Raw genomic sequence first — 114250 nt, 5'->3', positions numbered from 1 at the left:
TGATCCTCGCGATCTCCGACGAGCGCAACTCGGCGCCGCTCGCCAACCTCGCGCCGGTCATCGTCGGCCTGCTCGTGGTCGCGATCGGCATGGCGTGGGGGACCGACGCCGGCTACGCCATCAACCCCGCCCGCGACTTCGGCCCGCGCCTTGCCTCGTTCTTCACGGGGTACGGCTCGGCGTTCCGCGACCAGTACGGTGGGCTCTACTTCTGGGTGCCGATCATCGGCCCGCTGGTCGGCGGCGTCATCGGCGCCGGGCTCTACCAGCTCCTGGTCGCCCGCTTCCTGCCGCGTACCGACGCGCCCGAGCCCGGCCGCACGCCGGAGCCCGCCGCGCAGGCCGGCTGATCACCCCCGGGCCGAGACCAGCAACGCCCGGCTCACACGAGCTCACACGAGACGAGAGGCGCAACGAGAATGGCAGACTACGTCGGCGCGGTCGACCAGGGGACGACCAGCACCCGCTTCATGATCTTCGATCATGGAGGCAACGAGGTCGCCCGCCACCAGCTGGAACACCAGCAGATCCTGCCGCAGGCGGGCTGGGTCGAGCACAACCCGACCGAGATCTGGGAGCGCACCCGGGCGGTCGTCGAGACCGCGATGCGAACCGCGGGCCTGCAGGCCTCCGATCTCGCGGCGCTCGGCATCACCAACCAGCGTGAGACCGCCGTCGTCTGGGACCGGCGCACCGGCCGCCCCTACTACAACGCCATCGTCTGGCAGGACACCCGCACCGACCGCATCGCCTCGGCACTGGAGCGGGAGGGCAAGGGCGAGGTGATCCGGCGCAAGGCCGGCCTGCCGCCCGCCACCTACTTCTCCGGCGGCAAGATCCAGTGGATCCTGGAGAACGTCCCCGGCGTCCGCGAGGCCGCCGAGCGCGGTGACGCGATCTTCGGCAACACCGACACCTGGCTGCTGTGGAACCTGACGGGCGGCGTCGACGGCGGCGTCCACGTCACCGACCCCACCAACGCCAGCCGCACCATGCTGATGAACCTGGAGACGCTCGACTGGGACGACGAGCTGCTGTCGTTCTTCGGCGTCCCCCGCCAGATGCTTCCCGAGATCCGGCCCTCCTCCAATCCCGACCTGTACGGCGTGACCCGCGCCGGCGGCCCGCTCGGCGGCGAGGTCCCCCTCGCGGGCGACCTCGGCGACCAGCAGGCCGCGACCGTCGGCCAGGTCTGCTTCGAGCCCGGCGCGGCCAAGAACACCTACGGCACCGGCAACTTCCTGCTGCTCAACACCGGCACCGAGCTCGTGCGCTCCCAGCACGGCCTGCTCACCACGGTCTGCTACCAGTTCGGCTCGGCCAAGCCCGTGTACGCCCTGGAGGGGTCGATCGCGGTCACCGGCTCGGCCGTGCAGTGGCTGCGCGACCAGCTCGGCATCATCTCCGGGGCGTCGCAGAGCGAGGCGCTCGCCCGGCAGGTCGAGGACAACGGCGGCGTCTACTTCGTGCCGGCGTTCTCCGGCCTGTTCGCGCCCTACTGGCGGTCCGACGCCCGCGGCGCCATCGTCGGCCTGTCCCGCTACAACACCAACGCCCACCTGGCCCGCGCCACGCTCGAGTCGATCTGCTACCAGACCAAGGACGTGGTCGGCGCGATGGAGCAGGACTCCGGCGTCGTCCTCGACGTGCTGCGGGTGGACGGCGGCGTGACGGCCAACGAGCTGTGCATGCAGATGCAGGCCGACATCCTCGGCGTCCCGGTGTCGCGTCCGGTGGTGGCCGAGACCACCGCGCTCGGCGCCGCGTACGCCGCCGGGCTCGCCGTCGGATTCTGGAAGTCCACCGACGACCTCAAGCGGAACTGGCACGAGGACCGCCGCTGGGAGCCCACCTGGAGCGACGAGCAGCGCGAGCGCGGCTACGCCGGATGGCGCAAGGCCGTCCAGCGGACGCTCGACTGGGTCGACGTCGACTGAGCCGGCTGACAAAAAGAGGGAGTCAACACCGATATGTCTGTACCCATGGGTCCCCGCGCCCGGGAGGCGGCGCTGCGGAGGCTGGCCGAGGACGAGTTCGACGTCCTGGTCGTCGGCGGCGGGGTGGTCGGCGCCGGGGTCGCGCTCGACGCGGTCTCGCGCGGTCTGTCCGTCGCGCTGGTGGAGGCCCGTGACCTCGCGGCCGGCACCTCGAGCCGGTCGAGCAAGCTGATCCACGGCGGGCTGCGCTACCTGGAGCAGCTCGACTTCCGGCTGGTGCGGGAGGCGCTCAGGGAACGGGGCCTGCTGGTGACCCGGCTGGCCCCGCACCTGGTGCGTCCGGTGCCGTTCCTGTTCCCGCTGCGTCACCGCGTGTGGGAGCGCGGCTACGTCGGCGCGGGCGTGCTGCTCTACGACACGCTCGGCGGCGCCCGCGCGCTGCCGCGGCATCGCCAGCTCAGCCACAGCCGGGCCCTGCGCGAGGCGCCCGGCCTGCGCAGCGACGCGCTCGTGGGGGCGATCCAGTACTACGACGCCCAGGTCGACGACGCCCGCTTCACGATGACGGTGGCCCGCACGGCCATGCAGTACGGCGCGTGCGTCACCACCCGCACGAAGGTCACCGGGTTCCTGCGCGACGAGTTGCCGGACAGAGGGGCGCGGGTCACCGGCGCGGTGGTGCGCGACCTGGAGGGCGGCGCCGAGCTGCGCGTGAGGGCCCGCCAGGTGATCAACGCCACGGGCGTGTGGACCGACGAGATCCAGCGGCTCGCGGGGGCGTCGCCGGGCTCGCGGGGGTCGGTGACCGTCCAGGCGTCCAAGGGCGTGCACCTCGTCGTGCCCAGGGAGAAGATCCGCCTCGACACCGGGCTGATCCTGCGCACCGAGAAGAGCGTGCTGTTCGTCATCCCCTGGGGTCCGCACTGGATCGTCGGCACCACCGACACCCCCTGGGACCTGGACAAGGTCGAGCCGGCCCCCACCCGGGCCGACATCGACTACATCCTGGAGCACGTCAACGCCGTGCTGCGGACGCCGCTCACCCGCGACGACATCGAGGGCGTCTACGCGGGCCTGCGCCCGCTGCTGGGCGGGTCGGCATCGGGGTCGGAGACCGTCAAGCTGTCCAGGGAGCACGCGGTCATCCGGCCCGAGCCCGGCCTGGTCATCGTCGCGGGCGGCAAGTACACCACCTACCGCGTGATGGCCAAGGACGCCGTCGACGTCGCGGTGGCCGGTCTCGGCCAGAACGTGCCCGCGTCGGTCACCGACCGCGTCCCCGTCCTCGGGGCCGCGGGGTTCGAGGCGCTGCGCAACAACAGGCGTCGCCTCGCCGGGCGCGCGGGGCTGCCCGTCGCGCGCGTCGAGCACCTGCTCGGCCGATACGGCTCCTGCGTCGAGGAGGTGCTCGCGCTGATCGAGGCCGATCCCGTCCTGGGCGAGCCGATCCCCGGTGCGGAGGGCTATCTCAAGGCCGAGGCCGTGTACGCGGTCACGCACGAGGGAGCGCTGCACCTGGAGGACGTCCTGGTCCGCCGCACCCGGGTCTTCATCGAGGAGCGGGACCACGGGCTCGCGGCGGCCCCCGAGGTCGCCGCGCTGATCGCGCCCGCCCTCGGCTGGGACGACGACCGGGTGCGCGCGGAGATCGACGCCTACCGCTCCGGCGTGGAGGCCGACCTCGCCGCGCAGCGTGAGATCGACGACGCCGCCGCCAACGCCGTACGGCTCACGGCAGCCGCCCCGGCGCGGCACGTGGCGTAGCGAGAGGACGTGGGGTGCGCCGGCACGGCGGACCGGCGCACCCCACGGATGAGCGTCCGGCTCAGCGCGCTGGTTCCGGCGCGGCCGGCTGGGGAACGTGATCGTGATCGGGGCCTGCCGGCGTGGATGCTCCCGGGAGCCACCGCAACGAGCGCGGCAGTCCCCACGTGCGGGCTCCCAGCAGCGTCATGGCGGCGGGGAGGAGAATCCCGCGCACGATCGTGGCGTCGATGACGACGGCGACGGCCATGCCGACACCGAGCATCTTGTACTCGATGGCGCTGAGGGTGATGAAGACGGTGAAGACGACGGTCATGATGACCGCGGCGCTGGTGACGACGCCCGCGCTGCCGGCGATACCGTCGGTGATCGCGTCACGAGGGTCGGCTGTCGCGGCCCAGCGTTCGCGGATCCGGCTGAGGATGAAGATGTGGTAGTCCATGCTCAGGCCGAACAGCATGACGAACATGAACAACGGCAGCCAGCCGACCACTCCGCCGTACGAGGTGAAACCGAGCAGGGAGGAGAGGTGTCCGTCCTGGAACACCCAGGTCAGCACGCCGTAGGCGGCGCCGATCGACAACAGGTTCAGCGCGATCGATACGGCCGGAACGGCCAGGGACCGGAAGGCGATCACGAGCAGGACGAACGCCAGGATGAGCACGAAGGCGAACACGAACGGGGTCCGGCTGTCCACAAGGGTGGTGAAGTCGTAGGCGACGGCCGTTCGTCCGCTGACCGCGTAGCCGATTCCGCCGACCTTGCCGAGAGTGGCGGGCAGGACGTCGTCTCGTAGCGTCCGCAGGGCCCGGTTGGAGGTGGCGTCGGTGCCCGACCCCGGCAGCGGCACCCGGACCACGAGCACTCGGTCGACCTTGACCACCGCGAGGAGCCCGGCCGGCACGCCGCCGCCGGTGATGTGCCGGCGCAGGTCGTCGAGAGCGCTTCGCACCGCGGGGCTGTCGACGTCATCGCCTCTGGTGTTCCAGACCACGACCCGCGCCGGGCCGGCCGCGCCGGGGAACGCCTGCTGCATCCGGATCGCCGCGTCGACCGTGGGGACACTGCGCGGCAGGCTGTCGGTGACGGCGGCGTCCTGCAACCGCATGCCGAACGCGGGTAAGGCCACGACGACGAGGACCAGCGCTGCCGTCCCACCCCACAGCCGGGGACGCCGCACGACGGCGTGCGCGACCGCGGACCACAGACGGGACTCGACCGCCGCGGTGCGGCGCCGGCTCAGCCACGGGATGCGGCCGCTGTCGACCCGGCGGCCGAGCAGGGCCAGCAGCGCCGGCAGTACGGTCACCGACCCGATCATCGCCAGACCGACCACGAGTACGGCACCGACCGTCAGTCCCCGGAAGTTGTCCAGCCCGGTGAACAGCAGACCGGCCAGGCACAGCATCACGGTCAGGCCGGAGACGACCACCGCGTGCCCGGAGGTCCGGGCCGTGATCTCCAGCGCCCGGACGATGTCGCGTCCCGCCGCGCGTTCCTCCCGGGCCCGGCGCAGATAGAACAGGGAGTAGTCGATGCCCACCGCCACGCCGATGAGCAGCACCATGGACGAGGTGGCGCTGTTGATCGGCACCCAGTGGGCGACGATCTGAAGCAGCCCGAACGTGCCCGCTACGGTGCTGAGCGCGAGCAGCAGCGGGATCCCGGCGGCGACCAGCGAGCCGAACACCACCAGGAGAATCACCACGGTCAGCGGCAGCGAGATGAACTCGGAGCGTTTGAAGTCGTTCTGGATGCCCTGGTCCACCGCGACCGCCAGGCTCCGGTCGCCCGCCTGCGCCACCCTGACCTGCGGATGGCGGTGTGCCACCGCCTCGACCGCCTGGACGGCGGCGTCGTAGCTGGGTTTCACCTCGTCGAGGACCCCGGCGATCTGGAAGGTGACGAGGCCGGACCGGCCGTCCTTCGAGATCAGCGGCTGCCCGCCGGGCTCCAGGGGCGAGCGGACGCCGGTGACCGCGCCTGTGCGCCGCAGCGAGACGACGAGGTCCTCTGCCGCCGCACGCAGCCGCGGATCGTCGTTGATCCGCCGGCCCTGCGGCTCACGGGACTGGATCAGCACGCTTTCCACGACCGGCACATAGCCGTCCTGTTGCCGCAGCACCTGCTGCGCGCGACCCGACTCGCCCGGATCGGTGGAGTGTGCCTGCTCTCCCGGCAGCAGCGCGCTGGACAGCACGGCCACCGCTACCAGCGCGAACCAGCCGGCGATGGCCGATATCCGGTGCCGTACCGACCAGCCGGCGGCCCGCTCGATCACCGGCCGCCTGGCCCGGCTGTCCAGATCGTCCAAGGACCGTGACCCCGGCGGGCGGGTGGCACTATCCCGGTGACCACCGGGTGATTTGCCTGTGCGCAGCATGAAATGCTGTCCTTTCCGGAGGAGCATTGCGAGTCAGAACTCGCCCCGCGGGCGAGGTGGTGCTTCTTCTTCACCTGGGCCGTCGAGTTGCCGCTCGGCGGCCCAGGACCTATCCGGCTATTCGACCTGCTCGAGGATCCGTTCGATCGAGGCCAGCCGGGTCTGCATCTGCCCGAAGCGCTCGCCGAGCTCGGCTAACCGGCGCTCGGTGGCCTCCTGTGCCTGTGCCGCGCCTTCGGCGAGCCTGCGGTACTCGGCCTCGCGGGCCAAGGTCACCTTCGCCCGCCAGGTCGCGGCCAGTTGCACGACCGTCACCGAGATCACCGTGGTGATCAGGGCGAACAGGCCGACGGCGCCGACGACTTCCGTCCAATCATGTCCGCTCATGAACGCGAACCCTCCTCACCGTCTCGTTCCACCGCATGCGGGATGGTCAGCGTCTGCGCGGCGGCGGCGATCGCCTCCGGCGTGAGCGTGAACACGAACCGATTGACCTCGTAGAACTTCATCGCCTTGCCGTCCTCGGACAGCTCCAGGTGTGCCGACACCAGACCGGCCGCCTCCAACTTCCGTAGATGGACCTGCAGCAGCGCCCGGCTGATGCCCAGCTCGCGCGCCAGCCGGCTCACGTAGTTGCGCTCACGCACCAGCACCGCGACGACCCGCAGCCGGTGCGGGTTGGCCAACGTGGCCAGCACCCGCACCAGTTCGTCCCCGGTCGGAGCAGCCTCGCTCATAACCGAACCCTGCACATGCAAAGAGAAGTTAGCACGTGCCGATTGTGGAGTGAAAGATCAAGATCGGCCGCGGATGCCTTCCCTTCGGCCATCGCCTGCCTGAGCCGGCCGGTCGCGACGGCGAGGTGGAGCGCTTCCTTCGCCGGGATGCCGGTGGACGGCGCACCGACCCGCGCCGGCCAGTGGCTCCCAGGCGCCTTCGTGAGCCGTGGCCCGGTTCGCCGGAGTCGGCCGAGGCGCCGGACCGCTGTTTCACGTTCTTGCCGACATGGACGACATGGCCGACATGCGACCCCTATGCTCGGGATACAACGACACAGCGGACAAGGAGCGGGTGGCGTGCCCGAAGTCGTCCTATGGATCGCGACCGCGGTGAGCATCGGAATCTTCATTCTCAGATTCTCGCTGCTGATGCCGACGAAGAAATTCCGGTGGCGAATCCCGTTGGCGGCGCTGATGGGTGTTCTGTTCGTTCTCGTGACCGCGATGGTCGGGGCTTGGCCGATGCGGGAGGCTCTCGGTTACCTGTCTGCCGGATTCATCGCTGTTTCCCTCGCTTCCGTGGGACAGGGTGCCGGCATAAGACGATGGGCGTGGACGGCGCACGAAAAAGGTGAGCCGGAGACGCTTCAGCCCGGCCAGTTGATGTTCGCAGTGAAAATACTGATGATCCTCGGCGTCATGCTGTACCTGAAAACCGTACTCGTATCAGGCTGAAGTCCGGCCGAGAACCGACGCGATTTTCCGCAATGCCGGGACGTTGTCTCGCGGAACGTGTGCTACGACGTCTCGCTCGCCGGAGGGGCGCCCGCCGTCGTCTGTGTGAGCACCTCGAGGAGGCGCTCGGGCGTGTCCACCACGGCGATGAGGCCGGGATCGGCGAACTCGGCCGCCTCGCCGAACCCCCACGTCACGGCGATGCTCCGCACACGGCAGGCGGCCGCGCCGGCGACGTCCTCACTGCGGTCGCCGACCATGACGGCCGCCTCGGGCGGGGCGCCGAGCACGTCGAGCGCGTGCCGGACGACGTCCGCCTTGTGCCGCCGTGACCCGTCGAGCGTCGCCCCGGCCACGTACGCGAAGAAGCCGTCGAGCCCGAAGTGCACCAGGATCTTCTCCGCGTAGACGGCCGGTTTCGACGTCGCCACCGCCAGGGTCCAGCCGTCGGCGACGAGAGCCGCCAGCACGGCGGGGATTCCCGCGATGACCTCGTTCTCGTACATCCCGTCGGTGTAGCGGTCGCGGTACGCCTGGACCGCCTCATCGAGACGCTCCCGCGGCACGCCGAGGAGGAGGAAGGCGTCCTGAAGGGGAGGACCGATCAGGGCGCGGAGCCGTCCGTGCTCCACCTCCGGCATCCCGACCGCGGAAAGGGCGTGCCGCAGCGAGGCGACGATGCCGGTCTCGGGGTCGGTCAGCGTGCCATCGAGGTCGAAGAGGCAGTATCGGGTCACGTACGGGCTGTCCGTTCAGGGTCGGTGTTCAGGCGAGCACGGCGTCGAGCAGCAGGGAACCGGCGCCGAGCAGGGCGGCGTCGGGTCCCGACCGGGTGGTGGAGATCTCCAGGTCGCGGGTGGCCAGCGGCAGGCACCGCTCGTACACCGCCGCGCGGATCGACGCGATCAACGGCTCGGCCGGCGACAGGCTGCCCCCGACCACGATCGCGTCGGGATTGATGAAGTTCACCAGCACGGTCAGCACCTCGCCGATGAGCCGGCCGGCGTTGCGGACGAGGGCGGTGGCCTCGGGCACCCCGTCCTCGACCAGCGCGACGACGTCGGCCGGCCGCCGCACCTCGATGCCCTGCTCGTTGAGGACGCTCATCAGGGCCGCGCCGCTGGCGTAGGCCTCCAGGCAGTCGTCGTGCCCGCAGGAGCAGGTGACCGAGGAGTCGCTCCTGACCCGCACGTGGCTGATGTCCCCGGCCGCGCCCCGTCCCCGGTGGAGCGCGCCGTTCACCATCACGCCGCAGCCGATGCCGCTGCCGGCCTTGAGCACCATCAGCGTCTCGCACTTCGGCCACGACCTGGCCTCACCGGCCGCCATGAGGTTGGCGTCGTTCTCCACCAGCACCGGCAGGTCGAAGTGCGCGCCGAGGCGCTCCGCGACGGGGAAGTTGTTCCAGCCGGGCATGCGCGAGGGCGCGACGACCCGGCCGGTCGCCGGGTCCACAGGACCGGGGATGCCCGTGCCGACCCCGCGCAGCGGGACCCCGGGCGGGCCGTGCGCGGCCATCAGGTCCTCGAACGCGGCGGACATCCAGTCGATGGTCGCCTCGGGGCCGTCCGCGATCTCGCAGGGGCGCTCCTCGACCACCAGCGGGGTGCCGCTGAGGTCGAGGAGGCCGAGGCGCGCGTGGTGGGCGCCCAGGTCGGCGACCGCGAGCAGTCCCGCGCTGGGGCTGAGCCGCAGCCGGCGGGGTCGCCGGCCGCCGCGGGAGGTGCCCGCGCCCTCCTCCACCAGCAGCCCGCTGCCGATCAGCTCTTCGACGCGCAGCGAGACGCTGGAGGCCGCCAGGCCGGACAGGCGGGCGAGTTCCGCCCGCGACTCGGCGTGGCCGGCGGCGACGAGGCGCAGGAGGTCGCCCTGCGCCCCCCGCACCGGCAACCTCTCTTTGCCTGGCATGGAGGAAGGAATACCACGACTTGACTTTATGCGCCAACGCGTTGACTTCGCCCAGAATCATCCATTACGGTCCGCCATATCTTCGATTTCGAAGGAAGATGGCGATGATTCGGGTACGAGGCCTCAACAAGTGGTTCGGTGAGCACCACGTGCTGCACGACGTCGACCTCGACGTGGCGCGCGGCGAGGTCGTGGTGGTGATCGGCCCCTCCGGGTCCGGCAAGTCGACGCTGTGCCGGTGCCTCAACCGGCTGGAGGCGGCGGACTCGGGCGAGATCCTCGTCGACGGGGTGCCCGTGCCCGCGGAGGGCCGCGCGCTGGCCCGGCTGCGGGCCGACGTGGGGATGGTCTTCCAGAACTTCAACCTCTTCCAGCACAAGACCGTGCTGGAGAACGTGATGCTCGCGCCGACGAAGGTGCGCGGCGTGAGCCGCGCCGAGGCCGAGCGGACCGCCCACGAGCTGCTGGCCCGGGTCGGCATCGCCGAGCAGGCCGGCAAGCAGCCCGCGCGGCTGTCGGGCGGCCAGCAGCAGCGCGCCGCCATCGCCCGCGCGCTCGCCATGCGGCCCAAGGTCATGCTCTTCGACGAGCCCACCTCGGCGCTCGACCCGGAGATGGTCGGCGAGGTCCTCGACGTGATGACGGGCCTGGCCGCCGACGGCATGACCATGGTCGTCGTCACCCACGAGATGGGGTTCGCGCGCCGCGCGGCCGACCGCGTGGTGTTCATGGACGGCGGCCGGATCGTCGAGACGGGGGAGCCGAACGCCTTCTTCGACTCCCCCCGGACCGATCGGGCCAGGGACTTCCTGGCCAAGGTACTCACGCACTGATCGCAAAGGATGGTGGACCCCGATGGTGTCCATTAAGCGGGTGGCCGCTGTCGCCGCGGTGGCGATGGCCGGCCTGACGGCCTGTGCCGGGACGGACTCGGCCGGCTCGGCCGTGCCGGGCGCGAGCGAGGGCGGCGGCGGTGGCGTGCTCGCCAAGGCCCCGGTGGCCGCCGCCGCGGACATCCTGCCCGGCTCGACGATGGAGAAGATCAAGCAGCGCGGCGAGCTGATCGTCGGCGGCTCCCTCGACGCGCCGCTGCTGTCCCAGCAGAACCCTGCCACCGGCGAGGTGGAGGGCTTCGACGCCGACCTCGGCAAGGCGCTGGCCAAGTACATCATCGGGCAGCCGAAGGTGAAGATCGTCAACTCGGCGTCCGAGACCCGGGAGGCGCTGCTGAGCAACGGCACCGTCGACGTGGTCTTCCAGACCTACACGATCACCCCCGAGCGGGCCGAGCAGGTCGCCTTCGCCGGGCCGTACTACTCCTCGGGCCTGTCCATCGCCGTCAAGAAGGGCACGACGGGGATCTCCTCGCCGCAGGACCTGAACGGCAAGACCGTCATCGCCGGGGCCAACACCCCCGCCATTCCCGCGATCAAGAAGCTCGCGCCGCAGGCGAAGATCATCACCTTCGGCGGCGACCCCGAGTGCGTCCAGGCGCTCAAGCAGGACCGCGGCGTCGCCTACGTGCAGGACGAGACGCTGCTGGTCGCCGACGCCAAGAAGGACCCCGAACTGCAGGTCGTGACCAAGCCGTTCACCCAGGACCCGTACGGCATCGGCCTCAAGCACGGCGACGACCAGTTCAAGTCGTTCGTCAACGACTGGCTGAAGAAGATCCAGGCGAACGGGGTCTGGCAGGACATCTGGAAGAACTCCCTCGGCACGGTCGTGCAGGGCGAGGCCCCCACGCCGCCCGAGATCGGGTCGGTGCCGGGTTCCTGATGTCGGCGCTGCTTGATCACCTGCCCGAGTTCTGGCAGGGGCTGGTCGTGACCCTCCAGATGACCGCGGCGTCGTTCGTCGGCGCCGCGGCCGTGGGGCTCGTGATCGTGGCGATGCGGGTCGGGCCGGTCCCGGTCCTGCGCGCGGTCGCGACCGTCTACGTCGAGACCCTGCAGAACCTCCCGCTGCTCGTGCTGCTCGTGCTCGCGGTCTTCGGCCTGCCCGAGATCGGGCTCAAGGCCGGCCTGACCACCACGGCCATCGTGGTGATCGCGCTGTACGAGGGCGCCTACATCGCCGAGGCCCTCCGCTCGGGCGTCAACGCGATCTCCGCCGGTCAGGGCGAGGCGGCCCGCGCCCTGGGGCTGACGTTCGGCCAGTCGCTGCGCCACGTCGTGCTGCCCCAGGCGCTGCGGACCGTCGTCCAGCCGATCGGCAACATCTTCATCGCGCTCACGATGAACACCTCGCTCGCGGCGGCCGTGGGCGTGGTCGAGCTGACCGCCGCCGCCAACCGGGTGAACCTGTTGGAGGCGCAGCCCATCCCGATCTTCGTGGGGGCGGGCCTGGCGTACGCGGCGGTCGCCGCCTGCGCCGGGTTCGTGACGGGGCGGCTCGAACGGCGGCTGGCGGTGGCGCGGTGAGCAACCTGCTGTTCGACGAGCCGGGCCCGCGCGCCCGCCGCCGCATCCGCCTCGCCACCGTCGCGGGCGTGCTGGTGCTGCTCGCCCTGCTGGCCCTGGCCGTGCGCCAGTTCGCCGCCAACGGGCAGCTCGCCGCCGAGCGCTGGCAGCCGTACGCGACCTGGCCGATGTGGCGCTACCTGCTCGGCGGGCTGTGGTCCACGGCGCTGGCCGCCGTCGTGTCCGCCACGCTCGCGATGGCGGCAGGGCTCGCCCTCGCGCTCGGACGGCTGTCGCGGCGCCGCGCGGTCCGCCTGCCGTCCGCCGCGTACGTCGAGGCCGTGCGCACGATCCCGGCGCTGCTGCTGGTCTACCTCGTGCTGTTCGCGCTGCCGAGGTACGGTCTGGACCTGCCGCTGTTCTGGAAGCTCGTGGTGCCGCTGGCCGTGTCCAACGCGGCGGCGTTCGCCGAGATCTTCCGCGCCGGGATCATGTCCGTGGAGCGGGGGCAGGGGGAGGCCGCCCTGGCCCTCGGGCTCACCCAGGGGCAGTCGATGCGGCTGGTCGTGCTGCCGCAGGCGGCCCGCCGGGTGCTGCCCTCGATCGTCAGCCAGTCGGTCGGCCTGCTGAAGGACACCTCGCTCGGTTTCGTCGTCAGCTACGCCGAGCTGCTCTACAGCGGCAAGGTCCTGGCCAACTACAACGGCCTGCTCATCCAGACGTACATCGTCGTCGCGCTGGTCTACCTCGTGGTCAACGCGTCGCTGTCCGCGCTCGCCCGTTCCCTCGACCGCTCCGTGGCGGGCAGGGGCGGGCCGCGCAGGAGGATCATCCGTGTCCCTCGCTGAATACGCCCCGCTCGCGGAGGTCGTGCGGTCCGGCTTCGTGGAGAGCGTCCACTTCGGCAGCGCGGTCGCGCTCTCGTCGGGCGGTGAGGTCGCCGTCGCGCGCGGCCCGGTGGACGCGCCGGTGCTGCCGCGCTCGTCGGCCAAGCCGTTCCAGGCCCTCGCCTGCCTGCTCGCCGGGGCCCACCTGCAGGGCCCCGCGCTCGCGATCGCCGCGGGCAGCCACACGGGGGAGGACTTCCACGTGCGGCTCGTGGCCGGGATGCTCGGCGAGGCCGGGCTCGGCTTCGGCGACCTGCGCTGCCCGCCCGACTGGCCGGAGGACGAGGCCGCCCGGCAGGCCCTGGTGCGGGCGGGCCTCGGGCCGTCGCGGGAGCGGATGAACTGCTCGGGCAAGCACGCCGCGATGCTCGCCGCCGCCGTGGCCGCCGGCGCGCCCACCGCCACCTACCTCGATCCCGGCCACTTCGTGCAGGAGCGGGTCAGGTCGGTGGTGGAGGAGCTGTCGGGGGAGAAGGCCGCCCACGTCGCCGTCGACGGCTGCGGCGCCCCGCTGTTCGGGATCTCGCTGACGGGCCTGGCCCGCGCCGTACGCGCCATGGTCGTGTCCGCGCCGGGGACGCCGCCGCGCGCGGTCGCCGACGCCATGCGGGCGCATCCGGAGTACGTCGGCGGGACCGGCCACGTGAACACCCGCCTGATGCGGGCGCTGCCCGGCGCCGTGGTGAAGGGCGGCGCCGAGGGAGTGCTGGTCGTGGCGCTCGCCTCCGGGCACGCGGCGGCCGTCAAGGCGATCGACGGCGGCCCCCGGGCCACGACGGCGATCGCGCTCGCGGCGCTGCGGGCCGCGGGCGCGGACGTCTCGGCGGCGGCCGAGTTCGCGACCGTTCCGGTGCTGGGCGGGGGAGTCCCGGTCGGCGAGATTCACGCGGCGTTCTGATGGGGGAGAGCATGAGCCTGACGTACGAGATCTGCATCGACAGCACGGCCGGGGCGCTGGCCGCCGAGCGGGCGGGCGCGCACCGCGTCGAGCTGTGCGCCGCGCTGTTCGAGGGCGGCCTGACGCCCACCCTGGGCACGGTCGAGGCCACGCTCGCGGTGGTCTCGTCGATCCGGGTCCACGTGATCATCCGGCCGCGCGGCGGCGACTTCGTCTACGACGAGCACGAGGTCGCGGCAATGGTCCGCGACGTGGCGGCCGTGCGCGACGCCGGGGCGCAGGGCGTCGTGATCGGCGCGCTCACCCCGGCCGGGGAGGTGGACACCGAGGTGGCCAAGCGGCTGATCGACGCGGCCGACGGGCTCTCGGTCACCTTCCACCGTGCCTTCGACATGACGGCCGATCCCTTCGCCGCGCTGGAGACGCTGGCCGGCCTGGGGATCGACCGGGTGCTCACCTCCGGCCAGGACAGCTCGGCCCTGGAGGGCGCGCCGCTGATCGCCGAACTGGTGGAGCGGGCCGGCGACCGGCTGGTCGTCATGCCCGGAGGCGGCATCACCCCGCGCAACGTGAGCCGGGTGGTCGAGGCGACCGGGGCCGGGGAGATCCACTTCGCCGCCCTGGTGGACGAGCCCAGCCCGGCCGTCCACCGCAACCCGTACCCCTTCATGGGCGGTGAGCTGCGCCAGCCCGAGTACGTCCGCCGGGTCACCTCGCCCGCCCTGGTCACAGAGGTGATCGCCGCCACCCGCGGCTGAAGGCCGCCGCCTCCCGACCACCGGGTCTCGCGGCCGCCGGGAATGAGGTGACCGGCGGCCAGGACGGGTAGACCCGTGGGCGGGAGGTGAGGCCGATGGCCACGCCGGAGCGGAGCCGGCCCCATCCGGGGCCCGAGGAGGGCGTGCGACACGGCCGCCTGTCCGCCCGTCCCGTCGCGGTGCCACCCCAGCACGCCGCGCCTCTCGCACCGGGCCTCCACCGCCTGGGCGGGCGTGCCCTGTTCTACGTGCCGCCCGCTCCGGAACCCGGGCCGTCCATGCTCGCCGTCGTGCTGCACGGCGCGGGCGGCGCGGCGGAGCAGGCGCTCGAGTGGCTGCTGCCCCAGGCCGAGGAGTTCGGCGTGCTGCTGCTCGCGCCGCAGGCCGTCTCCACCACCTGGGACGTGATCGTCGGCGGGTACGGCGCGGACGTGTCCAGGATCGACGCCGCGCTGGAGGAGGCGTTCTCCCGTGCGGCCGTCGGACTCGACGGCGTGGCCCTGGCGGGTTTCTCCGACGGCGCCTCCTACGCCCTGTCGCTGGGCCTGGCCAACGGCGACCTGTTCCACGCCGTGCTCGCGTTCTCCCCGGGCTTCATGGCCCCGATGATCCGGCACGGCCGTCCCCGGATCTTCGTCTCGCACGGCGTCTCCGACCGGGTGCTGCCGATCGACCGATGCAGCAGGCGCCTCGTCCCCGACCTTCGGGAGAGCGGTTACGAGGTGACGTACGAGGAGTTCCGCGGCGGGCACCAGGTGCCACCGCAGACGGCCGCCGCGGCCGTCCGCTGGTGGATCGGAAGCCCGCCGCCCTGACCGTGCCCGCGCGCGTCCGGGCCCGGGCCTGGGACGAAGGCGCGGATCTCAGACGCGGGTCCACCGCTGGTTGGCGCCGCCGTTGCAGGTCCACATCTGCACCTTGGTGCCGTTGGCCGTCTGGTTGCCGTTCACGTCCAGGCACAGGCCCGACTGGACGCCGACGACGGTGCCGGCGGAGTTGACCGTCCACTTCTGGTTGGCGCCGCCGTTGCAGTCCCAGATGCCCACCGGGGCGCCCGCCGTGGTCCGCTGGTCGAACACGTCGAGGCACTTCGTCCCGCCGAACGTGCGCAGCTCCCCGGAGGAGGTGAGGGACCACTTCTGGCCCGCGCCGCCGTTGCAGTCGTAGATCTGCATGGTCGAGCCGTTGGTCGCGGCGCCGCCGGCGACGTCGAGGCAGCGCCCCGACTGGGCGCCGACGAGCGCGAAGTTCTGCGGAGCCGGCGCGGCCGCCCAGGTGCCGGTGGCCGTGTCGATGGTCCAGGAGTCGTAGAACGCGCTCATCGAGGCGGTGGAGCCGCTGATCGTGAGCGGTAGCCACACGGGTGTCGAGCTGTTGAGGTCGTTGGGGTTCCACCGGTCGCCGACGTAGACGTACGTGGTGCCCGACGAACCCGACACCGGCACGACGGAGGAGGTCTGGGAGTCGAACGTGCGGCTGCCGGCGGGGGCGAACGTGGTGAATCCGCTCCACGGCCCGGACAGGGAGCTCGCGGTGGCGTAGACGTTGTCGTTGGTGGACCAGCCCGTCAGGTGCGAGGCGAACAGGAAGTACCGCCCGTTCACCTTGACCATCGCCGGGGACTCCAGGTCGGCGAGCACCGCCGTCGTGCTCACCGCCTGGGTGTAGTCGGCGGAGAGCCGGTCGACGCGCAGGCCATGGGCGCGGTCCTCGGTCAGCAGGTAGGCCGTGCCGTCGTCGTCCTTGAACAGGCCCAGATCCCGGCTTTCGAATCCCAGCGGACGCGAGGAGCCGCGGTAGGTGTACGGCCCGCACGGCGTCGGGCTGGTGGCCACGCCCGCCCGCGCGTCGCTGTAGGAGGAGTTGTCGATGTGCACCCACATCACGTACTGGCCGGTCGCCGAGTTGTAGATCACCTTCGGCCGTTCCACGATGCGCCCGGCGGCGAGATCGCCGCTGCCCTGCCGGCTCAGCGCGTCGCCCATCCGGGTCCAGGTGGCCAGGTCGGTGGAGGAGTAGCAGGCGACCGCCGTGAACGTGGCGCCGGCGCTCTTGTCCTCGCCGACCATGTAGTAGGTCGAACCGACCTTGAACACCCCGGCGCCGTGCGCCTGCAGCCGGTTGCCCGCCGTGTCGTACCACAGGACGCCGGGGTGAAGCGTCGCGGCGGCGGCGAACGCCGGGGCGGGCGCGAACGGCCCGGCGATCATCAGGATGGCTGTGCCGAGCGCCGTGAACCACGCGCGTATGCGTCTCATGGGTGCCTCACCTGGGTGGACGGACGGGCGGGGCCGCGATCGGCGCCGCCAGGCCGGCCAGGCCCTGGTGGGGGCCGTGGGGAGAACCAGGCGAAGCGTTGGGCGTCACGTGGCCACGGGGGACAGAGTGTCGATCTTCGGCTTCGGGCGTCCCCGGACCATAGACACGGTCCGGGGACGGGGGCAATGCCCGGCCCGCCCCGCCTGCCGGCCCGCCCACGATGACCTCGGCCCCGGCCGTCCGCTGCGGCCGGACGACCCCGAAACTTTCACGAGGCGGTGCCGCCGGCCCGGCCTGCCCGAGGGCGCCTGGGGCCCATCACTCGGCCGGTTCCAGTTCGAGACCGGCGAGTGAGGCGTAGTGCATGAACTTGAACGGGTTGAGCAGCTGGTTCCGCGCGACCATCGACTCCAGCAGGCTCTGCCGGAGGCTGACGAGTTCGGGAGCGTCCGCATGGCTGAGCAGTCCCAGGTCGACGACGTGCAGGGCCAGCGGATGCTCGCCGCGCCGCGCGAGTTCGAGGCCCGCCGTGACGAAGGCAGCCGCGCTCCGGCCGCCCAGCAGATCCAGCGCGGCCGACAGTTCGGCGGAGGTGAAGCGCTCCACGCCCTCACCGCCCCGGTGCCAGTAGCCGGTCCGCTGGCGGTGCACGCGCTGGATGAAGTTGTCACGGGTGACCAGGTAGGGCATCACCGCGGCGGGATGGTCCCGGAGAACGTCCGGCAGGTGGTTGAGCCGCAGGATCTCGGCGAGCGTCAGACCGTCCGAGATCCCGGCCGTGATGACCCGCTCCAGGTCGCGCAGTGCCGCCAGCAGTCCGGGGAAGGCCTCGATGGGGTAGTTCTCGGTCAGCGCGGGGTGCCCGTGGATCAGCGTGCGCGGCCGCAGGTCCATGACCGCCCGCATGGCGTCGAACAGGCCCTGCGGGGAGCCTTCCGCGAGGGTCGGCGAGCCGAGATAGGGCATGCACATGTCGCCGATGAAGGCCACCTCCTGACTCGGGAGGTGGATGACCAGCCCGTCCTCGGTCTCTCCTCCCGCGATCGGGATGAGTGTGAAGTCCACGCCGCCGATGGTCAGCTTCTCCACGGTGTCCACCAGCCGGCCGGGGGAGACGTGGGCGTGCCGGCCGTGGCCGCGCGGAAGGTAGTAGCCCAGCGGCGGCGGGCCGGAGTTCTGGAGCGCGAGCTCGCGGGGGAAGTTCGCCTGGGCGATCACCGTGGCGCCGTCGGCCGTGAGGGCGTCGAGGCCGCCGACATGATCAAGATGGGCATGCGTGAGGATCACGTGGGTGACGGGCAGTTCGGTGATCGCGCGGAGTTCGCGGAGCGCGGCGGCCGCGTGCTCGGGCGTGCTGGCGGCGTCGATGGCGACCACCCCGGCGCCGGTGACGACGAAGCCGACGTCGGCGAAGTCGTAGCCCTGCGCCACGTGGACGCCCGGTGCGTGTTCGACCAGGCGCGGGGGGACGAAGCGGAACCCGTCCTCGGGATTGGCCCAGTAGTCGGTGATCAGGTGACCGGCTCGCCCGCGTGCCCGCGTGGCATCCTCGGCGCGTCCCAGCAGGTCGTACGCGCGTGACAGCGCCGCGTGGACGGGCCGCATGAAGCCCGGCGGGAACTGGTCCTTGACCATGAGGACGAACTCCAGATCCGCGACCACGGTCTCCGCACGGCCCGCGCACTCGGGCAGGCCGGCCAGGGAGATGCCGCGGTAGTAGTGGGGCAGCCCGAGGTCCAGGGAGGCGGCGGCGTCGAGCTTGGCGATCGCCGCCTCGACCTGACCGTCCAGACGGGACTGGAAGGCGCCGGCGAGCGCCAGCAGGAGCCCGTCGCCCGGCATCCGGGACGACAGTTCCGCGAAGAACCCGAACCCTTCCGCATCGAGCCCGGCGGCCGTGAACTGGCTTGCCAGCACGACTCTGGTGCGCCGGTCGGCGTTCGGCCACGTGGCGACCTGGGAGAGCGCCGCGATCTCTTCGTTCATGTCTCTTCTCCGTTCCGAGATCTGATCGCGCGGTCAGCGCGCCGGGTGCTGACCGGTTCTGCCGGGCCGCCGGTGGCGGATGAGCACGAGGGCGAGGGCGGCGCCGGCCGCCGAAGCGATCATGAACCAGCGGACGTCGTCGTGAGCGCTGATCACAGTGGCCGCGGTCGGGGTGCCGAAGACGGCGACGAAGGCGGCGACGCCGAGGGCCGAACCGATCTGGCGGAACATGGTCTGCGCGCCGATTCCGGTGGCCAGCGTCTGCGGCGCCAGGGTGGCGGTGGCCGCGATCGTGAACGCGGGCAGGGCGAGGCCCACTCCGCCGCCGCCGATGAGCATGGCGGGGAAGAACAGCGACCAGTAGGCCGGCTCCACGCCGATGAACGCGACCCACATCACCGATCCCATCCCGAACAGCAGGGCGCCCGCACCGCCGACGAGCCCGGGGCCGACGCGCTGCGCGAGTCTGCCGGCGAACGGCGCGCACACCGCGGCCGCGACGGGACCGGGGGTCAGGGCCAGCCCGGCCCGCAGGATCGAGTAGTGCCAGGTTCCGGTGAGGAAGAGCACGTTGGCGAGCAGCATCGCCGAGAACGCGGCCGAGAAAAGGGCCGCTGACAGGGCGGACAGCGCGAACGCCGGGACGCGCACGATGCTCAGCTCCAGGACCGGGGCGCGGTGACGGCGGGAGCGCGCGGCGAACACGGCCGCGAGCACGACGGCGGCGGCGAAGCAGCCGATCACCCGTGCGTCCCAGTTCCACGCGTGCCCTTGGACGAGGCCGAGAGTGGCGAGGGAGACGGCGCCGATCAGGACGAGGGTGCCGAGACCGTCGGGCAGCGGCGGGCGGGCGGGGTCGCGGATCTCGGGCAGCACGCGGTAGGCGCCGGCGAGCACGATCGCGGTCAGGGGAACGTTGACGATGAAGATCCAGTGCCAGCTGACCTGGGTGAGGAGCCCGCCAAGCGAGGGGCCCGAGGCGGCGCCGACCGCGCCCAGGCCGGACCAGGCGCCGATCGCGGCCGCCCGGCCCCGCGGTGGGATGGAGGGCAGCAGAAGGCCGAGCGAGGTCGGGGTGATCGCGGCGGCTCCGGCACCCTGCAGGATGCGGGCGGCGATGAGGAACCCGAGGGACGGCGAGGCCGCGCACAGGGCCGATCCGAGGCCGAACGCGAACAACCCGGCGGTGAAGACCCGGCGCCGGCCGATGACGTCGCCGAGCTTGCCGGCGGGCACGAGTAGCGCGGCGAAGACGATCGCGTAGGCGTTCAGGACCCAGGAGACACCGGCCACGGTGGAGTCCGCGAAGTCGGCCTGGATCGCCGGAACGGCGATGTTGACGATGAACACGTCGAGTGTGGAGACGAACACGCCCAGCGCCAGCACGGCGAAGACGGCACGCGGGTGACCGGCGCCCGGAGGCGGAGTGAAGGGGGGCGGGCCGGAAGACGGAGGTGCGTCTGCGGCGGCCGCCTGCTTGTCGAGGTTGGCCATGACGTAGTTCTAAAGTGCCTAGACAAGAAAGTCAACTAAGTGCGTGATTGTTTAAAGTCAGCTGATAGGCTGTGGTCATGCGCTCGTATGGTCAGTACTGCTCCGTGGCCAAAGCACTCGACGTCGTCGGCGATCGGTGGACGCTGTTGATCGTGCGCGAACTCCTGTCGCGCGGTCCGTCCCGCTACACCGACCTGCGGTCCGGATTGCCGGGAATCGCCACCAACCTGCTCGCGGACCGGCTGCGCGAGTTGGAGGCCGCCGGCCTCGTGGAACGTGAGGACGCCCCGCCACCGATCGCCACCACCCTGTTCCGGCTCACCGACCGGGGTGCCGAACTGGCGCCGGTGATCGACGCGCTCGGCCGCTGGGGCGTACCCCTGATGCGCGACTACCGGACCGAGGACGCCTTCCGCGGCCAGTGGCTGCGCCTGCCTGTGCGGATGTTCCTCGCCGACCACGAGCCCGATCGGCCCGCGTCCTCGATCCAGGTCCACGCCGGGGACCAGACCGTGGTGATCGACGCCGACGCCGGCCGGGTCTCGCTTCGCCTGGGCGCCGACCCGAACGCCGACGCCACCATCACCGGCCCGCCACCGCTCATCCTCGCCCTCTTCAGCGGCGGCCTCGCCCTCGCCGACGCCGAGGAGCAAGGTCTGCGGGCCGACGGGTCCCGTGAGGTCATCCGGCGTGTCCTGCCCCGCGCCGGGAATGCCGCCGGTGAGCGACTCTCCGCGCCTGTCGAGGAGAACGCCCCGTAGGTGCCCGGCGGGGTCCGGACCCCGGCCGCACTCGTCCCCGTCGTGGGGGTTGGAGAGCGCTTTCTTGACCGATGGGCCTTACGGGGTGACGATCTGCGCAACACGCCCGTAACACCCGATCTGGTCCTGGTGGCCCCTCGAGAACGGACGTTCATGCGCAGAGTCATCACCCGATCGCCCCGGCGCGTCCTCGCGGCCCTGGCCGGCCTCGCCCTGCTGCCGGGCGCCGTGGCGGCGGCGACCCCCGGCGAGCCGTCGGGGAAGCCCCCGGGCAAGCCCCCGGTCCGGCCGGTGGTCGGCAAGCCGGACATGGACCACGGCTGTGCCCGCATCGAGAAGCGCCTGCCCGTGCTGCCCGACTGGCCGACCGTCAAGAGCGAGATCAAGCGGAACCCGGCCGAAGAGAAGCGCATCGCGAAGATCGTCGCGGGGATGACCCTGGCCGAGAAAGTGGGCCAGATGACCCAGCCGGAGATCTCCGCGATCACTCCGGAGGAGGTCGCACAGTACGGCATCGGCTCGGTGCTCAACGGCGGCGGGTCGTGGCCGGGCCGCGACAAGCACGCTTCCCCGCAGGACTGGCTCGCCCTCGCCGACGCGTACTGGCAGGCGTCGGTGAACACCCGGACCAAGATCCCGGTCATCTGGGGCATCGACGCCGTGCACGGCAACAACAACGTGTTCGGCGCGACGCTCTTCCCGCACAACATCGGCCTCGGCGCCGCGCACGACCCCTGCCTGCTGCGCGACATCGGCGCCGCCACCGCCGCGCAGGTCCGTGCGACCGGCCAGGACTGGGCCTTCGCGCCCACCCTCGCCGTCGTCAGGGACGACCGCTGGGGCCGCACGTACGAGGGCTACTCGGAGGACCCGCGCATCACCCGCGCGTACGGCTACGAGGTCGTGCGCGGCCTGCAGGGCGGCGGCTCCCGCGGGCTGGCCGACCGGGGTGTGATCGCCACGGCCAAGCACTTCATCGGCGACGGCGGCACGCTCAAGGGGCAGGACCAGGGGGTCGACCCCTCGTCCGAGGCCGACATGATCAACATTCACGGCCAGGGCTACTACGGTGCGCTCGCCGCCGGGGCGCAGACCGTCATGGCGTCCTTCAACAGCTGGACCAACGAGGACCTCGGCATCACCGAGGGCAAGGTGCACGGCAGCAGGAAGCTGCTCACCGAGGTGCTCAAGCAGAAGATGGGCTTCGACGGCGTCGTCGTCTCGGACTGGAACGGCATCGGCCAGGTCGCCGGCTGCACGAACTCGAACTGCGCCCGGGCGATCAACGCGGGCATCGACGTGGTGATGGTGCCGAACGACTGGAAGGCGTTCATCTCCACCACGATCGCCCAGGTCGAGGCGGGGGAGATCCCGATGTCCCGGATCGACGACGCCGTGACGCGCATCCTGCGGGTGAAGCTGCGGGCGGGCCTGTTCGACGCGCCGAAGCCCTCCGCGCGCCCCGGTGCGGGCTCGGCGAAGGCCCTCCAGGCGCGGGCGCTGGCCAGGAAGGCGGTGCGGGAGTCGCAGGTCCTGCTGAAGAACAACAGGAAGGTCCTCCCGCTCTCCCCCCGATCCACGGTGCTGGTGGTCGGCAAGAGCGCCGACAGCATGCAGAACCAGACCGGCGGCTGGACCCTCACCTGGCAGGGCACCGGCAACACCGCCGCCGACTTCCCGAACGGCACGACCATCCTGGGCGGGTTGCGCGAGGCCCTCGGCGCGGACAACGTGACCTTCAGCGAGACGGCCGACGGCGTGGACCCGAGCCGGTACGACGCGGTGATCGCCGTGATCGGCGAGACGCCGTACGCCGAGGGCGTGGGCGACCTCGGGCGGCGCTCGCTGGAGGCCGCCACGCTCTACCCCGGCGACCTCGCGGTGCTCGACAAGGTCGCCGGCAAGGGCACGCCGGTCGTCACCGTCTACGTCACCGGCCGCCCGCTGCATGTGAACAAGGAGCTCAACCGGTCGGACGCGTTCGTGGTCGCCTGGCTTCCCGGCACCGAGGGCGGCGGCGTGGCCGACCTGCTGGTCAGGAGCCGCGACAGCGGCCCCGGATACACCGGCACGCTGTCGTACTCGTGGCCGAGGAGCGCCTGCCAGTCCCCGCTCAATCCGGGTGAGGAGGGCTACGACCCGCTCTTCCCCCTGGGCTACGGCCTGCGCTACGGGCAGACCGGGTCGGTCGGGACGCTCGACGAGACCTCGCCCGAGTTCGGCTGCTCCGGCACGGGCGGCGGCGGCACCGCGACCGAGGACCTGGAGATCTACAACCGCCAGGACGTGGCGCCGTACAAGAGCTACATCGGCTCGGCCGAGAACTGGGGCGGCACGGAGATCGGCGTGGACGGCGAGGCGGCGCACTCGGAGATCGCCGTCGTCCCCTCGGACGTCGGCGTGCAGGGCGACGGGCTGAAGGCGACCTGGAACGGCGCCGGGGCGGCGCAGATCTACATGCAGGACCCCGCGGGCGGCAGCGACCTGCGCGGCTACCTGAACGCCGGCGCGGCGCTGGTCTTCGACACGATCGTCCACCAGCCTCCGGCGGCCCGCACGGTGATCAGCGCCCACTGCGTCTACCCGTGCTTCGCGGAGGTCGTGGCGACGTCGCTGTTCCAGAAGCTGCCCGTGGGCACGAAGGCGACCGTCAAGATCCCGGTGTCCTGCTTCTCGCCGAACCTGGACTTCGAGAACGTCAACACGCCGTTCCTCGTCTACACGGACGGCGCGTTCTCGGCCTCGTTCGCGAACGTCCGGTGGGTGCCGGGCGCGGCCGAGGACACCGACGCGCGAAGCTGCGCGGACCTGACATAGAGGAGGCATGTGAGCGCCCCCTGAGGCCGCCGGCGTTCAAGGGGCGCTCACGATTCTCCCAGGCTGACCTCCTACCCTGACCGGATGTTCGTCGATGTTGTGGAAAAGAGCCGGAGCGGTGTCAGGGAGGAGGCGTTACCGGCGCGGCCGCAGCCGCCGTCGCCGGCCCCGCGGCAGGGATGGCTGGACGCGTTGCGCGGCATGGCCGCGCTCGTCGTGGTCTTCGAGCACTCCCTTGACGCGCTGTTTCCCGAGGTGCGCGCGGGCGCCGGCCAGTGGTTCAACTTCGGCCACTACGGCGTGCTCGTGTTCTTCCTCGTCAGCGGCTACGTGGTGCCGGTCTCGCTGGAGCGGCGGGGCAGCGTCGGCGGGTTCTGGATCAACCGGGTCTTCCGCCTGTATCCCCTGTGGTTCGTCGCCGCCGCGGCCGGGACGGTGTTCGGCGTCCAGGGCGTGTACACGGCGCTGCCGGATCAGCTGGCCGACAATCCGGGCATCTCGGCCCTGGCGCACCTGACGATGCTGCAGGACCTTCTTCAGGTGGTCAGCGTCGTCAACGTGTTCTGGACGTTGTCGTACGAAATGGTCTTCTATCTGCTCGTGACGGCGATGTTCGCGGCGGGCGCGCGACGCGCCGGCACCACGGGCATGCTCGCCTTCGCCGCGGCGGCTCTCACCGTGGGCGGACTGCTTCCGGCGGGCGCGCTGTCGCGTGGCGCGGGCACCGCCCAGGTCGTGGTGGTCACTGCGGTCGTGTTGCTCGCGGCGGCCGCGTCGCTGGCATGTCGCGGGCGGCTGCGCGCGTGCGGCACCGCTGCCGCGGCCGTGCTGGCTCTTGTGCTGCTCGGCGTCAACAGCCGGATCGGGGCGTGGCAGAGTCTCGCCATCCTCGCGACGATGTTCGCCGGCACCGTGCTCCACCGGCTCGACCGGGGACAACTGCGCTGGAAGAAGAGCGGATGGGCGCTGGTGTGCGTGCCGGTCGCGTCCATCGGCGCCGCGTGGGCCTTCGGTCCCGGCTGGGGCATGCCCGACGACCAGGCGCTGGCGTTCACCAGAGGCTGGTCCACGGCCGTCGCCGCGGCATGGGCCACCTTCCTGGCCGCCCGTCTTCTGCGGCACCGGCCGATGCCCCGCGCCCTCGTGTGGCTCGGCCTGATCAGCTACTCCGTCTACCTGCTGCATCCCCTCGCCGTGCAGGTGCTCCGGCGGCTGACGACGGACCCGGGCCGGTTCTCCCTCCCCGAACGCCTGGGCATGGCCGTCCTGCTGCTCGCGGTGGTGCTCGCCTGCTCCGCGCTGACCTACCGCGCCGTCGAGCGCCCGGCCCAGTCCCTCGGCCGTCGCCTGTCGCGCAGAGCAGGCTCCCGGACCCTCACGACGGAGACCCTCACGACGGGCCCGGCCGGTGTCAGGCCGCCGGGACGGCCTCCCCTGCGACGTCGGCCTCGGCCCTGGCCGTCACCCGCCGCCGTACGGCCAGGCCGAAGCACGCGACCGCCAGGCTGAAGACGCCGGCCACGACGAACGGCCCCGCGGGGCGCCACGCGTCGAACAGCGCCCCGCCGAGCGCCGAGATGATCATCACCCCGGCCGCGCCGCAGAGCGTGTGGACGCCGAACGCCGAGCCCCGCACCGCAGCCGGCGCCTGCTGCGCGAGCAGCGGGCCCGCCGTGGTGATGGCGGCGATCTCTCCCACCCCGATCAACACGGCGACCGGCATCATGCCCGGGCCGAGAGGATCGGAGACGAGCAGCGTCGACAGGTAGGCGAGAGCGGCGACCACCTGTGCCACGACGACCAGATCCTGGCGTCGCATCCGGTCGCCCAGCCAGCCGAACACCGGCGCGCACAGCAACGCGACCATCTGCGAGATGCCCACCACGGCGCCCGCCTTGGCGAGCGCCTCCGCACCCGACAGCCCGCCGTGCTCGGTCCCGTGGTTTTTGATCCACAACGACATGAAGGCGACCACGATGGCGAGGTCGGCCCGTGCCACGAACGACGCCGCGTACGAGAGTGCCACTCCCGGGTCGCGGACGAGGGCCACGCCCTCGCGCACCAGCCGGACCAGCGGCACGCGCTCGGCGGCGACCGGCCGCACCGGCGACAGCGTCAGCCACAGCAGGCCCGCCGTGACCAGGATGCCCGCGGCGATCAGCAGGAACGCCGTGCGGGCCGCCTGCACCGGCGCCATCCCGCCCGCCTCCAGCGTCTGCGGCAGCCGCACCAGGACCAGCACGGCGACCAGCGCGCCGAGGCCGCCGAAGAAGCCGATGAGCCCGTACGACGCCCCGCGCGACCTGCTGCGCACGTAGTCGATCGCGATCGTCGACAGCATCGCGTTGATCGCCGCGACGCCCAGGCCGAACACCACCCGCAGCACGGCCAGCACGGCCGTGTCGGCCGCGAACGGGAACAGCGCGGTGCCGGCGGCGCACAGCACCAGGCCGGAGACCACGATCACCCTGCGCCCGAACCGGTCGGCCAGCGCGCCATACCACGCGAGGCTCGCGACCATGGCGAGTTCGGCGGCCGTGTTGAGCAGCCCGACGACCGTGCCCTGCCGTGACTCGGGCAGCCCCAGGATCGCGGTGAGGATGTGCGGCTGGGCCGACGGCAGGAAGGAGATCACCGCCGTGCCGGCCGTGGCCAGCGCCAGCAGGGCCCACATGTTGGCACGGGTGACGCCGTCGGCGAGGTATGCGCCCAGCACACGGCGCAGGGGTGTCATGGAACGATCATGACATCGGCACGCGTCGATCTTTGGGAAATGTCGCATTCCTCTATGGATGAGGTGCATCGCGGGCAACGGGTTAGGATCGCCCGCGTCGACGATGATCAGGGGGAGGCGTCATGGAACCGGTGACGATGGGGCCCGGCTTCGATCCGAATGTGCCCAACGCGGCCCGGATGTACGACTACTTCCTCGGGGGCAAGGACAACTTCCCCGCCGACCGGGCGGCGGCCGAGCAGGTGCTGCGACACGTGCCGGAGATCCCCCTGGGGATCAGGGAGAACCGGGAGTTCCTCGTCCGCGCCGTGCGGTTCCTCGCCGGCCAGGGCATCCGGCAGTTCCTCGACATCGGCGCGGGCCTGCCCACCCAGCGCAACGTCCACCAGGTGGCGGCCGAGCACGCGCCCGGCTCCACGACGGTGTACGTCGACAACGACCGGCAGGTGCTCGCGCACGCCCGCGCGCTGCTCGCCGGCAGCCCGCAGGTGCGGGTCGTGGAGGGCGACCTGCGGCGGCCGGAGGAGATCCTGTCCCATCCCGAGGTGCGGGGCCACCTGGACCTCGACCGGCCGGTCGCCGTGCTGCTGCTCGCGATCGTCCACTTCCTGCCCGACTCCGACCAGCCCCGCCGCCTGATCGAAGAGATCCGCCAGGCGCTCGCACCCGGCAGCTACCTGGCCATCTCGCACGTCGCGGTGGACGAGCGCCCGGAGCGGGCGCCCGCCGTCGAGCAGGTCTACCAGGGCGCGTCCGCGCAGTTCGTGGCCAGGCAGTCGGACGAGATCACGCCGTTCTTCGAGGGGCTCGACCTGGTCGATCCCGGTGTGGTCAACCTGCACCAGTGGCGGCCCGAGCACGAGGCGTTCGACCCACGCCTGCTGGCGGTCAAGAACTACTTCCTGTGCGGGGTCGGCCGCGTCTCCTGACGCGCGATCCCGGCCGAGGGCGCGAGCCTGCCCGCGCCCAGCAGCACCGCCAGCAGCAACACGGTGACCAGCGCGAACGAGGCGGGCAGCCCGGCCAGCGTGGCGATACCGCCGATGGCGCTCGGCGCGACGAACCCCGACGCGTAGCTGACCGTGGCCGCGCCCGCGACGCCCTCGCTCGGTGAGGGCGCGGCGTTGCCCGCCGCCGCGAACACCAGCGGGATGACCACCGCGATCCCCACGCCGATCAGCATGAACCCGGCGATCGCCGGCACCGGGGCCCGGGAGACCACGACGAGCAGCCCGCCGAGCGCCGCCAGCGCCCCGCCGCCGCGCACGGTCACCACCGGCCCCAGCCGCCGCACCACCGCGTCGCCGCACAACCGGCCCGCGGCCATCATGCAGGCGAAGGCCGTGTACGCCGCCGCGCCCACCGCCTGGGACGCGCCCGCGACCTGCCGGAGGTAGACCGCGCACCAGTCCTGGGCGGCGGCCTCGCCGAACACCGAGCAGAAGCCCACCAGCCCGATGAGCAGCACTTCGCGCGGCGGGAGCACGAAATGGGGCGGAGCGGGCTCGTCCTCGCCCGCCCGCACGTCGAGCAGCAGCGGGCCCACGGCCAGGGCCACGAGAAACAGCACGACCGTCGTCCCGCCCAGATGGAGCCGGGCGTCGAGGCCCGCGCTCGCCGCCAGCGTGCCCACCGCGCCGCCCGCGAGCGTCCCCACGCTCCACATGCCGTGCAGCCCGGACATGATCGAACGGCCGAGCCGCTGCTCGACCACCACCCCCTGGGCGTTCATCGCGACGTCGCCGATGCCGGCCACCGCGCCGTACAGCATGAGCGCCGCGCACAGCAGAGGCAGGTTCGGCGCCAGCGGGGGCAGGACGAGGACCAGGCACCACAGGCCGATCGAGACGCGGGTGACGGCCCGCCCGCCGAACCGGTGCGTGAGGCGCCCGGCGGTCGGCATCGCGAGGATGGAGCCGACCGCGGGCGCGAGCAGGGCGAGCCCGAGCTGGCCGGGCCCAGCCCCGACGTGATCCTGGATCCAGGGGATGCGGGAGGCGAAGCCGCCGGTCACCGCCCCGTGCAGGGCGAAGGTGACCGACACCGCGAACCTGGCCCGTCTCAGCTCCCGAAGATCCACGATCACACGTTATGTCCCGGATCGCGCCTGAGGCGACCACACGAGCAGGCCCAGGCACATCTCGTCGCTGGTTCCCTCACCCCAGACCACGTAGCGGGGCGGCGACCCGTGCAGCGCGGGCAGCATCGCGCGCAGCCCCGCGTCGTGCGTGCAGGTCACCCGGAGGGTGTCGCCCGCCTTGATCTCCAGCGGCTGGGCCAGCGGGCGGATCGCCTGGTCGTCGAAGTTGTACGCGGGGATGTCGAGCAGAGTCCTCGCGTCCGGCTTGCCGGGGTTGAGGTCGATCCGGATGGAGCGGCCGAGCAGGTGCATGTGCCCGGCGACGGCGTACAGCGTCGCGTCCTCCCGGATGGGCATGTCGCAGTGCTGTGTGGAGCGCGGCCGCGGAGGCTCGCCCCGCCCGCACATCCGGGTCAGGCCGTCGACCATCTGGCGCGCCTGCTCGCCGAACCGGTGGGCCACGTCCTCGACGGCCGCCTTACGCTCGCACAGCGGCCCCGACTCCTCGGCCGTGCAGGGCAGTTCGATCGGCCCCGCGATCAAGCCCGTCTCCAGAGGGGCCCGGCCGCTCGCATCGTCGGCGAGCCGCAGCCGGATGCCGGACCTGTCCGTGCCGCCCGCGCCGCCCAGCAGGTTGTAGTGGATCTGCAGCACCATCTGGCTGCCTGCCGGGAGGGGATACCCGACCTTCTGCCGCAGCAGGGTCTCGTCGACCCCGGGGGCCCAGGAGCCGACCCACGCGCCGTTCTCGATACCGGCGTCGCCGAAGCAGGTCCAGCCCTCGCCCGGGGTCGCGGCGTCGGCCCTGCGCGCCGCCTCCGCCTCCTTGGGGCCGACCCGGAAGATGATCGCGTGGTGCACGATGTCGGTGTTCTGCGGCAGGAACCGGCTGCCGGTCAGGAACGCGGGCCCCGTGAGCCCGGGATCGACCAGGAAGCAGCGGTACTCGTCGGTGCCGCCCGAGGGCGCCGAGGGCCGGTAGGGCTCCGGGACCGTCAGCGTCATGAACCGTTCGCCAGGCCGCAGCGGCGCCGTCGGCGGCGGCTGGGCCGCGGCGTGGCCCGCGTGACCGGCGTGGCCGGTCTGCGCGGCGGGTGCGCCCGCGGCGCCGGAAGTGCGCCCGGGTGCCGCGTCGCCGCACGACGCGACGAGAAGGACGGCGGCGAGGGCGACCGCGGCCCCGCCCGCCCACCGTGTCAACCGTGCCTTTCCTTCCATGGAGCCTCCTGCTCCTCGGGGACCCTTTCCAGGCTTCCTTGCCGGGGCGGTCACGTCGACCTACTTCGGATGTAAACCTCTGCTCCGACCTCGGCAGGAGACGCGTACGCCACAGGGGCCAGGGGGAGGAGCGCGTCGCGTGCCGGGGGCGGCGTTCGGGGTAAGGGCGGAAAGACCATAGGGTCGTCCCGTGCACATTCGCCCCGCCACAGCCGGGACCAGGAGCAGGACCAGGAGCAGGACATGGTCGTGAACGAGATCGATGAAGGACCCGGATTCGCCGATCTGGCGCTGGGCCCCGAGCTCCTCAAGGCCCTGACCGGTCTCGGCTACGAGGAGCCCACGCCGATCCAGCGGGAGGCCATCCCGCCGCTGCTGGAGGGCCGCGACCTCCTCGGGCAGGCCGCGACCGGCACGGGTAAGACGGCCGCGTTCGCCCTGCCCATGCTCCAGCGGCTGCACGGCGCCCATCCGCTGGGCGCGGAGGACGGCGGCGGGGAGCCCGCCGGGCTCGTGCTCGTGCCGACCCGTGAGCTGGCCGTCCAGGTCTCGGAGGCCATGCACCGCTACGGCCGCGACCTCGGCGCTCGAGTGCTGCCCATCTACGGCGGCCAGCCGATCGGGCGGCAGCTGCGGGCGCTGGAGCGTGGCGTGGACGTCGTCGTCGCCACGCCGGGACGGGCGCTCGACCACATCGGCAGGGGCACCCTGCCGCTGAAGGGCCTGCGGATGATTGTCCTCGACGAGGCCGACGAGATGCTCGACATGGGCTTCGCCGACGACATCGAGGCGATCCTCCAGGACACCCCGGAGGACCGGCAGACCGTGCTGTTCTCCGCGACCATGCCGCCGCGCATCGACGGGATCGCCCGGCGCCACCTGCGCCAGCCGGTGCGGATCAGGATCGAGCGGGAGGCGCCCGCCGCCGGCGAGGCGCCGCTCATCCGGCAGAGCGCCTACATCGTGTCGCGGGCCTACAAGCCGGCGGCGCTGGGCCGGGTGCTCGACGTGGAGGCCCCCACCGCGGCGATCGTCTTCTGCCGCACCCGTGAGGAGGTCGACCAGCTCACCGAGACCATGAACGGCCGGGGTTACCGCGCCGAGGCCCTGCACGGCGGCATGGGCCAGGAGCAGCGCGACCGGGTCATGAGCCGGCTGCGGAGCGGGACCGCCGACCTGCTCGTCGCGACCGACGTGGCCGCCCGCGGCCTCGACATCGAGCAGCTCACCCACGTCATCAACTACGACGTGCCGTCCGCCCCCGAGTCGTACGTGCACCGCATCGGCCGGGTGGGCCGGGCCGGTCGCGAGGGCGTCGCGATCACGCTCGCCGAGCCGCGCGAGCACCGCATGCTCAAGACCATCGAGCGCGTCACCCGCAGCAGGATCACGGTCGAGAAGGTGCCGACGGTCGCCGACCTGCGCGCCCGGCGCCTGGAGCTGACCCGGGCCGCGCTGCAGGAGAGCCTGATGGAGGACGGCGACCTCGACCGCTTCCGTGTGGTGGTCGAGACGCTCGCCGACGAGTTCGACCTGGTCGCCATCGCGCTCGCGGCGGTCAAGCTCGCCCACGAGTCCACCGGCGCCGCCGCCGACGAGGAGGAGATCCCCGAGGTCGCGCCGCGCGCCCAGCGGCCCGAGCGCGGGCCGCGCGACGACAGGCACGGCCGCGACGACCGGCGCGGGCGGCGCGGCGGCGGCGCGATGAGCCGTGTCTTCGTCGGCGCGGGCCGCAGCGCGGGCGTGCGCCCCCAGGACATCGTCGGCGCGATCACCGGGGAGACCCGGGTCAGCGGGCGTGAGATCGGGGCGATCGAGATCGCCGACCGGTTCACCCTGGTCGAGATCCCGGACGGCGCCGTGGACGAGGTGGTGTCGGCGCTGCGCCGCACCACGATCAAGGGCAAGAAGCCGATCGTGCGCAGGGACCGCGACGACGCCCCGCGCGGCCGCCGCTGACCACCGGATTTCCGGCCGCCGACTGAACGGATCGCATGGGCGGCCCGGTCAGCGGGCGCCCACGGACCTCGCTGAGCGGGCGGCCGCGACGGTCCTGCGCCGCGCCGCGCGCCAGCGGGCGAGCAGCAGCGCGAGCAGGCCCGCGAGGACGGCGACGGTCACGCCGGTGCCGAGCAGCGCCCCCAGCCGCTGGTCGGCCGCCCGGTCCGGCGCCGACGGCAGCCCGAGCGCCGCGTACCACTCCTGTGCCTGCGGCGGCCCCGCCAGCACCACCAGGCCCGTCCACGCGCGTACGGCGATCGCCCCGGCGAGCATCCAGGCGCGGACCTGGGGCCGGATCGCGCGCGGGAGCGGGTCCACGCCGGCGGCCACCGCGAGGAACAGCACGGCGGTGACCGTCACCACCGTCTGCGCCGCCAGCCGCAGGGCGAGGCTCGGCTGGGCGTATCCGAACAGTCCGGTCAGGTACAGCTCCGGATACGGCAGCGCGTACAGGGCCAGCGCCGTCACCGGATGGGACAGCGCGCGGCCGGCGGGACCGCCGACGGGATCCGCGTCCGGACGGGCCCGCCGCCACAACGTCACTGGAGCGCCGAACACGAGCAGGACGGGACCCACGGCGCCGAGCAGCGCGTACTGCGCCGCGTGCGCCGAGAACAGCGCGGGCGCGTACGCCGCCACACCTCCCGAGGTGGCGTAGCCGAGCACGGCCAGCCCGGCCAGCCAGGAGGCGGTCCGCCAGGCCGGCCACCCCTCGCCGTCCCCCGGAGCGCGCGACAGCCGCCGTACGCCGGACAGGTACGCGGCGAGGGCGGCGGCCAGCAGGAGCAGCGCGATCGGGTCGGGCCGCACCTCGGTGACGAGCGCGCCCGGGGTGAGGGGAGGCAGGGTGTACCCCAGCGCGTCGTGCTGGTGCGCGGCCGTCTCCGTGGGCGGCGGGGGCGTGCGTCCCAGCGCCACGGCCAGGCCCAGCGCGCCGGCCATCACCGCGATCTCGCCGCAGGCGAGGCGGAGGAACGGCGCGCGGGCTCCGCCGGTGTCCATCGCCTCGATGGTCCTGCGCCGGTGCCGCCACCCGAACCAGCCGAGCACCGCCAGCGCGGCGATCTTGGCCAGCACGAGCAGGCCGTACCTCGACTGCCAGAGCAGGGGCAGCGAGCCGAGCCTCACCCAGGCGTTGAGTGCGCCGGACGCCCCGACGGCGGCGAAGCAGCCGAGCGCGAGCGTGCTGAAGCGGCGCACGGCGACGGTGAGCCCGGGCGCGGCGCGCAGGTGCGCCACGAGGGCGTACAGGCCGCCGGTCCACAGCGCGACGGCCGCCACGTGCGCCATCAGGCTGAGGACGGCGAGGTTGTGGTCGGCGGCCGAGGCGGAGTGGCCCACGTACGCCGGGGGCAGCACCGCGAGGAGCGCCACCGCGAGCAGCGTGAGCCGGAGCAGGGGGCCGTTCGGCAGGAGCGGCGACCCGGCGGCGACCGCCAGGGCCGCGAGCGTCACCGTGAGGAACGCCTGACCCTGCGGGATGTGGAAGAGGAAGGCGGGCAGCGCGCCGGAGCGCAGCGCGTCGCCCGGCGGCAGCCCGAGGAAGTCCGACAGCGTCAGGACCTCGGTGACCGCCGCGCTCGCCGCCCAGCCGAGCGCCCAGGCCCCGGCCGCCCGCACGACGATCCGGCCGCTCGCGGGGGCCAGCACGACGGCCGCAAGCAGGACCCCGACGGTGGCGGCGGCGCAGACGTCGTGGACGAGGCGTGCGACCGGCAGGCCCCAGGTGGTCAGGGCGCCGGGGGAGGGCAGGCCCTGGATCGCCGGTTGCGGTCTGCCGCCCCCGAACCACAGGGCGAGCGCCAGTACGGCGAACGCCGCCGCGGCGACGGCGGGGACGACCACGCCGCGGTGGCGCTGGGGAGATGTCATCGTCGGCGTCCTCGGCTCGGCACCGTTGATCGCTTGCGAGTATGACGGAAGGGGCGTCCTCAGCGGGAGCCCCCTCGACAGGATCGCCATCGCCTCGGCGTCCGGCTGAAACGTGCATCGGCCCCTTCCGGGGCCGATGCCGACATGGCGTGGCCACTCGCGTCGTGGGGAAGATCGGCGCAAGGGCCGGCCGAGCGTGTCAGCGTCGACGTGCCGACATGTTCTTTCTCCTCCTGTCAGGTGTGAGCCGCGTGGGGAAGCCAAATGTGATCGCGCTCTCTCACGGGGTCGGACGCGAGCTGCGCGGTCGCGGAACGGTCAGGTCTTCCTTCAGATGGTTCTGCGCGAGATTGTTAGCGCTAACAATCGAATGGCGGAGAGGTTCTCCTTCCGGGAGTGACTCAAGGGCGGTGGTGCAGCGGAGCAAATACGACGCGGCGAGCGCTGTCAAGAGCCCGGGTCAGGGCTGCCTCCGCGATTCCCGGGCACCGGGGCGCTCATCTCCTCTCCTGGGTGGCGGACCACGCTGAAAGTTTCACACGTCGGGGGCGCACGCGGTGAGGTGCGGGTTCGTCGGACACCTGGGCCGCACGATGGAAATGCCGCGCGAAACGATTCGCTCAACGGTCTTGACACATCTCACGGTGGTTTCGACACTGATTTCGCGTTCGGCTTCTTCCTGTCGGGGTCGGTGATGAGCGGCAGGGGCCGGCGGTGACGTCGGTCGCGCCGCGTCCGGCGATCCGCCACGCAGTGAATCTCGCGGGTATCTCCGGCTTCCTCCTTGTCCTACCGCCATGCCCGCTCGACCTGGACGCGGGATCCGCCGGCCTCCTTCTCCGGAGATCGGCCGTGCCCGCACCTATCGAGGGCCCCCTATCAGAAGGAGAAACGAATGCGACTATGCGGGCCTGGCCGGCGACGGCCCCCCGGGCACACCGTGGGTGGTCGTTCCCCCCGCCTTCGGCGGCTATGGCGCCTGGTCGCCGCCGTGCACCTCGCGATCGTGACAGTGGTGCCGGCGGGGTGGGCGGCCGCGGACGGCGCCGCGGCCGCCACGACGAGAACGGTCGCCGCCGCGGCCGTGGCGGCGGTGACGACTCCGCCGATGGGCTGGGCGTCGTGGAACACCTTCGCGGCCCAGATCAACTACAACGTGATCAAGGCTCAGACGGACGCGATGGTGTCCTCCGGGATGAAGGACGCCGGTTACCAGTACGTCAACATCGACGAGGGCTGGTGGCAGGGAACGCGTGACGCGTCCGGCAACATCACGGTCGACACGGCGGAGTGGCCGGGCGGGATGAAGGCGATCGCCGACTATATCCACAGCAAGGGTCTGAAGGCGGGCATCTACACAGACGCCGGTCGGAACGGATGCGGCTACTACTACCCGACCGGCCGTCCGGCCGCGCCGAACAGCGGCAGCGAGGGCCACTACGACCAGGACTTCCTGCAGTTCTCGCGGTGGGGCTTCGACTTCGTGAAGGTCGACTGGTGCGGGGGGAGCGCCGAGGGTCTCAACCCTCGCACCGCCTACCAGGCGATCAGCGACGCGATAGACCGGGCCACGGCGCAGACCGGGCGGCCGATGGTGCTGTCGGTGTGCAACTGGGGTGTCCAGAGCCCCTGGGACTGGGCGCCGAGCATGTCCACCATGTGGCGGACCAGCGGCGACATCATCTACTGGGGACAGAGCGCGTCGATGGACCGGGTGCTGGCCAACTTCGACTCCGCCCAGCATCCCGCCGCCCAGAGCCCGGGACACTACAACGACCCTGACATGCTCGTCGTCGGAATGAACGGCTTCTCGGCCGCGCAGAACCGTACGCACATGGGCCTGTGGGCGATCTCGGGGGCGCCGCTGCTGGCCGGCAACAACCTCGCCACGATGAGCGCCGAGACCAGGGCGATCCTCACCAATCGGGAGGTGCTGGCGGTCGACCAGGACCCTCTCGGGCGGCAGGGGGTGAAGGTGGCCGAGGATCTGAGCGGCCGCCAGGTGTATTCCAAGGTGTTGTCGGGGACCGGCCGGCGCGCGGTGCTCCTGCTCAACCGGACCACCTCGTCCGCCGCCATCACCGCCCGCTGGTCCGACCTCGGCCTCGCCGGGCCGGCGACCGTACGGAACCTGTGGACGGGGACCGACGCCGGGACGTTCGACGGTGGCTACACCGTGACCGTGCCCGCCCGCGAAGCGGTCCTTCTCACCGTCACAGGGAGCGGCGCCACTCCGTCCGCCAGTCCGTCCGCCAGTCCGTCCGCCAGTCCGTCCGCCAGTCCGTCACCCACTTCCGGCACCACGAGCGCGATCAAGGGTGTGGGGTCGGGCCGATGCCTGGATGTCACCGGCGTCTCCCAGACCAACGGCGCCCAGGTGCAGCTGTGGGACTGCAACGGGCAGGCCAACCAGCAGTGGACGCCGACGGCCTCGGGTGAGCTGCGGGTCTACGGCACCAAGTGCCTGGACGTCAACGGCGGCGCCACGGCCGACGGCGCCAGCGTGATCATCTGGGACTGCAACGGCCAGAACAACCAGAAGTGGCGCCTCAACTCCGACGGCACCATCACCGCCGTCGGCGCGAACAAGTGCCTGGACGCCTACAACAACGGCACCGCCAACGGCACCAAGGTCATCATCTGGACCTGCAACGGCCAGGTCAACCAGCGCTGGACCCGCGTCTGACCTCTCTGCGCATGCCCTTTGCCGGGACGGCACGATCCGTCCCGGCGAAGGCCGTGCGCGGCAGCGGCGGGCCGCCGCAGAGCGGCCCCTCGGCCGACGCCGTCACGGCGCGCCGCCAGGGTGGGTGTGAAGATCGGCGGCGGACCGGCCGAGATCGCCGGGGTGTGAGACAATCCCGGCGTCATGCGCGCCACGCTCTCCTTCAGGCTCGCGCGGTCGGCCGCCTTCTCCGCCGTCTGCGTGCTCCTCGCCGTCGGCGCGCACCGGTTCGCCGGCGGAGGCGGGCCGACGCCCGCCGCGCTCCTCACGGGAGTGCTCACGGTGACGGCAGGCGCGGCCGTCGCGGCGGGCCGGGAACGGTCGCCCCAGGCGATCGTCGGTCTGCTGGCCGGCGCGCAGGTGTTCCTGCACTTTCTCCTCGACGCCGCGGGGTCCGCCGCGATGTCACACCCCACCTGGCACGGCGGCCTGAGCACGCAGACCGGCATGTTCACCGCCCACCTCACCGCGGCGACCCTCACCGGATTGTGGCTGGCGCGCGGCGAGGAGGCCCTGTGGTCCGTGCTGCGCGCGATCGGCGCCGGGGCGGTCCGCTGCCTGCGGGCGGTGGCCGTGCTGGTGCGTGCGCTGCTCGCGCTGCGGGGGGCCGATCTCACGGGCACCGGACATCCACGCCGGCGCGCGGTGCGGAACTCCGAGCGCGCTCCGCGCACCGCGGGCGTGCTGCGGCACGCGGTCGTCCGCCGCGGGCCGCCGGTTCTCCTGGTCTTCTGAGCTTCACGCGCGAGCGGCGCATCTCTCCCCATGGGACCTGCTTGTCCCTATAGGGCCATGCTCGCGCGCCTCCGTAATCTCGCAGACCACTGGAGAACCCCCATGACCTCGTATGTCCGTCGTGCGGCCACCGTCACCGCCGGTGTCCTCGCGCTCACCATCGGTCTCGCCGTGCCCGCCCTCGCCCACGTCACCGTCAACCCCGGGACCGCCGTGCAGGGCTCCTGGACAAAGATCGCCTTCCGGGTCCCCAACGAGCGCGACAGCGCCTCGACCACCAAGGTGGAGGTCGAGTTCCCCACCGACCATCCGCTGCCGTTCGTCTCGGTCCGGCCGGTTCCCGGCTGGGACGTCAAGCTCACCCGGGGCAAGCTGCCCAAGCCCGTCGTCTCCGACGACGGCGACAAGATCACCGAGTCGGTGCTGAAGATCACCTGGTCCGGCGGGAAGATCGAGTCCGGCCAGTTCCAGGAGTTCGAGGCGTCGGTCGGCCCGCTGCCGAAGAACGTGGACGCCCTCGCGTTCCCCACGGCGCAGACCTACTCCAACGGTGAGGTCGTCAAGTGGGCGGACGCGCCGAAGGCCGACGGGTCCGAGCCCGAACACCCCGCGCCGACGCTCAAACTCGTCGCCGCCGAGGAGGGGGAGGACGACCAGCACGGCGCCGCCCCGGCATCGCCTGCCGCCGCCCCCACGGTGGCGGCCGCGGCGAGCGACGACGATCACGAGGGCGGGAACACCACCCCGGCCCTGGTGCTCGGCGGCCTCGGCCTCGTCGCCGGCCTGGTCGGGGCCGGGGCGGGCATCACCGCCCTGCGCCGCTCGCGCGGCTGAGCCGCCCCGCCTCTATCGGGAGCCCCTTCCGGGTCACGCGGCCCGGAAGGGGCTCCCTCTTCTTGGTGCTCCCTCTCCTCTGTGCACCGTTCGAGCGCACCGCCGGGCCCGCCGGGAGGCACGGCGGTCAGGACAGGAGGCCCTCGCCGATCCAGCCGTACGGGGAACACCCGGGCGGTACGGCGAAGACGGCCGACCCGATGGGGGTGATCCACTGGTTGAGCAGGTCCACCTCCGCGAGGCGCTGCTGGATCGGGACGAACTGCCGCGCCACGTCGGCCTGGTAGGACGCGAACAACAGGCCGGCGTCCGGCCGTCCATCCGGGCTGAGGCCGTCCTCGTAGTTGTAGGCCCGGCGCAGGATGCGCATGCCCGGGTCGGCCACCCGGGCGCGGCGGATGTGCGCGTACTCGGAGATCACCGGCAGGCCCGACGGGCCGAGCGCGGCGAAGTCGGGCTCGTCGGTCTCGGCCCGGCCGGTCAGCGGCGCACCGGTGTCCAGCCGCCGCCCGACGCTGAACTCCTTGGCCGCCCGGTCCGCGGCGTCCCACTTCTCCAGGTCCATCCGGATGCGGCGGAGCACCAGTGTGGTGCCCCCGCGCAGCCACCCGTCGCGCACCCACACGGCCCGCTCGAAGTCCGCCGACCCCGGCCGGGGGTTGACGGTGCCGTCGAGCTGGCCCATCAGGTTGCGCTGGGTCGTCCCCGGCGCGCGCACCTGCGGGCTCTGCCGGAATCCGTGCTGGGTCCAGCGCACGGTGGCGAAGGAACGGGCGTCCCTGACGAGCACGCGCAGCGCGTGCGCCAGCGTGACGCGGTCGTCCGCGCACACCTGGACCAGCAGGTCGCCGCCGCTCCAGCCGTGCTGGAGGGCGTCGACCTTGAACGCCGGCAGCGGCCGCGGGGCGAGATGCCCGGCCCCCGCCGCCTCGAACAGCCCGGCGCCGAACCCGAAGGTGACGGTGAGCCGCGCGGGCAGGAGTGCGAGCTCGGCGTCGGTGTCGGCGAGCGCGGGCTCGCCCCGGGTGAGCCGCCGCGCGTCGTCGGTCAGCAGCCGCATCAGGCGCGCGAGCGCCGCACGGCCGGTCCCCGGCCGCAGGTCGAACCCGGCGAACACCGCGAACGTCTGCGGAGACGTCGCGACGCCCGCCTGATGGACGCCGTGGAAGGGTTCGACGGCGTCACCGCCGGGGAGGGGCGCGGGCCCGGCCGATGCGCGCCCCGCCGTATCCGGTGCGGCGGAGGCCGGGGCGCACGCCGCCGCCGCGGCGGCGACCGCCCCTCCCGCGAGCAGGCCGCGCCGGGTCAGCCGCCGTCCCGCCGGGTGTCCGCTCTCACTCATGAGGGGCGTAGGACTCGTTGGCGCCGGCGAAGTCTTTGGCCACCGCGGTGAAGGACACCGTCCTGCCGTCCTTCAGGGTGAGCGTGAAGGGCACCTCCGCGCCGGGCTCGACGGCCGTGCGCACGTTCATGAGCATGATGTGGTCGCCGCCGGGCTGGAGCACGTGCCGGCCACCGGCGGGGATCACGAACCCGCCCTGCTTGCGGCGCATGGTCGTGGTGCCGCCGTCTCCGACGACCTCGTGCAGCTCCACGGACGGGGAGACAGGAGTGCTCGCCGCGACGACGGTCACCGCCTCGCCGGTGGTGTTGACGAGCGTGGCGAAGGCGGCGCTCATGCCGGAGCGGGCCGTCTTCACCCACGGGTCGCTGATCGACAGCGGGGCGGCCGCCGCGGAGGCGGGGGCCTGCGCCGCGGCCGGGGAGGCGGCGCCGGTGGTGGTGCCGGACGGCGCGGCACAGGCCCCGGCGGCCAGGAGTGCGGCCAGTGCCGCCGGGAGCACGCGGTTAACGATGGTGATGGTCATGCGAAAGCCTTCTCTCGGTCGTCCGGCGGGCACGCGGGCGGCGTTCCCGGGCATGCGAGGCGGCCCCCGCGGGCCGTCCCCGGCGAGGCGGGGGCAGCGAGGCGGGACCGGCCGCCACGGCCGCAGATCGGGGCATGCGCGCGGGCATGCTCCGCCGGAAAAGAGCATCGACAACGCTCGCAGGGCCGTACACGGCCGGGAGCGGAGTGAGAGGCGCCGTCTCAGGCGGACGGCTGGAGAAGGCGGGGTGGGCCGCGTCGGGTGACACAGTGCAGCGGCGCGACGGAGCGCGGCAGCCGCGCCCCGTCAGGATGCGGCGACGCGGGCAGCGCGAACACCGGCGGAGCCGGATCGGCCGCGATCCGCGTGAGCCGTACGGCGAGCCGCCGCAGCAGCGCCCAGAGGGCGGCCTCGCCCCTCGCGAGCCACAGAGCCGTCAGCACCACCGCCCAGCCGTGGCCGAGCAGCATTCCGAAGCCCGGCCCGGCATGCGCGTGCCCGGCCATGGCATGCCCGGCCAGGACATGCGAGGCGGACGACGACGGGGCCGACAGGGCGAACAATACGTGCAGCGCGACCTGCAGGGCCGCGAGCAGGGGCAGGATCGCGCGCAGCGTCCGTTCCCTGCCGGACAGGGGCAGCGCGGCGGCGAAGACCGCCGGCAGGCCCAGCGCCAGCGCGCCGGGGGCGACCACGCCACCGCTGAACAGGTGCGCCACCACGCCCAGACCGAGGCACACCGCGGTGAAGGCGGCGGCTCGGGCGAGGCGGAGAGGCGATGTCACCGGCATGGCACAGCCAATATGGCATGCCGGGTGCCCGGTCCCCGTTCCGGGACGCCGTGTCGCTCGCGGACGTCCGGCTCCTCGGCCGCCGCGCCCGCGGCGACGCCGGTTCAACCGCCGGCCTGCGACGCCGGGCTCGGGGACGCCGCGACGGCCGCAGAGACAAGGGCCGTGCCCGCACGCCGCCGGCGATACTCGCGCGGCGAGAGGCCGGTGATCCGCTTGAACGCGGTGCTCAGGGCGCTTTCCGAGCCGTAGCCCACGGCGAGGGCGATCGTGGCGAGCGTGTCGTCGCCCATGCGCAGGCGCCGGGAAGCGAGCTCGATCCGCCATCGGGTGAGGTAGTCCAGGGGACCGAGACCGACCGTGTCCTTGAACCGCGCGGCGAGGGTGGATCGGGACACCGCACCGGCCCGTGCCAGCTCCGCGACGGTCCACGGGTGGGCGGGCCGGGAGTGCATGGACCGCAGTGCCGCCGCGACCACGGGGTCGGCGAGACCGGCGAGCCAGCCCGACACCGCGCGGGGCTCGCGGGCGAGATGCAGACGCAGCACGTGGATGAGCATGACCACGGCGAGATGCTCGGCCACGAGCGTCGAGCCGATCGGACGCCCCCGCAGCTCGGCGTCGATCTGACCGAGGGCCCACCGCACCGCGCTCGCCTCGCCGGTTTCCGCGGGCACGTGGATGACCGGCGGCAGCCCGTCGAGCAGCAGCTCGCGCGCGCGGTCGCCGAACGAGAAGCGGCCGCCCGTGATCAACGTGTCCACACCGTCGCCGACGTGGGGGAGGCGGCCCCGGGCGGCGCTCCACAAGGGCTCGGCGTCGACCGGGACGGTGTGGGGGTCGCTGGAGAGAGTGAAGGCGAGGGGGTGCGTGAGCAGGAAGCAGTCGCCCTCCGCCAGAGGGATCGGCGCGGTGAGGCCCTCGACACCCAGGAGGCACCGGCCGCGCCGGATGCTGTTGAACTTCACGCCGTCCGGCGGCTCGAAGCGCACCGCCCAGCTGCCGCCCGCCGTCATCCCCGTGGACAGGTGTGCCCGGGTGCCCAGCAGCGCGAGCACGTCTTCGAGCGGATCCATTGGCTTCCCTCGCGGCGATCGGGTCGACTGGACGATCGATGAAGTTTTACGGACTTTCTAGTATAGATAGTCCGCATAGGGTCTCTTAGCGTGGCCTCATGAACAGCGACCAGACTCGTCTCACGACTCCGTTCCACTCCCACGCCACGGCCGCCGAGGTCGTCGAGGGGGTGGATCTGTCCGGGCGGCGCGTCGTCGTCACCGGCGGCGCCTCCGGCATCGGGACCGAAACCGTCCGCGTCCTGGCCGCGGCCGGCGCGGAGGTCACCATCGCCACCCGCGACCCGGCCGCCGCGGCGCGGATCGCCGCGACCTTCGCCGACGGGCCCGGAACCGTGCGGTCCGCCGCGCTCGACCTGGCCGATCTGTCGTCGGTCGCGGCGTTCGCACGAGACTGGCGCGGCCCGCTCGACGTGCTGGTCGCCAACGCCGGGGTCATGGCGATCCCGGTGCGCGAGGTTACCGCGCAAGGCTGGGAGATGCAGCTCGCGACGAACTACCTCGGACATTTCGCCCTCGCCGTGGGCCTGTACGGCAGTCTGCGGGCGGCGGGCCGGGCGCGGATCGTCGTCGTCAGCTCCGGCGCCCATCGCGACACGCCGTTCGACTTCGACGACCCGCAGTTCGAGCGCCGGCCGTACCACCCGTGGACGGCCTACGGGCAGTCCAAGACGGCGGACGTCCTGCTTGCGGTGGGTGCGCGCCGGTGGGCGGCCGACGGAATCACGGCGAACGCGCTCAACCCCGGCTGGATCATGACGAACCTCCAGCGCCACCTCGACGAAGCGGCGATGCGCGAGATGGGCGCGATCGACGAAGACGGCGAGATCATCCCTCAGCTCTACCTCAAGACGGTCGCCCAGGGCGCGGCGGCATCGGTGCTGCTGGCGGCCTCGCCCCTGGTGGAAGGCGTGACCGGCCGCTACTTCGAGGACAACCAGGAGGCCCCGCCCGCCGCCCCCGGGATCGTCGGCGGCGTGGCGGCCCACGCGCTCGATCCGGACGCGGCGGACCGCCTGTGGGACTATGCGAGCTTCGTGCTCGCGGCGGCATAGGAAATGTGCCGTTTGGGCACTTCAAGAGATATCGGGGGCGTGTTCGATGGGGGGAACCATGGCTGTATCGGCGGACCTGGCGAAGCTGCTCGACCGCGAGTACGAGGACAAGACCCTGGACGAGATCATCAAGGCGCCGGTGGACGCGCTGGCCGGGGTGAGCGCGGAGGACGCGGAGCTGTTGAAGAAGGCCTTCCACATCAAGACCGTCGGGGATCTCGGACGCAACAAGTTCTTCCGGGCGGCCACCGCACTCGTCGATCTCACCGACAGCAGGAAATAATCGGGCATCCCGTCCGGCCGGTGGCCGTTGTAGAAGATTTCCATCGCCTTATAGGTTGATGGAAGGTATCTACAAAGGAGCGGCCGTGGGGGCTCTGTTCGTCGGCGTGGACGGGGGAGGCACCAGCACGCGCTGCGTCGTGGTCACCGAGTCGGGCGAGATCGCCGGGCGGGGACGGGCCGGCGGCGCCAACGCGATCTCGGTCCCCGACCCGGCCGCCAACCTGCGCGCCGCGCTGCTCGGCGCGCTGGAGGGCCTGGACCCCGCACGGGTCGCCGGCGGCGTGTTCGGCCTGGCCGGAGCCGCCCGCGCCGCGGAGCCCGCGGAGCGGGCCTGGCGGGAGGCCGGGCTCGCCGGGCGCCCGGCGGTGGTCGCCGACGTGCTCGTCGCCTTCACCGGCGCCACCGATCAACCGGACGGCGCGGTCCTGGTGGCCGGCACCGGCGCGATCGGCGCCCGCATCCGCGACCGCCGCATCGTACGGCGGGCCGACGGCCTGGGCTGGCTCCTGGGCGACGAGGGCTCGGGCGTGTGGCTGGGCCGCCGGGCCGCCGCCGCGGCGCTGAACGCGATCGACGGCCGGGGCGCGCCCACGCTGCTGGTCGTCCGGGTCGCCGAGGCCGTCCTGGGGGCGGGGGCGGCCGGCGAGGACGACGGGCCCGCGCTCACCCAGGCCCTGATCGCGGCCGTGTACGCGCGGGTCGCCGAGTCGGGGCCCGCCTGGCTGGGCACGCTCGCGCCCGTGGTGGACGCCGCCGCCCGCGAGGGCGACGAGGTGGCGCGCGGCATCGTCGCGGAGGCGGCCCGCAGGCTGTGCCGCACGGCAGGCGTCGTCCTGGGGGAGGGCGCCCGTGAACGGGGCACCCAGGCGGAGCGCGGCCCGGACCAGATAGGCGCGGGGCCGCTGGTGCTCGCGGGGTCGCTGCTGACCGAGCCGACCGAGCTCGCCCATCTGGTTCGTGCCGAGCTGGGCAGGCGGGCCGTGCTGGTGCGCGCCGGGGACAACGCGGCGGGGGCCGCCGCGCTCGCGGTGCGGGCCGCCCTGCCCGGCGACCCGCGTGCCGCCGAGGCGCACCGCGTGCTGATCGAGCAGGGGGGCCCATGGGGCTGAGCGGCGGCGAGCTGGACCGGATGGCGATGGCCGTGCTCCAGCCCGGTTTCGAGGGCACGGAGCCGCCCGCCTGGCTGCGGCGGGCGCTCGGCGAGGGCCTGGGCGGCGTGGTCCTGTTCGCCCGCAACGTCGCCGGTCTCGACAGGACCGCCGCCCTGGTCGCCGAGCTGCGCCGGGAACGGCCGGACGTGGTCGTCGCCGTGGACGAGGAGGGCGGCGCCGTCACCCGGCTGGAGGCCGCCACCGGCAGCTCTTGGCCGGGCAACCTGGCGCTGGGCGTCGCCGGTGACGAGTCGCTGACCCGCCGGGTGGCGCGGCAGATCGGCCGGATGGTCGCCGCCGCCGGCGTCACCCTCGACTACGCCCCCGTGGTGGACGTCAACGCCGACCCCCGCAACCCCGTCATCGGCGTGCGTTCCTTCGGCTCCGACCCCGAGGAGGTCGGCCGCCACGGCGCCGCGTGGATCGAGGGGCTGCAGAGCGCGGGGGTGGCCGCCTGCGCCAAGCACTTCCCCGGCCACGGGGACACCGTGACCGACTCCCACCTGGCACTGCCCGCCGTACGGGCCTCCCGCGAGGTGATAGAGCGGCGCGACCTGCCGCCGTTCCGGGCCGCCATCGCGGCGGGCGTGCGCGCCGTGATGTGCGGTCACCTGCTCGTCCCCGCCGTCGACGCGCTCCCCGCTACGCTGAGCCGTGCGGTGCTGACCGGCCTGCTGCGCGAAGAGCTGGGGTTCGACGGGCTCGTGGTGACCGACGCGATCGAGATGCGCGCGGTCGCCGCCCTGCACGAGCCGGGCGAGATCGCGGTCCGCGCGCTGGCCGCCGGGGCCGACGCGATCTGCGTCGGCGTGTCATCGGCCAGGGGGGAGAGCGTCTACGCGCTGCGCGACGCGATCAGCGGCGCGGTCCGCGAGGGACGGCTGGCGGAGGAGCGCCTGGCCGAGGCGGCGGGCCGGGTGCGGGACCTGGCCGCGTGGTACGACGCGCGGGCCGAGGCCAGGGCCGCGGTGGCCCGCGACGCCGACGAGGGCCTCGGCCTGGCGGCGGCGACGGCCGCCCTGCGCGCGACCCCGGCGGAGCAGGCGGCGCCGCTGACGAAGGCGCCGCTGGTGGTGCACCTGGCGGCGCGGCCCAGCCAGGCCGTCGGCCGCGCGACCCCGCTGAAACTCGGTCAGGCGATCGAGGAGATCCTGCCCGGGACGGTAACGGCCGAAGTGGACGACGACGGGCACCTGCCGGATCTGAGCGAGGCGGGGCGCCCGCTCGTCATCGCGGTCCACGACGCCGTACGGCACGCCTGGATGCGGCGGCTTCTGGACGAGGCGCTGCGGGCCCGCCCGGACGCGGTCGTGGTCGAGACGGGGGTGCCGGGGCCGCCCGCCGGGCGGTTGTACCTCACCACCCACGGCAACTCCACGGCCTCCGCGCGGGCGGCGGCCCGCTGGCTCACCGGCGGCGTCTGACCGGTCCGCCGACCCCTCGCGTGATACGTCTTCGCAGGTAGCGGGCTACGGTAAAAATTAACTCCATCACCACCTCTGCCCGTGGAAAAAATTGACGGCATCGCGAGCGCGCCCGTATTGTCCAGGCAATCGGGAACCAGGAGCAGCCCATGAAGCGACTCGCGGCGATCGTGGCTCTGGCGTCGATCGTCACAGCCACCGCCTGCGGCACTACCGGGACGACGGACACCGCCCAGCAGGGCGGCGGCGTGTACACCACGATCGACGGCAGCAAGCAGATCAACGCGAGCGCGCCGATCAACCCGTTCAACCCCGTCGGATCGGTCTTCTCGGGATACAACGGCATGGCGCTGGCGTGGCCCAAGAACGACCCCACCGATCCCAACCAGTTCTACCCGGCCATCGCCAAGAGCTGGAGCATGTCCCCGGACCGGTCGGAGGTCGTGATCCACCTGCAGCCGAACGCCAAGTGGTCCGACGGCACGCCGGTGACCAGCGAGGACGTGCGTGTCTCGATCGGTCTCGCCTACACCCAGGGCGGCACGGCGTACGCGCTGGACCCGAAGGCGGCGGGCGCCGCCGCCGACATCCAGGTCGTCGACCCCACGACGATGAGGGTGACGCAGGGCGCCAACCGCAGCTCGACGTTCCTCGCCAACCTGCTGTCGACCGTGGTCGTGCCCGCGCACGTCTTCGGGAAGCTGCTGCCCGCGGACTTCTGGCAGACGCTCAAGGTCGCCCAGCACGGCCAGGGCGCGTCGGCCGAGAAGGCGAAGAGCCAGATCACCGGGCTGGCGGAGAAGGTCATCGCCTTCAACCCCGGTCACGACGTGTCCGCCGGGCCGTTCGTGCTGGAGCGGGTGAACCCGGGCGCGGCGCTGCTCAAGCGCAACCCCTACTTCTACGCCCGGCAGAACATCGCGCCGGACAAGGTGAAGATCCTGAACTACACCGGCAACGAGCAGATCTGGAACTACCTGATCGCCGGCCGGCTGGACAACGCCCCCTTCACCTCCGTGCCCACCGCCGTCATGAACCGGATCCGCGACGCGAAGGGCAGCGAGGTGGTCAAGGGCTACTCGCCCGTGGCGGTCTCCCTCGCGTTCAACCAGTCGCGCAAGCCGTACGACAACGTGCACGTGCGGCGGGCGATTGCCTACCTGATCGACCGCGCCCAGGTCACGAAGATCGCCTCCCCGGAGGGCGGCACGCCCGCCGCCACCACCTCGGGCATCCACGCCAAGGCGGCCCGGGCCTGGCTGGGCGACGCGTTCGACACCCTTGAGCAGTACCGCGTGAACCCCGGCAAGGCCGACGCCGAGCTGAAGGCGGCCGGCATGACCAAGCGGGGCGGCCACTGGGCCCTGCCGGACGGCAGCCCGTGGAAGGTCCGCATCCACGTGCCCGCGTCGTTCTCCGACTGGGTCGCCGCGGCCAAGTCGATCAGCAGCCAGCTCAGCGACCACGGCATCGACGCGAGCGTGGTCACCGCCGCCGACTACACGCTCTATCTCGGTGAGCTGGCCGACGGCAAGTACGACCTCGGGTTCTGGCTGATCGGCCTCGGCCCCTCGCCGTACAACATCTTCCAGCGGCTGTTCGGCCAGGCGAACGGCTGGCAGATGTTCGGCGGCAGGCTGCGGCACGTCGCGCCGGGCACCGAGGGCAACTGGATGGGCGGCCCGGAGAAGGTCGACGCCGGCGCCGCCGGCACGGTCGACCCGGGCGAGCTGACCAGCACGCTGAACTTCGCGTCCCACGACGAGCAGCGGCGCATCGTCGGCGTCCTGGCCAAGGTCGCCAACGAGCAGCTTCCGGTCGTCCAGCTCTGGGACTACGTGAACACCCAGTTCGTGAACACCTCCCGGTACACCGCGTTCCCGCCCGACGACGACGAGTCCCTGCGGCTGTCGTCCGGGGTGTGGATGCAGCTCGGGATGATCAGGAAAGCGGAGAAGGGGCAGGCATGACGCACGCCGTTCCGGGGCGTCCCCGGCTGGGCGCCATCGCCAGGAAGATCGGCGGCCACCTGGTCCGCGGCCTGGCGATGATCTGGGTCGTCGCCACGATCAGCTTCGTCATCATCCGGGAGATCCCCGGCAACCCCGTGCTCGGGCAGTACGAGAGCCTGATCCAGAAGGGCATGTCGCCCGAGCAGGCCGAGCGGGCCACCGCCGTCCTGTACGGCTTCCTGCCCACCGGCAACCTGTGGCAGCAGTACGTCGGCTACATGGGCTCGCTGCTCCACCTCGACCTCGGGCGTTCGCTCAGCACGCCCGGCGTGGAGGTGACCACGCTCATCGGGCACGCGGCCCGGTGGACCGTGCTGCCGGTCCTCGCCGGCACGCTGCTGAGCTTCCTGCTCGGCGTCACCATGGGCGTCTACGCCGCGATCAAGCGGTCGGGCAAGCTGGGCGACGCGCTCGCGCTGTCCGGCTCGCTGCTGCACGGCGTGCCGGTGTACGTCATCGGCCTGCTGCTCACCGCGGTCTTCGCCACGCTCTGGCCGATCATGCCGTCGGGCGGGCCGGTGGACGTCGAGTTCGTCCCCGGCTTCAACGCCGGCTACATCGGCTCGCTGGTGCACCACGCCGTGCTGCCGGTCGTCACGTACACGCTGGCCAGCTACGGCGGGTGGATCCTCGCGATGAAGTCGAACGTGGTCGCCGTGCTCGGCGACGACTTCATCCTCGCGGCCGAGCTGCGCGGCCTGCGGCGCGGCTTCGTGTTCCGGTATCTCGCGCGCAACGCGATCCTGCCGCTGTTCACGATCCTCGCCCTGTCGGTCGGCATGCTGTTCGGCGGCTCGATCTTCATCGAGGAGATCTTCAACTACCCGGGCCTCGGCCTGCTGCTCGTCAACAGCATCAGCAGCCGCGACTACGCGCTGATGGGCGGCACGTTCCTCGTGATCACGGTGGGCATCGTCGTCGCCAACATCGCCGCCGACCTGCTGTACACGGTGATCGACCCGCGGGTCAGGAGCGGAGGCGCGGCATGACCGTCATCGTCAACCCGGAGGGGGCGATCAGCCCCGAGGCCGCGCCGGCCGGGACAACGCGGGCCACGCTGCGGCGCAACTTCTGGCGCGGGGTATGGCGGGTGCTACGGCGCAAGCCCAGCCGCATGGCCGGGGTGGTCATCGTCGCCCTGTTCGCCGTCATGGGCCTGGCCGGGCCGCTGCTCTACCCCGCGCAGCTGCCGCGCGACGACAACGCGCTGTACGCGCCGCCGAGCCTGGCCCACCCCTTCGGCACCGACTTCGAGGGCACCGACGTGCTCGCGCTCGTCGTCACCGGCGCGCGCTACGTGCTGCTCACCGGCCTGGCCACCGCCGTCATCACGGTCGCGCTCGGCACGCTCATCGGGCTGGTCGCGGGCTTCCACCGCGGCCGGTGGGACACGCTGCTGATGCGGCTGACCGACATGAACCTCGCGATCCCCGGCCTGCCGCTGCTGCTCGTGCTGTCCACGGTGTGGAAGTTCGAGAGCCCGCTGGAGATGGGCCTGGTGCTCGGGGTGCTCGGCTGGGGCGGCATCGCCCGCGCCGTGCGGTCGCAGACGCTGTCGCTGCGCGAGCGCGGCTTCATCGAGGCCGCCCGCGGCCTCGGCCTGCCCACCCGGCACATCATCGGCCGCGAGCTGCTGCCGAGCATGGCGCCCTACATCGCGATGAACATGCTCATCGCCGTCACCGGCGCCGTGTACGCCCAGGTCGGCCTGTTCTTCCTCGGCGTGCTGCCGTTCGAGTCGAACAACTGGGGCGTGATGCTGAACCTCGCGGTGTTCAACGGCGGGGCGCTCACCACTCCCGCCGCGCTGCCGTACCTGCTGGCCCCGCTGATCGCGATCCTGTTGCTCACCCTGGGCATCGTGCTGATCGTGGACGCGATGGACGAGATCTTCAATCCCCGCCTGCGGGAGGAGTAGCCCCTATGACCGCTCACACGGCCGCACGTGACATGGCAGCACGTGACATGGAAGCACCGGGGGTCGCGATCCGGGACCTCACGGTCGTCTACAAGACGCCCGCGGGCGAGCTGCCCGCCGTACGCGGCGTCGACCTCACCCTCGCCCCCGGCACGATCACCGGCGTCGTCGGCGAGTCGGGTTCGGGCAAGTCGACGCTCGCGCTGTCCCTGCTCAACGCGGTGCAGCCGCCCGGCAGGATCGCGGCGGGCAGCGTCGAGATCGACGGCCTCGGCGACGTGCTGACGCTGCGGGGCGAGGACCTGCGCCGCGCCCGCGGCCGCCAGGTCGGGTACGTCTTCCAGGCCGCGCAGAACTCGCTGAACCCGCTCAAGACCATCGGCAAGCAGCTGCTCGACCTCGGCCGCTCCCACGACGTGGAGGACCTGCGGGGCCTGGTGCGCGACGCCAAGGACCTGCTGGCCCGCATGGGCATGGACGGCGCCCGGGTGCTCGACTCCTACCAGCACGAGCTGTCCGGCGGCATGCGCCAGCGGGTCGGCATCATGCTCGCGCTCGTCCTGAACGCCAAGGTCGTCGTTCTGGACGAGCCGACCACCGCCCTCGACATGATCACGCAGGCCACGATCCTGCGGATCATCCGCGAGGTCCACGAGGAGCGGGCGCTCACCACGCTCGTCATCACCCACGACGTCGGCGCGGTCGCCGAGGTCGCCGACAGCCTCGCCGTCATGTACGGCGGCCGGGTGGTCGAGCACGGCCCGGTGACCGAGGTGCTCGGGGACGCCTGGCACCCGTACACCCAGGGCCTGATCAGGGCGATCCCGCGTCTGTCCGGCGACCTGTCGCTGGCCCGGGCGCTGCCGGGACGCCCGCCGACGCTCGGGACGCTGCCCAAGCAGGGCTGCGTGTTCCGCGAGCGCTGCGAGCGGCGCATGGAGGTGTGCGAGACCGACGAGCCCATGTCCGTCAACCGGGACGGCCGCACCGTCGCCTGCCACGCCACCGACCGCCACCTCACCCTGGTCAAGCGGAAGGAGTTCGTGTGATCACGGGAACCGGGATCACCAAGATCTTCAAGCAGCGCGGCGGCGTGCTCGGCGCCCGGGAGGTGCCCGCGCTGCGCGGCGTGGACTTCGCCATCGCCAAGGGCGGCGCCGTCTCGTTCATCGGCGAGTCGGGCAGCGGCAAGACCACCCTCGGCCGGATCGTCGCCGGGTTGGAGACCCACGACGCCGGCGAGATCGTCATCGACGGCGTGCCGATGTCCACGCTGAGCCACCGGAGGCGGCAGCCGTACTTCCGCCGCATCCAGCTCATCCACCAGGACCCCTACTCGGCGCTCAACCCCACCCGGACGATCCACCAGACGCTGGAGGCGCCGCTGCGGCTGCGCGCCCGGCAGACGGGCCGCCCGAGGTCGTGGGTCGACGGGCGGGCCGCGGAACTGCTGGCGATGGTCGGCATCGACCCCGGCTACGTGCTCCCGCGATACCCCCACCAGCTGTCCGGCGGCATGCGCCAGCGCGTGGTGATCGCCCGTGCGCTCACCATGGACCCCGAGGTGCTCGTCGCCGACGAGGCCGTCTCGATGATCGACGTGTCGCTGCGGCTGGGCATCCTCGCCCTGCTGAAGGACCTGCGCGAGCGCCTCGGCGTGGGCGTGCTGTTCATCACCCACGACATCGCCACCGCCCGCTACATCGGCGACGACGGCGAGCTGTACGTGCTGTATCGCGGCCAGGTCGTCGAGCGGGGCGCCACGGAGAAGATCATCGCGGACCCGGTCCACCCGTACACGCAGTCGCTGCTGTCGGCGATTCCGGTGTTGCACGGCCTGGAACGGCCGGGCGCCGAGCGGGTCGTGCCGAGGGAGATGCAGCGGGAGGGAGAGCCCGACGGCGGCTGCCTGTTCGCCCGGCGCTGCCCGTTCAGCACCGAGCGCTGCGAGAACGAGATGCCCGTGCTGGGCCGCGACGGCGGGCCCGGACAGGAGACCGAGCAGGAGTACGCCTGCTTCCACCCCAAGCGGCGCAGCGTGATCCCGGTGGGGGTGGGCGAGTGACGGACATCCTTCCAGTCGAGGCGGGCCAGACGCTGGAGCGCCTGGCCACCGCCGCGCTGTGGGCCGACGCCGAGGACGCCGCGCTGGTCGTACGGCGGCTGGCCGACCCGCCGGGGGATCGGGCGTGGACGGCCCTGGCCACGCCGGACCGGGACGGCGTGGTGTTCACCTCGATCGGCGCGGACGGCGCCGGTCACATCGACCTGATCGCCGTGGACCCCGCCGCCCAGGGCCGAGGGATCGGGCGGGCGCTGGTCGGCGCGGCCGAGGAGTGGATGCGGGCGCACGGCGCGGCCGAGGCGAGGTTCGCCGGCAACCCGCCCTGCTACGCCTGGCCCGGGATCGACGTGCGCTACACCCCGGCCGCCTGCCTGGCCGAGAGCCTGGGGTACGAGCAGTACCGCGTGGCCTGGAACATGACGGCCGACCTGCCGGCCCGCTACGACGAGGCCGAGCACGAGGCCGACCTGGCCAAGCTCGCCGCGGCCGGGGTCACCGTCGCCGCAGCCCCCGCGGGGAATCGCGGAGCGGTCGCGGCCTTCGTCCGCGAGCAGTGGAACGACAAGTGGGCCTGGGAGGCCGAGCAGGCGACCGGCCTGCACTATGCCTTCCGCGACGGGGCGTCGCGCGACGGGGAGATCCTCGGTTTCGCCGCCTGGGGCGCCCGGCCGCTGTGGTTCGGGCCGATGGGCACGGCCGCGGCCGCCCGTGGCCTCGGCGTGGGCCGGGTGCTGCTGCGTCGTTGCCTCGCCGAGCAGGCCGCCGCGGGGCAGACGTCCGCGCAGATCGGCTGGGTGGGCCCGCTCCGCTTCTACTCCCGGGCGGTGGGCGCTCGCGCCGAGCGGGTGTTCTGGCTCTACCGCCGCGCGCTGGGCTGATGTCAGCCGTACAGCAGTTCGCCGTGGGGCGGGCCCGGCGGGGAGCACAGCCCGCGGGGGTCGCGGCCCGCCTCCAGGTGCTCGCGCAGCGACGCGGAGCCCCACAGCAGGTCGAGGAACGGCTCGCAGGCGAAGTCGCCCGGATAGAGGGTGCGCAGCACGTGCAGGACGGACACGCCCGTCAGCACCGGCCGGAAGGCCTGGCGGTCGGTCACGTGCAGTTGCGCGCCGCGCACCACGACGCCCGCGTCCCTGCCGAACGTCGGGGTGAACCACGTGTCGCGGAAGCGTACGCCGGGCAGGCCGAGGTCGTTGAGCGCGGCGGCGAACCGGCCGTCCGCGTACGGCGCGCCGACCAGCTCGAACGGCCGGGTCGTGCCGCGTCCCTCGGCGGCGTTCACACCCTCCAGCAGCCCGGTGCCCGGGTAGACGAGGGCGGTCTCGAGGGTCGGCATGTTGGCCGACGGCATCACCCAGGGCAGCCCGGTGCGGTCGAAGTGCCACTCCCTGCGCCAGCCCTCCATACGCACCACTTCCAGCTCGGCGCCGATCGCGCGGTTGGCGAACACGGCGATCTCGCCCGGCGTGAGGCCGTGCCGCACGGGCAGGGCGGCGCGGCCGACGAAGCTCGCGTAGGCCGGGTCGAGCACCGGGCCCTCGGCCACCGCGCCGCCGATCGGGTTGGGCCGGTCGAGCACGGTGAACCGCAGCCCGAGCCGGGCGGCCGAGCCCATCAGGTCGTACATCGTCCAGACGTAGGTGTAGAAGCGCGCGCCCACGTCGCACACGTCGAAGACGAGCGCGTCCACCCCGGACGACGCGACCAGCGCGTCCAGGTCGCCGCCGGTCCGCCGGTAGGTGTCGAGCACGGGCAGGCCGGTGACCGGGTCGACGGTGTCGCCCTCGCCGCCGCCCGCCTGAGCCGTGCCGCGCAGCCCGTGCTCGGGGCTGAACAACGTGGTCACGGGCACCCCGGCGACCAGCAGGGCCGGTGCGGCGGCGGTCAGATCGGGCAGGACTCCGGTGGGGTTGGTGACGAGGCCCACCCGCTCCCACCTGGCTTTCGGCGCGCTCACCAGCAGTTCCAGCCCTGTACGCACGCGATCCATGAAGACTCCGAAGCCGAGGAACCATGACCATGACGCAATCACTCGCCACTCTGGCCACCGAACAGAGCGATCCCCGCTACAGCGGGATCGACACGCTCCCGACGGAGGAGATCGCGCGGCTCATGAACGCGGCGGACGCCGCCGTCCCGGCCGCGGTGGGCCGGGCCGTCCCGGCGATCTCCGCGGCCGTCGACGCCATCGCGGCGCGGATGTCCGACGGGGGCAGGCTCCTCTACGTGGGCGCGGGCACCTCCGGGCGGCTCGCGGTGCTCGACGCCTCCGAGTGCCCGCCGACCTTCGGCACGCACCCCGACCTCGTCCAGGGCATCATCGCGGGCGGCGAGGCCGCGCTGGTGCGCTCCGTCGAGGGCGCCGAGGACGACGCCGAGGCCGGCGCCGCCGTGATCCGCGGCAAGCACGTCGGCCCGCTCGACTCCGTGGTGGGCATCTCCGCCAGCGGGCGCGCGCCGTACGTCGTCGCGGCGGTCGAGCAGGCCCGGCGGCTCGGCGCGCTGACCGTGGGCCTGGCCTGCAACACCGGCACCCCGCTCGCGCGGGCCGCCGACCACGCCGTCGAGGTCATCGTGGGGCCTGAGGTGGTCACCGGCTCGACCCGCCTGAAGGCCGGCACCGCCCAGAAGCTGGTCCTCAACATGATCTCCACGATCACGATGATCAGGTCGGGCCGGACCTACGGGAACTTCATGGTCGACGTCGTGGCCAGCAACTCCAAGCTCGTCGACCGGGCGGCCCGCATCGTCTCCGACATCACGGGCACGCAGGTGCCGCGGGCCCGGGAGGTCCTCGAGAGCGCGGGCCGGGACGTGAAGACGGCCGTCGTGATGATCGAGCGCGGCGTGGGCGCCGACGACGCGCGGGCGCTGCTCGCTGCCAACGGCAACCGGCTCGGCGCGGCCCTGCACAGTGCTTGACAACGCGGTGCCTGACAACGCGGCGCCTGATCCTTCGCTGGAGGACGTCCTGCGGGCGGCCGTGCCCGAGGTCGCCTCGGCGGCGGTCGCCGTGATCGCCGTGGACGGGCGTACGGTCGCCGCGGCCGCCGTGGGGGAGGCCGTGCGGTACGCCGACCCGTCCGGGGGGCTGCTGGCGCGACGGCCGGCCGTGGCGCGGGACGCGCTCTTCGACATCGCCTCCCTGACCAAGATGTTCACGGCCGTGGTGCTGGTCTCACTGGCGCAGGAGGGCGCGCTCGACCTCGACGAGCCGGTGGCCGTCCGGCTGCCGGGGTTCTACCGGGACCGGCGCGAGATCACCGTACGGCACCTGCTGACGCATTCGGCGGGCCTGCCCCCGAGCCGCCGGGTGGAGAAGGAGCCGGAGGAGGCCCGGTGGGACCTGGTGCTGTCCACTCCGGTGCAGGGGCCGCCGGGGACGCACCTGTACTCGGACGTCGGCATGATCACGGCCGGGCGGGTGGCGGAGGCCGCCGGCGGTGCGCCGCTGGACGTGCTCGTGCGCGAGCGGGTCACCGGGCCGCTCGGGCTCGGCGCCACGACGTACGGGCCGGTCGAGCCGGGCCGGGCCGTCGCCACCGAGTTCAAGCGCGGCACCTGCGTGCGGGGTGAGGTGCACGACGAGACGGCCCACGCGCTGGGCGGCGTGGCCGGGCACGCCGGGCTGTTCTCCACCGCCGCCGACCTCGTGCGTTTCGGCGAGGCGCTGCGCACCGGCGGCGGCCCGGTCCTGTCTCCCGCCTGGACCGCCGAGATGCTGCGCGACCAGGGCGTTCCGGGCGCCGCCTTCCGGCAGGGGCTCGGCGTGCGCATCGACGACCCGGCCATCGTGGGGCCGCTCGCGGGCGCGTTCGGCCACTCGGGCTTCACCGGCACGTCGCTGGTCGTCGACCCCGCTCACCGGCTGACCGTCGTGCTGCTCACCAACAACGTGCATCCGCTGCGGGGCCGCCCCGGCATCCGCGACCTCCGGCACGCCGTCGCGGCCGAGGCCCTGCGCCTGGCCGGCTGATCCGGTGGAGGTTTAACCCTCCTCGTCCGGGCAGCAGGAAGATCGCGATCCGCCGCCAGGAGGAGAGGAGCCGTGATGACGACCGCGCATCGGGCCGGCCGGCGATTCGAGGGCGCCGCCCGGAGGGCGGCCGACCACCCCGTCCTGGAGAAACTCGCCAAGGTCGGGTTCGCCGCCCGGGGCGTGCTGTACGCGATCATCGGCCTGGTCGCGCTCCAGATCGCCTTCGGCGGGGGTGGAGAGGCCGACAAGAGCAGTGCGATCCACATCGTGCGCGACTCGCCCCTGGGCGACACCCTGCTGTGGGTCATGGCCGTCGGCCTTGCCGCGCTGGCGATCTGGCAGGTCTCCGAGGCCGTCTGGGGCCGGCCCGAGGTCAGGGACCGCGTGGAGGCCGTGGCCAGGGCGGTCGTCTACGCCGCCCTCGTGTACTCGATGGTGGCGCTGCTGACGCGCAACAAGGCCGCCTCCTCGTCCGACGACCAGTCGCAGGACGCCACGAAGGCGCTGTTCGAGCTGCCCGGCGGCCAGTTCCTGGTCGGCCTGATGGCGCTCGCCGTGATCGCCCTCGGCGTCTTCTGGATCCGCGAGGGCTGGACCGGGAAGTTCATGCGCGACATGCACGTGACCGAGGCCCGCACCCGCGGTGTCGTGGTCAAGCTCGGCAAGGCCGGTTACCTCGCCCGCGGCGTCATCGCGCTGGCCGCCGGCGCCCTGATCGGCCAGGCCGCCCTCACGTACGACCCCGACAAGGCCGTCGGAATCGACGGCGCGCTCAAGGCGCTCGCCGACACCCCGGCCGGTCCGTGGCTGCTCGTCCTGGTCGCGATCGGCCTGGTGCTGTTCGCCGCCTACTGCTTCGCGGAGGCCCGCTGGCACCGGGTGTGAGCGGACCCGCCGGAGCCCCGCTTCAGGAAGGCTCGCCGGACGCTTCGTGGCGCAGGCCGTCCATCAGCAGATCGAGCAGGCGCCCGGCCTGCTCGCGCTGCGCGGGCTCGCCGGCGGCGAGGCAGATGCCGTTCACGCCGGTGAGCACGTCCTCGGCCGTCACGTCCCGCCGCAGCGTCCCGGCCCTGCCGCCCGCGTCGAGCAGCGTGCCGATCGCGCCGAGCAGCCGGTCGCGGCTGTGCGCGTACGGGTTGGCGCCGGAGGCGATCACGGCGCGCAGCGCGTCGGCCATGCCCCGCTTGGTCGCCAGGTAGTCGACGAAACGGTCCATCCAGGTGCGCATCGCCACGTCGGGCGGCATCGCCTCCGCAAGTTCGGCCGCCGCGTCGCACAGCTTCGCCAGCTCGTTGCGGTAGGCCGCCTCGATCAGCGCCTCTCTGGTGGGGAAGTGGCGGTAGAGCGTGCCGATGCCGACGCCCGCCTCCTTCGCGATCGCGTCGAGCGTGACGTCCGGCCCGTCCTGGGAGAACGCCCGCACGGCGACGTCGAGCAACCGCTCGCGGTTGCGCCGGGCGTCGGCGCGCAACGGCTTGGTTCCGGGGACGGACACGGCTCCTCCACGGGCACGGGTTGCTAACCGGAGGGTCCTCCGATTAGAGTCGCAGGCGTACCGGAGGTTCCTCCGGTTCTTCTCAGTGTAGCGGCCGGGGTCCTTGGGGAGCCCGCGCCGCCGTACGGGACGGGGACGAACATGACTCAGACCACGCGCATCACCACGCCGTTCACCGGGCAGTCCACCGCGGCCGAGGTCCTGGAGGGCGTCGACCTGCGCGGGCGGCGGGCGATCGTGACCGGCGGGGCGTCGGGAATCGGCGTCGAGACCGCCCAGGCGCTGGCCGCGGCCGGCGCGGAGGTGACGATCGCGGTCCGCGACCTCGACGCGGGCAAGCGGACCGCGGAGGACATCGCCGCCACCACCGCGGGCACGCACGTCCTCGTCGCGCGGCTGGACCTCGCCGACCGGGCCTCCGTCGCCGCGTTCGTCGCCGCATGGGAGGGGCCGCTGCACATCCTGGTCAACAACGCCGGGGTGATGGCGTGTCCGGAGACGCGGACGCCGGAGGGCTGGGAACTGCAGTTCGCCACCAATCACCTCGGTCACTTCGCGCTGACCACGGGCCTCCACCCGGCGCTCGCGGCGGCCGGCGGCGCCCGCGTCGTGTCGGTCAGCTCCAGTGCCCACCTGCGCTCGCCGGTCGTCTTCGACGACATCCACTTCAGGGAGCGCCCTTACGACCCGTGGCTGGCCTACGGGCAGTCGAAGACGGCCAACGTGCTGTTCGCGGTCGAGGCCGGCAGGCGGTGGGCCGGCGACGGCATCACGGTCAACGCGCTCATGCCCGGCGGCATCCCCACCGGCCTTCAGCGGCACCTGGACCCGGACTACATCGAGCGCCGCCGCGCGCTGGGCGACTCGACCGGCGTGACGTGGAAGAACACCGAGCAGGGCGCGGCCACCTCCGTGCTGCTCGCCGCGTCGCCGCTGGTCGAGGGCGTCAGCGGACGCTACTTCGAGGACAACCAGGAGGCGGAGATCGTCGAGCCGGGTGCGGGCCGGGGCGTCGCGGCGTACGCGCTCGACCCCGAGGCGGCCACCCTGCTCTGGCAGGTGTCGGCGGACCTGCTCGACCTGTAGATACCTACCACGGGCTGACGCCCTGCTCCTGGAAGACTTTGTACAGATGCCGGACGGAGATCTGGTGCGCTGTGGCGATCGTTTCCGGGGTGAGGTCCGGGTCGCCGAGTCGCTGCCGGATGAAGTCGTGGATCAGAACACGATCGCATTTCGGGAGAGCCTGTATGAGTCTTCTCATCAAGTCGGTGACTGACCAGGTCCGGCTGCCTCAATACGGCGCCTTCGCCCTGGAGGATCAGGGACGCAACGTGCGTGACCCGGGGCCCCTGGGTGTCGATCCGGGTCCCGGCGCATGGTTCCAGGCCGTCGACGACGGTGCCGGCATCAGCAGCGAGCACGGATGGCAAGAGGTCGGCGTTCAGCTGGAACTGTGGGACGGACTCCCAAGGACCACCGAGGAATGGGACAAGTCTCAGGATGCACTCATTTACTTCACCTCCGGCAAGGTCGCCGCAGTGGAGGTGGAGTATTACAACAACGAGCACAACATCCTCGACTTGGGCCGTGCGGGCGCACACTGGAACGTGCGTGCGCTGATGCGCCAATTGCGGCCGGTGCGGCCAGAGGACTCGATTCGGATGAGGGTGGACCTGGAGGCGTACCTTTTCCAGTTCTGGCCGGCGTAGTACGGCGTGCAGGCGCATCCAAGACTATCCCAGCGGCAGTTGGCGGAGCACGTTGCAGCACCGCGGGCATCGTCTGCACGAACGAACTCAAGCGGGAGCCCGGAAAGGACTGCGACGAGTTCTCGTTCGTGAGATCGAGAACGGACAGCATGGCACTGTGCTGAACGCCCGGTACGAAAACAATCGAATTGAACTACGATGAATACTGGGTGGACCTCCAGCAGCACTACCGGTGGGACCTTTCTGGATCGCTAGTAGCGACCTAGACGGGTCCCACTTGTTGCGTCAAAGAGCCAAGGAGAGCTGTGGCAGAAATCATCAGCGAACTGCTTGATCCGCGAGATATTGAAATAAAGGCGGCACAATAGGCTTCAATCGGCGTCGACATAATTCATGCGACGGGTGGTACGGGGGCGCTGAGAATTGACCGACCCATGATGGGCTGGCCGGGGCGAGTCTTCAATCGTCCCGGTCCCTTCGTTCTCCGGGGCGGTCCGGCCAGAACTGAAGGAAAAACACTTCGGCCTCGTACTCCTCGGCCCCCAACGTGAAGTACTCCACTTCCTCGGGTTCCAGTTCGATCTCACGAGCCGACAACCTGACCCACCAGCGCATGGCTCGCGCGCCCAGGTCGACCTGAAGCGGACTCGCCACTTCCTCGTCGTCCTCGAGATGGAGGACCCCCGATGTCGTCCGGAACTGAACGACGGTCTGCTTGTCCCAGGCGTCGTTCGGCGTGGGCGGCGGCTCAGCGCTCCAGACCTCGAAGACGAACCTTCCCCTCATCAGTTCCAGGACGTCATCGCGCCCTGCGATCGACTCGATGACCATCAGGTTGTGGGTGGTGGAGCACAATTCGCCGCCCAAGAGCCGCGCATCTTCCGTGTCGTCGGTCGGACCATCCCCGTCAACGAGGAGGTAGCGACCATATCTGCGCTGGAAGGTATCTCCGGCGGTGATCAGCAGCTCGGCCATAAGCTCTTACGCTGTCACAGACGACGGGGCGATTCGGCTCAAATCGGATGGTTCCCTCGGTGCTACCGCATAGGGCTGTTTCCGGCGGAACTGCGGCGCCGCCGCATTCGCCGAGCCCTGCATCGCGTCGTGGCGCCGTATGTCTGCTGCGTGAACGTACCGGTGGACGACGCATGAGGTATCCACGCGGCTGCTGGCATGGAGCGCCGGCGACCGCCGGAGTCGGTTACTGGCCGATCGGTCAAATGCTGGCCGATCGGTCAGCTAGGGTGTCCGCATGGCACGTTCCGCAACCACCATGCGCGCGGACATCCTGGACTCGGCCGTGCGGCTGTTCGCCGCCCACGGCTTCCGCGGCACATCCCTGCAGGACATCGCCACGGACGCGGGCTGCTCCAAGGCGTCCTTGCTCTACCACTTCACGAACAAGGACGCGATCTTGACCGAGCTGCTGGCGCCCGTCGGGCCGGAGTTCGCCGCGCTGGAGGGGCGGCTCGCCGGGCTGGACGGCGAGGAGGCCGCCCGTGCCGCCGTCGCCGGGCTCGTCGACCTGTCCCTGCGCTTCCGGCTGCAGGTGAAGATCCTCCTGCAGGACGTCGACGCGCTGATCAACCGGCCGGAACTGCCGGACGTGGACGGCCTCACCGAACGGCTGACGGACGCTCTGTCCGGCCGTTCGGCCGCCCCCCAGGCCCGGGTCTGGGCCTGGATGGCGATGCTGGGGATCATCCTGACCAGCGCCGGCGAGCTCACGCTCCCCGAGGAGACGCTGCGCGCGGAGCTGAGCCGTGGCGCGTTGCGGACGCTCGGCCTGCAGACCGACTGACCTCCCGAAGAAAGAGATCTGCTTTGGCAACCCTGCTGTACCGGCTGGGCCGGTTCTCCTTCCGCAGACGCGGGCGCGTGGCCGCCGTGTGGCTGCTGCTGCTCGTGGTCCTGGGCCTGGCCGCCGCCGCCTTCCACGGCCCGACCGGCGACAAGTTCGCCATGCCCGGCACCGAGTCACAGCGGGCGCTGGACGCTCTGGCCAAGGAGTTCCCGCAGGCCAGCGGTGCCACCGGCACCATCGTCGTCGCCGCTTCGCAGGGCCGGAAGCTGGACGCCGCCGCGGTCGCGCCCGTGGTCAAGGAGGCCGCCGCCGTGCCCGGCGTCGTCGCCGCCGTGGATCCGTTCCGGGTCGGCGCCGTCTCCGCCGACGGCCGCTACGCCCTGGTCCAGGTGCAGTTCGACCGCGGGCTCAAGGATGTGACCGACGCCCAGCGCGCGGCCTACCTGAAGGCCGGCTCCTCGGTGGCGGGGCTGCGGGTCGAGCACGGCGGCGAGGTCCTGAACGCCGCGCCGGAAGTGGGCGGGTCGGAAGGGATCGGCGTCGTGATCGCCGCGGTGGTGCTGATCGTCACCTTCGGCTCCCTGGTGGCCGCCGGCATGACCCTGCTGAACGCGCTGATCGGCGTGGGGGCCGGCATGGGCGGCCTGTTCGCGCTCAGCGGCCTCGTCGAGCTGACCTCCGTCACGCCGGTGCTGGCGCTGATGCTGGGCCTGGCCGTGGGCATCGACTACTCGCTGTTCATCACCTCCCGCTACCGCCAGTTCCTGGCCGAGGGCGTGGCGCCGGAGGAGGCCGCGGGCCGGGCGGTCGGCACCGCCGGATCGGCGGTCGTGTTCGCCGGGGCCACCGTGGTCATCGCCCTCGCCGGCCTGTCGGTGGTCGGCATCCCGTTCCTGAGCGTGATGGGCCTGGCCGCCGCCGGCACCGTCGCCGTCGCCGTGCTGGTCGCCCTCACGCTGCTGCCCGCCTTCCTGTCGTACGCCGGAGCCCGGGTGCTGCCCCGCAAGCAGCGCACCGGCGAGAACGCGGACGCGGGCGGCAGGGGCTTCGGCTACACGTGGGGACGGGTGGTCACCCGGCTGCGCGTGCCGATCCTGCTGGCCGGAGTCCTCGGCCTCGGCGCGCTCACGCTGCCGGCCCAGGACCTGCGGCTGGCCCTGCCCGACGCCGGCACCGCCGCGCCCGGCACCCCGGCCCGCGAGGCGTACGACCTGACCAGCGAGGGGTTCGGCGAGGGCTTCAACGCCCGCCTGATCGCCGTGGTCTCCGCCGCCGACCGCGCGGCCACGACCGCCGCCGCGGGTGAGGCCGCCCGGGTGATCCAGCAGACCCCCGGCGTGCTGGCCGTGGCCCCGCCGCAGCCCAACGCCGCGGGCACCACCGCGCTGCTGACCATCATCCCCAAGGCCGGGCCCACCGCCGCGGCCACCGAGGACGCCGTCCACGCCATCCGCGCCAAGGTCGCCGCGATCGGCGGCGCCGAGATCGCCGTCACCGGCGCGACGGCCGTGGGCATCGACGTCTCCGACAAGCTCGCCGACGCCATGCCCGTGTACCTGCTGCTGGTGGTCGGCCTGTCGGTGCTGCTGCTCATGCTCGTCTTCCGCTCGATCCTGGTCCCGGTCAAGGCGGCGCTGGGCTTCCTGCTCACCGTCGGTTCGACCTTCGGCATCACCGTGGCGATCTTCCAGGAGGGTCACCTGGCCGGTCTGCTGGGCGTGGACGTGCCGGGCCCGCTGGTGAGCTTCCTGCCGATCCTGCTCATCGGCATCCTGTTCGGCCTGGCCATGGACTACGAGGTGTTCCTGGTCTCGCGGATGCGCGAGGACTACGTGCACGGCGACACTCCCCGCCAGGCGACGATCAACGGCATGGGGCACAACGCGCGGGTCGTCACCGCCGCGGCGCTGATCATGACGGCCGTGTTCGGCGGGTTCGTGTTCATGAACGACCCGATCATCAAGTCGATGGGCTTCGCACTGGCGGTCGGCGTGCTCGTCGACGCCTTCGTGGTCCGCATGACCCTCGTCCCCGCCGTGATGTCCATGCTCGGCCGCGCCGCCTGGTGGCTGCCCCGCGCCCTGGACCGGGCGCTGCCCGACCTCGACGTCGAGGGCGAGCGCCTGCGCCACCACCTCACCGCCCGCGCCGCCTCCCCGGAGCACGCCCTGTTGTAGGAGCGGGGTGTCGTAGCGGGCGCGGGGGCCGGAGGTCCCGTCCCTGCGGGACCTTCGGCGCTCGCACGCCTCGGCGTGGGAACGATGTCATGGAAGGACCGGCAGAGGGGAGGGCGTCATGATCGTCGTGGGTGTCGACGGCTCGCACGCCGGCATGGAGGCCGCCTGCTGGGCGGCCCGGGAGGCCGACCTGCGCGGCGTCCCCCTGCGCATCGCCAACGCCATCCCCGCCTGGGCGTGCTCGACCGCGCAGCAGGGTCCGTACACCAGCGTCGCGGCGTGGATGCGCGACGGCGCCGCCGCCGTGCTCGGCGCCGCCACCGAGCGGGTTCGCGCGGAGGCGCCCCGGGTGCCGGTCGACACCGCGATCCTGGCCGGCGACCCGCGCCCGGCGCTCGTCGAGGCGGCCCTGGACGCCGATCTCCTGGTGCTCGGCAACCACGGGCTCGGCGGCTTCCGCGGCCTGCTGCTCGGCTCGGTCGCGTACGGCGTGGCGGGTCACGCCCCGTGCGACGTGGTCGTCGTGCGGGAGGTGCCCTCAACGCCGCGCCCGGAGATCGTGGTGGGCATCGACGGATCGCCCGCCTGCGCCAAGGTGCTCGACTTCGCCTTCGCCGAGGCGGCGCTGCGGGGGACGGGACTGCGGGTGGTGCACGCCTACAGCTCACTGGAGGCGGGCGGCGGCTTCGCCCCGCTCCCCGACGACTTCGACGACGAGAAGGTCGAAGTGCGGATGGTCAGGGAGGCCCTCGCCGGGCGCCGTGAGCGCCATCCCGACGTCAAGGTCGTCGAGGAGGTCGTCCGGGGCCATCCGGTGGACGTGCTGCGGCAGGCGTCGGCGAACGCCGACCTGCTCGTCATCGGCTCCCGGGGCCACGGCGAGTTCACCGGCCTGGTCCTCGGATCGGTCTGCCAGGCCATGCTCCACTACGCGACGTGCCCCATGGTCGTCGTCCGTGCGCCGGAGCCGACCGGCTGAGCGGGCAGTCCGGATCGAACGATTCGCTCGCGGGCCGGACATGCGAACGCCCCCGGCGGCCCGGAACTCCGGGCCGCCGGGGGCGTTTTCGGCGTCCTACGCGCTCTTGCGCCGCTGCTCGCGCAGAATGGCGAGTCGCTCGTTCAGCACCTCTTCGAGGTCCTCGATCGAGCGGCGCTCCAGCAGCATGTCCCAATGGGTCCGCGGGGGCTTCGCCTTCTTCTGCTGGGGCTGCTCCGCGTCCACCCGCAGCGCCGGGCTGCCGCAGTAACGGCACTCCCAGTTCGTCGGAATCTCGGCCTCGACGGCGAGCGGGACGGTGGTGAGATGGCCCTTGGGGCACGTGTAGGACACCTCCTGGCGCGGGGCCAGATCGGTGTTGCGGTCGTTCTCGTAGCTGGTCGCGCCGAGCCGGGTACCGCGAAGTGCACGCTCGCCCATGTCTTTAAGCCTCCTGAGGTCCCCGCCTTCGAGGGGTTCGTTCGCCACCGCGTACAACGCCTGATACCGTGTGTGGATTCCCAGCCGAGACCTGATCCAATCGCGCTTTTTCCGTCCCACTGGTCTCAGATGTGGTCGGGCACCTCGTTCCCCGCCTCGCGGATGGCCTGAGGCAGGTTGACAACGGTGAGCAACACGAACCCGACGACGAAGAACACGATCAGCGAGACGATCGCGGTGCGATAACTGTCGGTGAGCTGGAGCGCCAGCGTGAGCACCAGCGAGCCGAGGAACGCCGAGCCCTTGTCACTGATCTGGTAGAGGCTGAAGTACTCCGCCTCCCGGCCGGGCGGGATGACCAGAGAGTACAGCGAGCGCGACAGCGCCTGCGTGCCGCCCATGACGATCGCGATGGCGAAGGCGATCGCATAGAACTGGACGGCCGCGCCCTTCTGCAGGAAGTAGGCCACCCCCACCACCGCCGTCCACACGACCAGGCTGGCCAGGACCGTGCGCTTGGTCCCGATCCTGGCCGCGATCCGCGCGAGCCCGAGCGCGCCGCCGACGGCGATGAACTGCACCATGAGGATCGCCCCGATCTGGTGCGTCTGGCTCAGCCCCAGCTCCTGGTCGGCGTACGTCGCGGAGAACCCGATCACCGTCTGCACGCCGTCGTTGTAGATCAGGTAGGCCGCGAGGAACAGCAGCGTGCGGGGATAACGCCGCAGGTCGGCGAGGGTCCGGCCGAGCTGGCGGATGCTGCCGGCCGCGGCCCGGGCCGCGGTCGCCTCGTGGACGGGCACCCGCCGGTTGCGCAGGCGCAGCATCGGGATCAGGGTGAACGCGCCCCACCACAGGCCCGCAGAGGCCAGGCTCACGCGGACCGCCAGGCCCTCCTCGACCGCGCCGGACAGGTAGAGCACCAGGTTGAGCGCGAGCAGCAGACCGCCGCCGAGGTAGCCGAAGCCCCAGCCCCTGCTGGAGATCGCGTCGCGTTCCTCCGCGCCGGAGATCTGCGGCAGGAAGGAGTCGTAGACCACCCGCGCCACGCCGAAGGTCACGTTGGCGACCAGGAACAGCACGCCGCCGAGCAGGTAGCCGCCGCCGGAGACGAGGTAGAAGCCGAGCGTGGCCGCCGCGCCCACGTAGGCGAAGACCCCGAGGATCTGCTTCTTGCGGCCGGTGTGGTCGGCCAGGGCGCCGGCGATCGGCATGATCACGATCTGCAGCAGCACCGAGATCGTCACCAGGGCCGTGAAGTACGCCTTCGGCCGCAGGTCGAGGCCCAGGAACGACACGAAGCCGTCCTCGCCGCCCGCCGCCGTCGTGGCGACCGAGGTCAGGTAGGGCCCGAGGAAGACGGTCAGGACGGTCGTCTGGAACGCCGAGTCCGCCCAGTCATACCAGTACCAGCCGCGTTGCTCGCGCCGCCGCGCGCCGGGGATCTCCTCCTGAACGACCTGGGGAGCGGTCATGGTCTCTCCTCACGGGGGTGGAGCGTCGCCGGGGCCGAGGGCTCTGCGGGGACAGGGTTCGGCGGGGGCAGGGTTCGGCGTGGACAGAGGATCAGCGGCTTCGGCGGGGCGTTCCGGGCCGGGTGAGATGGTCCGGGGTCACGGCTCGGCCGGGCGGGGGTGCCACTGCCCGCGTGACTTGAGCACGTCGCGCAGGCCGCTGATGTTGTCCGTCATGATCCCGTCGACGCCGAGATCGAGCAGATGCGCCATCGTCACCGGGTCGTTCACCGTCCACACGTGCACCTGCATGCCGATCGCGTGCGCGGTGCGCACGAGGGCGCGGGTGGTCACCCGCAGGCCGCGGAACCCGATCGGCGCCTGCGCGCACGGCACTCCCGCCCGGGCCAGCCCGGACAGCAGCCTGCCGTACCCGCCTCCCATCGCGGCCGTGCGCAGGGCGGCCAGGCCGCGCGGGCCGAGCGAGAAGCAGACCTCCCGGTCGATCGCGCGCCGGGCGCGGGCAAGTCGCACGTCGGAGAACGAGGTCAGGCACACGCGGTCGTAGGCGCGGGTGCGGCGGATCGCCCGGGCCAGCGGCACGATCGCGGCGCTCTCCTTGACGTCGATGTTGAACCGCACGTCCGGCCAGGCGCCGAGCAGGTCCTCCATCAGCGGGATCTCGTGCCGGCCGCCGATCCTGGCCCTGCGCACCTCGCGGTAGGCCAGCCGCGAGATGCGGCCGGTGCCGTCGGTGACGCGGTCGAGGGTGTGGTCGTGGAACGCCAGCAGGACGCCGTCGGCGGTCGCGTGCGCGTCGGTCTCCAGGTAGGTGTAGCCGAGCTCGACCGCCCGGGAGAAAGCGGCCATGGTGTTCTCGCGGGCCTCCGCCGCCCCGCCTCGATGCGCGAAGGCGAGCGGTCCGGGATGGTCGAGGAACGCGAAACGGCGATGCACGAGAGGAGTATGCCGGGTTCCGGCCATACAGTCAGCGCACCAAGGTGAACATTTGCGTCACAAGAGTCCCTTGTCATCTTCGGGGCGGATTTCCCGCTTCGGCGTGTCGCGGTTCAGTCCGTGTCCGCCGGCCCTTGTCCGGTTCGGTCTCCTGACAGGAGGTCGGCCAGGTGGGCGGCGATGTCGTCGATCGTGGGGTGATCCCAGGCCAGGGTCGGCTCGACCAGTAGGCCGACGGCCTCTTCCACGTCGACGCACAGACTGAGCGCGTGGATCGAGTCCAGGCCGTACGCGCGGAGCTTGACCGTCGGGTCGATCTCCGCGGGTGGCCGCCGGAGATAGACGGCCACCCGCTCGATCAGCCATCGGCGCAGGTCGGCGTGGGGCCCCGGATCGGGGACGGCGGTCATGCGACGGTCTCCAGCAGGTCGTTGAGCGCGGGTTCCAGTTCGGCGTACAGCGGGGTGAGGGTTCCGCTGAGGAACAGCTCCCGCATGTGGCGGCGGCGAAGCTTGCCGCTGGTGGTCTGCCGCACCGCGCCGCGGGCCACCAGCATCAGGCTCAGCGGGACGCCGAACTCCCGCGTCACCTGATCCATGACCCGGTCGGCCGTCTCGCCGAGGTCCCCCGGCTGTCCCCGCCGTATCTCCTGGACCAGTACGACATGTTCCCCGCCGTCACCGCGGCGGACGCCGAAGGCGGCGCTGCGCCCCGCGGCAGGGTTGGCCCGCGCGGCCGCCTCCTCCAGGTCCTGCGGGTAGAGGTTGCGGCCGTTGATGATGATCACATCCTTGATCCGCCCCGTCACGTAGAGCTGGCCGTCGAGCAGGAACCCCAGGTCCCCGGTGCGCAGCCAGCGGCCGTGCTGTGCGGAATCGCCGGCCCGGAAGGTGGCGCGGGTCTCCGCCGGGCGGCCCCGGTAGCCGAGGGCGACGCTGGGGCCCGAGACCCAGATCTCCCCGATCTCGCCGTCGGCGAGGGGGCGGAAGCCGTCCGGATCGACGATCCGCAGGTCGAGCCCGGAGACCGGGCCGCACGCGACCAGGGGCGTCCCCTCGGGCAGCGGGACCGCCCGATGCCGTTCCAGCGCGGAGGGGTCGAACCGCCGCACGGTCACGCCCTGCCCCTGGGGCACGCAGGTGACCATCAAGGTGCACTCGGCCAGGCCGTAGCCGGGATTCCAGGTGGTCGGGCGGAAGCCGGCGGGAGCGAACCGCCGCTCGAACTCGGCGAGCGTGCCGGCCCGGATCGGCTCGGCACCGCTGAGGGCCATGGTCAGCGTGGACAGGTCCAGACCGGCGAGTTGCTCGTCGGTGACCCTGCGGGTGCACCAGGCGTACCCGAAGTCCGGCGACACGGTCCAGTCCGCGGAGTACCGGCTGATCAGCTCCAGCCAGCGCACCGGCCGCGCGACGAACGCGGCCGGTGACATGAACACCAGGTCGGCGCCCGCGTGGAGCGCCTGTAATTGGAGGCCGACCAGGCCCATGTCGTGGTAGTGGGGCAGCCACCCGGCCAGCCGCCGCACCGGCGTGTTCCGGGCCAGCAACCGGAAGAGCTCCAGGTTGTGCAGCAGGTTGCCGTGTGAGACCTCGACTCCGCGCGGGTCGCTCGTCGAGCCGGAGGTGTACTGCAGATAGGCGATGGTGCCGGCGGTCATGGCGGGCGGGGTCCAGGCGTCCGGATCGGCGACGGCGGGATCGGCCACACAGGCAGAGAAGCCGGACAGCTCGGCCGCGTGCGCGGAATCGGTCAGGACCAGCCGCGCGCCCGCGTCCCGCATCAGTGCCCGCACGCGGTTCGCGTGCGGTGCGCCCGCGTCCGGCAGGGGAGCGGGGATGGCCGGCACCCGGGCGTAGAGACAGCCGAGGAACGCGACGGTGAACTCGAGCCCCGCCGGGTAGAGCAGCAACACCGGCTGATCGGTCAGGCCGCGTCCGGCGAGCCACACGGCGGTGGCGCGCGCCCGCCTGTCCAGTTCGGCGAAGGTGAGCCGGGCCGGGCTGCCGTCGTCCCGCACGAAGACGAACTCCCGATCGTCGCCCAGACGGGCCCGTACGTGTGTGACGAAGTCGGTCATTCGGGCAGCCCCTCCCGTACATACCAGGAGACCAGCCGGTCGAGGGTCGAGAGAGTGACGGCGGGCGGGGCCGTCGCATCCCGCCACTCGAAGTCGTAGTGGTGCCGGAAATAGGTCGCGGTGTATTTGGCCCGCATGTTGACCACCGCCTCGAACCGGCTGAACGGCCTGTCGCGGATCTCTTCGGGCGTGGCGGGAACCAGTTCGATCGGCAGGTGGGCGTTGATCACGTCGAACAGGTCGCGCACCGGCACGGTGGCTCCGCTCACCAGGTGGGAGACCGGACGCGCCCGGTCCGCGGCGGCGAGCGCGAGCAGCCGGGAGACCGTGGTGTCGACGGGGGTCAGATGGAGGTTGGCGTCCGGATGGCAGGGGAGGCGGACCCGTTCCCCGGGCGTGCGCCGGGCGAAGAAGGCGATCACCCGGAGGAAGTCGTACAGGCCGTAGTCGGTCAGCGCCCGCCCGGTGCGGGAGTGCCCGACCATCACGCCCAGCCGGGCCACCAGGGCGGCGCCCTCGCGGACGGACCGCGACCGTGCCAGCGCGATCTCCGCTTGGCGTTTGGAGTATTCGTAGAAGTTCCGGAACCGGTCCGGCGGAGCCTGCGACGGCCAGTCCTCGGGAACGGGGCCCTCGGTGTCGAGCCCGCACTGATAGGCCGTCCCGACGAGGACATAGCGCGAGCCGGGCCGGGCGTGCCGCTCGTACGTCGCCAGCGTGTTGGCCGATCCCGTCACGTTCACGTTCAGGAGCTCCTCCTCGCGGCGGGGGAAGAAGGTGACGAGCGCCGCGACATGCCAGTAGGTGCAGGGCTCGGCGAAGACCTCGGTGACAGGAAGGCCGAGGTCCGGCTCGTCCAGCGCCAGCCCGCGCACCCGGAGGCGTCCCGCCGGGGACTCGTCGAAGCCGAGGCAGCGCAGCGCGTCCGCGACCCGGCGGCGCACCACCTCGGCGGAGGCGCGGGCGAGGGCGATCACCTCGTCGCCCCGGGCCAGCAGTGAGCCGATGAGATGAGAGGCCACGAAGCCGTTGGCCCCGTCGATCACGTGAACCCGCACCACGGCACCTTCCCACAATCGGTAGCGGAAGGTAAAGTCACGGTCGCTCACGGTAACAGGACTGGGGAGGGCCCATGCTCAACGACCTGCAGCAGCGCAAGCTGACCCATCTGTTCACGCTTCTGGACGTGGACGACGACGGGACCATCGACAAGATGGACTACACCGCCTCGGCCGACCGGCTGGTGAACGCGTTCGGGTTCGCGCCGGGCTCCACGCAGTCGCAGCGGGTCCGGGACCGGTACGCGAGGCTGTGGGACGAGGTCACCCTGCCCATGGACACCGACGGGGACGAGCGCGTCGAGCTGAAAGAGTTCATGGCCGGGTTCCATCGGTTCGTCACTCAGCCCGAGGCGGGCTACCACACCCACGTCGCGCCGGTCGCCGACGCCTTCTACGACCTCATGGACACCGACGGAGACGGGAGGATCACCCGGACCGAATACCTGCGGATGGCCGCAAGCGCCTTCCGCATGTCGGAGGCGAACGCCGCCGCCGCGTTCGAGCATCTCGACCTGGACGGCAACGGCTCACTGAGCCGGCAGGAGCTGCATCTGGCCAACGAGCAGTTCTTCCGCAGCCCGGACGCGGAGTCCCACGGCAACTGGCTGTTCGGTCCGCTTCCCGAGTAGGGCCGAGCCGCCGTACGGCAGGGGAGAGGGCTCGCGGCGCGGCCGGCCGCGAGCCCGCACGTCGTGCGCTGGTCCGGGCGCGACGCCGGGGGCCGTCTCGGGGGGCGGCTACCCGGCGGACGACGCCCATTCCTGCCGCCTGGCCTCCGCCATCGCGATGGCCGCCGCGACCGCCACGTTGACGGAGCCCACCCGGCCGACCTGGGGGATGTAGGCCACCGAGTCGGCCGCCTCCAGGCAGGCGGGGGAGCAGCCGTGGTCCTCGCTGCCGAGCACCAGGCAGACATCGCCGTCGAGCTTGGCCTCGTGCAGGGGAACGGCGTCGCCGGTCAGCTCGACGGCGACCACCCGGAACCCCTCCTCCCTGGCCGCGCGTACGGCCTCGGTCACCGGGACCGGCTCGTGCCACTCGACCAGACGGTCGGTGCCGAGTGCGGTCTTCTGGGCCTTGGGGTTGGTGGGCGGGGTGGCGTTGCCGGCCAGCCAGACCGTCTCCACGCCGAAGGCGGCGCCCGTACGGAAGATCGATCCGATGTTGAAGGGGCCGGTCACCGATTCGAGGATCAGCGCGAGACGGCCCTCGGTGTTGCGGCGCCAGGTGCGGTTGAGCCGCTTGACGTCGGTCGGCTTGAGCTGCCTGCGCGGGTTCGGAGTGCTCATCGCTCCTTGCTTTCTCGCTTCTGGACCTCGGCGGGACGCGCGTCGACCCGCAGTACGCGGTAGGCGGACCGGGAGGCCAGCCGTGAGGTGGGCAGGCCCTGGTCGCTCAGCCAGCGCTGCAGGGAGTCGGAGCCCAGGTGCTTCTGCACGACCAGGTACGCGCTGCCGTCGGGGGTGAGCCGGTCGAGCCACCGGGTGAGCATCTCGTGGAGCGCGGCCTTGCCGATGCGGATGGCCGGGTTCGACCAGATGGCCCTGAACCTGACGTCCGCCGGCATCTCGTCGACATGAACCGACCTTACTTTGTCAAGGCCGGCGCTCGTGGCGTTCCGCGCGCACAGCTCCACCGAGCGGCGGTTGACGTCGACGGCCCACACTGTGGCCCCCGGCGCCCGCGACGCCATCGTCAGCGCGATGGGCCCGTATCCGCATCCGAGGTCGAGCAGGTCGCCCTCGGCCGGAGGCGGGGGCACGGTCTCCAGCAGCACCCGGGTTCCCGGATCGATCCGTTCGGGGGAGAACACCCCACGGTCGGTCTCCAGTCGCAGGTGCAGATCCGGGAGGACCAGGGTGACCGAACCGGGCCGGCTGGCCGTCTGGGGGCTCTCCTCGAAGTAATGGGCCACGTGCCCAAACGTACCAACGCCGCGGACCTGTGATCTCCACGCGTGCGGTCCGTGCCGCGCGTCCGTGGCCCTGGCGTCATCGCCGTTCGGTGAGTTCGGGCAGGGGCCGGGCGGCCCCAGGGCGTCAGGCGGGTCAGGGGATGCGGGCGCCCAGCAGCATCGCCGCCGCGGCGGCCAGCAGGCCCGCGACGATCGCCGCGACGAGGAACCGCTGGGTGATCTCCTGGTGCACGACCTTGTAGCCGAGCGAGGTGCCGATCTGCGCGTACACGTCGCGCAGTTCGCTGCCCGACTCCGCGGTGTAGGCCCGGCCTCCGGTGCCGTCCGACAGCGACTTCAGCGTGGTCTTGTTGACCGGCACCTGCACCGCCCGGTTGTCGATCGTCACCGTGCCCTCGGGCGTGCCGTACGCGATCGTGGACACCGGCACCTTGGCGCCGACCGACGCCTCGACGGCCTCGTTGACCGACCGTCCGGAGGTGTTGTCGCCGTCCGACAGCAGCACGATGGCGGACGGGGGTGGATCGGTGACGGCCCGCTGGTCGAACGACCTGATCGAGTCGAGCGAGTTGAACACGGCCTCGCCGATCGCGGTGCCGGGCCGGGTGGTGAGGCTGGAGATCGCGGTGTTCACGGCGGCGTGGTCGGTGGTGGGGGAGATCACGACGGCGGCCGATCTGGCGAAGGCCACCACTCCCACGTTGAACCGCTCGGGCAGGTCTCTCACGAACTGCTGGGCGGCCTGCTTGGCCGCGACGAGCCGGGTGGGCGGGACGTCGGCCGACTCCATCGACAGCGACACGTCCACGGCGACCATGATGGTGGCGCGGTCGCGGGGCACCCTCACCTCGCCTGCGGGCCGGGCGGCGCCGAGCACCAGCAGGCTCATCATGACGAGGAACAGCACGGCCGGTAGGTGCCGCCGCCAGGTGGGCCGCTCGGGCGCCACGAGCGACAGCAGCGCGAGGTTCGTGAAGCGCACCGTGTAGCGGCGGCGCGCGAACTGCGCCGCGACGTACGCCGCGACCATCGCGGCGACCAGGACGAACAGCCAGAGCCAGCCGGGGGTGAGGAAGGTCATGCGCCCGCCTTCCTGTTCGCGGCCCGGCGCAGCAGGTGGGAGGCCCGCCGCTGGCGCAGCACGAACTCGGCGATGTCGAACACCCAGTCGCGATCGGTGCGCAGCACCAGGTGGGCCGCCCCGGCCTGGCGCAGCGCCGCCCGGGTCGCCCGGCGCTGCTCGGCCGCCGCCTCGGCGTACCGCTCCCTGAGCGCGGACGACAGGTGGACGCCGCGCGAGCGCCCGGTCTCGGGGTCGGCGAGGGTGACGAACCCGACGTCGGGCAGTTCCAGCTCGCGGGGATCGATGATCTCCACGGCGAGCACCTGGTGCCGCGCGGCCAGGCGGCGCAGCGGCGGCTCCCAGGAGTCGGGCGAGTCGAGGAAGTCGGAGACGACCACCCGCAGCCCGCGCTTGCGGTGCGCCGTCGCCATCATCTCCAGAGCCTCCCCGAGGTCCACCGCACCCTGCGCGGGCGGCGCGCTGAGCAGCGAGTGCAGCAGAGCGTACAGCCGGGGCCGGCCGGGCTTGGCCGGAAAGCGGTGCACGTCGTCGCCGTACAGGATGTGGGCGCCGAACCGGTCGCCCACCCGGCTCGCCAGGATCCCGATCGCCCCGACGGCGCTGACGACCAGGTCGCGTTTCGACATGTCGGCCGTGCCGAACTCCATGCTGGCCGACAGGTCGGCCACCGCCCAGGTCTCCAGCTCCCGGTCGGCGATCAGGTCCCGCACGTGCGGGACCGTCGTGCGCGCCGTCACCGCCCAGTCCATGCGGCGCACGTCGTCCTCGCCCGGCACGTACACGCGGGTGTCGCCGTGGTCGCTGCCGGGCCCGGGGATCAGCCCCTGGTGGCGGCCCTGCAGCAGCCCGTCCAGCCGCCGCACCACCGTCAGCTCCAGCCGCCGCAGCGCCTGGTCGGGGTTCGCCCCGCTCATCGCATGCCCTGGTTCCACACGACGAGCGGCGGCGGCACCGACTGCAGGACCCGGCGTACGACGTCGTCGGGGTCCACCTCGTCGGCCAGTGCGTCGAAGGTGAGCATCAGCCGGTGCGACATGACGTCGACCGCCACGTCGCGGACGTCGTCGGGCAGCAGGTAGTCGCGTCCGCGCAGCAGGGCCAGAGCCCGCCCGGCGGCGATCAGCCCAAGCGTCGCCCGGGGGCTCACCCCGATCTCGATCGTGTCCTGCAGGTCGGCCAGGCCGTAGTCCGCCGGGGTGCGCGTGGCCATGACCAGCCGTACGACGTAGTCGGCCACGAGCTGGTGGACCGAGACCTCCTCGGCCAAGTCCTGCAGTCGCACCAGCGTGGCCGGGTCGAGCACCGGCCTGGGCACGGGCGGGCGCACGCTCATCCGCTGGAGGATCTCCAGCTCCTCGTGCGCGCTCGGATGGGACACGCGCACCTTGAACAGGAACCGGTCGCGCTGCACCTCGGGCAGCGGGTAGACGCCCTCCGACTCGATCGGGTTCTGTGTGGCCAGCACGACGAACGGCCGGGGCAGCGGGTGGGTGCGCCCCGCGAGCGTCACCTGCCGCTCGGCCATCACCTCCAGCAGGGCCGACTGCACCTTCGCGGGAGCGCGGTTGATCTCGTCGGCGAGCAGGAAGTTGACGAACACCGGCCCGAGCTCGACGTCGAACCGCTCGGAGCTCGGGTGGTAGACGCGGGTGCCGACGATGTCGCTGGGCACCAGGTCGGGGGTGAACTGGATGCGGGCGAACGTGCCGCCCACGACGGTGGCCAGCGTCGAGGCGGCCAGCGTCTTGGCGACCCCCGGGACGCCTTCGAGCAGGCAGTGTCCCCGGGCGAGCAGCGCCACCAGCAGCCGCTCGACCATGTGCTCCTGCCCGACGATCACACGCCGGACCTCGGCCAGCGCCTCCCGCAGGGCGTCCAGCGGGGCCTCGCCCTCCTCCTGCTCCGTCACGCCCTCGCCGGGCTCCGGGTCACTGCGTTCATCGGCAACGGTCATGCTCGTTATTCAATCGTGACTCGGCTGGAGAATCCATTTCTCTCCCATTTGCCCGTCCCAGCGCGTGCCACACCCCCTGACGCGCCCGTGGGTTCCGGATGTGGGGGTGTGTTTTGATGTGGGGGATGGTCACTCCGCTGCAGTACGGCGACCCGCCCCACGTGGGGCCGTTCGCGCTGCAGGCGCGTCTGCAGACGGCCCCGGCCGGGCTCGTCTACCTGGGCCAGGCGCCCGACGGCCGGGTGGTGTCGGTGGCCGTCCTGTCCAGCGGCGCCGCCTTCGACGCCGCCGCGAGGGACCGGTTCGTCACCGCGATCAAGGACGCGCAAGGCCGGACGGGTGTACGCGGGTGGGGCGCCTCCTTGGTCGACCGGGTGCGCGGCAGGGTGTCCCCCGACACGCCTCCCGTCCTGGCGATGCAGGACGGGCCCGCGCCCTGGGTGGCCGTGCCGTACGTGCCGAACGGCCCGGGGGCCGAGCGGTTCCTCGACCCGGTCACCGTGTCCGGCACGCTGATCGGGCAGCGGCACGGCCCCGACTTCGCGCATTACTGGCTGGGCGACCGCACCCCCGCGCTGCCGGCCCCACCCGCGCCGCCCCCGCCGCCGGTGGCCACCCGGCGCTCGGTCGTGCTCGCCTCGACGCTGCTGGCCACGCTCGTGCTCGCGCTGCTGCTGGTCACCTGGATGCTGCTGTTCCGCGGCGAGGACGAGCCGGAGCCGCCCCGGCCGCTGCCGAACACGCAGTTCGTGCCCACCCCGCCGCCCGAGCCCGCCTCGCCCGAGCCGCAGCAGCCCACCCCCGGCCCGTCCGGCAGCGGCGACGGCAGCCAGAGCCCTTGGCCGGACGACCTCTTCGACGGCCGCGGCCCGATCTGACGCACACGTCAGGCACTGGTGAAGACCAGTGAGGCGTTGTGGCCGCCGAAGCCGAAGGAGTTGACCAGCCCGGCCGTCCAGCGGCCGCTGCGCGGCGCCCCGGCCACGAGGTCGAGCTTCACCTCCGGGTCCGGGTCGCCGAGGTTGCGGATCGCGGGGATCACCCCGTCGCGCAGGGCGAGAACGGTGGCGATCGCGCCCAGCGACCCGGCCGCGCCGCACAGGTGACCGGTCATCGACTTGATCGCGGTGACCGCGGGATGCGTCCCGATCGCCTCGGCGATCGACGCGTTCTCGGTCAGGTCGCCCGTGGGGGTCGAGGTGGCGTGGGCGTTCACGTGCCCCACGTCGAGAGCGTCCAGACCGGCGTCGGTCAGGGCGAGCCGCATCGCGCGCGCCTGTCCGGCCGCGTCGGCGGCGGTGATGTGGTGGGCGTCGGAGGTGACCCCGGCGCCGACGAGGGTGGCGTGCACCCGGGCGCCGCGGGCGGCGGCGAACTCCTCGCGTTCCAGCACCACCAGCGCGGCCCCCTCGCCCAGCACGAAGCCGTCGCGCCCCACGTCGAACGGCCGCGACGCCTCCTGCGGCGCGTCGTTGCGCGTGGAGACGGCCTTGGCCTGCGCGAACCCGGCCAGGGTCAGCGGATGGACGCACGCCTCCGCGCCGCCCGCGATGACCATGTCCGCGCGCCCGAGCCTGATGAGGTCCAGGCCCATCGCGATCGCCTCGGCGCCGGTGGCGCAGGCGCTCACCGGCGTGTGCGCGCCTCCGCGCGCGCCGAGCTCGATGCTGACCACCGCCGCCGGCCCGTTGGGCATCAGCATCGGCACCGTGTAGGGCGAGATCCTGCGCGGGCCGGACCTTTCGAGGATCTCGTTCTGGGTCAGCGTGGTCAGGACGCCGCCGACCCCCGTGCCGATCACCACGGCGAGGCGCTCGGGCTCGACGCCGGGCGCCCCCGCGTCCGCCCACGCCTCCCGCGCCGCGACCAGCGCCGCCTGCTGGCAGCGGTCGAGCCGTCGCGCCGCCACCCGCCCCAGCACCTCGGCGGGGTCCACCGGCAGCCGGCCGGCGATCCGTACGGGCAGGTCATCGGCCCAGTCCTCCTCGATCAGGCGGATGCCCGACCGTCCTTCCAGCAGGCCCGCCCAGGTGGTGGCCACGTCCGCGCCCAGCGGTGTGATGGCGCCCAGCCCGGTGACCGACACCCGCGCCCTGATCCCGTCTCCCATCGACGACCCCTTTTCTGTGATGGCCGCACCGACTCGTCCCCTACGGTGGTGGGCGAATCGCGCCGGAAGCTTCGGGTTTCCACGCTGTCAAAGCACCCCACCTCGGGCAGGCGTGACGATCAACCAAAAAGCCGTGGAAGATTTGTCGGTGCCGCGCAGCCCGCCATCGAGCCCCACTGCCGGCCACCGCCGCTCTCCACTGAATAGGCTCGGATGCGTCGCCACATGTCGAAAAGATCAGGGAGACCCGTAATTGGTGATCATCGCTCAAGAGACGGCGTTCGACGAGGCGGAGGTGTTCGAGCTCTACGACTCGGTCGGCTGGCACCCATGGACGCGCGATGTCGCTCGGGTGTGCCGGAGCATGGCCAACTCGCACCTGGTCATCACCGCCAGAGACGAGTCGGGCCAACTGCTCGGCCTGGCACGGACGGTGTCCGACGACGAGATCGTCTGTTATGTGCAGGAGCTGCTGGTCAACGCCCAGCACCACGGCAAGGGCGTCGGCCGCCTGCTGCTGGAGCACCTCAAGGACCGGTATGCGCATTGCCGCTACTTCGTCCTCACCACCGACCACGAATCCACCTCGGAAGGCCCCGCCAACCACGCCTTCTACCGTCGCCTCGGGCTGATCGAGCACCACGAGCAGGGCCTGTCGGCCTTCGGCCTGCGGGTGCGCGACCCGCGGAGCCTCTAGACCCTCTATTGAGGGTCCGCAGCAGGGACTCGTTCACGCGCGTCAGTCCGTGATGGTCGGAAGCTCGGTGAGGAACGGCCGCACCTCGAGCCACTCGTGGATCGGCTTGCCGCCGGCCCCTGGAGCGGCGGACAGCTCCCCGGCCAGCTCGACCGCGCGATCCCAGGACTCCACGTCGATGATCACCCAGCCGGCGATGAGGTCCTTGGTCTCGGCGAACGGACCGTCGGTCACCGGCGGGCGCCCCTCGCCGTCATACCGCACGAACGTGCCCTCGGGTGCCAGCGCCTGTTCGCCGACGTACTCACCCGTCTCCTCCAGGCGGGCCGCGAAGTCGCGCATGTACTGCACGTGCGCGTCGACCTCCTCCGGCGTCCACTGGTCCATCGGCACGTCGTTGACCGGTGCGGGAGCGCCCCGGTAGTGCTTGAGCAGCAGATACTTGGCCATCATGTTCTCCTCAGTGTGGTCGGGACCGTGTTCAGGCGCGCTCACGCTCGGCCCGCTGCCGGACCAGCTCCTCGACCGCGCTCGGCAGGGTCGTCTCGAAGTCGATCAGTTTCGCCCACGTCGGCGTCACCACGATCCGGACCATGCCGTCATAGAGCGAGCGGACCTCGGCCTCCCACTCGACCCGCTGCTCGGGCGTCATCTCGTACGAGCCGTTCATCTGGAGGTACTCGTCCGGGATGCCGTCGACGACGTCCAGTTCGGCCCGACCGCGGATCAGCAGGATCTTGGGCGGGTGCACCTCGGTGTCGATCGTCAGAGCGACCATCGGGTTCTCGCGCAGAGCCGGGAGCTTCGGGGCATTCTTCGTGGTGCACATGACGATCTCCGACCCGTTCCAGGTGAACGCGATCGGGACGTTCCGGGGCGTGCCGTCCTTGGCCACGTACGCCAGCCGGATCACGTCGCGTGCCAGCAGCTCTCGGCTGATCGGCCGGTCCAGAATCTCGGTGATCTCGCTCGCTCGCATAGCCGTCCCTCCAGGGTCGTTGTCGTGATCCGCCCCAGGGACGGAGCCGTCGGAGCATTCTCGACATCCGCCGGCCCCCGATTTCCCAAACTTTTCTGGCTGCCACCGCCATGGCAGCCATCCACACCGCCGAACCCGGCCGCCGCCAGCGCTCTCCGAAAAGGAGCGTGTCAGTGTCGGCTGGAACTTTCCCCACTCGCGCCGCCGAAGATGACATGCGTGGCGCAAGCGGTCTTCGGGGCCGGCTCCCGGATCGCGATGGCGGCGTCGGCGGCGGCTACCTGCTGAGTGCGTTGTTGGCGATGAGCGCGGTGGCGGTGTCGATGATGGTCTGCTCGGTGGGGCGGGGATGCCAGCCGAGCTGAGTGCGGGCCTTGCTGCTGTCGACGAGCCTTGTGCGGCCCAGCTCGGGGCGCAGCATCGCCATCTGCGGGTTCAGGTGGGCGAGGAGCTTGACGATGATGTCGGGCATGGTGCGCGTGGGCACCTTGGCGGCTTCGTCCGGGAGCTTTTCGCGCAGGGTCCGGGCGATGTCCTGGTACCACCAGAAGCTGCCCGACCCGAGGAAGCGCTGGCCTGCGGCGGTTGGGCTGGTCATGGCGAGTACGTGCAGTTCGGCGATGTCACGGACGTCGACGATGTTCCATCCGATGTTCGGCACGGCGGGGATCTCACGGGTGAGCAGGCGGCGGATGATCTCGACCGTTCCCGGTCTGTTCGACGCGCCCAGCATGGGGCCCTGCATGAACGTCGGAAGGACGGCGGTCAGTTCGAGCCCGGTGGCGGCGGCGAGATCCCATGCGTCGCGCTCGGCGAAGATCTTGGAGTCGGGGTACGCGCGAAGAGGGGTGCCGGACGGGGCGGTCCACACCGATTCGGTCGCGGCCGTGTCCGGGTCGCCGGTGTCGGCCGTGACGCCGGAGGAGGTGAGCACGGCGCGCTTCACCCCGGCGCGGGCGGCGGCGCCCAGGACGCGACGGGTGCCCTCGCGGGCGGTGGTGATGAGGTTCACGCCGGAGCCGAAGGGCATCGGCGAGGCGGTGTGCAGCACGTAATCGGCACCCGCGACCGCCTCGTCCCAACCGTCGTCGCGAAGAAGATCAACGGCCGCGAACTCGACGGCCCCGGCTGCCCGTCCGCCTGCCTGCTCGCCGACGGCAGCGCGCACCTGCTCCGCCTTGTCGAGGCCGCGCACGGTGGTGCGCACCCGGTAGCCGCGCTGGAGCAGGCCCGAGATCACCCAACCGGCCAGGTAACCCGTCCCGCCCGTGACAAGCACCGTCTCACCGGCGTGGCCGTCGCTCATTTAGTCCTCCGTAATCATTGAGTTTCTCATTGATATAGAGAGCGTATCATGGTCCCATGACCGTTGACCGTGACGTGGACGCACTGCCGGCTCACCGCTCGGACGTCGAGCGGAAGGCCGAGATCGTCCGTGTTCTCGTGGAGGTGGGAAACGCGGCGGACGCGGTCGTGGCCCAAGTCCTCGGCGAGTTCGGGGTGCCGGCCTCCGTGGCCGGCGCTCTGTGGGCACTCGCTCCGGGAACCGAGCCGCCGACGATGAGGGAGGTGGCGGCCCGGCTGCGCTGCGACCCCTCCACGGTCAGCCTCGCCGCCGACAAGCTCCAGGCCACCGGACTCGTCGTCCGCCAGCCCCACCCCGCCGACGGCCGCAAGCGCACCCTGGCCCTGACCGAACGCGGGCACGAACTCTGGGATGCACTCAGAACCCGGCTGCACGCCTCCGGCCTCTTCGTCGGCCTCGATGCGGAGGAACAGGGCACCCTGCTCGCGCTGCTCACGAAAATGCGACCGCCGCAGAGCCCGTACTCAGGATGAACTCGTGGCGTTCTCGTGGTGGGTGCCGGATCGTTGCGGGCGCGCTATCTCTGGGTCATGAGGTACGCGGCAGCCGGCGGGTGCACCCCGGCCGAGCAGGAGCGGCGCGAGCGGCCGCGCTTGGGGGCGGCGAAGCGGTTCTCGCGTGCGACATGACAGCACGCCTATCGCAGTGCTCCGAGGAGCTCCTCGGACGCGTAGCCGGCAGCCGCCGACAAGCCGGCCGCAACGGGGCCGCCAGGCTGGCTGCCCCTGGGAAAGGCCAGTCGGCAAGCCGGATTGCGGCCTTGGCGTTGGCGTTGGCGGTCGAGCGTGTGCTCAGGGGTCGCGTACGGTCCGCCCTGCAGACAGTGGGCTGATCCCGCCGCGAACTGCTCTCATTCGTCTTCTCCTCCCACGACCTCTCACGACGCGGAATCGCAGATGCGTGACGTGCGGCGACTCGTTCAACATGGTCCGTTCCAGCTCGATGTGGTCGGCGCCCAGGTTGTCGAACAGCCGGGTGCCCGCACCGAGCAGCACGGGCACCAGTTGGATCTGAATCTCGTCTACCAGACCAGCTTTCACGAACTGCTGGGCGATATTCGCCCCACCCATCACAAGGACGTTCTTTTCGCCCGCCGCCTCAACAGAACCTTTCCCATGAGGGTTCCTCCTTGCTGGTCTTCTGATCGAGACCTTGTTCTTGCAGCCGCCACCGTCATTCGTCGTCATCAGGCTCGCGGCGCTTCTTTTGGCCGGTCAGGCCAGATGAGCTTCCGTTCCGTTCCTGCGGTCTCTGGCCGACCGGGCGGGCAGGCCGTGTACGGCGGCCAGCACGAGCAGCGACAGCGCCGCCCCTGCCAGGAAGACCGGCCAGTAGCCGATGCGCGCGTTCAGCCACAGACCCAGTGGCAGGCACACGATCGACGGGACCGTGACGGCCAGGCCGTACAGTCCCAACCCCTCGCCGCGGCGCTCGGCGGGCACGAATTCGGCGATCGCGGCCGAACCCGCCACGGAGAGGATCCCGAGCCCCACGCCACGCAGCATGCAGACGCCCATCACGAGCGGCAGCGAGGATGATGCCGCCAGCACGACCGCCGGTGCCCCGAGCAGGATCAGGCCCAGCGTCATGGCCGCGCGGTATCCGTACCTGCTGAGCAGGCCAGGCACCGCGAACTCCACCAGCACGGTCGCGAGCATCATCGCGCCGGTGGACAATCCCGCGCCCACGCTGCCCGCGCCGGCGGTGGCCGTATAGACGGGGACGACCGGCAGCAGCAGGGAGAAACTGCCGCAGGAGCCCAGCGAAGTGATCAGCAACATGGCCACGGGGCGGCTCAGGATCGACTGCGGACGCGCGACATCCAGGAGACGAGCGTCGACGCCGGTGGACGAGTGCTATACACAGCTGCAGGCAGAGGGCTACATCGTCACGCGACCGGGTTCGGCTACCCGGGTGGCCTCCACCGAGCACCCGTCCACGACCGCGCCGTCGCGACCCTCACCTGCCGCGCCCCTCACGATCGACTTCCGGCCCGGCGTGCCCGACCTGTCCAGCTTTCCTCGCGAGCACTGGAGCCGTGCACTGCGCCACGCCTGCCGCGACGCACCCAGTGACCTGCTCGGCTACATCGACCCGCACGGTAGCCCGGCGCTGCGCGAAGTAATCGCCGCCTACCTACGGCGTGTTCGTGGTGCCGCCGCAGAGGCCACCCACGTGCTCATCTGCGCCGGCTACGCGCAAGGGCTGCAACTCGTCCTCCGGGCCCTGGCGAGCGAGGGCATGAGCGTCGTGGCCTTCGAGGACCCCAGTGACCCCGACCATCGCGCCATCGCCGCGATGCTGGGCCTGGAGGTCGTGGGTGTCCCGGTGGACGAGTGTGGAATCGACACCGGAGCGCTGGCGGCCACGAATGCACGCGCCGTGGTGCTCACACCCGCGCATCAATCGCCCACCGGGGTCGTGCTGGCTCCTGATCGGCGACAAGCTCTGATCACCTGGGCCGCCGCCCACAATGCGACGATCATCGAGGACGACTACGACGCCGAGTTCCGGTACGACCGCGAACCGGTCGGCGCTCTGCAGGGCCTGGCACCGGACCGGGTCGCGCTGCTCGGCTCTGTAAGCAAGTCACTCGCGCCCGCCCTGCGGCTCGGATGGATTGTGTCCCCACCCCACCTCGCTTCTGCTGTCGCCTATCAGAAGAAGCTGGGCGACCGGGGCTCACCGGTTTTCGACCAACTCGCCTTGGCCGACCTGGTGCAGTCGGGCCGCTATGACCGTCACCTACGTCACATGCGTACGCGCTACGCCGCGCGCCGAGCGGCCCTCGTAGAGGCGCTCCACCGGCACGCACCCAAGGTGGAGCTGCGCGGGCCGTCCGCCGGCTTCCACACCGTCGCACAGCTACCGACCGGCACGGACGAGCTTTCCGTGGTCGCGGCCGCCCGTAGGCGGTCTGTCGGGGTGTACGGGATGAGCACCTACCGTGTCGACCAGCAGACACGGCCCACGCAGCTCGTTCTCGGATTCGGAAACCTGACCGTGGACGCCATCGCTGACGGCATCGGAAGCATCGCCGACCTGCTGCAGGGCGGCTGACCGCAGAACCTGGCCCCAGGGGGCCGCGCAATCGAGGATTGCTCGCGCTCGACCTTTCGCAGCCCGTGCGTGGGCGTCCACCACTCGACGACGAGCATCGTGCCCTCGTTGAGGTGGGTGTGCACGACCTTGGCGATGTCGGCCTGGAAGGGGTCGCCGTCCGGTCCCTCAGTGACTGGTCCGGAAGCGATGGCCTGACCGGAGATCTTCGTCGCCGCCGTAGAAGGGCAGTGCTCGTTGCACAGTTGCGCGGGGAAGAAGACGCTTTCACACAATGCTGATTGTGTGAGGTTCCAAAGGGCCGGTATCCACGTCTTTCGACGCGAGTGACCGTCATCAGTGCATCGTGGAGATCATGCCGCGTCTCGTCTTCGGTCTCCGCCGGTTGCGCCGTCGCACGCTCTTCCGACCGGCCCGGCCCGTGCCGCTGTTTCCCATCAGCGTTGCTCTGGGCATCACTCTCTTCATGGCCGCCGCAGCAGCGGCCGGGTTGATCGCGCTCGCCCTGAGCTGGCTCGGCTGGCCCCGCCTCCCGCAGGGAAAGCTCGACATGACGAGCCTGCTGGAGATCATAAAGATCTCCCTCGCGGTGGTCGCCGGCATTGGGGGCGTCGTCGCCCTCGTTGTCGCCTACCGCAAGCAGCGCATCACGGAAGCCGGAGAGGCCCGGGAGCACGCGAGGCTGTACGCCGAACGCTTCGATAAGGCGACCGACAAACTCGGCTCCGAGAGCCCCGCGGTCCGCTTGGCCGGCGTTCACGCCTTGGCCTCTCTCGCCGACGACTGGCCAGGTGGTCGGCAGATGTGCATCGACGTCCTGTGCGCCTACCTGCGCATGCCACCCGAACCCGAACCCGACGCCGATCAAGACCCAGCTAATCACGTCACCTGGCGGGCCATGCGGGAAGTACGTGCCACGATCCTTCGCCTCATAGGGACGCACCTGCGCTACAACGACTCTATTTCGTGGGCTGGCGCCCACCTGGACTTCAACGGAGTCGTCTTCGACCACGGCGCCGATTTCATGGGCGCGCAGTTCTCGGGGGTGGTGTCGTTCGACGGCGCGGTGTTCTCCGGCGGCACGGTCTCGTTCAGTCACACGGGGTTCTTCGGCGAGCCGGTGTCGTTCGCCGGCGCGGAGTTCGCCGGCGCCACGGTCTCGTTCGATGAGGCGATGTTCTCGGGGGTGGTGTCGTTCGACGGCGCGGAGTTCTCCAGCGGCACGGTCTCGTTCAGCAATGCGAGCTTCTTCCGCGACACGGTCTCGTTCCATGAGGCGGTCTTCTCCGGCGGCACGGTCTCGTTCAGCAACGCGGAGTTCTGGAAGGGGCTGGTGTCCTTTGACGGCGCGGAGTTCTCCGGGCTGGTGTCGTTCGACGGCGCGGAGTTCTCCAGCGGCACGGTCAGTTTCGCTCGCGTGAAGTTCTCCAGTGGCGCGGTCTCGTTCGGTCGTGCGGAGTTCTCCGGCGGCGCGATCTGGTTCAACGACGCGGAGTTCTCCGGCGGCACGGTTGATCTCACCGAGGTTGCCGACTGGTCTCACCCACCCGCCGGGCTTCCTGAGGCGGCGGTGGGGCTACAGCTCCCGCAGTCCGTGCCGGCGGAGACGTCCGAACCCCGGGGACACGATGTTCGCCGGCCTGAGACAGGCGACGTGGGTGAGGAGACCGAAGTCGGTCCCGATTGAACGGCTGTGGCGCTTCATGTCGTTCGAGTCGCCTTCTGGAGTCTCCAGAGGACCGATCTTGGCTCCTGATGACGTTTCTTCTCAGGAGTCGATTCCGGACGCCGAGGCGCAGCAGTGGCTGCTCTCGCCTCCTGCACCACCTGCCCCGCGGTCGTCGACGCCCGGTCCGTCCGTGGACCGTGATCTTGATTAGTCTCTGGCGAGAGCTCGTGGCTTTGATGGTTCAGTTCTTGAGGCTCTCCAGGCCGTCTGCCAGGAGTAGCGGTGTGAATTCCACGACGCTGTGCGTGGCGACGTTGTTGAGGACGTACGGATCGCTGGCCAGGATCTGGGCAAGTTCCTCAGCGGGCATGTCGGTCGTGAGGTAGACGCCACCGACCAGGGGTACTTGCCGTCCGGCCACCAGGAGCAGCCGCCGGGTAATGAGGTCGTTCAGCCATTCGCCGTGGGCCGGCCGCCACTGATCTACGTCCTTCAGTGGTGCCGTGTAGGTCACTGTGACAACGAACATGCCCGGATTGTGACAGGTGAGGCGGGAAGGGCGCCTCCCGATTTCGATCGTGAAGGGGGATGTTGCGGGACAGAGTAGCGGAGCCGGTGCCCTGGTAGATGAGTTGTCTCTTGTCGTAGCGGGTGGCGACGGCCCGGTGCTGACGGAGCTTGTTCACGCAGCGTTCCACGGTGTTGCGTTCCTTGTACCGTTCGCAGTCGAAGACGGGTGGCCGTCCGCCCCTGGAGCCGAGTTTGACGCGGTGGGCGGCGTGGTCCTTCTTGACGGGGATCACCGCTGTCGAGGATCTACTCCCAAGCGAGCCGGCCCGCGAAGCGGGCGGCACCGGTCTCTCCCTCCAACTCGGCCGGTGCGGCACGCTCGCCAAGTTCAGCCGTCAGTGCACGAACCGCGATCGCGTACGCCCGCGCGGTGGTGGCTGCGTGGGCCGACTGCCGTCACCGGTGGAAGCATAAACGGATAGTTCATCCGATTGTGCTACCATCTCGCCTAACCGGATGAACTATCCGGTTATTTCGATGGAGGGGCTCATATGAAGACAGCTGTGGTCACGGCCGGCACCGGGGGCATCGGCTTCGAGACTGCACTGGGGCTGGCCACCGCAGGGTTCAAGGTCACTGTGGTCGGGCGCGACGCCGACCGGGGAGCCAAGGCGGTTGAGCGGATCAACGCGACGCAACCGGCGCACCCCGGCCGGTTCCTGTCCGCCGATCTCGCCTCGCTCGACCAGGTCCGCGCGCTGGCCGACCGCATCGCCGCCGACCACGCCGCGTCGGGGGAGCCGTTGACGGTGCTGGTCAACAACGTGGGGGCGATGTTCGCCGAGCGCGCGGACCTGGGCGGCGTCGAGGCGTCGTTCGTCGTCAACCACCTCTCGCCGTACCTGCTGACCGAACTACTGCTGCCCACGCTCACCGCCGGGGCGCCGAGCAGGATCGTGAACGTGACCTCGGGCGCGGTCGGCGTCGCCAAGCGGGTGTTCGACGCCGTCGAGCCGCCAGGCGCCTACTACGGCTTCCACTGGTACGGCCGCGCCAAGCTCGCCAACCTCGCCTACACGCTCGACCTGGCGAGGCGGCTGGACGGCATGGGCGTGTCAGTCTTCGCCGCCGATCCCGGAGGCGCCGCGACCGACATGACCAACGGCACCCTGACCGACCCGAAGATCGTCGCTCCTGCCCTGCGGCTGCTGTGGCCGCTGGTACGCCGCAAGTTCGAACGCTCCACCTCCGGTCCGGCGTCCGCGGCGGCCAGGCCCTCGATCACCGCCGCCGCCGACCACGCGCTGACCGGCCGGACCGGCCTCGTCATCGGGCCCCAGGCACACCCCGTCGCCCCGTTCCGTGCGGCGACCGACCGCCGCATCGCCGAGGCCGTACGCCGGCTCAGCGAAACCCACGCACCTCCGGTGGCCAGAGCGGATGCATGACCATCCCCAGGTGCGTCCCCAGCCGCCCACCGGTCACACGACCAGCGCCGCTCGCTCTCGTCGCTCTCTCGAAAAACACACCGAACTCCCACCGCAACCTTCGCCCGAGTGGACACCCGCACCGACCTGGCCGCCGCGATCCGGCACCAGCTCCACGAATCCGGACAGCACCTCCTGCTCGCCCAGTACCTGACCTCGTCAGCGCGCCGGTGCTCAACTCCCTCACGCCAGTCCAGGTGCGCACGGCCGCCGAGCAGACCGCCTCCGCCCTCCCACGCGGCACCGGAGGCCCAGGTCGACCGGTCCGCCGCGCCGCCGGCTCCTCGGCCAGGAGCACGACGCGCGCTGACAGCCTGCGGTGGGCAGGCCAGGCGGCCCGCCCACCGCCCGACAGCCAGGTCCCCCGGGAACGCCCGCATATGATCAGACGACGAGCCGGTGAACCAAGACGAGCAACCTGGATTCTTCCCACATGATGACCACACAGCTGCGCAAAGACGCCGCCCGCAACTGGGAGCGGATCGTCGCCACCGCCCGCGACCTGGTCGACCAGGGCGCCGTATTGCAGCTGAACGACGTCGCACGCCGGGCAGGACTCGGGGTCGCCACGGTCTACCGGCACTTCGCCACCCCCGAGGCACTGCTGGAGACCGTCGCCGCTCCCTGCCTGGAAGCCCTGGCCGCGCATGGCGAGCAGGCTCTGGCCGACGCCGACCCCTGGCGGGCGCTGGAGGGTTTCCTGTCCCGCATCGTCGAAGCACAGGTCACCGACCCCGCCCTGCCCCCGGTCGCCGCCGCGACCACGGACACCCTGCCGCGCACCACGGAACTCAAAGAGTCACTCGCGTCCGCCGGCACCACACTCCTCGGGCGGGCCCGCGACGCCAGAGTCGTCCGCTCCGACCTCGCCGCCGCCGACCTTGTCCCGCTCATGTGCGGCATCGCCCACGCCGTGACCGTCCACGGCGGCACCCCCACCGACCGGATCGATACCGCCCACCGCTACCTCGCCACCCTGCTCGAAGGCATGCGTGCCACACCGCCGAACACGTGAGCTCCAGGATCAAGGCACCCCGACAGCGGACATCCGCGCATCCGGTACGGCCCGGTGCTCGCACCTCACCGTGCAGTCGGCGGGATGCTCGATGTCATGTCGTTCTCCTCGGCGACCATGCCGGTGCTGCTCAGAGCTTTCTGCGCCTTCAGATCCAGGCCGGATGGCTCGACCAGGCGCTTGCCGGTGGTGACGCGGGTCGCCTCGCTCAGCGGGGGGAGACGAAGCCCGACTCGTAGGCGGCGACCACCGCCTGCGTGCGGTCGCGGGCGCCCAGCTTGGTCAGGACGTTTCCCACGTGGGTCTTGACGGTCTCCGTGCCGACGACGAGCTCGGCGGCGATCTCGGCGTTCGACATGCCGCGTGCCATCAGCCGCAGCACGTCCCCCTCACGCGCGGTCAGCCTGCCGATGCCGGGGACGGCGCGGGCGGCGCCGCGGGCCGCGACCAGCGAGCGGATGGCGGCGGGGAACAGCAGCGACTCGCCCGCCGCCACCACCCGGATCGCCTGGACGAGCTCGTCCGCCCTCGCCCGCTTGAGCAGGAAGCCGCTCGCGCCGGCCCGTAGCGCCTCGTAGACGTAGTCGTCGTTCTCGAAGGTCGTCACCACGACCACCTTGGGCGCGCTCGCCGCGGCGGTAAGGGCCCGCGTCGCCTGGATGCCGTCCACCGCGGGCATGCGCACGTCCATCAGGACGACGTCGGGCCGGAGCGAGCGGGCCAGCGACACCGCCGCCGCGCCGTCGGCGGCCTCGCCCACGACGCTCAGGCCGGGCTCGGACTCGATGATGATCCGCAGGCCGGTGCGGATCAGGTCCTCGTCGTCGGCCAGCAGCACCCCGATGCTCGTGTTCATGTCCCCGTCCGCCCCTCACCGGATTCCTCGCCCATGCCCTCGCCCGCGCTGTCGCCGCGTGTGTCCGGGAGCAGGGCGGCATCCGCGCCCGGAAGCGGGACGCGGACCTCGACCCGCCACGTCTCGCCGTCGCCTTCCGCCTCCATCCGGCCGCCGAGCAGCGTCACCCGCTCCCGGATGCCGTCCAGCCCGTGCCCCGCCCTGCCGCCGCTCCTGCCGCTCCTGCCGCGCCGGCGTGGTCCGGTGGGGCCCCGCCGGTGATGCGCACGGACCTCGTTGCGCACGCACATCTCCAGGACGCGGTCGCGCACCTCGGCGTCCACCTCGATCGGGCCCGTGCCGTGCCGGATCGCGTTGGTCAACGCCTCCTGCGCGACGCGGTAGGCCTCCCGGGAGATCACGGGAGGCACGCCGGACAGGTCGCCAAGCCGCCGGACGACCGGTCTGTCCCCGGTGACGGCGGCGTCGAGCAACGCGGGGAGGTCGCCGAGGGACGGCTCGGGGGAGGCCCGCCCCGCGCCCTCCCGCAGCACGCCGATGACATGGTCGAGCTCGTCCAGCGCGCTCCGGGCGGAGGTCTCGATCGCCTCCAGAGCGGCCCGGGCGGCGGCGGGGTTCCGGTCGAGCACCCGGCCCGCGGCGGCGGCCTGCACGGTCACCACGCTGAGGGCGTGGCCCACCGAGTCGTGCAGCTCCCTGGCGAGCCGGTTGCGCACGGCCAGCCGATGGGCCGCCTGCCGCGCCAGGGCGAGCCGGTCGGCCGCGGACGGCCCGAGAAACGCGGGGGCCAGGCGGGCGAGCAGCGCCCCGGCGCCGACCGCGAGGAAGAGCAGGCAGACGAGGACGGCCAGCCCGGCAGGCGGACCCCACATCGTGGCCCAGCCGGCGCGGATCCCGCGGTCCACCAGCCCGAGGTGATCCCCCGCCAGCGGGAGGACCGCCAGCCAGACCGTGAACGGCACCATGGCCAGCGTCACGCCGCTCACCAGGCCGCCGATCCCCAGGTGCAGGGTGAACCACGCCGCGGTCCGGCGGCGTTCCGACCATGTCCGCCGGACCGAAGACGGCGGGGTCTCGACGGCCGCGCCCAGCAACGTGCGGGCGGCGGCGACCTCGAAGGCCCGGACCGGCAGGAACAGCCCCGACACGGCCACCGCCGGGAGCACCCCGATGAAGATCAACGGCTGCACCGACAGCAGCGGATCGCCGACGTCCGGCGTCGGACGCCACAGCGCCGTCGCGACCTCTCCGGCCATCATGTAGGGCATGAGCAGGGCCCCGCCGACGATCAGACAGGCCCACCTGCGGTAGGTGACCCTGTCGATCAGCGGGGCGAGGACGCGGTTCACGGTTCGATGCTCCCGCACTCGCGGCGCATGCCGTGCCGTCCGGTCACGGTCTGTGGACGAGCACCCGCCACCCGTGCGCGGGCACGAGAGCGGGATCCTCGTCCGGGCCGCCCGCCCCGGCGCAGCTCTCCGCGACGGTCAGACGGGAGACGTCCACGGGGAAGCGGTAGGCGTCGTCGCCGATGTTGAGCAGCGTGACGACTTCTCCCGTCCCCGCCTGGCTGCGCAGCGCGAGGGCCCTGTTGGCGACGTGCTCGGCCTCCGTACGAGCCCGGACCAGCCAGGGGTGCCGGCGGCGCAGCCCGACCAGCCGCTGGTGGAGCCGGTAGACGGGCATGCCGTGCGACGCCAGGTCGTCCGGGCCGTCAGGGAAGGCGGGCCGGATCGCGTCGTCGCCTCCGGCGCGTTCCTCCTTGATCCCGAGGAACGCCTGCTCGTCGCCGTAGTAGAGGCTCGGCACCCCGCCCACCGTCATCAGGACGGCCAGCGCGTGCCCCAGGTGCCGCGGATCGGCGAGCCTGCTGGCCAGGCGCGTCACGTCGTGGTTGCCGACGAACGTCATCGGCGCGAACACCTCCAGCAGCCGGTTGTGCCGGTCGAGCGTCCAGGCGAGTTCGAAGAAGTTGCCGTCGTTGAGCGAGCTCCAGATGGCCTTCCACAGCTCGTACTGCGTCACCGAGTCGAGCCCGCCCTCGGTCACGTACGCCGCGTAGTCGCCGTGGATCACCTCGCCGGCGAACCAGGCGTCCGGATGCTCGCGCCGCACCCGGGTGACGGCCTCCCGCCAGAAGGCGCGCGGCACCGCGTACGCCGCGTCGAGCCGCCAGCCGGACGCGCCGCGGCCGAGCCAGTGGCCCATCACCCGTACGACGTGGTCGAGGACGGCGGGCTCCGCGTGGTTCAGCGCGACCAGGTGGTCGTGGCCCTCGAACACGGCGACGCCGCCGGCGCCGTCACCGGGACGGAACCAGCGGGCGGCGGGGGAGTCCGGCCCTTCCGCGAGTGCCCGCGTGAAGACCGGAAACCCCCTGCCCACATGGTTGAACACCCCGTCGAGCAGCACCCGCAGCCCGCGCCGCCGCGCCTGCGCCACCAGGTGGTCGAAGTCGTCGTCGTCCCCGAGCCGGGGATCGACGCGGAAATGGTCCACCGTGTCGTACCCGTGCGTCTCGGACGCGAAGATCGGGCCGAGCTGGAGACCCGAACAGCCGAGGTTCACGGCGTAGTCGAGCCAGCTCTCCAGACGCCGCAGCCGGTGCCGGACCGGCGTTTCCCCGGGTGCCGCCGTCAACGGGGCGCCGGTGAAACCCAGCGGGTAGACATGCCACCAGATCGCGTGGTCGCTCCACGACGTCACATCCGCTCCTCATCGCTCGTCCCTCTGGTCACAGTGTCGTCGTCGCGGCCCCCTCCCGTGCCGGCGGCCCCTCGACACCGGCGTGCCGCACCAAGGCGGGACGCCCCCGCCCGCAGGCGCGGCAGACGCCACGCGTGCGGTAGTGGTAGCCGACGGCCGCCGTCCCCATCGTCAGCCCCCAGGCGAGGAACCAGGGATAGATGACGTCGAACACCCAGGGGGAGACGCCCTCCAGGGACGGCTTCGCGAGGCCGAGGGCGACCGCGACGCGCAGCCCCGTGCCGAGGACGCCGACCGGGACCAGCATGACGCTCCCCACGAAGGCGGCGGTCAGCGGCATCCACCGCGGCATGCGCAGCGGCGGCCGCCAGGTCCGGGCGAAACCGAGCCCGAGCGCCACGCCGATCAGCGCCAGCACCCCGGTGTCGCCCAGCCCCGGCGTCCACAGGTGCACGTCCCCGAACGCCCGGGGATCGGCGAGGCCGAACGTGCCCCCGAGGCCCCACTGCACCTTGAGCGCGCCGTAACCGGCCGCGAGCAGCACAGTCAGGTATCCGGCGCGGACGCTCAGCCTCTGCCACGATCCCCGGGCCGGCCACGCCCCCCGGCCCCCGCCGGCGGGGGGCGTGTGGCCCGCGTCGTCGCGGCCTTCGGGCTGAGCCGCGTCGTGGCCCGCAGGCCGGCCACAACGTGCGCACGCGCCGCGTGCGCGGCGGCGACGCCGTACGGCGGTCACGAGGAGCGTCGTGCCGGCGGCGAGCGCGGCGGCGCGGGCGGCGGCCATCGGCCAGTCGAAACCGAGGTCGACGACGCCGCTCTCCCCGGTGACCGCCGCGATCGCCGCCATGATCCCGCCCACGATGTCGAAGGCGATCCCGCTCGCTCCGAAGCCGGCCAGCGCGAGACCGGCCACCGCCGCGGCGCCGGTGGCGAGCGCGCCGGTGCGCGCGGGCGGGGACTCCCGAAGGTGTGTCGTTTCCATGACTCCAGGCTCGTGGTCGCGTTCTCGCCGGGCCTCCCCACCGGGCGGGACGCGCCTCCCTCGCATGGGGGAAAGTCGCTTGAGCCTCACGTAGCGTGAGCTTTTAGCGTCGGTGGCATGGAGATCATCGTTCACGACACGGCCACCGCGATGGCCGATCTGCTGGCCGCCCCCCTCGCGGAACGGCCCGCGGCGCTCACCGGAATGCTGCGCCCGATGTGGGACGCCGTGCCCTGGATGCCCGTCGCCGACGTCGTCGGCATGCACCACAAGGGCTCCGGGTTCCGCGTCGACCGGGACGACGAGCGCTACCTGCCCGCGTTGCGGCGGATGCGCGACGCGGGGGTGTGGGAGCAGGTCGGCGACGCGCTCACCGCCGCGTGGAGCCGCCAGCGCGAGGCCGTGCCCGGCATCCGGCACCCCGAGACGCTGCAGGTCTACATCGTCCTCGGCGACCCGGACGCGGAGCACCTGGTGCGGCGCAACCACGGCTACCTCGGCATGAGCGGCAAGGGCCTGGTCTACCTCCTCGTCTGGCCGACGGAGGACAACGTCGGCCGCCTCGGGCACTGCGCCGTCCACGAGCTCAACCACAACGTCAGGTATTCGAACGTCGTCTGGGACCCCGCGACCGTCACCCTCGGCGAGCAGGTCGTCTCCGAAGGGCTCGCCGAGGCGTTCGCCCGCGAGCTGCACGGACCGGAGGGGCTCGGGCCGTGGAGCGCTTCCCTGGCCGGGCCCGCGCTCGACACCGCGTACGCCACGATCACCGGGGCCCTCGACCTGACCGGCATGCACAACTTCGCCGCGTACGTGCACGGGGACGCCACGGCGGAGCTGATGGGGCAGCCGCCCGTCGGCCTGCCCGACCACGCGGGCTACCCTGTCGGGCTGCGGATCGTCGACGCCCACCTCGCCGCCTCGGGGCTGACCGCCGCCGAGAGCACGGCGTTGCCCAGAAAGGAGATCCTGGCCAACGCCGGGCTGTCCGCCGCCCGCTAGGCTCGCTCGTCGAGCCTAGGTCAAACGGGTGCAAAGGGGGACGGAGCCACATGGGTGCCGGACAGGTCGTGCTCCTGCTCCTCGCCGCCGTGGCCGCCGGATGGGTGGACGCCGTCGTCGGCGGGGGAGGGCTGCTGCAGCTTCCGGTGCTGCTCCTGGCCGGTCTCACGCCGGTCCAGGCGCTGGCGACGAACAAGTCCGCCGCGATCTTCGGGACGGGCTCGGCCGCCGTCACCTACGCGAGGAAGACGAAGCTCGACCGGGCGGTGGCCGTGCCGGCCGCGGCGCTGGCGGTCGTGTTCGCCGGCCTGGGTGCCGCCTCGGCGGCCCTGCTCGACGCGGACGTGCTGAAGCCACTGGTGATGGTCGTGCTGCTGGGTGTGGGGGCGTTCGTGACCCTGCGGCCGGGGTTCGGCCGCCTGCCCCACCCGCACCTGCGTACGCGTGCGCGGGTGGTGACGGGAGTCGCCGTGGCGGGCGTCGGCATCGCCTATTACGACGGCATCGTCGGGCCGGGCACCGGCACGTTCCTGCTCATCGCGTTCACCTCGATCCTCGGGATGGACTTCGTCCACGCCTCCGCCACGGCGAAGGTCGTCAACACCGGCACCAACCTCGGCGCGCTCGTCGTCTTCGCCGCGCAGGGCCACGTGGTGTGGGCGCTCGGCCTGGCCATGGCCGCCTGCAACATCGCCGGAGCGCAGATCGGCGCGCGGATGGCGCTCAGCCGGGGCGCGGGGTTCGTCCGCGTCGTCCTGCTGTGCGTGGTGGCCGCCCTGGTCGCCAAGCTCGGGTACGACCAGTTTCTCGATCGATGAGACCGCCCAGGCCGAGCCCGGGGCCGGCGCCTCAGCCGTGGGGTTCCACCATGACCTTGAGCCCGCGCCGGGAGACGGCGGCGGCGAAGGCGTCCGCCGTGGCCGCGAGCGGGAAGTGGTCGGTGACCAGCGACGACACGTCCACCGACCCGTTCTCGACGAGGCGGATGGCCCGGGGATAGGTGAGGTTCATCCGCCGGACCAGCGCGAGCGTGAGGCCCTTGCGCCGGGCCAGCGACGCGGGGAACGACGTGCGGTCCTCGTCGGGGATGCCGGCCAGCACGACCCGGCCGCCGGGCCGGGCCGCGGTCATGGCGACGCGCACCGCGTCGTCGTCGCCCGCCACCTCGAAGGCCACGCGTACACCGAGGCCGTCAAGCCCGTCGATCCCGGTCCACGCGGCGGGTCCCGCATCCTCGGGGGACAGGGCGTGGTCGGCGCCGAACCGCAGGGCGGCGGCGCGGCGGTGCGGCAGGGGATCGACGGCGACCACCGTCGAGGCGCCGGCGAGCCGGGCGAGCCGGACCACCAGCAGCCCGATCGGCCCGCACCCGACGACGGCGACCGGCGCCCCGAGCCCCACATGTCCCAGGTCCACGGCATGGATCGCCACACCGAGCGGTTCGAGCATGGCCCCGTCGCTGTCGGAGAGCGCGTCGGGCAGCGGGTGCAGCAGGTCGTCGGGCCAGGTGAGCCACTCGCGCAGGCCGCCGTCGAGCGTGCCGTGCCCGGCGAAGCGGACATCCGGGCACAGATTGCCGTATCCCGTCGCGCACACCCCGCACGTACCGCAGGGGATGGCGGGGTCGACCGCGACCCGGGTGCCGTGCCGTGGGCCGCCCTCGATCACTCCGGCGATCTCGTGCCCCACGACGAGCGGATCGTCCAGCACCGCGTCGCCGATGCCGCCTTCGGAGTACCAGTGCAGGTCGGAGCCGCACAGGCCGACCGCGGTGACGCGTACCAGGCTCTCGCCGGGCCCGGGAACGGGGCGAGGTTCCTCGGACAGCCGGATGTCGCCCACCTTGTGCAGCCGGGCGGCCCTCACGGCCTGGTCTCTCGCGCCATCACCGCTCCCCCTCGATCCGTCCTCCACCTTGATCGTAACCCTGCGCCCCATCGGGGGCTTCGCCGGCCTTGGCCATCGAACCTCCGCCGTCACCGGTGTTCGGCGTGCCGGCGGGGGCCGGCGTCAGAAGCGATAACGCAGGATCCAGCCGGGGTTCCTCCACGCGGGGACCAGGCCGATCAGGGCCACCAGCAGCCGGTAGTACAGCGGGGAGCGTCTGAGCAGGGCGGCGTCACCTGGGCTGCCGACCTCCGCGAGGCGAAGCCGGCGATGGAATCCTTCGACGTCGCGCGGGTCGTCGGGAAACCATTGTTCGGCGATCCCGAACTTCGTGAAAAGCGGCACCGGCCGTTTCTCACGCTGCTTCCTCACCACAGGGGAGGTGATGTTGAAGCAGATCTCGCCGCTGGGAAAATGCTCGACGATCTGGGTCAGGATCCGCCGTACGTCGTGTTCGGGGAGGAAGTTCAGCAGGCCGTCGGCGACCACGATCGCGGGTCTGTCGCGCGGGACGGAATCGAGCCAGCCGGGCTCGGTGACGGATGCGCCGACGGCGGTGTGACCGGGACGCGGGGAGTACAGCCGGCCGGCGATCTCGACGATGTCCGGGAAGTCCACGTCGTACCAATGGTGGCCGTCTCCCGGCTCGATGCGCCGGACACGGCTGTCGAACCCGCAGCCGATGTCGAGGACGACCGCGCCCGGCGTCCGGCCGAGGAATGCCCTGACCCAGTCGTCCATCATCCTCGAGCGCACCCCGACCGCGAAGCGTCCGAGGCCGAGCGGCTTGAACTGGTCGAAATCGAAGTCCAGCAGGTCGATCGCCCGCTGGGCCCACTCGTCGCCGAGGATCGGATGCCGGTCCCGGCTGTCGAGCCAGCGCAGGTAGAGCTCCAGAAGCGCGGTGACGCGCACTCCCGTGAAGTCGACGGGGATCTTTCGCATTCGGTCCTCCCGGTGATCACACCGGTCGCTCGTCCCTGCGGTAACCGGTCTGGTGGAGCACGGCCAGCAGAAAGTTCCGGATCTCGTCCTCGCTGCTGGTGTCGGGCTGGGTGGTGAGGTGCGTGCCGACCGCGCCGGTGAGAATCGTCTGGATGACACCGAGGTCGGCGGAGGGGGGGAACCTTCCGCGATCACGCGCGTGCTCCAGGCTGGCGCGGATCGCCTCCTCGCGCCGCCGGATGCTTGCGTTCCAGTACGCCTCGCGCAGGGCCGGGTAGTCGTGGAGCGACGTCATCAGCCGGCGGGTGAGCTGTCGTAGCCGGGGCCGGGCCAGGTGGTGGGCCCATGCGGCGAGCATCTGCTCGATGTCGACCGGCTCCGGCGGCGGGGGCGACGCGTCCTGGCCCGCGCCGATCGCGGCGACGAGCAGCCGGATCTTGTCCGGGAACCGCCGGTACACCGTCGCCCGGGTCACGCCGGCGCGCCGGGCGACCTGCTCGATCGTGACCGCGTCGATCCCGCGCTCGATCAGCAGATCCACGGCTGCCGCGAGGATGGCCCCGTCGATGTCCGCGCTTCGCGGACGCCCCGGCGGCCGCTCTCGCTCCGCTTCCCCCATGTTATTTACAATACAGTACAGCTCTGTATTGTAAATGCCTCGGTGTGGTCGGTTGGGGCTCGGACGGCTGTCGACGAGCACAACGCGCTCGAGGCGGTCCGGTTGCGCGGGAGTCTCTGCGGCCGCTGAGGGCGGCCAGGAGCGAGCGGAGCGGTCCGGGCATGCGGGAGACGAGCCGGGGAGCCAGGGGGAGGACGGGAGGGCCAGAGGAAGGAGCCGGGCGGGGACGGACACGCCGAGGGCCGGGCCCTTCCTGCCGGGCCCGGCCCTCGGAACGTTCCCACACGGGGTGCTACGACCGGGCCTGCCCGGTCATCTGCCGTGCCTGGTCGCGGGTCTGCTCGGTGACCTGGCGCGCCTGGTCGCGAGCCTCCTCGCCGGTGGTCCTGGTCGCCTCCGCGGCCGTTTCACGCACCTGCTGGACCGCCTGCCTGGCGTCCTCGCCCACACGCTGCGCGGTCTCCTGGACGGCCTGCTTCACCGGCTCGACCATCTCACCGGCCCGGTCCTTGACCTGCACGGCCGCCCGTTCCTCGGCGGAGGTCTTCGGCAGCAGGCTCGCGGCCAGCAGCCCCGCCCCGAAGGCGATCAACCCCGTGGCGAGCGGGTTGCCCTGCGTGCTGCGCATCGCCTGCCGCGGCGCGTCGCGCACGGTCTGGGCGGCCTGCTGGGCGCCGTGCCGCACCATCTCGCCCGCCTCGGCGGCGGTGCCGCGGACCGTCTCGCCCGCCTGTGCCGCCGCGTCGCGGACCGTCTCACCGGCGTGCGCCGCGGCGTCCCGCATCGTCCCCGCGGCCTCACCGGCCTGGTCGCGAACCGTGTGGGTGGCGTGTGCCGGCACTCCCATCACCTTCTCCCTCACCGATTGCGCCGCCTGGCGCACCCTGTCCGTACGGCGCCGCACGATGCGCGCCGGGCTCGTCCGGTCGGCGAGCCGGTCCACGTCGGCGGCGAGTTCCGCCCGCGTGATCTCGATCTCGGCCCTTATCTCCTCTGGGCTCGCGCCCATCGCACGTCCTCCTTCAGCGTCTCGATGGTCTGCTCGGGCGTGGGGTTCACCTCGCGCATGCGCTCCCTGCCCCGTGCGAACAGCACCCCGCCGATCACCGCCCACACGGCCGCGACGATGAGCGCGGCCCAGGCCAGGTCCATGACGTTGCCGAGCCCGAACACGACGGCCAGCGTGACGAGGAGCGCCACCATGTATCCGGCGAAGCCGGCCCCGCCGAGCATTCCGGCGGCCTTGCCGGCCTTGGCGGCCTCCTGCCGGATCTCGGCCTTGGCGAGCTCCACCTCCTGGCGGAACAGCGTGGACAGGTCCTCGCCGATCTCCCCGACCAGCTTGCCCAGTGAGGGCTCGGCGGGCGGGCTGGGGTAGCTCATCGCGGGCCACCTCCGTTGCCCGGCGTCCCCGGATAGCCGTCCGCGTGGCCGTCGGGGCGGCCGTCCCGGATCTCCTCGGACGGGTAGCGCGCGCCGGTCGTGTAACCGGTCCCGGTGCCGTCGCGCGTTCCGTCACCGGCTCGATAGCCGTCGCCGGTGCCGTACGACGGTGAGGCGGTCACGCCGGTTCCCGGGCCGCCGGTGCCCGTGCTCCCGCTCACCGACTCTCCGACCAGGGTGTGCTGCGTGCCCGTGCCGTACGTCGTCGGCGGGCGGGTGCCGTACGGGGCGGACGAGGGCGATCCGGAACCGTATGCGGCGCCGCTTCCGTCGGCGTCGGTGCCGTATGCGGTGCCGGAGTCGAACCGCCTCGCCGCACCGTCGGCGTGGGGGTCCTCGGCCGAGGCGACGGCCTTGACGGCACGTCCCACGAGGAAGCCCGCGACCAGGGCACCGGCGAGGAACAGCCCAGGGCGACGCCGCGCGAAGTCCTGTACGTCGCGCACCGCGCCGTGCAGGCCCTCGGTCTCCAGGTAGTCGGCGGCGCGGTGACCCTGCTCCGCGACCTGCTGGACCACGCCCCGCATGGGGGAGTCGGGCTTGGAGTTGTCGCCGATGGCCTCCAGCTCGCCGGTCCACTGCCGGATCGCGCCCGCCGCGCGCCTGCTCTGGTGCCGCGCCTGCTCGTCGGTGTGCCTGCGCAACTGGTGGAGAACCTGCCGAGTCTGCTCCCTGGCCTCGTGGGCCACCGTACGCGCCTGGTCCTTGGCGGTGACCGCCACCTCGCCGGCGGCCGTCCTGGCCTCGTGCGCCGTCTCCTGCGCCGCCTGCCGGACCTGCTGCGCGGTGCCCTGCTGCGGGGCGCCCTGATATCCGGTCCCCTGCTGTCCGGCCTGCTGCCGGCCGGCGCCCTGCGGCAGCTCGCTTCCCCCGGCGTATGTTCGCGTCTCGGTATGGAAGTCGCTCACTGAAGCCTCCTTGGGTCGAAATCGTCCCTGGAGCGGCGAGCTACCCCCGAAGTCCGAACGGACGCACAAATTGCTCAAAAAAGTCAAAAAGGCGTATAGGCCTGGTCAAGTGTCCTGCGTACAGGCCTGAACGGGCGGGGCGGGGGCGGTGCGGCACCCCGGATGGGAGGCCGGGGGCGTGCCCGGCACGCGGTTGGGAAACGGCGGCCTCTCTTCGGCGGAGATGCGGGAAAGCGAATTGGAGAGCGCTTTCCCAGAGCCTGGACCCCGATGACCACCCTGTCAAGGCCGGCCCTCAACGCGGCGGAAATCCCCAGTTCAGCGGGGGAAAGCGCAGTCGGAGCGGTCGGCTGCGCGGGCGCGGGGGAGGGCCGCCCCTTGACACTCTTCGCCTTCCGCGACACTCTCCTCCTTGGAGAGCGCTCTCCAAGCCGATGGCGGTGAGGAGAGCCCGTGCTCGCGTGGCCGACGCCTGTCACCTGGGGCGACTCCCGCGCATGCGGGGTCGTCCGCGCCGCGCTGTGGCAAAACCGCGCTGGCACAGCACCGCTGGCACAGGCGCAAGGACCGTTCACCCCCCAGGCCGCCGCCCGCACGGGCGGGCGGTCGCACCCGCAAGAGTGAGGACAACACCCGTGCGCAGACGCAAGCCATATCTCTTCGCCGTCGCCGGAGCCCTCGTGCTCGCCGCGACCGCCTGCGGTGCCGACGACTCGTCGTCCAAAGCCGGCTCGGCCGGTGGGAGCGCGGCCCAGACGATCACCTACTGGGCGTCCAACCAGGGCACCAGCCTGGAGAACGACAAGGAGGTGCTCAAGCCCGAGCTGGACAGGTTCACCAAGGAGACCGGGATCACGGTGAACCTGGAGGTCGTCCCCTGGGCCGACCTGCTCAACCGGATCCTCGCCGCGACGACGTCGGGAAAGGGCCCGGACGTCGTCAACATCGGCAACACCTGGTCGGCCTCGCTGCAGGCGACCGGGGCGTTCGTGCCGTGGGACGACGCGCTGCTCAAGACGCTCGGCGGCAAGGAGCGCTTCCTCGGCCCCAGCCTCGCCGCGACCGGCGCCCCCGGCCAGCCGCCCACCGCCGTGCCGATCTACGGCATGACGTACGGCCTCTTCTACAACAAGAAGATGTTCAAGGAGGCCGGGATCGACAAGCCGCCGGCCACCTGGGACGAGCTGATCGCCGACGGCAGGAAGCTGACCAAGGACGGCAAGTGGGGGCTCGCCGTGGAGGGAGCGAGCGTCAGCGAGAACGCCCACCACGCCTTCATCTTCGGGCAGCAGCACGGCGCGGACCTGTTCGACGCCTCCGGCAAGCCGCACTTCGACTCCGACCAGGAGGTCGCGGCCATCAAGCAGTACCTCGACCTGATGGCCGCCCACAAGATCGTCAACCCGAGCAACGCCGAGTACGCCAACGGCACCGAGGCGGTGCAGGACTTCGTCTCGGGCAAGGCCGGCATGCTGATGTGGCAGTCGATCGCCACGCAGCTCAAGCAGGCCGGCTGGACCGAGGACGACTACGGCCTGGCCCCGATCCCGCTGCCCGACCCGTCGCAGGGCGGCAAGCAGGTGAACGCGATGGTCGCCGGCATCAACCTCGCCGTCTTCAAGACGGCCGCGAACAAGGACGGGGCGCTGAAGTTCGCCCAGTTCATGACGTCCAAGCAGACCCAGCAGAACCTCAACAAGGCGTACGGCTCGCTGCCGACCGTCACGGACGCCTACGACGACCCGGCGTTCGAGAGCGAGACGATCAAGACGTTCCAGCAGATCCTCTCCACCACGGCCGCGCCGCTGCCGCAGGTGGCGCAGGAGAGCCAGTTCGAGACGCTCGTGGGCAACGCGATGAACCAGCTGTTCGCCGACGCCGCGAGCGGCAAGCCGGTCACCGAGGAGGCCGTCAAGGCCAAGCTGACCGAGGCCAACCAGCAGATGGGCGGCTGAGCGGCCCGGTAATCCGGCGCCGGGCGGAGGCTCCGCCCGGCGCCCCGACGCAGACCCTCGACATCGAGAGGAAGTCCGTGACTCCTCCGTCCCCTGAAGAGGACGGCTTCTCGCTGTCCCCGGCCGAGGTGGCCGGGGCAGGCGACGGCCAAGCCCTGACCGATGCCCCACCGGGGCGTACAAGGACGGCATCAGGCGAGCGATCCCCTCGCCGGACGGATCCGGCGGTCCACGCATCGGATTCGACGGTGGTGCCCGCCACGTCCCGGCCCGCCGCGTCCCGGCCCGCCACGTCCCAGCCCGCAACGTCCCGGCCCGGCGCGGGACGAAGGCCCGCGTCTCCAGACGGCCCTCCGCCTCCGGGCGGCCGGCGGCGGGGGCTCGTAGACCGGGTCCCGGTGCGGTTGCGCCGCGTCGCCCTGCCCTACCTGCTGATTCTTCCGGCCGTGCTGCTCGAACTGCTCGTCCACCTGGTGCCGATGCTGATCGGCATCGGGATGAGCTTCCTGAAGCTCACCCAGTTCTTCCTGCGCAACTGGTCGGCCGCGCCCTTCGCGGGGCTGGACAACTACAGCGTCGCGGTCGACTTCGACAGCGCGGTCGGCCGCTCGCTGCTGCACTCGTTCCTCGTCACCGTCGCGTTCACCGTGCTCACCGTCGGGCTGTCGTGGCTGTTCGGCATCTGCGGCGCGGTGCTCATGCAGGGCTCGTTCCGGGGCCGGGCCGTGCTGCGCGCGCTGTTCCTCGTGCCGTACGCCCTGCCGGTCTACGCCGGGGTGATCACCTGGAGCTTCCTGCTCCAGCGCGACTCGGGGCTCGTCAACCACGTGCTCGTGGACCAGCTGCACCTGTTCGGCGAGCGGCCTTTCTGGCTGATCGGGGCCAACAGCTTCTGGTCCCTCATCGTGGTCTGCGTGTGGCGGTCGTGGCCGTTCTCCTTCCTCGTGCTGATGGCCGGGCTGCAGAACATCCCCGACGACCTGTACGAGGCGGCCGCGATCGACGGCGCGGGCTGGGGCCGGCGACTGCGCGCGGTGACGCTGCCCATGCTGCGCCCCGTCAACCAGGTGCTCGTGCTGGTGCTGTTCCTGTGGACCTTCAACGACTTCAACACGCCGTACGTGCTGTTCGGCAAGTCGGCCCCGCACGAGGCGGACCTGATCTCGATCCACATCTACCAGAGCTCGTTCGTCACCTGGAACTTCGGCTCGGGCTCGGCCATGTCGGTGCTGCTCCTGCTGTTCCTGCTGCTGGTGACCGCCGTGTATCTGGTGGCGACGTCGCGGAGGAGAAACGATGCGTGAGCCCCGCTGGCTGCCGTGGGCGCGGTGGGCCGGCCTCGGCCTGCTCGGCCTGTTCACCCTGACCCCGCTCTACGTGATGCTGACCTCGGCGATCAAGCCGCTGCGGGACGTGCAGGGGGACTTCCACTGGATCCCCACCACGATCACGCTTCGGCCGTTCGCCGACATGTGGCGGACGGTCCCGCTGGCGCGTTACTTCGCCAACAGCCTGATCGTGTCGTCGGTGGCCGCGCTGGTGTCGGTCCTCATCGCGATCTTCGCGGCGTACGCCATCAGCCGCTTCCGCTTCCCCGGCCGCCGGATCTTCTCGGTCACCGTGCTGTCGACGCAGATGTTCCCCGGCATCCTCTTCCTGCTCCCGCTGTTCATGATCTACGTGAACCTCGGGACCGCGCTCGGGGTCGAGTTGTACGCCAGCCGCACCGGGCTGATCATCACCTATCTGACCTTCTCGCTGCCGTTCTCGATCTGGATGCTGGCCGGATATTTCGACTCGATCCCCACGGCCCTGGACGAGGCCGCCCAGGTGGACGGCAGCGGCCCTATCGGGGCCCTGCTGCGGGTCGTCCTGCCCGCCGCCACCCCCGGTATCGTGGCCGTCGCGATCTACGCGTTCATGACCGCGTGGGGGGAGGTGCTGTTCGCCTCGGTCATGACCGACGAGTCGAGCCGCACGCTCGCCGTCGGCCTCCAGGGGTACGCGACCGAGAACGACGTCTACTGGAACCAGATCATGGCGGCCTCACTGGTCGTCAGCGTCCCCGTGGTGGCCGGGTTCCTGCTGCTGCAGCGCTACCTCGTGCAGGGCCTCACCGCGGGCGCCGTGAAGTGAACGCTCACCGTCAGCACCACCATCGAACCAAGGAGAACCAGCGAATGGAGCCGCAGCGCGGCCACGCCCCCGATGTAACCGCTTTCAACGATTTCGTGTGGGGCGTCGCCACCTCGGCCTACCAGATCGAGGGCGCGGCCCTCGAGGACGGCAGGCTGCCCTCGATCTGGGACACCTTCTGCGAGGTGCCCGGGGCGATCGACGGCGGCGACACCGGCGAAGTGGCCTGCGACCACTACCACCGGTGGCGCGAGGACGTCGGCCTGCTCGAACGCCTCGGCGTGGACGCCTACCGCTTCTCGGTGGCCTGGCCGCGCGTGGTGCCCGGCGGCACAGGACCGGTCAACCCGCGCGGGCTCGCCTTCTACGACCGCCTCGTGGACGCCCTGCTCGACGCCGGCATCCGGCCGTTCGCGACCCTCTACCACTGGGACCTGCCGCAGGCGCTGCAGGACCGCGGCGGGTGGCCCGAGCGCGACACCGCCCAGCGCTTCGCCGACTACGCCGCCGTCGTGGCCGAACGGCTCGGCGACCGCGTCGCCGACTGGACGACGCTCAACGAGCCGCTGTGCTGCTCCTGGCACGGGCACCTGGAGGGCTCCATGGCGCCCGGGGTGAAGGACCTGGAGGCCGCGGTCCGCACGTCCTACCACCTCCACCTCGCCCACGGCCTGGGCACGCAGGCCGTACGGGCCGCGGCGCGGCTGACGCCGTCGATCGGGATCGTCAACAACCTCAGCCCGTGCGACCCGGCGACCGACAGCGAGGAGGACCACGCCGCCGCGCGGCGCCTCGACGGGCACGTCAACCGGTGGTGGCTCGACCCGGTCACCGGCCGCGGCTACCCCGAGGACATGCTCGCGGTGTACGGCGTCGACCTGCCGATCCGGCCGGGCGACCTGGAGACGATCGCCGCCCCGCTCGACTACCTGGGCGTCAACTACTACTTCCGGCAGGTGGTGGCGGCCGACCCCGAGGGGCCCGTGCCGTACGCGCGGCAGGTCGAAGTGCCGGGGGCGACCACCACGGCCATGGGCTGGGAGGTCGACGCGGGCGGTCTGGAGCGCCTGCTGGTGCGCCTCGCGCGGGAGTACGCCGCGCCCCGTCTGTACGTCACCGAGAGCGGGTCCGCCTGGCCCGACACGGTCGGCGCCGACGGAACGGTCGACGACCCGGAGCGCCTGGCCTACCTGGAGGACCACATCGCGGCCTGCGGCCGGGCCATCGAACAGGGGGCGCCGGTGGCGGGCTACTTCGCGTGGTCGCTGCTGGACAACTTCGAGTGGGCCTACGGATACGACAAGCGGTTCGGCCTGGTGCACGTCGACTACGGGACCCAGGTGCGGACCGTCAAGTCGAGCGGCCGGCGCTACGCCGAGATCATCGGAGCGAGCAAGCGGCTGCGGGTGGCCTGAGAGAGGCGAACGGGGCGCAGGTGGTCCGTCAGGCCGACTCGCGGACCACCAGCGTCGGCTGCACGATGACCGAGGTGACCTGGAAGTCCGGGTCCGCGGCGTGCGCGAGCAGCAGGCGGGCCATCTCGGCCGCCATGTCCTCCATCGGCTGGCGCACGGTCGTCAGCGGCGGGCGGCAGGTGACCGCGGCGCTGTCGTCGAACCCGATCACCGCGACGTCCTCGGGCACCCGTCGCCCGAGGTCGCGCAGCGCGAGCAGCGCGCCCTGCGCCATGAGGTCGTTGGCGACGAAGACGCCGTCGATGTCCGGGTGCTCCTTCAGGAGCCGGTGCATGCCGGCCTCTCCGCTCGCGGGCATGAAGTCGCCCTCCACGGCCGGCACGTACGGGTGGCCGTGGCCGGCCATGGCCTCCTGGAATCCCGACAACCGGTCCTGGGCGGCGGGCACGTCGAAGGGGCCGCTGATGGTCGCCACCCGCCGGCAGCCGCGCGCCACCAGGTGGTCGGCCGCCAGCGCCGCGCCGGCCCGGTGGGCGAGGTCGACGTAGCTGATCGGGATCGGCCGGGCGGGCCGCGCCCACAGCACGGCGGGCAGCCCTGCGTCCACCAGCAGCTTCGGCAGCGGGTCCTCGCCGTGCGTCGAGACCACCAGGGCGCCGTCGGCGCTGCCCTGCCGGAGGAACGACACGACGTCGTCGCGGGTCTGCGCCGAGTCCGCCAGCATCAGCACCGGGTGGATGCCCCGCGGCCGCAGATATCCGACCACGCCGCTGGCGACCCGGCCGAAGAACGGGTCGGCGAAGACGCGGGACTCGAACGGCTCGCCGCCCTTCGCGTCGCCCGCGCCCGACACGACCAGCGCGACCGCTCCCGTACGGCGGGTGACGAGGGAGCGGGCGGCCCGGTTCGGCACGTAGCCGGTCGTCGCGATGGCGCGGTGCACCGCCTCCTGGATGTCCGGCGCGACGTTGCGGATACCGTTGATCACCCGTGAGACGGTCGCCCGGGACACTCCCGCCACGCGGGCCACGTCCTCCAGCGTGGGGGCTCCCGACGTGTGCGGGAGATCGGTGCTCATGCAGCCATTTATAGCACGGGGGTGGAGAGCGCTCTCCGGCGTCGCGGGGGCGGCGGCCGGACCAGTGGTCACGGATCGGGATGCGATGATCGGCTACTGCGCCCACCGCTCGAGCCGGACAAGGTGAACGTCCCTCCGGCCCGGTGAGTGAGGCCGCCCGCACTCGAACGACCGTGAGGAAGAGCGACAGGAATGCCCGATCACCTGGCACTTCGACCCGTCACCGAAGCCGACCTGGACGCCTTCGACTCGGCCTTCCAGAGCGAGAGCGGCGCGACTGCGCACCAGTGGTTCGGATTCACCCCGACCATCGCGCTGCGGGAGGCGCTGCGCACCCGCGGGCTCCTGGCCGGAGCCGACAACATGCTCGCCGTGACGGTGGACGGCGAGCTCGCGGGGCGGGTCGAGTGGCTGGAGCGGCGCTGGGGCCGCCGTGACACGTCGCTGTGCTGGGAGATCGCCGTGGGCCTGCTGCCGGACTGGCGGGGCAGGGGAATCGGGACCCGGGCCCAGCGGGAACTCGTCCGCTACCTGTTCACGCACACGCGGGTGGAACGCGTCCAGGCGACCACCGACCCGGAGAACACGGCCGAGACACGGTGCCTGGAGAAGATCGGATTCCGGCTCGAAGGCGTGGTCCGGCGGGCCCAGTGGCGAGGCGGGCGCTGGCACGACCAGCTCCTGTACTCCATCCTGCGGGACGAGTTCGACCTCGCGTCCGGATGAGCCGGAAAATCCGCTGCCAGAGCGGCACGGCGGGGGACAAGATGAGACATGCCCATCGATGATCTTCCCGGTGTCATCCGGCTTCCCGACGGCACCCCGGTGCGGGGCCGCGGCCTGAGACGTCCCACGCCGCCGGGCGTCCTGCCCGACTACGGCCTCTACCTGGGCGGCCGGCGGCTCAGGCACAAGCACGACCCCGGCCTCACCTGGCCGCACGAGTGGATCGACTGGCCCGACTTCCTCCTGCCCCACGACCAGGAGCACGCGATCGACCGCATCCGGGCGCTGCACGCGCACGCGCAGGCCGGCCGCCGGGTCGAGGTCGCCTGCGGTGGGGGAATCGGGCGTACCGGCACCGTGATCGCGTGCCTGGCCGTCCTGTCGGGCCTGCCCGCCGATCGGGCCGTCGCCTGGACCCGGGCCGAATACCACCCGCGGGCCGTGGAGACGCCCTGGCAGCGCCGCTGGGTGCTGCGCTTTCCCGCGTCCTGACGGACGGCCCGCGCTTTCCGTACCCCTAGGTGTACTGATCACGGACGTTGGTGACGTCGGTGGAGAGACGCGACCTTGAGGTTGCATGGGTGAGGGCTTTCGCGGCTCGGTGTGTAGCGACCAAACCGCAGCATCGACCAGATAGCCCTCAGTGCTCCACCGTAACGCCCCGCTGACCGAGACCGGATGTCTTCGCCTGGCCCGCTCAATCGACGAGGACGGCGGAGCATCCGCCGCGCAGCCGAACGCTTACCGGCCAGCACACCGAGCGGCGGATCGTGAAGCCACGGGTGACCCTCCGGTGGGGGTCGGGTGGGGGTCGGGTCCGATCGCCGCGCGCCTCGGCATCGCCCCCTCCACCGCAGACGCCGTGCTGCGCCCGATACAAGGCGCCTCCGCCGGCCCATCTGGACCGCGCCAGCGGACGGCGTGCGTGCCGCTACGAGCACGACCTGCCCGGGTCTCAGCGGTTGGTCCACAGATGCCAGAACCAGTCGCCCTCGGATCGGAGCAGGTGTAGTGCTCCCAGTGGCCTCGGTCGATCCCTCCCTGGCCAGCTGCTACGCACTTGGCCTCTGCACTCGGCCGGCGCCAGTGGACGGCTGTCTCCTTGCCCGTTCTCAAACTCGTCCAACTGCCCGAAACCTCAGGGCGATACCACCATTAAGATCACGCTTTGGTAACGCTGTGTCTGATTTGACCTTGGACTATCACGGACTGTCACGTTGACGGATTGTCGCCTGCAACGTCCGGTTTGGGATCTTTGGCCAGCTAAATGACTCGTTCCAACATGTACGAGCACACGTTCGAGTCCGCGGATGATCACTTTGCGTTGATCTTGACGGATTGTCGGGTTTTTGGCTTGATCGGTTCGTTTTTAACTTCTCCTTATCTCGCCGGAAGGGGCTCGCGTGCGCCTGTCGCCGTCGAACCGTGTCCTGAAACCATGGAAGAGCGGATCCGACCCGGGTGGACTAAGGCGCCGCGGGAGGTTACGCCGTGCGGTCGCTGTGATCGCGGCCCTGGTGGTGCTGGCGTCGCTGGCGCCGGCCGCTCCGGCGAACGCGCAGACGGTCGCCTCCGCTGATACGCCTGGGCTTTTGACGCGCCTGGCGACCTGGCTGGGCAGTAGTGTCGCCGCGTTGCTCGCCGAGGACCCCAAGGGGGAGATGCGGCCGAGTAACGGCAAGATCACCCTGCCCGGGCGCAGCGCCGCACCATCCCAGAAGGCGAAGACGGCTCCGCCGCCGGGCAAGCGGGTCAAGGAGCTGACCGGCAAGCGGTCGCGTTACGCGACGGTGTATGAGCTGGAGGACGGCCGGCTCCAGGCGGAGGTCTCCTCCAGGCCAGTTCACTACCGGGACGCCTCGGGTAAGTGGCAGAAGATCGACACCCGCCTGCAGGGCGCCTCCGAGGAGGGCTTCAGCCAGGGCAACGACACGGCCGGCTTCTCCTCCCGCTTTGGGGACAAGACCGACAAGCTGGCGAAGGTCAAGCTGGGTGACCGGCAGGTCACCCTCGGCGTGGCCGGCGAGGCCCGGCAGATCACCCCGTCGGTGAAGGGGTCGTCGGTCGCCTATGCGGGGGTGTGGGACGGCGCGGACCTGACGTACGCGGTCACCGCGGAGGGGGTCAAGGAACTCCTCGTTCTGAACAAGCCGCCGGCGGCGGGGGCGTCGTTCTCCTTCACGGTGAAGACCGGTGGGGTGGCTGCCCGGCAGCAGCAGGACGGGTCGATCGTCTTCGAGGCGGCTGACGGGTCGGGTCCGGTCTTCATGGTGCCCAAGCCGTTCATGGTGGACGCGCAGGCCGATGCGGCGTCGCCGTACGGCAGGCGGTATTCGACCGCGGTGACCCAGACCGTGGCCCAGCAGGGCGCGGAGGCGACGATCACGATCACGCCGGACGCCGCCTGGCTGGGCGCTGCCGACCGTAAGTGGCCGGTGGTGATCGACCCGACGTTCCACGTCGTGTCGGATCACATCGACGGACAGGACGCCTACGTCAGCTCCGCCTCGCCCAAGGTCAACTTCGACGGGTCGTGGAAGCTGCCGGTGGGCAAGGCATCCTCCAAGGACACCGACCGGGCGCTGCTGTACTTCAACATGCCCACCGAGCTGCCGATCGGCGCCCAGGTGGACGAGGCCCGGCTGGAGACCTACTTCGACCAGGCCCTGGGTGAGGCCGGGGCGGTGACGGTCGAGGCCCATGAGATCACCTCCGAGTGGGACGCTTTCGGCGTCACCTGGGCCAGCCAGCCGACATTCGCAGCCACGGTGGAAAGCAGCGTCCGGCGCAACCCCGGGGAGCTGTCGCGCTGGCACTCGTTCAACGTGACCGGCATGGTGAACCGGTGGATGTCCTCGGTGGAGGCCCCCGCCTACGGGATCATGCTGAAGGCGGCCGACGAGGGGACGACCGGGGCGATCGGCGGCCCGGTGTATGAGGCGGGCGAGGACGTCTACGGCGGCGACGGGATTCTGGGCGAATCGCTGAACGCGCCCAGACTGGTGATCACCTACGGCAAGCCCAGCGTCAAACTGAACCCGGTCACCCGGGCCACCTCGGTCGGTGCCTCGCTGTCGTGGACGGCGTACGCCGACCCCACCCCGTCCGATGATTCCGACGACCTGGTGGCCTATCGGCTGCGCCGCTGGTGCCCCTCGGCCTGCCAGGTCAACCCCAGCGGCGGTCTGGTGAACTCGCTGATCACGACGTTGCCGCCGGACGTGACCTCCTTCGTCGACACCTCATCCGGTGGTGACCCCGAGGCGGTCGCCGACCCGGCCTATGTGCACGAGGCCAACTACTGGGTGGAGGCGGTGCTGGCCAACGGCGAGGTCGTTGCCTCGCCCGAGCAGCGGGTCATCCTCCCCAAGCCGGGCAAGGTCGCCGTCATCCTGTACGGCGGCGCCGACACCACGCTGGCCTCCGGTGAGGCTTCAACCGGTCACGACACCGTCGGCGGGAACAAGTGGCTGCAGGTGGGCAACACCACCACCAGCGCAGGCAACACTCGCGCCGTCATCGGCTTCGGCGACTTCGCCGACAAGATTCCCGCCGACGCGCAGATCAGCGAGGCGACGCTGTCGCTGTGGGGCACCACCAGCACCGGCTCCGGGGTCACCTTCAACGCTCACAAACTCACCCGCGCCTTCGACGAGACGGCCACCTGGAACAGCCCGTGGTCCAGCGCGGGCGGCGACTTCGACGCCACCGCGCTCGGCAGCGTGTCCGGTGTGACCGCGGTGCCCGGCTGGCGCACCTGGACCGTCACCGATGCGGCCAAGGCCTGGATCGCCGACCCCGCGAGCAACCGCGGGCTGCTGGTCAAGGTCGCCGACGAGGCCGGCAGTGCCAAGCAGCAGGCGTCCTTCCTCGCCACGGAGGCCGACGAGGGCCGCCTCGCGCCGCGCTTGCGGGTGACCTTCGCCGACACCAGCACCTCGGCGGCGTTCTTCGCGCCCGGCACCCCCGAGCGGATGGACACCGGCACCACCGCGCAGATCCCGGTGGTGCTCACCAACACCACCGCCCAGAACTGGCCGGCCTCCTCCACCGTGGTGAGCTACCACTGGCAGCTGCCCGACGGCACCGACATCTCCACCCCCGACAACCAGCTCAAGACGCCGCTGCCGGCGGATCTGGCACCAGGGCAGACGACGCTGGTGCAGGCCGAGGTGAAGGCGCCGGCCGTGTCCGGGGCCGGCACCAACCTCGCCGAGGGCGTCACGCTGGTGTGGGACGTTCAGGACACCGTCACCAACAACTGGCAGTCCTCCTCTCATCAGCTGCCGACCCTGCCGCAGCAGATCCGCGTCGACTCGCCCACCAGCGACCTGCTCGGGGCGGAGAAGTTCTACGCCTACACCGGCAAGAACACCGGCGCCGGATCGACCGCGCTGGTCAACCCGTACGCGGGCAACCTGATGTGGTCCTACAACGCCTTCACCAACCCCTCCCGCGGGGTGCAGACGTTCGTCCGGACGACCTACAACAGCCTGGACACCTCCGCCTCCTCGATGGGGTACGGCTGGTCGCTGCAGACCTCGACGCTGCAGCGGCTGGGCTCCCAGCTGCAGTTCCACCCGCCGGGCCAGTCCTGGCCCAGCCAGGTGCGCATGACCGACGGTGACGGCACCACGCACGTGTGGACGCTGGACACCCACGGCCAGGACGTCAACGACTGCACCTACACCACCTGCGACTACACCCATCCGCGCGGGGTGCACCTGTACCTGCAGCGGGTGGACCCCAACGACTACTACCCCGACCGTGAGCTGACGGCCCAGCGCCGGTGGGTGTTCACCAAGCCCGACCGCACCCAGTTCTTCTTCGACGACGAGGGCTTCCAGTCGGCGATCGTGGACAAGAACGGCAACACCATGTCGTTCACCTACGAACGGCGCCGGTCCAACAACAAGCCGACCAAGTTCCTGCAGACCATCACCGACGCCGCCGGGCGCACGACGCTGTCGCTGACCTACTACAAGAAGGGTCAGGACTACACCTACATCAACGACGCCGGGGACGAGGTCGCCGACACCAAGCTGACCAACCCGCACATCATCGACCAGGTCGAGTCCATCACCGACATCTCCGGCCGGAAGGTCACCTTCACCTACACCGACAAGGGCCTGATGGCCAAGATGGTCGACGGTGCCGGCGACGATCAGGCCAAGACCTTCCGCTTCACCTACGACGCCACCCAGGGCAACAAGAACGTCAAGCTCGTGGCGGTGAAGGACCCGCGCGGCCACTCGACCGCGTTCTCCTACTACGAGGCGCCGGTCGACCCCAAGGACAAGTGGAAGGCCGAGAACCTCACCGACCGGCTGAACGGGGTCACCCACTTCGACTATGTCGACCCCGACGGGCCGCAGGGCGGGATGATCCACGCCACCGTCACCGACCCGCTGCAGCACGACACCAAGTACGTGCTGGACGCCTACGGCCGCCCGGAATCCATCACCAACGCCAAGAACGAGACCACGGCGCTGGAGTGGGACCCCGACCACAACGTCACCAAGCTGACCGAGGCCAACCAGGCGTACGCCACCTGGACCTACGACCAGAAGACCGGCTACCCGCTCGAGATGCGGGACGCCGAGGCCAACGCCAACAACACCAACCCCACCACGCTGGTCTACCAGACCTTCCTCAACGGCTACGTCGCCGACCTCATCACGAAGACCAGTCCGGAGTTGCGTACCTGGCAGTTCGGGTACGACACCAACGGCAACCTGAAGACGGTCACCGACCCGATCGGGGTGAGCACCGCCGCCGACGGCGACTACACCACCTCCTATGACTACGACTCCTTCGGCCAGCTGACCAAGGTCACCGACGCCAAGGACAACCCGACCCTCTACAGCGACTACCACCCCACCGGCTATCCGCAGAAAATCACCAACGCGGACCTGAAGGACACCACCTTCGTCTACGACGTCCGCGGCAACGTGCTGAAGGTCACCGACGCGCTGGGCAAACAGACCACGCAGACCTACGACATCTTCAAGCGGCCGCTGGAGAACAAGACCCCCAAGGACCAGAACGCCTCCCCGCCGGTCTTCATCACCACGCCGGCGCCGGTCTACGACCGCAACGACAACATCACGAAGATGACCGCCCCTAACGGGGCAGTGTCCACCGCGGTGTACGACGACGCCGACCAGTTGACCGAGTCGTACCTGCCCAAGGACACCGAAGGTGGGCCCGAGCGCAAGGCGTCGTTCACCTACGACGCGGCCGGCAACCTCAAGACGCAGACCGAACCGAAGGGCAACCTCACCCCCGAGGCCGGCGACTTCACCACCACCTATGAGTACGACCCGATCTACCAGCTGACCGACGTCATCAACGCCGAACAGAAGAAGATCACCTACACCTACGACAACGTCGGCAACGTCACCAAGGTCGTCGACCCGCGCAAGAACGCCACCGCGGACACCGCCGACTACACCGCGGAGTACACCTACGACCGCAACCACCAGGTCACCCACGTCAAGGACGCCGCCGGCTACCAGACGGTCACCGACTACGACCTGGACGGCCTGGTCGAGGGTGTGACCGACCAGGAGGGCAACAAGACCCTCCTCACCCTCGACAAGCGCGGCGCTGTGACCGAGGCCAAGGTCCCGCACTCGGAGACCGACGGCACGATCAAATACACCGTCACCCGGTTCACCTACGATGAGGTCGGCAACCAGACCAAGGTCATCACTCCGCGGGCGGTGGAAGCCGGGTCCACGACGGACTTCGTCCAGGAGACGGTCTACGACAAACTGAACCGGGTCCACGAGCAGATCTACCCGTTCGACCACAACGATCCGCTGTACAACAGCCCGGACAAGGTCATCTACAGCTACGACGCGGTGTCGCGGCTGGAGAAGATCTCCCACCCGCCGTCCCACGGGCAGACGATCCGCAACGACTCCACGATCTCCTACTGGGACAACGGGTGGACCAAGACCACCACCGACCCGTGGGACATCAAGACCACCTACGACTACAACGAGCTCGGCCAGCAGACCAACCGGACCGTCACCTCGGCCGGCGGGTCCTCCCAGCGGGCCGTCGAGTGGACCTACTACCCCGACGGCAAGCTGAAGACCCACTCCGACAACGGCGTCCCGCTCGGCCTTGACGTGGTGCTGGCCGACAACTCCGACACCGGCCAGGTCACCACCACCGGCACCTGGACCACCGGCGGGAACACCTCATCCTTGGTCGCCGGGCCCACCGTCGCCGGCACGTCCGGCTTCACCGGCTACGACTACGCCACCGCGCCGGCCGGCACCGGGGACGCCAGCTTCACCTGGAACCTGACCATCCCCTCGGCCGGCAGCTACAAGGCGTACGTGCGCTACCCGTCCGGGGCGGGCGCGACCAACGCCAAGTACACGGTCAAGTACGACGGCGGGCAGGACACCAAGACCGTCGACCAGACCGCCGACCCGGGTGAGTGGGTCGAGCTGGGCAGCTACACCTTCACCGAGGGCATCACCCACTCGATCACGCTGACCAACGACGCCAACGGCACCGTGACGGCCGACTCGGTCAAGCTGGTCCGCGACAACAGCGGCGACACCGACAACGAGAAGAAGGACTTCGAGTACTTCTACGACGCCAACGCCAACCTGACCCAGATCAAGGACCAGACGCCGACCGCGAAGATCGACACCTGGGACGTCACCTACACCGGGCTCAACCAGGTCCAGCAGATCCTCGAGAAGCTGAACAGCACGGTCAAGAACACCACCACCTACGACTACAACGAGAACGGCGCGCCCATCACGCGCACGCACGACAAGACCGTCGCCACCTACGGCTACGACATCCGCGATCTGGTCGAGCGGGTGTCCAACGCCAAGTCGGCCACCGATGCATCGCCGAAGGTCACCACCTACACCTACACGGCCAAGGGTGAGCGGCTGAAGGAGACCAAGGCCAACGGCAACACCGTCGACTACGACTACTTCCTCGACAGCCTGCTGCGCCACTCGATCGAGAAGAAGCCCAACGGGACGATCGTCGCCGAGCACACCATCGGCTACCAGGCCAACC

Annotated in this window: 102 protein-coding genes (1 of these 102 cut by a window edge); 54 read left to right on the top strand and 48 right to left on the bottom strand. The window is 71.6% G+C overall.

The annotated features are described in order from the left end of the window. From FH610_RS34570 to FH610_RS34560, 3 genes are all read left to right on the top strand, one after another. Positions 1 to 350, top strand: the end of a protein-coding gene (locus FH610_RS34570; protein ID WP_139579446.1) for an MIP/aquaporin family protein. It extends 487 nt beyond the left edge of the window; only the last 350 of its 837 coding nucleotides appear in the window; its start codon lies off the left edge, out of view; it ends in the stop codon at positions 348 to 350. 69 nt (positions 351 to 419) lie between these two features. Then, positions 420 to 1937 (top strand): glycerol kinase GlpK, encoded by a 1518-nt coding sequence (gene glpK / locus FH610_RS34565; RefSeq protein ID WP_139579445.1) that lies wholly within the window; start codon positions 420 to 422, stop codon positions 1935 to 1937. Between the two features lie 33 nt (positions 1938 to 1970). Continuing rightward, the gene (locus FH610_RS34560; protein WP_139579444.1) at positions 1971 to 3701 is read left to right on the top strand and encodes a glycerol-3-phosphate dehydrogenase/oxidase; all 1731 of its coding nucleotides are present in this window, start codon (positions 1971 to 1973) and stop codon (positions 3699 to 3701) included. Positions 3702 to 3762: 61 nt separating this feature from the next. Here the strand turns inward: FH610_RS34560 and FH610_RS34555 are convergent, their stop codons facing one another. From FH610_RS34555 to FH610_RS34545, 3 genes are all read right to left on the bottom strand, one after another. Then, complete coding sequence (locus FH610_RS34555; RefSeq protein ID WP_205826277.1) at positions 3763 to 6015, bottom strand: MMPL family transporter; 2253 nt, start codon at positions 6013 to 6015, stop codon at positions 3763 to 3765. A gap of 186 nt (positions 6016 to 6201) precedes the next feature. Beyond that, positions 6202 to 6471: a hypothetical protein gene (locus tag FH610_RS34550; protein WP_139579442.1), complete on the bottom strand. Its 270-nt coding sequence runs from the start codon at positions 6469 to 6471 to the stop codon at positions 6202 to 6204. Beyond that, entirely contained in the window at positions 6468 to 6821 is a 354-nt protein-coding gene (locus FH610_RS34545; protein ID WP_139579441.1) for an ArsR/SmtB family transcription factor, read from the bottom strand. Before FH610_RS34545 ends, FH610_RS34550 begins: the two co-directional genes overlap by 4 nt. 339 nt (positions 6822 to 7160) lie before the next feature. On the opposite strand from FH610_RS34545, the gene FH610_RS34540 reads away from it, so the two are divergent. Next, a complete protein-coding gene (locus FH610_RS34540; protein ID WP_139579440.1) occupies positions 7161 to 7538 on the top strand; it encodes a hypothetical protein in 378 nt (125 codons plus the stop codon). A 62-nt stretch (positions 7539 to 7600) separates the two neighbouring features. On the opposite strand, the gene FH610_RS34535 is transcribed toward FH610_RS34540, so the two are convergent. Continuing rightward, entirely contained in the window at positions 7601 to 8275 is a 675-nt protein-coding gene (locus tag FH610_RS34535; RefSeq protein ID WP_139579439.1) for an HAD hydrolase-like protein, read from the bottom strand. A gap of 28 nt (positions 8276 to 8303) precedes the next feature. Next, on the bottom strand, positions 8304 to 9446 hold the full coding sequence (locus FH610_RS34530) for an ROK family protein (RefSeq protein ID WP_240809373.1): 1143 nt from the start codon (positions 9444 to 9446) through the stop codon (positions 8304 to 8306). A gap of 104 nt (positions 9447 to 9550) precedes the next feature. Here FH610_RS34530 and FH610_RS34525 point away from each other — a divergent pair, with 104 nt between their 5' ends. From FH610_RS34525 to FH610_RS34495, 7 genes are all read left to right on the top strand, one after another. Then, the gene (locus tag FH610_RS34525) at positions 9551 to 10279 is read left to right on the top strand and encodes an amino acid ABC transporter ATP-binding protein (RefSeq protein ID WP_139579438.1); all 729 of its coding nucleotides are present in this window, start codon (positions 9551 to 9553) and stop codon (positions 10277 to 10279) included. A 22-nt stretch (positions 10280 to 10301) separates the two neighbouring features. Then, positions 10302 to 11225 carry a glutamate ABC transporter substrate-binding protein gene (locus FH610_RS34520; protein ID WP_139579437.1) on the top strand — a complete coding sequence of 308 codons (924 nt, stop codon included), beginning with the start codon at positions 10302 to 10304 and terminating at the stop codon, positions 11223 to 11225. Next, positions 11225 to 11869, top strand: coding sequence for an amino acid ABC transporter permease (locus FH610_RS34515; protein ID WP_139579436.1), 645 nt, complete (start codon positions 11225 to 11227; stop codon positions 11867 to 11869). The genes FH610_RS34520 and FH610_RS34515 overlap by 1 nt, the downstream gene beginning before the upstream one ends. Next, on the top strand, positions 11866 to 12696 hold the full coding sequence (locus FH610_RS34510; protein WP_139579435.1) for an amino acid ABC transporter permease: 831 nt from the start codon (positions 11866 to 11868) through the stop codon (positions 12694 to 12696). The genes FH610_RS34515 and FH610_RS34510 overlap by 4 nt, the downstream gene beginning before the upstream one ends. After that, the gene (locus FH610_RS34505) at positions 12683 to 13633 is read left to right on the top strand and encodes an asparaginase (RefSeq protein ID WP_139579434.1); all 951 of its coding nucleotides are present in this window, start codon (positions 12683 to 12685) and stop codon (positions 13631 to 13633) included. The genes FH610_RS34510 and FH610_RS34505 overlap by 14 nt, the downstream gene beginning before the upstream one ends. An 11-nt stretch (positions 13634 to 13644) precedes the next feature. Then, a complete protein-coding gene (locus tag FH610_RS34500; protein ID WP_139579433.1) occupies positions 13645 to 14391 on the top strand; it encodes a copper homeostasis protein CutC in 747 nt (248 codons plus the stop codon). Between the two features lie 95 nt (positions 14392 to 14486). Continuing rightward, a complete protein-coding gene (locus tag FH610_RS34495) occupies positions 14487 to 15206 on the top strand; it encodes an alpha/beta hydrolase (RefSeq protein WP_139579432.1) in 720 nt (239 codons plus the stop codon). Positions 15207 to 15254: 48 nt separating this feature from the next. Here the strand turns inward: FH610_RS34495 and FH610_RS44820 are convergent, their stop codons facing one another. From FH610_RS44820 to FH610_RS34480, 3 genes are all read right to left on the bottom strand, one after another. After that, positions 15255 to 16649, bottom strand: coding sequence for a lectin (locus FH610_RS44820; protein ID WP_139579431.1), 1395 nt, complete (start codon positions 16647 to 16649; stop codon positions 15255 to 15257). A gap of 319 nt (positions 16650 to 16968) precedes the next feature. Further along, positions 16969 to 18636 (bottom strand): MBL fold metallo-hydrolase, encoded by a 1668-nt coding sequence (locus FH610_RS34485; protein WP_139579430.1) that lies wholly within the window; start codon positions 18634 to 18636, stop codon positions 16969 to 16971. A 33-nt stretch (positions 18637 to 18669) separates the two neighbouring features. Next, positions 18670 to 20130: an MFS transporter gene (locus tag FH610_RS34480; protein ID WP_139579429.1), complete on the bottom strand. Its 1461-nt coding sequence runs from the start codon at positions 20128 to 20130 to the stop codon at positions 18670 to 18672. Positions 20131 to 20207: 77 nt separating this feature from the next. On the opposite strand from FH610_RS34480, the gene FH610_RS34475 reads away from it, so the two are divergent. From FH610_RS34475 to FH610_RS34465, 3 genes are all read left to right on the top strand, one after another. Beyond that, positions 20208 to 20891, top strand: coding sequence for a winged helix-turn-helix transcriptional regulator (locus FH610_RS34475; RefSeq protein WP_139579428.1), 684 nt, complete (start codon positions 20208 to 20210; stop codon positions 20889 to 20891). Between the two features lie 153 nt (positions 20892 to 21044). Beyond that, positions 21045 to 23708, top strand: a complete 2664-nt coding sequence (locus FH610_RS34470) for a glycoside hydrolase family 3 protein (protein WP_139579427.1) — start codon at positions 21045 to 21047, stop codon at positions 23706 to 23708. An 84-nt stretch (positions 23709 to 23792) separates the two neighbouring features. Then, entirely contained in the window at positions 23793 to 25217 is a 1425-nt protein-coding gene (locus tag FH610_RS34465; protein ID WP_139579426.1) for an acyltransferase family protein, read from the top strand. Here the strand turns inward: FH610_RS34465 and FH610_RS34460 are convergent. Continuing rightward, entirely contained in the window at positions 25120 to 26442 is a 1323-nt protein-coding gene (locus FH610_RS34460) for an MFS transporter (protein WP_161628145.1), read from the bottom strand. The two genes, FH610_RS34465 and FH610_RS34460, sit on opposite strands and share 98 nt — an antisense overlap. A gap of 122 nt (positions 26443 to 26564) precedes the next feature. On the opposite strand from FH610_RS34460, the gene FH610_RS34455 reads away from it, so the two are divergent. After that, a complete protein-coding gene (locus tag FH610_RS34455; protein ID WP_139579424.1) occupies positions 26565 to 27371 on the top strand; it encodes an SAM-dependent methyltransferase in 807 nt (268 codons plus the stop codon). Here the strand turns inward: FH610_RS34455 and FH610_RS34450 are convergent. Both FH610_RS34450 and FH610_RS34445 read right to left on the bottom strand, forming a co-directional pair. Further along, complete coding sequence (locus FH610_RS34450; protein WP_205826276.1) at positions 27338 to 28522, bottom strand: MFS transporter; 1185 nt, start codon at positions 28520 to 28522, stop codon at positions 27338 to 27340. The genes FH610_RS34455 and FH610_RS34450 overlap by 34 nt on opposite strands. Positions 28523 to 28531: 9 nt before the next feature. Next, complete coding sequence (locus FH610_RS34445; RefSeq protein WP_139579422.1) at positions 28532 to 29740, bottom strand: monooxygenase; 1209 nt, start codon at positions 29738 to 29740, stop codon at positions 28532 to 28534. Between the two features lie 243 nt (positions 29741 to 29983). Between FH610_RS34445 and FH610_RS34440 the strand changes: the two genes are divergently transcribed. Beyond that, positions 29984 to 31699: a DEAD/DEAH box helicase gene (locus tag FH610_RS34440; RefSeq protein WP_139579421.1), complete on the top strand. Its 1716-nt coding sequence runs from the start codon at positions 29984 to 29986 to the stop codon at positions 31697 to 31699. Positions 31700 to 31747: 48 nt separating this feature from the next. Here the strand turns inward: FH610_RS34440 and FH610_RS34435 are convergent, their stop codons facing one another. Beyond that, on the bottom strand, positions 31748 to 33613 hold the full coding sequence (locus tag FH610_RS34435; RefSeq protein WP_139579420.1) for a bifunctional copper resistance protein CopD/cytochrome c oxidase assembly protein: 1866 nt from the start codon (positions 33611 to 33613) through the stop codon (positions 31748 to 31750). A 1006-nt stretch (positions 33614 to 34619) separates the two neighbouring features. Here FH610_RS34435 and FH610_RS34430 point away from each other — a divergent pair. The 3 genes from FH610_RS34430 (at position 34620) to FH610_RS34420 (ending at position 37907) form a co-directional block, all read left to right on the top strand. Continuing rightward, positions 34620 to 36299 carry a glycoside hydrolase family 27 protein gene (locus FH610_RS34430; RefSeq protein ID WP_240809371.1) on the top strand — a complete coding sequence of 560 codons (1680 nt, stop codon included), beginning with the start codon at positions 34620 to 34622 and terminating at the stop codon, positions 36297 to 36299. 183 nt (positions 36300 to 36482) lie between these two features. After that, positions 36483 to 37073, top strand: a complete 591-nt coding sequence (locus tag FH610_RS34425) for an MFS transporter (protein WP_139579418.1) — start codon at positions 36483 to 36485, stop codon at positions 37071 to 37073. 102 nt (positions 37074 to 37175) lie between these two features. After that, the gene (locus FH610_RS34420; RefSeq protein WP_139579417.1) at positions 37176 to 37907 is read left to right on the top strand and encodes a YcnI family copper-binding membrane protein; all 732 of its coding nucleotides are present in this window, start codon (positions 37176 to 37178) and stop codon (positions 37905 to 37907) included. 127 nt (positions 37908 to 38034) lie between these two features. On the opposite strand, the gene FH610_RS34415 is transcribed toward FH610_RS34420, so the two are convergent. The 4 genes from FH610_RS34415 to FH610_RS34400 form a co-directional block, all read right to left on the bottom strand. Next, positions 38035 to 39249, bottom strand: a complete 1215-nt coding sequence (locus tag FH610_RS34415; protein WP_139579416.1) for a Dyp-type peroxidase — start codon at positions 39247 to 39249, stop codon at positions 38035 to 38037. Then, positions 39242 to 39775 carry a copper chaperone PCu(A)C gene (locus tag FH610_RS34410; RefSeq protein ID WP_139579415.1) on the bottom strand — a complete coding sequence of 178 codons (534 nt, stop codon included), beginning with the start codon at positions 39773 to 39775 and terminating at the stop codon, positions 39242 to 39244. Before FH610_RS34410 ends, FH610_RS34415 begins: the two co-directional genes overlap by 8 nt. A 221-nt stretch (positions 39776 to 39996) precedes the next feature. Continuing rightward, positions 39997 to 40560 carry an MFS transporter gene (locus FH610_RS34405; protein ID WP_139579414.1) on the bottom strand — a complete coding sequence of 188 codons (564 nt, stop codon included), beginning with the start codon at positions 40558 to 40560 and terminating at the stop codon, positions 39997 to 39999. Between the two features lie 110 nt (positions 40561 to 40670). Further along, positions 40671 to 41642 (bottom strand): AraC family transcriptional regulator, encoded by a 972-nt coding sequence (locus tag FH610_RS34400; protein ID WP_139579413.1) that lies wholly within the window; start codon positions 41640 to 41642, stop codon positions 40671 to 40673. A 98-nt stretch (positions 41643 to 41740) separates the two neighbouring features. Here FH610_RS34400 and FH610_RS34395 point away from each other — a divergent pair, with 98 nt between their 5' ends. The 10 genes from FH610_RS34395 (at position 41741) to FH610_RS34350 (ending at position 52430) form a co-directional block, all read left to right on the top strand. After that, positions 41741 to 42697, top strand: a complete 957-nt coding sequence (locus FH610_RS34395; protein WP_139579412.1) for an SDR family NAD(P)-dependent oxidoreductase — start codon at positions 41741 to 41743, stop codon at positions 42695 to 42697. A gap of 58 nt (positions 42698 to 42755) precedes the next feature. Continuing rightward, positions 42756 to 42980: a hypothetical protein gene (locus FH610_RS34390; protein ID WP_139579411.1), complete on the top strand. Its 225-nt coding sequence runs from the start codon at positions 42756 to 42758 to the stop codon at positions 42978 to 42980. A gap of 85 nt (positions 42981 to 43065) precedes the next feature. Then, on the top strand, positions 43066 to 44091 hold the full coding sequence (locus FH610_RS34385) for an N-acetylglucosamine kinase (RefSeq protein ID WP_139579410.1): 1026 nt from the start codon (positions 43066 to 43068) through the stop codon (positions 44089 to 44091). Next, positions 44082 to 45557, top strand: a complete 1476-nt coding sequence (locus tag FH610_RS34380) for a glycoside hydrolase family 3 protein (protein WP_139579409.1) — start codon at positions 44082 to 44084, stop codon at positions 45555 to 45557. The genes FH610_RS34385 and FH610_RS34380 overlap by 10 nt, the downstream gene beginning before the upstream one ends. Before the next feature lie 149 nt (positions 45558 to 45706). After that, complete coding sequence (locus tag FH610_RS34375) at positions 45707 to 47527, top strand: ABC transporter substrate-binding protein (RefSeq protein ID WP_139579408.1); 1821 nt, start codon at positions 45707 to 45709, stop codon at positions 47525 to 47527. Next, positions 47524 to 48558 carry an ABC transporter permease gene (locus FH610_RS34370; protein ID WP_139579407.1) on the top strand — a complete coding sequence of 345 codons (1035 nt, stop codon included), beginning with the start codon at positions 47524 to 47526 and terminating at the stop codon, positions 48556 to 48558. The genes FH610_RS34375 and FH610_RS34370 overlap by 4 nt, the downstream gene beginning before the upstream one ends. Then, positions 48555 to 49487: an ABC transporter permease gene (locus FH610_RS34365; RefSeq protein ID WP_139579406.1), complete on the top strand. Its 933-nt coding sequence runs from the start codon at positions 48555 to 48557 to the stop codon at positions 49485 to 49487. The genes FH610_RS34370 and FH610_RS34365 overlap by 4 nt, the downstream gene beginning before the upstream one ends. Positions 49488 to 49492: 5 nt before the next feature. Beyond that, positions 49493 to 50536 carry an ABC transporter ATP-binding protein gene (locus FH610_RS34360; RefSeq protein WP_240809370.1) on the top strand — a complete coding sequence of 348 codons (1044 nt, stop codon included), beginning with the start codon at positions 49493 to 49495 and terminating at the stop codon, positions 50534 to 50536. Beyond that, the gene (locus tag FH610_RS34355; protein ID WP_139579405.1) at positions 50533 to 51552 is read left to right on the top strand and encodes an ABC transporter ATP-binding protein; all 1020 of its coding nucleotides are present in this window, start codon (positions 50533 to 50535) and stop codon (positions 51550 to 51552) included. The genes FH610_RS34360 and FH610_RS34355 overlap by 4 nt, the downstream gene beginning before the upstream one ends. Then, positions 51549 to 52430 (top strand): GNAT family N-acetyltransferase, encoded by an 882-nt coding sequence (locus FH610_RS34350; protein ID WP_139579404.1) that lies wholly within the window; start codon positions 51549 to 51551, stop codon positions 52428 to 52430. The genes FH610_RS34355 and FH610_RS34350 overlap by 4 nt, the downstream gene beginning before the upstream one ends. Positions 52431 to 52432: 2 nt before the next feature. On the opposite strand, the gene FH610_RS34345 is transcribed toward FH610_RS34350, so the two are convergent. Beyond that, positions 52433 to 53539: an exo-beta-N-acetylmuramidase NamZ family protein gene (locus FH610_RS34345; RefSeq protein ID WP_139579403.1), complete on the bottom strand. Its 1107-nt coding sequence runs from the start codon at positions 53537 to 53539 to the stop codon at positions 52433 to 52435. Between the two features lie 29 nt (positions 53540 to 53568). Here FH610_RS34345 and murQ point away from each other — a divergent pair, with 29 nt between their 5' ends. From murQ to FH610_RS34330, 3 genes are all read left to right on the top strand, one after another. Next, entirely contained in the window at positions 53569 to 54471 is a 903-nt protein-coding gene (gene murQ, locus FH610_RS34340) for an N-acetylmuramic acid 6-phosphate etherase (protein WP_139579402.1), read from the top strand. A 7-nt stretch (positions 54472 to 54478) separates the two neighbouring features. Beyond that, positions 54479 to 55525, top strand: a complete 1047-nt coding sequence (locus FH610_RS34335; RefSeq protein WP_139579401.1) for a serine hydrolase domain-containing protein — start codon at positions 54479 to 54481, stop codon at positions 55523 to 55525. Between the two features lie 75 nt (positions 55526 to 55600). Then, positions 55601 to 56413: a DUF1206 domain-containing protein gene (locus tag FH610_RS34330; RefSeq protein WP_139579400.1), complete on the top strand. Its 813-nt coding sequence runs from the start codon at positions 55601 to 55603 to the stop codon at positions 56411 to 56413. Between the two features lie 22 nt (positions 56414 to 56435). On the opposite strand, the gene FH610_RS34325 is transcribed toward FH610_RS34330, so the two are convergent. Further along, entirely contained in the window at positions 56436 to 57023 is a 588-nt protein-coding gene (locus FH610_RS34325) for a TetR/AcrR family transcriptional regulator (protein WP_139579399.1), read from the bottom strand. Positions 57024 to 57164: 141 nt separating this feature from the next. Here FH610_RS34325 and FH610_RS34320 point away from each other — a divergent pair, with 141 nt between their 5' ends. Together FH610_RS34320 and FH610_RS34315 are read left to right on the top strand one after the other, a co-directional pair. Next, a complete protein-coding gene (locus FH610_RS34320; RefSeq protein ID WP_139579398.1) occupies positions 57165 to 58109 on the top strand; it encodes an SDR family NAD(P)-dependent oxidoreductase in 945 nt (314 codons plus the stop codon). A gap of 164 nt (positions 58110 to 58273) precedes the next feature. Next, a complete protein-coding gene (locus tag FH610_RS34315) occupies positions 58274 to 58735 on the top strand; it encodes a hypothetical protein (protein ID WP_139579397.1) in 462 nt (153 codons plus the stop codon). A gap of 459 nt (positions 58736 to 59194) precedes the next feature. Here FH610_RS34315 and FH610_RS34310 read toward each other — a convergent pair whose 3' ends face one another. Next, the gene (locus tag FH610_RS34310) at positions 59195 to 59710 is read right to left on the bottom strand and encodes a hypothetical protein (RefSeq protein ID WP_139579396.1); all 516 of its coding nucleotides are present in this window, start codon (positions 59708 to 59710) and stop codon (positions 59195 to 59197) included. Between the two features lie 277 nt (positions 59711 to 59987). Here FH610_RS34310 and FH610_RS34305 point away from each other — a divergent pair, with 277 nt between their 5' ends. The 3 genes from FH610_RS34305 to FH610_RS34295 all read left to right on the top strand — a co-directional run bounded on the left by FH610_RS34305 (position 59988) and on the right by FH610_RS34295 (position 63695). Beyond that, on the top strand, positions 59988 to 60536 hold the full coding sequence (locus tag FH610_RS34305; RefSeq protein WP_139579395.1) for a TetR/AcrR family transcriptional regulator: 549 nt from the start codon (positions 59988 to 59990) through the stop codon (positions 60534 to 60536). Between the two features lie 23 nt (positions 60537 to 60559). Continuing rightward, positions 60560 to 62716 (top strand): MMPL family transporter, encoded by a 2157-nt coding sequence (locus FH610_RS34300; protein WP_139579394.1) that lies wholly within the window; start codon positions 60560 to 60562, stop codon positions 62714 to 62716. 118 nt (positions 62717 to 62834) lie between these two features. Then, entirely contained in the window at positions 62835 to 63695 is an 861-nt protein-coding gene (locus FH610_RS34295; RefSeq protein WP_139579393.1) for a universal stress protein, read from the top strand. Positions 63696 to 63791: 96 nt separating this feature from the next. On the opposite strand, the gene FH610_RS34290 is transcribed toward FH610_RS34295, so the two are convergent. From FH610_RS34290 to FH610_RS34265, 6 genes are all read right to left on the bottom strand, one after another. Next, the gene (locus FH610_RS34290) at positions 63792 to 64136 is read right to left on the bottom strand and encodes an RNA polymerase-binding protein RbpA (RefSeq protein ID WP_139579392.1); all 345 of its coding nucleotides are present in this window, start codon (positions 64134 to 64136) and stop codon (positions 63792 to 63794) included. Positions 64137 to 64261: 125 nt separating this feature from the next. Next, on the bottom strand, positions 64262 to 65611 hold the full coding sequence (locus FH610_RS34285) for an MFS transporter (RefSeq protein ID WP_139579391.1): 1350 nt from the start codon (positions 65609 to 65611) through the stop codon (positions 64262 to 64264). A gap of 138 nt (positions 65612 to 65749) precedes the next feature. Next, complete coding sequence (locus FH610_RS34280) at positions 65750 to 66547, bottom strand: glycerophosphodiester phosphodiesterase family protein (RefSeq protein WP_420813758.1); 798 nt, start codon at positions 66545 to 66547, stop codon at positions 65750 to 65752. Positions 66548 to 66660: 113 nt separating this feature from the next. Then, positions 66661 to 66957, bottom strand: a complete 297-nt coding sequence (locus FH610_RS34275; RefSeq protein WP_139579389.1) for an acyl carrier protein — start codon at positions 66955 to 66957, stop codon at positions 66661 to 66663. Further along, the gene (locus FH610_RS34270; RefSeq protein WP_139579388.1) at positions 66954 to 68627 is read right to left on the bottom strand and encodes a fatty acyl-AMP ligase; all 1674 of its coding nucleotides are present in this window, start codon (positions 68625 to 68627) and stop codon (positions 66954 to 66956) included. Before FH610_RS34270 ends, FH610_RS34275 begins: the two co-directional genes overlap by 4 nt. Continuing rightward, the gene (locus FH610_RS34265) at positions 68624 to 69685 is read right to left on the bottom strand and encodes an SDR family oxidoreductase (protein ID WP_161628144.1); all 1062 of its coding nucleotides are present in this window, start codon (positions 69683 to 69685) and stop codon (positions 68624 to 68626) included. The genes FH610_RS34270 and FH610_RS34265 overlap by 4 nt, the downstream gene beginning before the upstream one ends. Positions 69686 to 69759: 74 nt before the next feature. Between FH610_RS34265 and FH610_RS34260 the strand changes: the two genes are divergently transcribed. Beyond that, entirely contained in the window at positions 69760 to 70317 is a 558-nt protein-coding gene (locus FH610_RS34260) for an EF-hand domain-containing protein (RefSeq protein ID WP_139579386.1), read from the top strand. A 108-nt stretch (positions 70318 to 70425) separates the two neighbouring features. On the opposite strand, the gene FH610_RS34255 is transcribed toward FH610_RS34260, so the two are convergent. From FH610_RS34255 to FH610_RS34235, 5 genes are all read right to left on the bottom strand, one after another. Further along, the gene (locus tag FH610_RS34255) at positions 70426 to 70977 is read right to left on the bottom strand and encodes a TrmH family RNA methyltransferase (protein ID WP_139579385.1); all 552 of its coding nucleotides are present in this window, start codon (positions 70975 to 70977) and stop codon (positions 70426 to 70428) included. Continuing rightward, positions 70974 to 71603, bottom strand: a complete 630-nt coding sequence (locus FH610_RS34250; RefSeq protein WP_139579384.1) for a class I SAM-dependent methyltransferase — start codon at positions 71601 to 71603, stop codon at positions 70974 to 70976. The genes FH610_RS34255 and FH610_RS34250 overlap by 4 nt, the downstream gene beginning before the upstream one ends. A 133-nt stretch (positions 71604 to 71736) precedes the next feature. Beyond that, complete coding sequence (locus FH610_RS34245; RefSeq protein WP_139579383.1) at positions 71737 to 72684, bottom strand: VWA domain-containing protein; 948 nt, start codon at positions 72682 to 72684, stop codon at positions 71737 to 71739. Next, a complete protein-coding gene (locus tag FH610_RS34240; RefSeq protein ID WP_139579382.1) occupies positions 72681 to 73601 on the bottom strand; it encodes a DUF58 domain-containing protein in 921 nt (306 codons plus the stop codon). The genes FH610_RS34245 and FH610_RS34240 overlap by 4 nt, the downstream gene beginning before the upstream one ends. Next, on the bottom strand, positions 73598 to 74641 hold the full coding sequence (locus tag FH610_RS34235; protein WP_139579381.1) for an AAA family ATPase: 1044 nt from the start codon (positions 74639 to 74641) through the stop codon (positions 73598 to 73600). The genes FH610_RS34240 and FH610_RS34235 overlap by 4 nt, the downstream gene beginning before the upstream one ends. A 125-nt stretch (positions 74642 to 74766) precedes the next feature. Between FH610_RS34235 and FH610_RS34230 the strand changes: the two genes are divergently transcribed. Continuing rightward, positions 74767 to 75519, top strand: a complete 753-nt coding sequence (locus FH610_RS34230; protein ID WP_240809369.1) for a hypothetical protein — start codon at positions 74767 to 74769, stop codon at positions 75517 to 75519. An 8-nt stretch (positions 75520 to 75527) separates the two neighbouring features. On the opposite strand, the gene FH610_RS34225 is transcribed toward FH610_RS34230, so the two are convergent. Next, the gene (locus FH610_RS34225; RefSeq protein ID WP_139579379.1) at positions 75528 to 76751 is read right to left on the bottom strand and encodes a beta-ketoacyl-[acyl-carrier-protein] synthase family protein; all 1224 of its coding nucleotides are present in this window, start codon (positions 76749 to 76751) and stop codon (positions 75528 to 75530) included. Positions 76752 to 77007: 256 nt separating this feature from the next. Here FH610_RS34225 and FH610_RS34220 point away from each other — a divergent pair, with 256 nt between their 5' ends. Next, a complete protein-coding gene (locus tag FH610_RS34220) occupies positions 77008 to 77448 on the top strand; it encodes a GNAT family N-acetyltransferase (protein ID WP_205826274.1) in 441 nt (146 codons plus the stop codon). 42 nt (positions 77449 to 77490) lie between these two features. On the opposite strand, the gene FH610_RS34215 is transcribed toward FH610_RS34220, so the two are convergent. The 3 genes from FH610_RS34215 to FH610_RS34205 form a co-directional block, all read right to left on the bottom strand. After that, positions 77491 to 77898 (bottom strand): YciI family protein, encoded by a 408-nt coding sequence (locus tag FH610_RS34215; protein WP_139579460.1) that lies wholly within the window; start codon positions 77896 to 77898, stop codon positions 77491 to 77493. Between the two features lie 31 nt (positions 77899 to 77929). After that, complete coding sequence (locus FH610_RS34210) at positions 77930 to 78427, bottom strand: pyridoxamine 5'-phosphate oxidase family protein (RefSeq protein ID WP_139579378.1); 498 nt, start codon at positions 78425 to 78427, stop codon at positions 77930 to 77932. A gap of 277 nt (positions 78428 to 78704) precedes the next feature. Continuing rightward, complete coding sequence (locus FH610_RS34205) at positions 78705 to 79733, bottom strand: NAD-dependent epimerase/dehydratase family protein (RefSeq protein ID WP_139579377.1); 1029 nt, start codon at positions 79731 to 79733, stop codon at positions 78705 to 78707. Positions 79734 to 79789: 56 nt separating this feature from the next. On the opposite strand from FH610_RS34205, the gene FH610_RS34200 reads away from it, so the two are divergent. Further along, positions 79790 to 80266: a MarR family winged helix-turn-helix transcriptional regulator gene (locus FH610_RS34200; protein ID WP_139579376.1), complete on the top strand. Its 477-nt coding sequence runs from the start codon at positions 79790 to 79792 to the stop codon at positions 80264 to 80266. Positions 80267 to 80584: 318 nt separating this feature from the next. Here the strand turns inward: FH610_RS34200 and FH610_RS34195 are convergent, their stop codons facing one another. Both FH610_RS34195 and FH610_RS34190 read right to left on the bottom strand, forming a co-directional pair. Further along, a complete protein-coding gene (locus tag FH610_RS34195) occupies positions 80585 to 80980 on the bottom strand; it encodes a dihydrofolate reductase family protein (protein ID WP_139579375.1) in 396 nt (131 codons plus the stop codon). Positions 80981 to 81007: 27 nt separating this feature from the next. Then, positions 81008 to 81592 carry an MFS transporter gene (locus FH610_RS34190; RefSeq protein WP_338104616.1) on the bottom strand — a complete coding sequence of 195 codons (585 nt, stop codon included), beginning with the start codon at positions 81590 to 81592 and terminating at the stop codon, positions 81008 to 81010. On the opposite strand from FH610_RS34190, the gene pdxR reads away from it, so the two are divergent. Both pdxR and FH610_RS34175 read left to right on the top strand, forming a co-directional pair. Next, positions 81573 to 82853 carry a MocR-like pyridoxine biosynthesis transcription factor PdxR gene (pdxR, locus tag FH610_RS34185; RefSeq protein WP_476703420.1) on the top strand — a complete coding sequence of 427 codons (1281 nt, stop codon included), beginning with the start codon at positions 81573 to 81575 and terminating at the stop codon, positions 82851 to 82853. The genes FH610_RS34190 and pdxR overlap by 20 nt on opposite strands. A gap of 355 nt (positions 82854 to 83208) precedes the next feature. Beyond that, entirely contained in the window at positions 83209 to 84540 is a 1332-nt protein-coding gene (locus FH610_RS34175; RefSeq protein ID WP_240809376.1) for a pentapeptide repeat-containing protein, read from the top strand. A gap of 223 nt (positions 84541 to 84763) precedes the next feature. Here the strand turns inward: FH610_RS34175 and FH610_RS44815 are convergent, their stop codons facing one another. Further along, positions 84764 to 85051 (bottom strand): YciI family protein, encoded by a 288-nt coding sequence (locus FH610_RS44815; protein ID WP_139579373.1) that lies wholly within the window; start codon positions 85049 to 85051, stop codon positions 84764 to 84766. Positions 85052 to 85583: 532 nt separating this feature from the next. Here FH610_RS44815 and FH610_RS34160 point away from each other — a divergent pair. Continuing rightward, on the top strand, positions 85584 to 86480 hold the full coding sequence (locus FH610_RS34160) for an SDR family NAD(P)-dependent oxidoreductase (protein WP_139579371.1): 897 nt from the start codon (positions 85584 to 85586) through the stop codon (positions 86478 to 86480). Between the two features lie 472 nt (positions 86481 to 86952). Continuing rightward, the gene (locus FH610_RS34155) at positions 86953 to 87534 is read left to right on the top strand and encodes a TetR/AcrR family transcriptional regulator (RefSeq protein ID WP_139579370.1); all 582 of its coding nucleotides are present in this window, start codon (positions 86953 to 86955) and stop codon (positions 87532 to 87534) included. Positions 87535 to 87742: 208 nt separating this feature from the next. Here the strand turns inward: FH610_RS34155 and FH610_RS34150 are convergent, their stop codons facing one another. Genes FH610_RS34150 through FH610_RS34135 form a run of 4 tightly spaced genes read right to left on the bottom strand, consistent with a single transcriptional unit; the run spans position 87743 to position 92078 of the window. Beyond that, positions 87743 to 88390, bottom strand: coding sequence for a response regulator (locus FH610_RS34150; RefSeq protein ID WP_139579369.1), 648 nt, complete (start codon positions 88388 to 88390; stop codon positions 87743 to 87745). Further along, a complete protein-coding gene (locus FH610_RS34145; RefSeq protein WP_240809368.1) occupies positions 88387 to 89739 on the bottom strand; it encodes a sensor histidine kinase in 1353 nt (450 codons plus the stop codon). The genes FH610_RS34150 and FH610_RS34145 overlap by 4 nt, the downstream gene beginning before the upstream one ends. Positions 89740 to 89782: 43 nt before the next feature. Further along, on the bottom strand, positions 89783 to 91096 hold the full coding sequence (locus tag FH610_RS34140; protein WP_139579368.1) for an alpha-amylase family protein: 1314 nt from the start codon (positions 91094 to 91096) through the stop codon (positions 89783 to 89785). 28 nt (positions 91097 to 91124) lie between these two features. Then, on the bottom strand, positions 91125 to 92078 hold the full coding sequence (locus tag FH610_RS34135; RefSeq protein WP_139579367.1) for a hypothetical protein: 954 nt from the start codon (positions 92076 to 92078) through the stop codon (positions 91125 to 91127). A gap of 117 nt (positions 92079 to 92195) precedes the next feature. Between FH610_RS34135 and FH610_RS34130 the strand changes: the two genes are divergently transcribed. Both FH610_RS34130 and FH610_RS34125 read left to right on the top strand, forming a co-directional pair. Continuing rightward, entirely contained in the window at positions 92196 to 93080 is an 885-nt protein-coding gene (locus FH610_RS34130; protein ID WP_139579366.1) for a DUF2268 domain-containing putative Zn-dependent protease, read from the top strand. A 50-nt stretch (positions 93081 to 93130) separates the two neighbouring features. Beyond that, entirely contained in the window at positions 93131 to 93898 is a 768-nt protein-coding gene (locus FH610_RS34125) for a sulfite exporter TauE/SafE family protein (protein WP_139579365.1), read from the top strand. Positions 93899 to 93929: 31 nt separating this feature from the next. Here FH610_RS34125 and FH610_RS34120 read toward each other — a convergent pair whose 3' ends face one another. From FH610_RS34120 to FH610_RS34095, 6 genes are all read right to left on the bottom strand, one after another. After that, positions 93930 to 95018 carry a zinc-binding dehydrogenase gene (locus tag FH610_RS34120; protein WP_139579364.1) on the bottom strand — a complete coding sequence of 363 codons (1089 nt, stop codon included), beginning with the start codon at positions 95016 to 95018 and terminating at the stop codon, positions 93930 to 93932. A 72-nt stretch (positions 95019 to 95090) separates the two neighbouring features. Beyond that, the gene (locus FH610_RS34115) at positions 95091 to 95912 is read right to left on the bottom strand and encodes a class I SAM-dependent methyltransferase (RefSeq protein WP_139579363.1); all 822 of its coding nucleotides are present in this window, start codon (positions 95910 to 95912) and stop codon (positions 95091 to 95093) included. Positions 95913 to 95928: 16 nt separating this feature from the next. Further along, positions 95929 to 96531 carry a TetR/AcrR family transcriptional regulator gene (locus FH610_RS34110; RefSeq protein WP_139579362.1) on the bottom strand — a complete coding sequence of 201 codons (603 nt, stop codon included), beginning with the start codon at positions 96529 to 96531 and terminating at the stop codon, positions 95929 to 95931. Positions 96532 to 96823: 292 nt separating this feature from the next. Beyond that, positions 96824 to 97540 (bottom strand): DUF3618 domain-containing protein, encoded by a 717-nt coding sequence (locus tag FH610_RS34105; RefSeq protein WP_139579361.1) that lies wholly within the window; start codon positions 97538 to 97540, stop codon positions 96824 to 96826. After that, a complete protein-coding gene (locus tag FH610_RS34100; RefSeq protein WP_139579360.1) occupies positions 97516 to 97914 on the bottom strand; it encodes a phage holin family protein in 399 nt (132 codons plus the stop codon). Before FH610_RS34100 ends, FH610_RS34105 begins: the two co-directional genes overlap by 25 nt. Then, a complete protein-coding gene (locus tag FH610_RS34095; protein WP_139579359.1) occupies positions 97911 to 98882 on the bottom strand; it encodes an ATP synthase F0 subunit B in 972 nt (323 codons plus the stop codon). The genes FH610_RS34100 and FH610_RS34095 overlap by 4 nt, the downstream gene beginning before the upstream one ends. 635 nt (positions 98883 to 99517) lie before the next feature. Between FH610_RS34095 and FH610_RS34090 the strand changes: the two genes are divergently transcribed. From FH610_RS34090 to FH610_RS34075, 4 genes are all read left to right on the top strand, one after another. After that, positions 99518 to 100837 (top strand): sugar ABC transporter substrate-binding protein, encoded by a 1320-nt coding sequence (locus FH610_RS34090; protein ID WP_205826271.1) that lies wholly within the window; start codon positions 99518 to 99520, stop codon positions 100835 to 100837. Between the two features lie 398 nt (positions 100838 to 101235). Further along, entirely contained in the window at positions 101236 to 102141 is a 906-nt protein-coding gene (locus FH610_RS34085) for a carbohydrate ABC transporter permease (protein ID WP_240809367.1), read from the top strand. Continuing rightward, the gene (locus FH610_RS34080) at positions 102134 to 102973 is read left to right on the top strand and encodes a carbohydrate ABC transporter permease (protein WP_139579357.1); all 840 of its coding nucleotides are present in this window, start codon (positions 102134 to 102136) and stop codon (positions 102971 to 102973) included. Before FH610_RS34085 ends, FH610_RS34080 begins: the two co-directional genes overlap by 8 nt. A 44-nt stretch (positions 102974 to 103017) precedes the next feature. Continuing rightward, on the top strand, positions 103018 to 104388 hold the full coding sequence (locus FH610_RS34075; RefSeq protein ID WP_139579356.1) for a GH1 family beta-glucosidase: 1371 nt from the start codon (positions 103018 to 103020) through the stop codon (positions 104386 to 104388). Positions 104389 to 104416: 28 nt separating this feature from the next. Here the strand turns inward: FH610_RS34075 and FH610_RS34070 are convergent, their stop codons facing one another. Beyond that, entirely contained in the window at positions 104417 to 105466 is a 1050-nt protein-coding gene (locus FH610_RS34070; protein WP_139579355.1) for a LacI family DNA-binding transcriptional regulator, read from the bottom strand. Between the two features lie 192 nt (positions 105467 to 105658). On the opposite strand from FH610_RS34070, the gene FH610_RS34065 reads away from it, so the two are divergent. The 3 genes from FH610_RS34065 to FH610_RS34055 form a co-directional block, all read left to right on the top strand. After that, positions 105659 to 106192, top strand: coding sequence for a GNAT family N-acetyltransferase (locus tag FH610_RS34065; RefSeq protein ID WP_139579354.1), 534 nt, complete (start codon positions 105659 to 105661; stop codon positions 106190 to 106192). A 48-nt stretch (positions 106193 to 106240) separates the two neighbouring features. Beyond that, entirely contained in the window at positions 106241 to 106684 is a 444-nt protein-coding gene (locus FH610_RS34060) for a protein-tyrosine phosphatase family protein (protein ID WP_139579353.1), read from the top strand. 1010 nt (positions 106685 to 107694) lie between these two features. Beyond that, positions 107695 to 114250: DNRLRE domain-containing protein (locus tag FH610_RS34055; protein WP_139579352.1), on the top strand; the 6556-nt coding region annotated here is incomplete at its 3' end.

It is taken from the genome of Microbispora catharanthi, assembly GCF_006334915.2.
GTDB lineage: Bacteria > Actinomycetota > Actinomycetes > Streptosporangiales > Streptosporangiaceae > Microbispora > Microbispora catharanthi.
This window is presented reverse-complemented; position numbering and strand designations above follow the sequence as displayed.

Coding starts and splice junctions, on each gene's coding strand:
- FH610_RS34445 (WP_139579422.1), bottom strand. CDS start 29,740: ATGGAAGGAAAGGCACGGTTGACACGGTGGGCGGGCGGGGCCGCGGTC.
- FH610_RS34465 (WP_139579426.1), top strand. CDS start 23,793: ATGTTCGTCGATGTTGTGGAAAAGAGCCGGAGCGGTGTCAGGGAGGAG.
- FH610_RS34295 (WP_139579393.1), top strand. CDS start 62,835: ATGATCGTCGTGGGTGTCGACGGCTCGCACGCCGGCATGGAGGCCGCC.
- FH610_RS34390 (WP_139579411.1), top strand. CDS start 42,756: ATGGCTGTATCGGCGGACCTGGCGAAGCTGCTCGACCGCGAGTACGAG.
- FH610_RS34380 (WP_139579409.1), top strand. CDS start 44,082: ATGGGGCTGAGCGGCGGCGAGCTGGACCGGATGGCGATGGCCGTGCTC.
- FH610_RS34120 (WP_139579364.1), bottom strand. CDS start 95,018: ATGGGGCGCAGGGTTACGATCAAGGTGGAGGACGGATCGAGGGGGAGC.
- FH610_RS34375 (WP_139579408.1), top strand. CDS start 45,707: ATGAAGCGACTCGCGGCGATCGTGGCTCTGGCGTCGATCGTCACAGCC.
- FH610_RS34315 (WP_139579397.1), top strand. CDS start 58,274: ATGAGTCTTCTCATCAAGTCGGTGACTGACCAGGTCCGGCTGCCTCAA.
- FH610_RS34260 (WP_139579386.1), top strand. CDS start 69,760: ATGCTCAACGACCTGCAGCAGCGCAAGCTGACCCATCTGTTCACGCTT.
- FH610_RS34135 (WP_139579367.1), bottom strand. CDS start 92,078: ATGGAAACGACACACCTTCGGGAGTCCCCGCCCGCGCGCACCGGCGCG.
- glpK (WP_139579445.1), top strand. CDS start 420: ATGGCAGACTACGTCGGCGCGGTCGACCAGGGGACGACCAGCACCCGC.
- FH610_RS34345 (WP_139579403.1), bottom strand. CDS start 53,539: ATGGATCGCGTGCGTACAGGGCTGGAACTGCTGGTGAGCGCGCCGAAA.
- pdxR (WP_476703420.1), top strand. CDS start 81,573: ATGGCCACGGGGCGGCTCAGGATCGACTGCGGACGCGCGACATCCAGG.
- FH610_RS34285 (WP_139579391.1), bottom strand. CDS start 65,611: ATGACCGCTCCCCAGGTCGTTCAGGAGGAGATCCCCGGCGCGCGGCGG.
- FH610_RS34205 (WP_139579377.1), bottom strand. CDS start 79,733: ATGAGCGACGGCCACGCCGGTGAGACGGTGCTTGTCACGGGCGGGACG.
- FH610_RS34270 (WP_139579388.1), bottom strand. CDS start 68,627: ATGACCGACTTCGTCACACACGTACGGGCCCGTCTGGGCGACGATCGG.
- FH610_RS34060 (WP_139579353.1), top strand. CDS start 106,241: ATGCCCATCGATGATCTTCCCGGTGTCATCCGGCTTCCCGACGGCACC.
- FH610_RS34070 (WP_139579355.1), bottom strand. CDS start 105,466: ATGAGCACCGATCTCCCGCACACGTCGGGAGCCCCCACGCTGGAGGAC.
- FH610_RS34105 (WP_139579361.1), bottom strand. CDS start 97,540: ATGGGCGCGAGCCCAGAGGAGATAAGGGCCGAGATCGAGATCACGCGG.
- FH610_RS34485 (WP_139579430.1), bottom strand. CDS start 18,636: ATGAACGAAGAGATCGCGGCGCTCTCCCAGGTCGCCACGTGGCCGAAC.
- FH610_RS34530 (WP_240809373.1), bottom strand. CDS start 9,446: ATGCCAGGCAAAGAGAGGTTGCCGGTGCGGGGGGCGCAGGGCGACCTC.
- FH610_RS34460 (WP_161628145.1), bottom strand. CDS start 26,442: ATGACACCCCTGCGCCGTGTGCTGGGCGCATACCTCGCCGACGGCGTC.
- FH610_RS34360 (WP_240809370.1), top strand. CDS start 49,493: ATGACCGCTCACACGGCCGCACGTGACATGGCAGCACGTGACATGGAA.
- FH610_RS34495 (WP_139579432.1), top strand. CDS start 14,487: ATGGCCACGCCGGAGCGGAGCCGGCCCCATCCGGGGCCCGAGGAGGGC.
- FH610_RS34400 (WP_139579413.1), bottom strand. CDS start 41,642: ATGGATCCGCTCGAAGACGTGCTCGCGCTGCTGGGCACCCGGGCACAC.
- FH610_RS34160 (WP_139579371.1), top strand. CDS start 85,584: ATGAAGACAGCTGTGGTCACGGCCGGCACCGGGGGCATCGGCTTCGAG.
- FH610_RS34080 (WP_139579357.1), top strand. CDS start 102,134: ATGCGTGAGCCCCGCTGGCTGCCGTGGGCGCGGTGGGCCGGCCTCGGC.
- FH610_RS34275 (WP_139579389.1), bottom strand. CDS start 66,957: ATGACCGCCGTCCCCGATCCGGGGCCCCACGCCGACCTGCGCCGATGG.
- FH610_RS34225 (WP_139579379.1), bottom strand. CDS start 76,751: ATGGGAGACGGGATCAGGGCGCGGGTGTCGGTCACCGGGCTGGGCGCC.
- FH610_RS34370 (WP_139579407.1), top strand. CDS start 47,524: ATGACGCACGCCGTTCCGGGGCGTCCCCGGCTGGGCGCCATCGCCAGG.
- FH610_RS34155 (WP_139579370.1), top strand. CDS start 86,953: ATGATGACCACACAGCTGCGCAAAGACGCCGCCCGCAACTGGGAGCGG.
- FH610_RS34125 (WP_139579365.1), top strand. CDS start 93,131: ATGGGTGCCGGACAGGTCGTGCTCCTGCTCCTCGCCGCCGTGGCCGCC.
- FH610_RS34130 (WP_139579366.1), top strand. CDS start 92,196: ATGGAGATCATCGTTCACGACACGGCCACCGCGATGGCCGATCTGCTG.
- FH610_RS34475 (WP_139579428.1), top strand. CDS start 20,208: ATGCGCTCGTATGGTCAGTACTGCTCCGTGGCCAAAGCACTCGACGTC.
- FH610_RS34365 (WP_139579406.1), top strand. CDS start 48,555: ATGACCGTCATCGTCAACCCGGAGGGGGCGATCAGCCCCGAGGCCGCG.
- FH610_RS34255 (WP_139579385.1), bottom strand. CDS start 70,977: ATGAGCACTCCGAACCCGCGCAGGCAGCTCAAGCCGACCGACGTCAAG.
- FH610_RS34175 (WP_240809376.1), top strand. CDS start 83,209: ATGCCGCGTCTCGTCTTCGGTCTCCGCCGGTTGCGCCGTCGCACGCTC.
- FH610_RS34215 (WP_139579460.1), bottom strand. CDS start 77,898: ATGGCCAAGTATCTGCTGCTCAAGCACTACCGGGGCGCTCCCGCACCG.
- FH610_RS34210 (WP_139579378.1), bottom strand. CDS start 78,427: ATGCGAGCGAGCGAGATCACCGAGATTCTGGACCGGCCGATCAGCCGA.
- FH610_RS34425 (WP_139579418.1), top strand. CDS start 36,483: ATGCGCGCCACGCTCTCCTTCAGGCTCGCGCGGTCGGCCGCCTTCTCC.
- FH610_RS34560 (WP_139579444.1), top strand. CDS start 1,971: ATGTCTGTACCCATGGGTCCCCGCGCCCGGGAGGCGGCGCTGCGGAGG.
- FH610_RS34525 (WP_139579438.1), top strand. CDS start 9,551: ATGATTCGGGTACGAGGCCTCAACAAGTGGTTCGGTGAGCACCACGTG.
- FH610_RS34230 (WP_240809369.1), top strand. CDS start 74,767: ATGGTCACTCCGCTGCAGTACGGCGACCCGCCCCACGTGGGGCCGTTC.
- FH610_RS44820 (WP_139579431.1), bottom strand. CDS start 16,649: ATGAGACGCATACGCGCGTGGTTCACGGCGCTCGGCACAGCCATCCTG.
- FH610_RS34290 (WP_139579392.1), bottom strand. CDS start 64,136: ATGGGCGAGCGTGCACTTCGCGGTACCCGGCTCGGCGCGACCAGCTAC.
- FH610_RS34195 (WP_139579375.1), bottom strand. CDS start 80,980: ATGACGACGAATGACGGTGGCGGCTGCAAGAACAAGGTCTCGATCAGA.
- FH610_RS44815 (WP_139579373.1), bottom strand. CDS start 85,051: ATGTTCGTTGTCACAGTGACCTACACGGCACCACTGAAGGACGTAGAT.
- FH610_RS34455 (WP_139579424.1), top strand. CDS start 26,565: ATGGAACCGGTGACGATGGGGCCCGGCTTCGATCCGAATGTGCCCAAC.
- FH610_RS34395 (WP_139579412.1), top strand. CDS start 41,741: ATGAACAGCGACCAGACTCGTCTCACGACTCCGTTCCACTCCCACGCC.
- FH610_RS34420 (WP_139579417.1), top strand. CDS start 37,176: ATGACCTCGTATGTCCGTCGTGCGGCCACCGTCACCGCCGGTGTCCTC.
- FH610_RS34240 (WP_139579382.1), bottom strand. CDS start 73,601: ATGAGCGGGGCGAACCCCGACCAGGCGCTGCGGCGGCTGGAGCTGACG.
- FH610_RS34235 (WP_139579381.1), bottom strand. CDS start 74,641: ATGACCGTTGCCGATGAACGCAGTGACCCGGAGCCCGGCGAGGGCGTG.
- FH610_RS34410 (WP_139579415.1), bottom strand. CDS start 39,775: ATGACCATCACCATCGTTAACCGCGTGCTCCCGGCGGCACTGGCCGCA.
- FH610_RS34110 (WP_139579362.1), bottom strand. CDS start 96,531: ATGGGGGAAGCGGAGCGAGAGCGGCCGCCGGGGCGTCCGCGAAGCGCG.
- FH610_RS34500 (WP_139579433.1), top strand. CDS start 13,645: ATGAGCCTGACGTACGAGATCTGCATCGACAGCACGGCCGGGGCGCTG.
- FH610_RS34245 (WP_139579383.1), bottom strand. CDS start 72,684: ATGACCTTCCTCACCCCCGGCTGGCTCTGGCTGTTCGTCCTGGTCGCC.
- FH610_RS34470 (WP_139579427.1), top strand. CDS start 21,045: ATGCGCAGAGTCATCACCCGATCGCCCCGGCGCGTCCTCGCGGCCCTG.
- FH610_RS34515 (WP_139579436.1), top strand. CDS start 11,225: ATGTCGGCGCTGCTTGATCACCTGCCCGAGTTCTGGCAGGGGCTGGTC.
- FH610_RS34310 (WP_139579396.1), bottom strand. CDS start 59,710: ATGGCCGAGCTGCTGATCACCGCCGGAGATACCTTCCAGCGCAGATAT.
- FH610_RS34150 (WP_139579369.1), bottom strand. CDS start 88,390: ATGAACACGAGCATCGGGGTGCTGCTGGCCGACGACGAGGACCTGATC.
- FH610_RS34550 (WP_139579442.1), bottom strand. CDS start 6,471: ATGAGCGGACATGATTGGACGGAAGTCGTCGGCGCCGTCGGCCTGTTC.
- FH610_RS34545 (WP_139579441.1), bottom strand. CDS start 6,821: ATGAGCGAGGCTGCTCCGACCGGGGACGAACTGGTGCGGGTGCTGGCC.
- FH610_RS34200 (WP_139579376.1), top strand. CDS start 79,790: ATGACCGTTGACCGTGACGTGGACGCACTGCCGGCTCACCGCTCGGAC.
- FH610_RS34075 (WP_139579356.1), top strand. CDS start 103,018: ATGGAGCCGCAGCGCGGCCACGCCCCCGATGTAACCGCTTTCAACGAT.
- FH610_RS34320 (WP_139579398.1), top strand. CDS start 57,165: ATGACTCAGACCACGCGCATCACCACGCCGTTCACCGGGCAGTCCACC.
- FH610_RS34305 (WP_139579395.1), top strand. CDS start 59,988: ATGGCACGTTCCGCAACCACCATGCGCGCGGACATCCTGGACTCGGCC.
- FH610_RS34115 (WP_139579363.1), bottom strand. CDS start 95,912: ATGCGAAAGATCCCCGTCGACTTCACGGGAGTGCGCGTCACCGCGCTT.
- FH610_RS34330 (WP_139579400.1), top strand. CDS start 55,601: ATGACGACCGCGCATCGGGCCGGCCGGCGATTCGAGGGCGCCGCCCGG.
- FH610_RS34520 (WP_139579437.1), top strand. CDS start 10,302: ATGGTGTCCATTAAGCGGGTGGCCGCTGTCGCCGCGGTGGCGATGGCC.
- FH610_RS34100 (WP_139579360.1), bottom strand. CDS start 97,914: ATGAGCTACCCCAGCCCGCCCGCCGAGCCCTCACTGGGCAAGCTGGTC.
- FH610_RS34440 (WP_139579421.1), top strand. CDS start 29,984: ATGGTCGTGAACGAGATCGATGAAGGACCCGGATTCGCCGATCTGGCG.
- FH610_RS34065 (WP_139579354.1), top strand. CDS start 105,659: ATGCCCGATCACCTGGCACTTCGACCCGTCACCGAAGCCGACCTGGAC.
- murQ (WP_139579402.1), top strand. CDS start 53,569: ATGACGCAATCACTCGCCACTCTGGCCACCGAACAGAGCGATCCCCGC.
- FH610_RS34415 (WP_139579416.1), bottom strand. CDS start 39,249: ATGAGTGAGAGCGGACACCCGGCGGGACGGCGGCTGACCCGGCGCGGC.
- FH610_RS34480 (WP_139579429.1), bottom strand. CDS start 20,130: ATGGCCAACCTCGACAAGCAGGCGGCCGCCGCAGACGCACCTCCGTCT.
- FH610_RS34435 (WP_139579420.1), bottom strand. CDS start 33,613: ATGACATCTCCCCAGCGCCACCGCGGCGTGGTCGTCCCCGCCGTCGCC.